Origin of the sequence: Pectobacterium atrosepticum (assembly GCA_019056595.1) — a bacterium.
GTDB lineage: Bacteria > Pseudomonadota > Gammaproteobacteria > Enterobacterales > Enterobacteriaceae > Pectobacterium > Pectobacterium atrosepticum.
Window position 1 is genome coordinate 4,267,691 of the sequence record CP036163.1, and the last position, 115,343, is coordinate 4,383,033.

Consider the following 115,343-nt stretch of genomic DNA (forward strand, 5'->3'; position numbering starts at 1 on the left):
GGCGCGGATATGTATCCAGTAATCGGTGGTATGCACAATCGCGATGGGCATGGTTTGCGCCAGAGAATCCAGCGTGTAGTTCAGGTTATCTAACGGGAAATTGCCACTGACGCGTAAATCAGCGATAGCGGGATCCAGCCGGATTATTCCGGGGGTGTAATCACGCAGTTCGCTGATGACCGACGCCAGCGAGCGATCGCGGACTTCCAGACGACCCTGCATCCAGGCGCTTTCCGCCTCCGGCGTGACGGCAACCTGATAGAGCGTTGAGCGATCGAACCAGACGCCTTGACCCGCGTGAAGGCGCAGGCTTTGCCCTGCGTGGTTAGTCACCTTGGCGATGTTATCCAGCACGCCGACGTGGATGCCGCCGCTTTCATGACGCACGTTCACATTGGCCTGAAGCGCGACGATATTGCCCATGTGGGTATCAATAATAAAAGGGCGTTGTGCATCCGATTTAATCTTCGCGAAGATACCACCGTTGAGAATGCCGACCTGACGGAGGGTATTTTCTGGTTCAACGTTGATATCGACGGCGGTACGCGCGTTCAACATGAGCGTGCTGCCATCGCTGAGCGGAACCTGCTGGCGCTGTGCCGTGGCAGTCTTCACATCAGATAGAAGGGGTGATAGGGGGTAATGTTGGTTAAGTAACAAGCTGCTTAGCGAGGCGATGGCCACCATGCCCAGCCCATATTGCAGGACTTTGCGCCGACCTGAGGGGGCTAATAGCGCCTGGCGAATCGGTTCGTGAGGCAGCGCGGCGAGAAGCGGCTGAAATTTCCCCAGAGTTTGCTCAATGCGTTGGCAGGCGCGCTCATGCAGAGGGTTTTCGTATCGCCAGCGTCGGTACTCATCATAGTCGGACTGTGTTGCTTCGCCCGAACGCAGCAGCACCATCCATTCAATCGCCTGTTCGGCAATCGGGTCATCCATGTGTCGTCTTGCCATGCGGTTCACCTATAAGTCACTGCTGTCCTGTGTGGCCAGATAGCAGTTGGTCAGCGCTTTGGCGATATATTTTCTCACCATACTGGCGGAGACATCGAGCTGTACGGCAATGTCGGCATAGGTCATGCCATCAAGCTGGCTAAACAGAAATGCCTGCCGTGCTTTGGTGGATAACCCATCCAGCGCCTGATCGATAGTGAGCAGCGCCTCCATCAACAGCTGTTGATCTTCTGGTGACGGATGGTGAAATTCAGGTTTACTCGCCAGCGCGGTGAGATAGGCTTTTTCCAGATCGCGGCGACGCCAGTTTTCATACAGTACGCGTTTGGCGAGCGTGGTTAGCATCGCGCGCGGTTCCTGTACATTGGCAAGATTTGGTAGCGAGGCCAAACGTAAAAATGCCTCTGAGGCGACATCTTCCGCTTCACAGCCGTAGGCAATACGGCGGCGTAATCTTTCCGTTAGCCAGCGATAGTCGCTACGAAATATCAGCGACAGTAAGTCGGGTTTTTTAACAGCCTCTATGTACATGGGCATCCTTAAATAGCGTAAATCACAACAATGCTTGAACCGGGATACCCCAGGGCCGCAGAACAAAAGGAACGATGCGTCCTGTGCTGTTTTTAAGTCAAAATATGCAGGAGTCAAACAACGTTTTTTTTCTATGGTTAGTTAGAAATGTTCTGTTACTGACTGGAATGGGTAAATCTCTATTTCTGGATGTTTCTTGGCGGGCGATAAAAAAGACAATTCAGAAGAGTGATTCATTTTTATATTTAAAAATACAGAGGAAAGATTTGTCCAAATCAATCTGTTTTCTACCGAGGAAAAAATAATTACGGGAAAAATGACTTTCCCACTGTCACTTTTCCATCGTCATTGCACAAATCATACGAAGACCAATAAAAACTGATTTTTTGAAGCAATTGACGAGGGAAAAATGAAAAAACGTAATACTGCCTCTCCCGCTCTGGGGCTGAGTTTTAAGAAACGCTTATTCTTCACTAATATGTTGGCGATTAATTCTGCGTTATTCATGGGGGCAACGACCGTTCCTATGACCGTCTATGCGGCGGGTGAAAATGACACCGTGGCATTTTCTATTCCTGCGGGCGACCTGCAAAAAGGGCTATTGGCAATCGCCAATCAAAGCAAACAGACACTCTCTTTTAATCCTGCGCTGGTGGCGAATTATCAGAGTGCCGCGCTGAATGGCAATTATTCAACGCGTCAGGCTATTTTACGCTTACTGCAAGGTACGCCGTTATTATTGACGACGACGGGTAATGGCACGCTGACCATTGTTTCTTCCCGCGCTAATGATGCAGATGTGGCGCAGGCGAGTGATAAAACGCTGCCAGCGATTACCGTCAGCGCAGGCAGTGAAGATGAAACCGTATTGAATCCCGGCACCTCCTCTTCGGCATTACGCACCAGCACGTCGTTGCAGCAAACGGCACAGTCAGTTCAGGTGATCAGTAATAAGCTGATTACCGCCCGTCAGGCCACATCGTTGGAAGAGGCGTTAAAAAACTCAGGCAGCGTGGTTACCATTCAGTCAAACCGTGGTACGCCTACGTACTGGATGCGTGGCTATGCCGTAACGTCTGGTGCGACGGATGGCCTGTCGGGCTCTAGCAATGCTGGTATTGGTCAGGGTACGGCGATTGAGGGGGTCGAACGTGTTGAAGTGCTGAAAGGGCCACAGTCGGTGCTCGCGGGAAGCAGTTCCGCCGCGGGAACCATTAACGTTGTGCGTAAAAAACCGGTAACCGAACCGTTGCATGTCCTCAAAGTCGAGGCGGCGCGCTACGGTGAATTTAAAACGGCTATCGATCTGGGTGGCGCGATCACGGACGATAAAGCGTTCAGCTACCGTTTAAATGCCTCAACCATGAAATCTCAGCACTCCTTTCCTGATTACAACGGTAACCACGGTGATTATTTAGCCCCAGCGCTGACCTGGAAAAACGACAATACGCGGATCACCGTTGGTGCGGAAGTGAATCAGGCACGTAAATCGGGACCTGCCGGAACGATTTACGCTAACGGGAGAATACAGAAGCTGCCGGAATATCGTCTGGGGGATAAAGACGATCATAACAAGATGAAAACGACGAATGCCTATTATGAGCTGGAGCAAAAACTCGTCGACGATTGGACATTCAACAGTAAAGCGGGTTTCCAGAGCACGGCTTCGCAGATGAAGATGAACGAAACGCTGGATATCGCCGCTAATGGCAACAAAATTAGCCACCCGCTGGCCTATAAATCCACTAATCAGACGTGGAGCCAGCAAAATGATATTCGCGGGAAAATCGAAACCGGGCCCGTCACTCAGACTTTGTTGGTCGGCCATGACTATAAGCATGAACGCTACGCCAGCTATGACGGCAGCTTTATCCTGATGACCAATGGGAATGTGTATAACCCAGACTCGTTGGTGTTCCCCAGCATCGGTGAACCGAATAGCCGGACGTACACGTCCAAGCTGATTCAAAGCGGCTTCCTGTTCCAGGATCAGATCGATGTCTTTGACCGCCTGCATTTCCAACTGGCGGTGAAGCGCTCGACATGGAACAACAGCTATTTGGTAGGAACGCGAGCATCGACGTATACCGCGACCAAGTGGATCCCCAATTACGGCATTAGCTTCGATATCACACCGGACGTCACGGTTTACGCCAACTTGCTGAATAGCTTTAGCGGCAGTGCGCAAGTTTCGCGTTCTGGTGTCCAGCTCCCCCCAACGACGGGGCAGTCTAAAGAAGCTGGGCTGAAATTCAACCTGCTCGAAGATAACCTTACGCTGACGACAGCCGTATTCAGCATTGAGCAAAAAAACCTAGCGGTAACGGATAGAAACGGTTTCCCCATTGCGACCACGGGACGCAAAAGTGAAGGTTTTGACGTGGATCTGAACGGTTCTTTGTTGCCGGGATGGGATGTCACGGCCAGCTATACCTACTCGGATAATAAGGATCCTACCACCGTTCGTAGCACGATTACGCCGCGCCACTCTGGAAACGTGTGGACGTCTTATGAAGTGCAGTCTGGACGCTATCAGGGGGCCGGTGCATCAGTCGGTATCAGCGGTTCATCGAAAACGCAGAACGGCCCGAGCAATAACGCCTTCAACATCGGCAGCTCGGCATCAACCGATGCATCGGTGTTTTACCGCCAGCCTGACTGGTCGCTGACGCTGGGTGTCAACAACGTCTTCGATCGCGATATCTACTACACCAGCACGACGCCGCTATATATCGGAGTGAAAGAAGGGCGAACGTGGCGTCTCACTGGGACGTATTCGTTCTGATAACCCGTTCGGCCAATCTGTTAGACAAATAACGAGAACGGTCATTCACACGAATCAGCAGGTATAAACGGCGCATGAACGCAAGCGAGACGAGTACGACAAGACCGGGCATCGGCCAGATTCTGATGCCCTATTGGCAGACGTCAGAGAAGTATCTGGCGCTGTTTATTCTGGCGGTGATTATTAGCATCAATCTGGGGACGGCCTACATCAGCGTGGAGGCGAACCGAGTCTCGGGGAAATTCACCGATGCGTTGATTGGGTTGGATTGGGAGCAAATAAAGCCGCTGTTTATCTTCAGCTTCATCCTCGGTTTGAGCGTCATGATGCTGAGATGGGTAAACGTGCTCAGTCAAGGCTATCTGGCGTTGCGCTGGCGTACCTGGATGACGCTCCACTATATCCGGCGTTGGACGGGGACATCGGCCTATTACGAAATAGAGAGAGACGGTGCGCTGTCGAATATCGATCAGCGTATCGCCGATGACGTTAACGAACTGGTATCGGCCTCGCTGAACTTTTTTCTCAGCCTTATCTCGGTCGTCATCAGCACTGTCACGTACACGGCGCTGCTGTGGTCGGTTTCTGGAGTGCTGCGTTTCTCGTTTATGGGCAGCGACTGGGCGATATCCGGCTATATGGTTTACGCCCTCTACATCGAATATATCCTTCAGGTTGCGCTGTCGCACTGGCTGGGTAAGGCGTTGATAAAACTGAATATGGATCAACAAAATGCGGAAGGTGACTTCCGCTTCCTTGGCGTTCAATTACGTGAAAACGCGGAACAGATTGCTTTCTATCAGGGAGGATCGCGGGAAGGTGAACGGCTGGCCCAGCGGTTTGCTCGCGTGCGTGACAATGCGCTGTCTGTGCTGCTGCGTGGTTTTAAGGTGTCGTTTGGTCAGAGTCTGTTTAGCCATTTTCTCTCACCGTTGCCAACGTTATTGGCGCTACCACAGCTGTTACGTGGAGAGATCACCTTTGGCGATTTGACGAGGATTCAAATGGCTTACGGTTCTCTGGGAGCGACGCTGAGCTATTTTATGCAGGCGTATCAGGCCTTCACGCGCTGGCTAGCGCTGACGAAGCGTTTACAGGATATGGACGCTGCGCTGAACAAAAGTGTGCGGACGTCATCGCCTATTCGGGTGACGGAACACGACGGTCTTGGGTTTTCCTGTGAGAATCTGCGGCTGTTAACGCCGGATGGCCGTGCGCTGACCGCGTTAGATGATTGGCAGGTCTTGCCCGGTGAGCGTTGGATGATTAACGGCGCATCCGGTGTGGGTAAAAGCACGCTGCTGCGCGCCTGTGCCGGACTATGGCAGCACGGTAGCGGGGCGATTACACTACCTCGCCACTGCCGCACGCTGTTTTTACCGCAGAAAAGCTACCTCCCGACGGGAACGCTGAAAGCGGCATTGTGCTACCCCAGCAATGTGCGGGATTTTACCGACGAGCGGTGCCGACATGCGCTCATCGGCAGCGAATTATCGGACATGGCCTCGCAGTTGAATGATGAAGATCGCTGGCAGCAGCGGTTATCCGGCGGTGAGCAGCAGCGAATGGCGATAGCCCGTGCGTTGTTGCATCGGCCCGATTTTATTTTTCTGGATGAAGCCACCAGTGCGCTCGATCCTGAGACAGAGCAGCAGGTGTATCAGGCATTGGTCACGGCCTTACCTGATAGCGCGATTATCAGCGTGGCGCATCGAGAATCGCTGGCGGCTTTGCATACTCATCATCTACATCTGGCACCTTTAGCCGAAAGTGACGGTCTGCACAAGAAGGATGCTCATGCAGGCGATGATGCACTGCCGCATCCAGATTCGGATAGGACATTTAGTGAACGTGGTTTTGCCTGGCGCGGTGAGTGATGTTTTCTGCTGTCTTCAATGGTGTAATTCCGCTCGAACATGGGCGGAGTTATTGCGTCTCTAAGAGTCGGAAAACCAGAGACGCTTTCCCCGGTTTCTCTGGGTAGTCGGCAATTAACGTCAGTTCGGTCTTTTTCTCTCCAGACCAGAGCTGGCATTCCACTCTCTTGCGCTGAGGGGAGGCGTCCATCACGTAGCTGCACAGGGGAATCCTGCCCGTCCTATCTGGTGTAAAAGCCATGTCATAAGGTGGAAGCGTCAGCTCTGCGATGGTTTCCCCCACGCTATCCAATTCCTCAAGAATCTCTTCGTAAATAGCCGGGTTCACGCCAAAATCCACTAAAGCATCCGTATCGCCATGTTGGATGCCGTGCAACAGCTCGCCCACGAGTCGATAGATTTCATCTCTGTCACCTGTCATCGCTCATTTCCTTGGTTTTAGAAAATATGACGACATGCTAAGTGTTTTCACCGGTGTCGTCTTCATCGACGAGTAATATCTTCATCATGCCCTGTGGGTTATTTAAAAACTGCCGCGTGATTTGATAATGCTCCGTATCCTGCCATGCAACCTGCTGAATACCGTTTTCATTGAACTGATAAATCACTGAATTAGGGTAGGCCAGAATAATAGGCGAGTGGGTAGCGATGATGAACTGACACCCCGCGTTCACCAACTGATGGATACGCGCCAGTGCGGTGAGCCGCCTCCCAAATAAAAAGGGATTTGGAAAGTAAGGTTGACGTTAATGCGATGCATTATTTCGGGGTATAAACCTTATTTGCATGAAGGGCGGTTTCTGGTAGAAAAGAACCTCAGTCTCCTTCACTAATCTTTGTGCAATAACCACAGGAAAGTGACAGCGAGAGCGCCATAATTTTTTGAATCAGGATAAGCCGATGCTGGAATTACGCCCTAACTGTGAACACTGCGACTGTGATTTGCCGCCGGACGCCGAAACGTATATCTGCTCCTATGAGTGCACGTTCTGTCCTGACTGTGCGGATGCCGTATTTCACCACGCCTGCCCGAACTGCGGTGGTGGATTGGTCAAACGACCGGTGCGTCCGGTACGCTGTCTAGTGAACGATCCGGCTTCAACGATCCGTATTATCAAACCGCACTGATAGGGCGAGGCTGTGAGGTTTTCCCCTCTGTCATTGCAAAAAATGGAACATCTCGTTCAGTAATTCCCGATTTCTCCTGTCAGTGCGCGGCGTATAGTGAGAATTAACCGTACTTTATGACGACTGTCGCCAGGTGTTGCGTTTGACGCATGCCTTCAGGAGAGAAACGTGAATCAAGATTATGTTGTTGTTCAGCAACCCTCAGAAGCAAATCGGTTAATCCTGCTGTTTCATGGAGTAGGCGATACCGCCGCAGGCATGGCGCAGATTGGGCGCTATTTTGCCGCCGCATTACCGCAGGCGCTCGTGATCAGTATTGCCGGACCGTTCAGTACTGGCTATGGCGACGGGCGGCAGTGGTTCTCTGTTCAGGGCGTCACGGAAGAGAATCGGTTATCTCGTATTGAAGCAAACTTGCCGCGTTTTGTTGATACCGTGCGTCACTGGCAGGAACAAAGTGGCATTAGCGCGGAACAAACCGTGCTGGTGGGGTTCTCGCAGGGGAGCATCATGTCGCTGGAGGCGTTGAAGTCTGAGTCCTCGCTGGCCGGGCACATTATTGCGTTCAGCGGCCGCTTTGCCGTTTTGCCAGAAAAAGCCTTTGCTGATGTTGCGGTGCATCTGATTCACGGTGAAGCAGATGGCGTCATTGTGGTTGGGCATGCTCATGCTGCCGCTCATCGCTTTCAGGAGCTGGGAACGTCGTTTACGTTGGATATCGCACCCGGTGTCGGGCACGGTATTGATGAACACATGCTGAAGCAGGCGCTGGTTTATCTGAAATAAACATACCTCATCAGATTATCTTATTGGTGATGTTTGATGTGGCAGTGTTCGTTATCATTACGTACGGTGTGCATAATGATTTTTCGGCGCTGCCTCTATTCAAATGAGAGCATATATTTTCTGGAATGAGATTTTATCCATATTAAAAATAATATAATCCATATTTGGCTGTTAAATAATATAGACAATATTTTTATTTGTGTTGAGTGTTCAATATTTCCCTTCTTTTTTCGGATATAAGTAACACATCCTTATGGAAAAAGAGGGTGTGCCATGTTTAAGCGTATTAAAGTCATTACCATCCTTGTTATTTTATTGTTTGTATTAGGAATATCTCAGTTTTTAACCGGGGCGCTATCCGTTCGGGCATTGATAAACGATAGAGATAGTTTCCTTGTTTCTCAACGCTCTAACCAGAATGTGGCCGCCTTTACCGATGCCTGGATTATGATGAATCAGACGCGCATCGCTATCGGATCTATTATACAAAACATGATGCTGGGGAATGCGGATAAAGAAGCCATGCAGGCGCTTTTACAGCAGGCCAAATCACAACTGGTTGCCTCAGAGAGTAGTTATAAACACTATTTGTCTCTGCCTAATACACCTGGATTGGATGACGCGTTATCCAAAAAACTTGAGACGAGTTATACCGCTTACGACAAGCTACTGAATGATATTGTGGATTCGCTTTCTGGTGGGTTGGCAGGGGCGGCGATGAAATTGAGTAGCGAGGCGACACCGTTTAACGTGGCGATGCAGGATGCCTATATTACGTGGCGTGCGGCACAAAATCAGCTGTCAGATGATGGCTTACAGGAAAACCACGTCGCATTTGAAACGATGCTGTGGCTTTTGGGCGCACTGTCCGTGGTCGTCGTGCTGGTGATTATCCTCAGTTGGATCGGGTTGCAGCGTATTCTTTTGCACCCGCTGCGTACGCTCATGCGGCATATCAGCGCTATCGCCGAGGGTAATCTGACGCATCATATTGATACCGCAGGTCGTAATGAGATGAGCCAACTGGCGGCGGGGCTGCACGATATGCAGCAGTCATTAATCCGTACCGTGAGCCTAGTGCGTGACAGTTCCAACTCCATTCATTCCGGGGCCAGTGAAATTTCGGTAGGCAGCAACGATCTGTCTTCACGTACCGAGCAACAGGCCGCATCGCTACAGGAAACAGCGGCCAGCATGGAGCAGCTAACCTCAACGGTGAAACAGAATTCAGACAACGCGCGTCAGGCTACGCTGCTGGCAAAAAATGCGTCAGAAACGGCCAACAAAGGTGGCACTGTCGTCGATAATGTCGTGAAAACGATGAATGAGATCTCTGACAGTTCACAAAAGATCGCCCATATTACCAGCGTGATTGATGGCATTGCTTTCCAAACCAATATTCTGGCGTTGAATGCGGCGGTAGAAGCGGCGCGAGCGGGTGAGCAGGGGCGGGGCTTTGCCGTGGTGGCGGGTGAAGTGCGCACGCTGGCACAGCGCAGTGCGCAGGCTGCCAAAGAGATCAAATCGCTGATTGATGATTCGGTTAGTCGCGCCAATACTGGTTCTTTGCAGGTGAAAGACGCGGGCGATACGATGAAAGAAATCGTCAGCGCCGTGAGCCGAGTAACGGATATTATGGGCGAAATTGCGTCGGCATCGGATGAACAAAGCCGGGGGATCGATCAGGTCGGACAGGCGGTCAATGAAATGGACCGTGTTACGCAGCAAAACGCCTCGCTGGTTGAAGAGTCGGCTTCTGCCGCGGCAGCATTGGAAGAGCAGGCCAGATTTTTGCAGAATGCGGTTGAGGTGTTCAAAATTAATCAGGCGGTAGCGCAGGAACACCGCGCGGCGAGCGCATCTTCTCTTGCTGCATTACCGAAATCGCTTTTGCCCAAACCCACGTCCGCCGGATCATCAAATGCGAATTGGGAAACGTTTTAACCGAGGAATCGTGTTGCTGTTGAGCAAAACGTGTAGCATGAAGAAAGCAATGCAGGCCGTAATGGCCTGCATTGTCTTTTAACTGGCAACAACCCGCTTTAAACGCGTTCGACGATCATCGCGATACCTTGCCCACCGCCGATGCACAGCGTCGCCAATCCCAGCGTTTTGTTATAGCTGTGCAGCGCATGTACCAGCGTGACGAGAATACGCGCACCGCTCGCGCCGATAGGGTGGCCCAACGCAATCGCACCGCCGTTGACGTTCACTTTCTCTGGATCGAGATGAAGATCGCGCTGTACCGCTAGAAACTGTGCGGCAAAAGCTTCATTTGCTTCAATCAGGTCAATATCACCGATCGTCAGCCCAGCCTTGAGCAGTGCTTTCTGCGTCGCCGGAATCGGCCCCAGCCCCATCACTTCACTCGGTACTCCAGCAGACGCCCAACTGCGGATCCGCGCCAGCGGGGTAATACCCTGTTTTTTCGCTTCGGATTCACGCATTAACACCAGCGTCGCGGCGGCATCGTTAATGCCGGACGCATTGCCTGCGGTGACGGTGCCGTTAGCGGAAAACGCCGGACGTAACGCGGCCAGCGATGCCAGCGTGGTGTCGGCGCGAGGGAATTCATCCCGATCGAAAATCCGCGTCTCTTTTTTGCTACGCAGTGACAGCGGGGTTATTTCGGCTTTGAAGCGGCCAGCCTCAATCGCGGCGACGGCTTTCTGCTGTGATGCCAGCGCCACCTGATCCTGTTCTTCTCGCGTGAGCTGGTAGCGCTCGGCGATATTTTCCGCCGTGGTACCCATGTGGTAATCGTTAAACGCACACCACAGACCATCCTTAATCATGATGTCAACGAGCTTGCCGTCTCCCATGCGGTAACCGTGGCGCGCTTTTTCCAGCAGGTAAGGCGCGGCGCTCATGTTTTCCATCCCGCCGGTCACGCAGACCTGATTATCGCCGGACAGAATAGACTGTGCGCCCATCACAACGGCCTTCAGGCCGGAACCACACACCTTACTGATGGTGAGCGAGGGTGTTTCAAAAGGCAGCCCAGCAGCCTTGCTGGCCTGATGCGCGGGGTTTTGCCCCAGACCGGCTTGCAGCACGTTGCCGAGAATCACTTCATCAATCGCCAGCGTGTCCGGCAGCGTCGACAGGCAGTCACGGATGGTGGCAGATGCCATGTCGATAGCCGATGTGTTGGCCAGACTGCCTGCGAATTTACCAATCGCGGTGCGCTTGGCATTAACAATAACAATGGAGTCGTTCATGGTCGCCTCGATTAATGAATGCTGAATGGTTTTACATCGGCGGACACGATGAAGTTCGCCTCGGTTTTTTGGCGTAGTTCGTCCACGGTGATATCAGGGCTGATTTCGGTCAGCACCATCTGCTGGTTGATAAAGTGAAAGACCGCCAGTTCGGTGACGACCATGCTGACTTTATTGGCGGCGGTCAGCGGGTAGGTACATTGATGCAACAGCTTCGCATCGCCATTTTTGGCGCAGTGTTCAAGGGCGATGATGACCTTCTTCGCGCCGACAACCAGATCCATCGCACCGCCCATGCCGGGCACCATTTTTCCCGGCACCATCCAGTTGGCGAGGTTGCCGTGTTCATCGACCTGCAAACCGCCCAGCACGCAGACATCGACATGGCCGCCGCGAATCAGCGCAAAGGAAAAGGCGCTGTCGAACATTGCCGCACCCGGCACCATGCCGCATGCCTGACCTCCGGCGTTAACCAGATTGCCATCCGGTTCGGTAATCGCGCCGAGCCCCAAAAAGCCGTTCTCTGATTGGAAGGTAACTTCGATGCCGTGCGGCACGTAATTCGCGACTTTGGTGGGTAAGCCAATCCCTAAATTCACCACGTCACCATTTTTCAGTTCCAGCGCGACGCGGCGGGCGATTAATTCTTTCGCATCCATTATTTCTCTCCCAAATAAAGGTGATCGACCAGCGCCGCTGGGGTGACAATACATTCCGGCGCAAGTTGGCCAACCGGAATAACCTGCTCGCATTGCGCCACGACTTTCTTCGCGGCAAGCGCAATAAGCGGGTTGAAATTACGGGCAGTGAGGTGATAAATAAGGTTTCCGCTGGTGTCGGCAATGCTGGCCTGTAATATGGCGAGATCTGCCTTAATTGGCAGTTCTAATAAATAGGTAATATCGTTAATTGTTATTTTTTGTTTGTTTTCTTCGACGATGGTGCCAACGCCGGTAGGTGTCAGAAAACCGCCTAAGCCCGCGCCGCCGCTGCGAATACGTTCCGCCAGCGTCCCTTGTGGCACCAGCTCTACGTCAAGTTCGCCGGAGATCATGCGGCGTCCGGTTTCCGGGTTAGTACCAATGTGTGAAGTAATCAGTTTTTTTACCTGACCACTGACAATTAACGGCCCAACGCCGGTATCGACAAACCCGGTATCATTTCCAATCAGCGTTAAATCAGATACGCCGGATTTAATGATTTCATCTACCAATAATTTCGGTGTTCCGACTCCCATAAAACCGCCGAACATAATTGTCATTCCGTCAAATAAATAAGAACGGAAATGGCTGGCATCAATGACTTTATTTTTCATTGCATATTTACTCTTAAATAATGACTCTGAAAGTTGTTGCTCTGAAAAATGGCCGCACGAATCCCCGCAGGTAAATATCTGCTAATCATGGCGGCACATGTACGTTATTTAGCGGGAACAGAAGAAATTAAATAACCTCTGTTCCCTGTTATCGGATTAGATATCGATATCCAGTATGGCTGAGCTCAATCCTTTGCCGTGCATGTCCAGCGCCAGCGAGCGCGTGACGCCGCCGCCGAGTGCGCCGTACATGACGAAGTTCAGTGCGCCGATGCTCGGTAACTCATAGCGAACGACATCACCCGTCACGATATCAGCAAACCAGGATTTCACTTTTTCGGCAGTGATCTTCTCTTTCAGCACTTCATAATCTTCCGCACGGTAAGCAATCAGCGAAATATTGGAGGTATTTCCTTTATCACCGGTACGAGAGTGAGCAATTTCACGCAGTTTCATTATTTAATCTCCAGATAATCAACGGCTGGTGTGACGCAGGCGCGAGACAGTAGGGTGGAATCCATCGCCAGTATTTCTTTCACCGATTTGTTAACACCGCCGCCGCCGGCCGGGCCGTTGGTATAGAGTGTTTCGACTTCATTGCCCACTTTCACTGCCTGCGCTCTGGAAGTGCAGCGAGCTGCGACGCGAGCGCGAACTTCATACGGCTCGCTGCTTTGCGACCGCTGTGCACCGTGCAGTGCATCAACGCCGATCAGGTCGTAGCGCACTTCCTGAAGATCAAGCTGGCACAGCGCAAAACGTCCTTTGACGATATCCAGTGCTAAACGACCACGCGCCACCGCACCGGGACCGGCGTAAGAAATTTCGCCTTCGCCGATGAACCCATCCTGATAGCCGACAGACACTTTCAAGGTGCCGGTTTTTTCCCGTCCGGTCGCACCCTGTACGCGCACGCGGTTTTCACCGTCTTGCGTAAATGTCACGTGGCTGAAATCGGCAATCACGTCTGGAGTGATGTAGCTATCCGGGCGGTGGATTTCATACAGCAACTGTTCTTTACAGGTATCTACACAGACGCAGCCGCCGGAACCCTCAACTTTGGTGATCACGGCGCTGCCATCTTCGGTAATTTCCGCAATCGGGAAGCCCAGACGGTCAAGATTAGGGATATCTTTGACGCCGGGATCGGCATAGTAACCACCGGTGATTTGTCCCGCGCATTCCAGCAAGTGGCCGAGACAGGTGCCTTTTCCCAGACGATCCCAGTCATCGGCAGCCCAGTCGAATTCATACATCATTGCGGACAGGAACAGAGACGGATCGGAAACGCGACCTGCGATAATCACGTCCGCACCCTGACGCAACGCTTCAACCAGCGCATCTGCACCCAGATAGGCATTGGCGGAAAGAATGTCTTTACCGCAGCGTGAAATCGGTAGGCCAATCTCATCCAATTTGGAATCTTGTGCGATCAGCACCGAGTGCACATCATCACCGGTGACGATCGCAATCTTCAGCTTGTCTGCGCCGAGTTCTTTGGCGATTTCCAATACGCGCTGACCGGCGGCGACAGGGTTAGCCGAGCCCATATCGGTGATGATTTTAATACCTTTTTCCAGACAGAGCGGCAGCACGGCGTGCATACGGTCAGCCAGCAGCTCGTTGTAGCCTTTTTCTGGGTTCTGCTGCTTCTGTTTTTGGCCGATGGCAATAGTGCGTTCCGCCAGGCATTCAAATACCAGATACTGAATGTCACCTTTTTGAGCCAGTTCTACGGCCGGTTCGATACGATCGCCTGCATAGCCAGCGCCGGAACCAATACGAATTGTCTTCATAAACTTACCTTTATCAATGAAATGTGTCTGTTGGCGTAATCAATGGGAAACCGAACGTTCCCTATAAGGGGAAGACCCCGAAGATGACGCAGGCGAACGTCATGATGACGCTGGCAGCCCAGAGCACAGGAATAGAGAATTTCTGGTGGTCGGCGAGATCGACCCCCGCCAAACTGACCAGCAGGAAGGTTGCCGGCGTGAGCGGGCTAACCGGGAAGCCGGTGGTCATCTGTCCTAATACGGAAGCCTGCGCAACTTGAATCGGTGGTACACCCAGCATGTCCACGGTGTGAGCAATAACTGGCATGATGCCGAAGTAGTACGAATCAGGGTCGAACACCAGACTCAGCGGCATGGAGATCAGGCCGACGATAAACGGAATGTGGGAGGCAAAAGATTCCGGCACAAAGCTGACTGCCGAGAGCGACATGGCTTTCAGCATGCCAGTACCGCTCATGATGCCGGTGAAGGCACCCGCCGCGAACAGAATGCTGGCCATCATCAGTGCGGCTTTGGCGTGGGCGTTAATACGCTCTTTCTGCATTTCAACGTTAGGGTAGTTGAACATCAGCGCCAGCGTCAGGGCGATCATAAAGGCGACCGTCGGTGAAATTTTGGTAAACACCATGGTACCGATAACGGCAAGAACCAGCGCAATGTTGACCCAGAACATCTTCGGACGACGCAGCGTTTTTTCTGCATCAGTCAGCTCTTTCACATGCGCTTCAGCTGTGATGGATTGCGAACCACCCGCCAGCGGATTACCCGCTGCCAGCCCCAGACGTTTCTCTTCTTTCTTGCCCCAGTAATAGCCCATGAGCACCATGAACGTTAGGCCACAGACCTGTGCCGGGATGAGCGGAATGAACAGGTCGTGTGTGGTGGTGTTCAACGCGGCTGCGGCACGAATCATCGGCCCGGTCCACGGCAGGAAGTTAACCCCGGCGCTGAGCGCGGTAATACCGACCAGAATGCGTTTATCCATACCAAGCTTATTAAACAGCGGTAGCATGGCAGGAATGGTGATCAGGAAAGTGACGGCGCCGTTACCGTCCAGGTGTGCAATCAGTGCTAACACGCCCGTACCGATAATGATTTTTACTGGGTTGGTACCAACTATGCGTAAGATCCCTCTAATAATAGGATCAAACATACCGGCATCGGTTACCACACCGAAGAAGGCGATGGCAAAAACAAACATCGCCGCCATCGGTGCCAGTTTGGTGATACCGTCCACCACATATTTTGCGGTATCGGTGCCGCTGCCTGCTGCGAGCGCACCGAGAACCGGAATAACGATGAGCGCCACCAGAGGCGACATTCGCTTTGTCATGATGAAAAATAGCAGGGTAGCTATGGTGAGCACCCCGATGAGAGCTAGCATAAAAATTCCTCATTAGTATAATTGTATGATTTTATTTACAATAAATTAAACAACTCAATAACAATCCATGTAGTAATTAACAAATAAAAAATGAATGCTTATCCCAGAGTCATTTGATTTTTTGTCTGCACTATTTTTATCACCCTTGACCCTCTTTATACTAACTCGTAATAGCAATGGTTTTATTCGTAAATCTGATGGGTTTATTTTATTTGTTAATGTAATCAATGGTTCTGTTTTTCTTATTAATGGCTAATTGGTTGATTTGGTTTGTATAGTTAGGCCTTTTTGTTCAATTGTTTTTTACGGTTTGTGATATTTATCTAGAATGTCCATTTTTATGAATGCCGGACGTTGTTTGAATGGAATTAAATAAATGCGGGAAGGATCATAAAAATAGCAGGTGTCGATCGTTTTCTATTGAACTTGTTCCTTTCTTACCGGAGACTTAATTTTATTTATATAAAAACACTATGAACTTATCGATAAAACAATTACGGGCCTTTATCGCACTGACTGAAACTGATAATTTCACGCGTGCCGCTCAGAAAATAAATCTCTCTCAGCCTGCATTTAGCTCATTAATTGCTGGGTTAGAGGAAGAGGTCGGCTATCGTCTATTTGACCGCGATACACGTAAAGTGCAGCTCAATGCTGATGGCATTCATTTCATTGATATTGCCCGTCGGCTGGTGCAAACCCACGACGATGCCGTCGGTGAAATCAAGTCTTATGCCACGGGGTATAAAGGGAATATTGTGTTGGCGGTGCTGCCGTCAATGGCAGTGGAATGGCTGCCTCAGGTGCTGGCGCAATATCACCGCGCTTACCCTAAGATTAAGGTTGAGTTGCTGGATACGCAGTGGGATCGCTGCCTGAAAGCGGTACTAGACGGTCGTGCCGATCTGGCGCTAACGGCGGGGCAACCGTCGCCGGGAACGTTCAGCTCCCGCATGCTGTTCGCCGACAGCTTTTATCTGATCTGCCATAACTCGCACCCGCTGGCGCAGCAAAACAGTGTTGATGTGATCGACGTGGCGCAATATCCGTTTGTTGGGTTTTGCAAAGGCACCAGTATCCGGCAGTACACCGATCAGCTTATCGAACCGGAAGGCTTTAACTACGTGCTAGAAGTGCGTCAGCTGACCACCATGATGGGGTTGGTGGCGGCGAATTACGGTGTGAGCATTGTGACGGGGCTGACGCTGTTTCAATTCCAGCACAAAGATATCGCGATTATCCCCTTTCGGGATTTATCGTTGCAGCGCGGCATCTATCTAGTGACGGATAAGGAGCGCCAGCTTTCGGTATGTGCAAAAGAGTTTTATGATTTTCTTCTGGAGCGGGCGGAAAGTTTTGTTCCTGCCGCGTGAGAATCCAAACCGCCCGCCGCGCGGAACTTAGCTCGTGTGCAGGCGGTTTGGCGATGACAGCTGTCAGGGTTTTTTCTTCGGCCAGTCGTCTTCTTCATTGTCCCATTTATCGTTGTTGTCACGATGCGGGGGCAATTTCGGTTTGTTGAGCAGAAAACGCGTATGGTCAACGTTGCGCAATTCTTTGATGCCGTTAATCAGCATGCCTATCAGGATAATCAGGATTATCCACCAGTAATCAGCCAGCCATGCCATGGTCACGCCTCATCAACGTTATGAATGTAACGGGTAAACAGCTGCGGCAAGTGCTGGCAAAGCCATTGGTAGCCTGCAATGTCTTCATCTTGCCAGGCGGCAAGGATGAGGTCCGGTGTAAGCTGTTCTTCCGCATACTGTGCTAATGGATAATAGCTGATATGCCAGGGTTCGACTGCGACGCCGCCGAGATCGTGCGCATAAGGCCGATAAAAACCATATTCATGCATGTGCGCGCTCAGCCACCCATTCAGTGCGGCAAAATAGCCACCTTCTTCATATTCCCACGGCTCCAACTGGAGCGAGCTGCCTGCCGGTAATAAATCAGGATCGTAAATATCAAGATCGCTGCCCCAATGGTGACGACTGGAACCGGGCATCGCAGACCAGCGAAGAATGGCTTCACAGCGCTCGCCGTCGTCCAGAGACGATATGTCCAGCGGTTGGCTGTTGGCATCCATGACGGCACGCTCGCCGCGAAACTTGCTATTCCAGATTTGACGCTGGCGTTCGAAATCGCGAAACGTGCTGGCGGGCTGTAGGTTAAATCCCACCGTTTTGGCTGCGTGCTGTAGCGCAAGAAACGCCGTTACCGCCTCCGGCTGAAGGCGATGATGACCGTGTAAAGCGACCAGATGCTGGTCACTTTTACCGGTTAACATAGCTGGCGTCATCATGCGATGAGCTGCTCCATAATGCGCTGGTACATCCGGCTCAGCAGTTGCAGGTCTGCCGCGCTGACGCATTCGTCCACTTTATGAATCGTGGCGTTGATGGGGCCTAGTTCAACCACCTGCGCACCCATGCGGGCAATGAAACGGCCATCGGAGGTGCCACCATTAGTCAGCAGCTCTGGAGTGACTTCGTTGTAATGTTTGACGGCATTCACCACGGCATCGACCAGTTCGCCGCGTGCGGTCAGAAATGGCTGGCCGGAAAGTTTCCAGTCAATAGTGTAATTAAGCTGGTGACGATCCAGCAATTCCGCTACGCGCTGCTGGATTAACACATCCGTTAATTCGGTGCTGAAGCGGAAATTGAACTGCACAAACAGTTCGCCGGGGATGACGTTATTGCTCCCCGTACCGGCCTGAATATTGGCAATTTGCATGGTAGTTGGTGGGAAGAAATCGTTGCCCCGATCCCACTCGGTGGCGATGAGCTCGTTGAGCGCCGGTGCTGCACGATGAACGGGGTTGTCCGCCAGATGAGGATAGGCAACGTGCCCTTGCATGCCGTGTATGCGCAGATTTGCGGTGATAGAACCACGACGACCGTTTTTCACCACATCGCCCACGACATGCGTGCTGGAGGGCTCGCCGACCAGACAATAGTCCAACCGCTCGTTGCGAGCCATCAGTGCGTCGACCACTTTTACGGTGCCGTTAACGGCGCTGGCTTCTTCGTCTGACGTAATCAGAAACGCCAGACGCCCCTGATGGTTAGGATGAGCTGCGACGAAACGCTCGGCGGCAATCACCATGGCTGCCAGTGAACCTTTCATATCTGCTGCGCCGCGACCATACAGCATACCGTCACGAATGATGGGCTCAAACGGCGGATGCTGCCAGTGGCTTTCATCGCCGCTGGGAACCACGTCGGTGTGCCCTGCGAAGGCCAATGTTTTTCCTGTGCCGCGCCATGCCCAAAAATTTTGGGTATCGCCAAAATCCATCGCTTCGACGGTAAAGCCAATCGCCGTCAGGCGTTCAATCATGAGTGCCTGACAGCCCTCGTCATTCGGACTGAGGGAAGGGCGTTTAATTAACTGTTGAGCAAGCTCTATGACTGGGCAAGACACGTTATTTGTTCTCCGCAATAAATTTCTGGTAGCTGTCGATACTGAATCCAAGCAGCGCATTGCCGTCATCGGCAATCAGTAAAGGCCGTTTAATCACCGCTGGCTGTTCCAGCATAATATTTTTAGCAGCCTCTGCGCTGTCGCTGGTATTGCTGTTGATCCGTTCACGCTGTTCTTCACTGAGCTTACGCCAGGTCGTTCCGCGCGTGTTGAGCAAGGCTTGAAACCCCAGTTGGTCGATAAAACGCTGTAGCTGCTGTTCATCCAGACCGTCGGCACGGTAATCATGAAACTGATAGGCCACCTGTTGATCTTCCAGCCAGCGGCGCGCTTTTTTTATGGTGTCACAGTTTTTAATGCCGTATAGGGTCAGCGCCATAGGGGTAAAATCCTTTCTGCTTATTGAGTTGCATGACGATTGCTGTGTAGGACAGCATGGCCTGACGGGGCCCAATCGTGCGATAGCCCAGCATGCCGAAAAAAGGCGGGGAGATCTACTGTGAACTGCGTTGCAGAAATAAGTGGTTGTACACTTTTTATACTTTCATAACACTTTTGCCTGCTTAAAAAGTGTGCGTATAATATGTCGCCGTTAATCACCAAGAGGTTCGCATGGTAGAAGTAGAAGTGAGTACTTGGAAAGATTTTATTGAAGCAATGTTACGCAAATAATAACGAGAAGTACCGATAGTCATTGCATACCAGGAATAAAATCATACGAATAAAGCAGTATTGAGTCTCTCAATACTGCTTTTTTTCTATGTAAAAAGGGGAAACTTGAGTAAATAAAAGAGGGTATTATTCGTTAGCACGTGAATTTTATTTTCTCTATTTAATTCATGATGATGGCTGGTTAAGCGCAAATTTCGCTGCGGCGATGGCGTGGAGGTAACTGGTATCAAAAAGAGGAACTGTCGCATCTCCAGCGCCGATTAACAGCGGGATTTCCGTACAACCCAGAATGATGCCTTCCGCCCCTTGCTGTTCAAGCTGCTGGATAATTTCCCGATAAACCTGCCGCGAGGTGTCGTTAATGTTCCCCAGACACAGTTCGTCGTAAATGATGCGATTAACTAATTCTTTCCCCGTTTGGTCGGGAACAATCACGTCCACGCCAAACCGTTCCTGAATGCGCTGGCGGTAGAAATCCTGCTCCATCGTGTAGCGGGTGCCGAGCAAACCGACTTTCTTCAATCCGTGCTGTTTCAGGCTGGCACCGGTGGCATCAGCAATATGCAAAAGGGGAAGCTGACTGGCGCGTTCAACCTCATCAGCGACTTTGTGCATGGTGTTGGTACAGATGACAATAGCGTCTGCGCCTGCCTGACGTAATCCTACGGCGATATTGCCCAGTACGGCCGCTGCCTGCGCCCAATCACCTTGTGACTGTAATTGTTCGATCTCGTGAAAATCGACACTGTGAAGGATGATTTTGGCAGAGTGCAGGCCACCAAGTTGGCTTTTCACATATTCATTGATAATGCGGTAATACGGGATCGTGGATTCCCAACTCATCCCCCCGATCAGACCCAGCGTTTTGCTTACCATGGTGCTTCCTTTGATATCATAAAAAGTGATGAATCGGTCCGAGCTGAGCTCTCTATGTTCTGCATCGAGTTAAAATAGGGCAGAGAAGTCGCTTGGTATATATTTTTAGCGACTTTTATCACTTTTTATCCAACTTCGACTGGACAAAAGGTCAATCTATTGCTGTACTGTACCCGACACAGAATTTGTGTCTTTCATTCATGTAAAGGTAAGTTTGATGTCTAAGATTAAAGGTAGTGTTAAGTGGTTTAATGAGTCGAAAGGCTTCGGTTTCATTACTCCAGAAGACGGTAGCAAAGATGTGTTCGTACACTTCTCTGCAATCCAGAGCAATGGTTTCAAAACTCTGGCTGAAGGTCAGCGTGTAGAGTTCGAAATCACTGACGGTGCCAAAGGTCCTTCTGCTGCTAACGTTAACGCTATTTAATTATACCGATTTCGTGAAAAACCCGCCGATGGCGGGTTTTTTTTGCTTTATTTTCCATGAGATATCAGTGTGTTGTCACCCAGGTGACCAAGGCAAACGCCAGTGCGGTCATGAGCAACGAACCCGCAAGATTCAACAGTACGTGCAACCCTGCCGCAGCCAGCTGTCCACTTTGCAGAAACATGACGACTTCTGCGGAAAAGGTCGAAAACGTCGTTAAGCCACCGCACAGCCCAGTGGTAATCAGTATTTTCCAGTCCTGATCGAGATGAGGATGGCGCAAGAAGAAGGCTAGCGCGCCGCCAATAACGAAAGCACCAATCAAGTTGGCAAGTAGAGTACCCAAAGGCAACGTGGGATACAGGCTGTTAAACTTAACGCCCAACTGCCAGCGTGCCACGCTGCCGACTCCACCACCAATAAATACCGCGAGTAATGTACTAAACATAGAAACCTTTCTTGGATTGCTTTTGCATGGATTGTTTTTGCATAGATTTTTTTTACATAGATTGTTTTTACATAGATTGTTTTTGCGATCTCGGAGAATCTTGGGCAAGACGCTACGCCCTCTCTGCGAGGTGGACGTAGACATCATCAGCCGGGTGGCGGTTGTACCCTCTACTTCAGGCTGCCAGCGTTTTTGGCGGCGTTAGGGTAGGGAGGAATGTCATCTCCGCTTTAGTGTGAAAAGTTTACGCCGTCAGACGGTTTTTTTGTAGTGATGCAGAGGGGAAAGTTGTAAAGCAATCTGAATGCTCGCGAAAGCGGTGTCTTACTTTGTTACAGATGCTGATTGTGTCGTGCTGCGTAAGGTTTTACATAGAGGACATAGAATACAAAGAATTTTTTCGACAACTATTGCTCTCGTTCGCTGGCGTCTCCAGCCTCTGTAAATCAGGTAGGTTTGTATGGAAGGTATCAGTATTGCCAAACTGTTGGTGATTGGCGCATTAATCGTTCTGCTGTTCGGTACGAATAAACTTCGTAGCTTAGGCGGCGATTTAGGGGCGGCGATTAAAGGCTTCAAGAAGGCGATGAATGACGATCAATCGGTCAAGACGGATGACACGGCTGCGCTGAATGATTCGTCGCGCAAAGAATCCTGATCGCGCATTACACAGCAAAACGGACGGTCATTGCCGTCCGTTTTTTATTCCACACAAAAAATGTGTAAAAATATATGAGTGCTTATTTTACTTCGATGCCCTTGGCCTGTAAGTCGGCATGGTAGGACGAGCGAACAAACGGGCCGCAGGCAGCATGGGTAAAGCCCATCGCCATCGCTTCGGCTTTCATCTCATCGAACTCATCTGGGCTGACGTAGCGCTGTACCGGTAGGTGATGACGGCTCGGCTGTAAATATTGTCCCAGCGTCAGCATTGTTACACCGTGGCGGCGAAGATCGCGCATGACTTCCACGATTTCAGCATTGGTTTCCCCCAGACCAACCATCAGGCCTGATTTGGTCGTGATATCGGGATGCGCGTTCTTGAAGTTTTCCAGCAACTTCAGGGACCATTCATAGTTCGCGCCAGGGCGTACCTGTCGGTAAACACGCGGCACGTTTTCCAGATTATGGTTGAACACGTCTGGTGGCGTGGCGGTCAATATTTCCAACGCGCGATCCATACGACCACGGAAGTCTGGCACCAGCGTTTCGATACGAATATGCGGGTTTTTGCGACGAATTGCGCTAATGCAGTCCGCAAAGTGTTGAGCTCCACCGTCGCGCAGGTCATCACGGTCAACGGAGGTGATCACGACATAGCGTAAGCCCATGTCATGGATAGTCTGTGCCAGTTTCTCTGGTTCATTGGCATCCGGCGTAAGCGGGCGGCCGTGGGCAACGTCACAGAACGGACAGCGACGCGTACAAATGGCGCCCAGAATCATAAAGGTGGCGGTGCCGTGGTTGAAACACTCGGCCAAATTCGGACAGGACGCTTCTTCGCAAACTGAGTGCAACCCGTTTTTGCGCATTGCCGCTTTGATTCCCTGAATACGGCTCGAATCCGCCGGAAGTTTAATCTTCATCCATTCAGGTTTGCGCAGAAGCTCTTGGCGTTCGGTAACGACAGTACGTACCGGAATTAGGGCCATCTTATCGGCATCGCGGTATTTGACACCGCGTTCGATCTGAATCGGTTTACTCATGTTTGCGTAAGTTCCAGTTCTGAATCGTTTCTTTAAATTTGTTATTCAAATTCAAAGGATTATGTTTTTTGTTAAACTTTTTTTTAAAAAACTATAAAAATTATATCATCTTGCCTAATCACAATCAGCCCTTGCACGATCAAAATGAAGAAATTATGTGAATAAAATGTAATTTATCAAAAAACGATCGCCTAACTGACTGATTTTTATTGACAGAATAAAGCATGTTAATCGGGAAGCGGTTCACCCTGAACGTCCAGAGCCCACGGAATAAATTCGGGTGCGGAATAGCCGACTAACTGCAAAAAGGTGTTCACCAGCACCGGTGCGGTGTCATCCAACGTGATGCCCGGCACCAGATCGCTTACCTGCGTCATCTCCATACCGGCGTACCCACAAGGGTTAATACGCAGGAAAGGAGAGAGATCCATAGCGATATTGAGCGCCAGCCCGTGGAAAGAGCAGCCTTTGCGAATACGCAGCCCTAGCGAACAGATTTTACGCTCACCCACGTAGACGCCGGGTGCATCTGGGCGCGCATGGGCTTTAATCTGGAAATGTGCCAGTGTGCCAATCACGGTATTTTCGATTGCGGTGACGAGCTGGCGAACGCCGAGCTTGCGACGCTTCAGGTCAATCAACACGTACATCACCTGCTGCCCGGGGCCATGGTAGGTCACCTGACCGCCTCTGTCGCTCTGAATCACGGGAATGTCACCGGGCATGAGTACATGTTCTGCTTTGCCCGCCTGACCTTGTGTGAATACACGAGGATGCTGAACCAGCCAGATTTCATCTGGGGTTTTATCATCACGTCGGTCGGTGAAATTATGCATCGCCAAAGAAACGGGTTCATACGGTTGTACGTTGAATTGACGTACGATGATCTTATCCTGTAGCAAGTGTGTCATCTTCAGGTTAAGGAAGGGTGGGGGGATTATAACGGCGGGAAGCCTCAGCGAACAGCACTATGCAAAATTACGCAATGCTATACGGCACAAAACTATGCCGCACTTTGTAAAACCATGCCGTATTTGCCAATTTTCCCGCTCGTTCTTCTTACAGCACCATACGCACGATGTCGATGTTGCCTAGTTCTTCGTACAGCGTTTCCACCTGCTCAATGTGAGTCGCCGTGATGGTGATGGAAATCGAGTGATAGTTCCCTTTGCTGCTGGGCTTGATCTGCGGGGTGTAGTCGCCAGGCGCATGACGCTGTACCACTTCAACGACCAGATCGACTAACTCTGGTTTTGCCTCACCCATGACCTTGTAAGTAAAAACGCAAGGGAATTCAATCAGTTCGTTTAATTTGGTTTTCATTTGCGCTCCAGAGAGGATAATACCGTCGGTATTAGCACTGACATATGTACATCATATTAGAAAATATAACTCCCGCGTTTTTGCGGGAGTTAAGGATACGACTTATATGGGGGCGTTTTGGCCCCAAACAAGGGGGGACTAGCCGAACCAGTGGTGGAACATCAGTTTGATGTAATCGATCATGCGGCCAAAGATTCCGCCTTCTTTCACTTCATTCATCACCACCAACGGGCGTTGATCGATGGTTTTGCCATCCAATTGGAAGTTGATGGAACCGACAACCTGATTTTTGGCTAATGGCGCATGCAGTTCCGTGTTGTCCAGAACATAGCTGGCTTTCAGATCTTTCATGCGGCCGCGTGGAATGGTCAGGTAGGCGTCTTTCTCAACGCCCAATGCAACGCGATCGTTGTCGCCAAACCAAACTGGCTCAGAAGCGAATTCTTTACCTGCTTTCAACGGCGCGACGGTTTCAAAGAAGCGGAAGCCCCAGGTCAGCAATTTTTTGCTTTCTGATTCACGTCCTTTGGCATTACGCCCGCCTAGTACCGCTGAAATCAGGCGCATCTGACCTTCTGTTGCCGAGGCGACCAGATTAAAGCCGGCTGATGACGTATGGCCCGTTTTGATGCCGTCAACATTCAGGCTGGAATCCCACAGCAAGCCGTTACGGTTAGGCTGGCGAATATTGTTGAATGTGAACTCTTTCTCTTTGTAGGTCGCGTACTCTTCTGGAACATCGCGAATTAACGCCTGACCAATCAAGGCCATATCACGCGCTGAACTGAACTGGCCGGGTGCGTCCAGACCGTGCACGGTTTCAAAATTGGTGTTTTGCAGCCCCAGCGCTTTCACGTAACCGTTCATCAGGTTAACGAAAGCATCCTGACTGCCAGCAACGTAGTCGGCCATCGCGACGCAGGCATCGTTACCGGATTGCAGGATAATACCGCGATTTAATTGGGAAACAGGGACACGGTCACCTGGCTTCAGGAACATCAGGGAAGAGCCCTGAAAGGTTGGGTTGCCGGTTGCCCAGGCATCTTTACCGACGGTAACGATGTCGTTCGGGCTGATTTTTCCTGATTTAATCGCCTGACCAATGACGTAACTGGTCATCATTTTCGTTAAGCTGGCCGGATCGCGGCGTGTGTCGGCATTCATTTCCGCCAACACTTTCCCAGAGTTGTAATCAATCAGGATGTAGGATTCAGCATCGATTTGCGGGACGCCGGGGATCATCGTTTTAAGATTGATATCTTCAGCATAGGCAAAGGAAGAGGCACTAATGACGAGCAGTGCGCCAAGCGCAGTACGCTTAGTAAAACGAGACGTGTTTACAGTATTCATGATTGGAACAACAACATCCGTGGGTATGAGTTAAAAACGAGCCACACTATAGCAGATGGGAAATAGGCAGGCATCAGGCATTACGTTACGTGATTTTGCGAAAGGGCGGTATGTTCAATGCCATAGCCGCCGTTTCGCTTCATGAGCCTGCTGATTATCCGCTATTAGAGCGTACTGGGTGCGGCGGTAATAAACGATTGCTGCTGAGCTTCGACTGACAAACGTTGTTGAAGTTCAGCGGCTTGCTGACGATTCTGGAATGGCCCCAGTTGGATACGGTACAGTCCACCACTCGCTGTGACTTTCCCTGCCACACGGAAGCGTTCACTCAGGCTGCGCTGCCAGGTTTGTGCACGTTGCTGATCGCTCAACGCACCGACCTGAACGACATAGCCACCCGTGGCGGAAGAGGTTGTTGCTACAGGAGCAGTAACCGCAGCGGCAACTGGAGCGACGTTCATTGGCGCAGTGGATGATGTTGCGGTTGGCGTCATGTTTGACTCAACCACGCCAGCGCGTAGTGCAGAAGGGGCCCCTAAAAAGCCACCGCCGTGCGACGGCGTGCTGCTCTGCGGCTGAACATTTTCTGCTGGCGTGTTCAGGCCGCTATTACTGATCGGGCGAACAGCGCTGTTGGACGTGGGTGAAGTCGTTTCCATCATGGGCGTACCCAGTCCACTGGCACCGAAGCTCGGGCGCTCCGGCAGGGAGAAGCTTTGCTTGGCAACGGTGGTGCCTGCGGTTCCTGGACCTGAGAGCGTGCCGTCTGGCGCGACGTTGATGAAATCCACTTTTACTTTGGTATTGTTAGAAATATTCAGTCGATCGCCTGCGGCCTTCGACAGGTCGATGATTCTGCCCGGCGTGTAAGGCCCACGGTCGTTGACACGCACAACCAGACGGCGACCGTTGCTTAGGTTGGTCACGCGTACATAGCTCGGTAGCGGCAGTGTCGGGTGGGCGGCGGTTATTGCGTTAGGGTCAAAAACTTCGCCGATTGATGTGCGATTGCCGCTGGCTTCTTCGCCGTACCATGTTGCTAAACCCGCTTCGCTAAAGTTTTGCGGATTTTTAACAATTTTATAGGTCTTGCCTTTGATGCTGTAGTCTTGCAGCGTACCCTGATTGTAAGGTTCATAACGAGGTTCTGCACCACCGATCTCTTCCGTCGGTCCGCTGTAAACCTGAGTGACAGGCGGCGCTGGTTGCCGCTGTTCCGTTGTGGTACAGGCCGCAAGCGCCAGAGTTGCTACGCCGACCCAAAGCCAATCCTTACGCATTGCTCACCTCGTGTTATAAATTCTTAGATAGCAGTTTGCGGTGAGTATGTATCGACATGACGATACCGAACCCCGCCATTAAGACGACCAGCGCCGACCCGCCATAGCTGATCAGCGGTAGCGGCACACCAACGACGGGAAGTATACCGCTGACCATCCCGATATTGACGAAAACATAGAAAAACAGAATCAACATCAGCCCGCCGACCATAACCCGTCCGAACGAGGTTTGCGCATTAGCGGCAATTACCAGACCGCGCATGATCATGAACAGGTACATGGCGAGCAGAATCAAGACGCCGATTAACCCAAGCTCTTCTGCCAGCACGGCAAAGATAAAGTCAGTGTGTCGCTCCGGCAGAAACTCTAACTGAGATTGTGTGCCATGCAGCCAGCCTTTTCCAGACAGGCCACCTGAGCCTATCGCAATTTTCGACTGAATAATATGGTATCCGGCACCGAGCGGATCGCTTTCTGGATCGAGCAACATCATGACCCTGGCACGCTGATAATCATGCATCAGGAAGAACCAGAGTATCGGAATAAACGCGGCGAGTAGCAGCACGGCGATGCCAATCAAGCTCCAGCTCATACCTCCCAGAAAAAGCACAAACAGCCCAGATAATGCAATCAGAATCGAGGTGCCTAAATCCGGCTGTGCGGCAACCAGCAGTGTAGGAACAAAAATCAGAATCAACGCGATTGCCGTATTTTTTAGCGACGGTGGGCACATATCACGGTTAATAAAACGTGCAACCATCAGTGGTACGGCGATCTTGGCTATTTCGGATGGCTGGAAACGAATGAAACCCAAATCTAGCCAGCGCTGTGCGCCTTTACTGATTTGCCCGAAAATATCCACGATGAGCAGCAAAATCACGCAGACTACATAGAGATAGGGGGCCCAGCCTTCATACACGCGAGGAGGGATTTGCGCCATCACGATCATCACCGTAAACCCCAGCACGATTTGAACGGCTTTTCGCTCCATCATGCCGACGTCTTGTCCGCTGGCGCTCCATAAGACAAATAGGCTATAGCCCAGCAGTGCCAGGATGCAGAGAAGAAACGGCAGATCGATGTGGATTTTCGCCCAGAACGATCCCTTTTGTTGGCTATCGGTCATGAATGTCTGTTACTCACTCTCGCTACCCGGCGGCGCAGGAGGCGCGCTGGGTAAATCGGTATTGTTATCACCCAGCAGAATATGATCGAGGATCTGGCGGGTGATGATACCCACGGTCGGGCCAGCCCCGCCGTTTTCCAGAATAATCGACATTGCGACTTTAGGGTTCTTATATGGGGCAAATGCGACCATTAATTTATGATCACGTAAATGTTCTGCGATCTTGTGCGCATTATAGGTTTCATTTTCTTTCAGGCCAAAGACCTGTGCCGTACCGGATTTTGCCGCAATTTTATAGGGCGCATCATCGAAACTTTTGTGTGCGGTACCGTTAGCGCGATTAGCCACGCCATACATACCGTCCTTCGCCACTTCCCAATAGCCAGAGTGGATATTGCCAATTTGCTGATTCTCGGTCTGTCGGAAAGGCACAATCGTGCCATTTTCCCGCGAGCTATAAAGCAGATGCGGCGTTTTGACCTGACCGTCGTTGATCAGCGTAACCAGAGCCTTATTCATCTGGATAGGCGTTGCCGTCCAGTAGCCTTGACCGATCCCGACCGGAATGGTATCCCCCTGATACCAGGGTTTTTTAAATCGCCTGAGTTTCCACTCGCGCGTTGGCATGTTGCCAGCACTTTCTTCCGAGATATCGATACCCGTTTTCTCGCCATAACCAAACTTATTCATCCATTCGGACAGGCGATCGATTCCCATGTCATAAGCGACCTGGTAGAAGAAGGTATCCGCAGATTCTTCCAGAGATTTGGTGAGATTAAGGCGACCATGTCCCCATTTTTTCCAATCGCGGAAGCGTTTTTCAGAACCGGGTAATTGCCACCAGCCGGGATCAAATAGGCTCGTGCTGGTGGTGATAACGCCAGCAGTCAGGGCGGAAACCGCGATGTAGGGTTTAACGGTAGAGGCGGGAGGATAAATCCCCTGTGTTGCACGATTGATCAACGGACGATTAGGATCGTTTTGTAGCTTTGCATAATTTTTGGTGGAAATCCCGTCGACAAACAGATTGGGGTCGTAACTGGGCGTGGAAACCATCGCCAGAATACCGCCGTCTCGTGGGTCGGTCACGATCACTGCGGCACGGCTGCCTTCCAGCAGTTTCTCAATGTAGATTTGCAGGTTCAGGTCCAGCGTCAGATAAATATCACGCCCGGCCTGCGGTGGCTGTTCGTGGAGCTGGCGGATCACGCGGCCACGGTTGTTAACTTCAACTTCTTCATAACCAGGTTTACCGTGCAGCAAATCCTCGTAATGACGTTCGATACCCAGCTTGCCGATGTCACGCGTCGCGGAGTAATCGGCGATTTTTTCTTCTTTGATCAGCCGTTCTACGTCTTTATCGTTGATTTTGGAGACATAGCCTGTGACGTGTGTCAGCGCAGAACCGTAAGGATAATAGCGTCGTTGATAGCCTTTAACCTCAACGCCGGGAAAGCGGTATTGGTTGACGGCAAAACGGGCGACCTGAATCTCATCGAGCCCAGCTTTTACTGGAATGGAGGTAAAACGGCGTGAACGCTTGCGCTCTTTTTCAAAATTTTCCAGATCGTCGTCGGTCAAATTAACTATGGGGCGCAGGGCTTCCAGCGTTTCTTGCAGGTTGTCGACTTTGTCGGGCACCAGTTCTAATTGATAGATGGTGCGGTTCAACGCCAGCGGCGTACCGTTACGGTCGTAGATGATGCCGCGACTGGGCGCGATAGGAACCAGTTTAATGCGGTTTTCGTTGGAACGCGTGCGATAGTCATCAACACGCAAAATTTGCAGATGATAAAGATTAGCGACTAATACACCGGAAAGCAGCAAAATGCCCAGAAAGGCTACCAAAGCACGGCGCACGAACAGAGCGGACTCAGCCGTATAATCACGAAAGGGTTTACGTTCTACTTTCATCCAGTGTTATTTCACATGTTTCATCGTATCGCCTTACTCCCGATGGTAAGGGTGATTAGTCGTAATACTCCATGCACGGTACAGACTCTCTGCCACCAATACACGAACCAACGGGTGCGGCAGCGTTAATGGCGAGAGTGACCAGCTTTGTTCCGCTGCGGCTTTGCATTCCGGCGAAAGCCCTTCAGGCCCGCCAATCAGCAGACTGACATCGCGCCCATCCTGTTTCCAGCGCTCCAACTGTTGCGCCAAGTGCGGCGTCTCCCAGCGAGTACCTGGAATATCCAGCGTAACAATACGGTTACCTTTGCCTACCGCAGCCAGCATCTGTTCGCCTTCGCGCTCCAGAATGCGTTTGATATCGGCATTTTTACCCCGCTTTCCCGCTGGGATTTCGAGCAATTCGAAAGGCATGTCTTTCGGGAAGCGTCGCAAATAATCGGTGAAACCAGTCTGCACCCAGTCGGGCATTTTGGTGCCAACGGCGACCAGTTGCAGTTTCATGCTAGCCCCACAGCTTTTCCAATTCGTATAACTGGCGGCTTTCTTCTTGCAAGACATGAACCATCACGTCACCTAAATCGACAACAACCCAGTCAGAGGCATTTTCACCCTCAACACCGAGTGGGATTAGACCCGCCGCGCGTGAAGATTGCACGACGTGATCGGCAATAGAAGCGACATGACGTGTAGACGTGCCCGTACAAATAACCATGTAATCGGTGATGCTGGATTTACCCTGGACGTTGAGTACAACGATATCCTGAGCTTTTAAGTCATCGACCTTATCAATAACGAAGTCTTGGAGTGCTTGACCTTGCAAAGGTTCCCCCTCAGTGGCGTTTTGTCAGTAACTGATGAACGCGTGTGGCGCTGAATTGTTTAGGAAAAATGTAAATCACCGAGTAATTGCCGAGAATTTCCGCTTTTCCCGGTGATTGAAACCAGCCGCGGAGTATATCACGCACTTTTGCCGAGTGGTATAAAGCCCGTAGCTGATGGGGGGAAAACCTGCGCTATTGGTACAGGCCGTGTTCGTTGATGTAACGGAGTACGACGGGAGGTAATAAATCATGGCAGTCCAAACCTTGCTGGCGTCGCTGGCGAATATCCGTTGCGGAAATAGTGACCAGTGGTGTGTCTGCTAAGAAGATTCGTCCATGCGGTTGCTGATGAAGATCCTCTGGCGCGTGAGTCAGATGATCGTCAAGCCATTGTTGTAATTCTGGCGTTTCCAGCGTCGAGCGATAGCCGGGGCGTGCGCACACCAGCAAATGACAAACGCCGAGCAGATCCTGCCAGCGGTGCCAGTGGTGTAGCGTCAACAGCGAGTCCTGCCCGATGATAAAGCCCAGTGGCGCGTCATGGCCTTTTTCAGCCCGCAGCGCCTCCAGCGTATCAATGGTGTAGGAGGGTGTTTGCCGTTGCAGTTCACGATCGTCCACGGTAAAGAGCGGGTTGCCTTCCACAGCCAGTTCAGCCATATGAAAACGCTGCCGGGAACTGGCTTCGGGCTGCTGTCGATGCGGCGGAACGTTATTGGGCATTAAGACGACCTGAGTCAATCCCACGAGTTTTGCCAGTGCGGTCACCGGCTGAAGGTGTCCGTAATGAATGGGATCGAACGTGCCGCCAAAAAATGCGGTTAGTGATGGCACAGCGGGTGACTTATTCAGATGAATGCCTCCGGCAAGGCTTTTCCGCATAGCAGCATGGCAAGCGATTCAAGTTCAGACCAAACGGACTGACCATAGTCTTGCTTTAACGTTATTTCTACCTGCGTCAGCAATCGCACGGCCTGCTGTAGCTGCTGAAGAGAGAGCCGCTGTAATGCTTGAGTGAGCAGGTCACGCCGGTTTTGCCACACTTTTTGCTGATCGAATAACGTACGTAGCGGTGTGTCTGACATGCGCCGTTTCAGCGCCAACAGCTGTAGCAATTCACGCTGCAGCGTACGCAGTAAAATGACGGGTTCGCAATCTTCTTGCTTTAGCTGCTGCAAAATGTGCCACGCGCGTTTGCCTTTGCCTGCCAGTAACGCATCAAGCCAATGGAACGGCGTGAAGTGAGCGGCATCGTTGACCGCATTTTCTACGCGTGGCAGGGTCAGTTTGCCGTCGGGATAAAGCAGCGCCAGCCGCTCTAACGCCTGAGACAGCGCGAGAAGGTTGCCTTCATAGCAATAGCAAATGAGCTGCGTGGCCTGTTCATCCAGCGTCAACTTCATGGCTTTGGCGCGTTGAGCAACCCAGCGGGGGAGCTGGCCCTGTTCCGGCGTCAGGCAACTAATGTAGACACTGTCTTGCGCCAGCGCTTTGAACCAGGCGCTGTTTTCCTGCGCTTTAGTCAGTTTATGACCGCGCAAAATCAGTAAAATATCGGGGTGTAACAATCCAGAGAGCTTGACCAGATTTTCGCTCATCGCCGCATTCGGACCGTTTTCCGGCAAGAGCAGCAGGAGTGATTGGCGCGAGGCAAACAGGCTGAGCGCCTGACAGGTGCTGAAAACCGCATCCCAGTCGGTATGAAGATCCAGAATGAAGCTGAAATGCTCGCTGAATTCGTGCTGTTGAGCGACCCGTTTAATGCTGTCGAGACTTTCCTGCAGCAAAAGCGGGTCTGTACCAAAGACCAAATAACAACCGCGCAGCCCCTCATGGAGCTGCGCGGTGAGTTGTTCGGGGTAAAGCCGAATCATGAACGCTTGGCGGCAGTGGGTGAATCGGTGGACTGCAGCCGATTTTTGACTTCCTGACTACCGTTGATGGTCAGCAATTTACGCACCAACTGCTGGGCAGCCTGCTCACGCATTTCCTGACGGACGATGTCCTGTTCGGCATCTTTCGCCAGTGCAGCCAGCGGGTTATCAAAGAACGTGCGGAACACCGTCACGCTGAGCGGATAAATATCTTTACCCGGCATCAGCACTTGTGCCTGCAACGTCAGCACCATCTGGTACTCCGCTGTTTTACCGTCCTGAAAAATAGAAACGGTATCGCGCGTTTCGCTTGAGCTCAGTACCCGCAGAGACGGGATATCCTGACGCGTCGCATCGTCAACGATTTTCACATCGCTGAGACGGAGCTGCTCGCGTACCGCACGCGTTAGCGGACCATAAGGGTCACTGCTGTCGAGCACCAGTGTTTGTAACTGCGCTGGCACTTGTGTCGTGCCGCGCAGATGAAAACCACAGCCCGCGGTGATTAACACCGCCAGCCCCAGCACCAACGTGAATAGACGATGTCGCACAGTTCCTCCTTGCCTTAACCCACAACCAGGTTAAGCAGTTTGCCAGGGACATAAATCACTTTACGAACTGTGACGCCGTCCAGATATTTCGCGACCAGCGGTTCCTGAGCAGCGCGTTCGCGAACCTGTTCTTCACTGGCGTCGGCGGCAACGGTAATTTTACCACGTACTTTACCGTTAACTTGAACGACGACCAGCTTGGAGTCTTCTACCATCGCGTTCTCATCTGCAACCGGCCACGGTGCAGTATCGACATCGCCTTCACCTTGCAGCGCTTGCCACAGTGTAAAGCAGACGTGTGGAGTGAACGGATACAGCATACGAACGACGGCCAGCAGCGTTTCCTGCGTCAGCGCGCGATCCTGATCGCTTTCCTGCGGTGCTTTCGCCAGCTTGTTCATCAGCTCCATGATGGCGGCGATCGCGGTGTTGAAGGTCTGGCGACGGCCGATATCATCGGTCACTTTAGCGATAGTTTTGTGCAGATCGCGGCGTAGTGATTTCTGATCTTCGGTCAGTGTAGTGATATCCAGTGCCATTACTGCACCTTTCCCGGTGTGCTCGAATGCTTGTCTCCAGACGCGTTTCAGGAAGCGGTTCGCGCCTTCTACGCCGGATTCCTGCCATTCCAGCGTCATTTCTGCCGGAGAAGCAAACATCATGAACAGACGAACGGTATCTGCACCGTATTTCTCTACCATGATCTGCGGGTCGATGCCGTTGTTTTTAGACTTCGACATTTTACTCATGCCCGCGTAGACGACGTCACGGCCTTCGTTATCTGCCGCTTTAACGATACGACCTTTCTCATCACGCTCAACGGTAACGTCGGTAGGAGAAACCCAGATGCGCTCGCCGTTATTACCCAGGTAGTAGAAGGCATCGGCTAGCACCATGCCCTGACACAGCAGGCGTTTGGCGGGTTCATCGGACGTAACCAGACCGGCATCGCGCATCAGTTTGTGGAAGAAGCGGAAGTACATCAGGTGCATGATGGCGTGTTCGATACCACCAACATATTGATCAACGGGCAGCCAGTAGTTGGCAGCAGCCGGATCCAGCATCCCTTGATCGTACTGCGGGCAAGTGTAGCGCGCGTAGTACCAGGACGATTCCATAAAGGTGTCGAACGTGTCGGTTTCACGCAGCGCTGGCTGGCCGTTAAACGTCGTCTTCGCCCATTCTGGGTTAGATTTCAGCGGGCTGGTGATGCCATCCATCACGACATCTTCCGGCAGGATCACCGGTAACTGATCTTCTGGCGTCGGGATGACGGTACCGTCTTCCAGTGTCATCATCGGGATGGGCGCGCCCCAGTAGCGCTGACGGGATACACCCCAGTCGCGCAGGCGATAGTTGACTTTACGCTCGCCAATGCCTTTTTCTACCAGCTTATCGGCAATGGCATTGAATCCAGCCTCGAAATCCAGGCCGTCAAATTCACCCGAGTTGAACAGGCTGCCTTTTTCGGTCATCGCCTGAGCGGAAAGATCGGGCTCGCTGCCGTCGGCATTTAGAATAACCGGCTTGATGGACAGCTCATATTTGGTGGCGAATTCCCAGTCGCGCTGGTCGTGGCCCGGAACGGCCATGACGGCGCCTGTGCCGTATTCCATCAGAACAAAGTTGGCAACCCAGATAGCGACTTTTTCACCGTTCAGTGGGTGAATGGCATACAGGCCGGTCGCCATGCCTTTTTTCTCCATCGTCGCCATATCAGCTTCAGCGACTTTGGTATTACGGCACTCTGCAATGAAATCAGCTAGCGCTGGATTTGTTACGGCAGCCTGCGCTGCAAGAGGGTGGCCTGCGGCAACAGCAACGTAGGTCACGCCCATGAACGTATCTGGGCGCGTGGTGTAAACACTCAGTTTCTCTTCACTGTCTGCCACGTCAAAGGTGATTTCCACACCTTCGGAACGGCCGATCCAGTTACGCTGCATGGTTTTGACCTGCTCAGGCCAGCTTTCCAGCGTATCCAAATCATTCAGCAATTGGTCTGCATAAGCGGTGATTTTGATAAACCACTGCGGAATCTCTTTGCGTTCAACCTTGGTATCGCAGCGCCAGCAGCAGCCGTCGATAACCTGTTCGTTCGCCAGCACGGTCTGGTCGTTTGGGCACCAGTTAACGGCGGAGGTTTTTTTATAAACCAGGCCTTTTTCGTACAGCTTGGTGAAGAACCACTGTTCCCAACGGTAGTAGTCGGGTTTACAGGTCGCGATTTCACGATCCCAGTCATAGCCAAAGCCCAGCAGTTTGAGCTGGTTTTTCATGTAGTCGATGTTGGCATATGTCCAGGGGGCTGGCGCGGTGTTGTTTTTAACCGCTGCGCCTTCGGCTGGCAGACCAAACGCATCCCAACCGATCGGTTGCAGAACGTTTTTTCCCAGCATGCGTTGATAGCGGGAAATCACGTCGCCGATGGTGTAGTTACGGACGTGGCCCATATGTAGTCGGCCAGAAGGGTAGGGCAGCATGGAAAGGCAATAGTATTTTTCCTTGCCGGGCTGTTCGGTAACTTTAAATGTCTGCTTCTCTTGCCAGTGAAGCTGGACGTCCGCTTCTATCTCTTCTGGGCGGTATTGCTCTTGCATGGCTGCCAGGGGTCCTGTTTAGTGAAGAATCGCTACGCGAGTAGCCTCTTCTGATTCATAACAAAAGATCCGCATAGCATAGCCGTAAGCGGCGCGGGCAACAACACCCAGCGCCCGACTGAGGAATATTTCTGATCTGTAAGCAACATACTGCGAGGGATTGCGCAAATTGGCGACAATTCCTCAGACAGGTGGGGAAAATAATCTAAAATAGAGAGAGATAGGCAACGTATCGGTTTTTGGCCTTCTGTGCCAGACGGCGAATAGTCGTTCTTTATCACCTTTCAACCCGCTTATTCAGGAGGAAGCATGAATAAACTAGCCCGCTACTACCGCGAGTTAATGGCTTCAGTGACGGCTCGGCTGAACAACGGTGAACGCGATCTCGACAGTTTGGTGCTGAGCGCCCGTAAAACCTTGCAGGAAAGCTCGGAGCTGACGCAGAAAGAAATAGAACAGGTAATTCAAGCTGTTCAGCGCGATCTGGAAGAGTTTGGCCGCAGCTATAGCGAAAGTCAGGATGAATTTACCGACAGCGTTTTTATGCGAGTAATTAAGGAAAGTCTGTGGCAGGAGCTGGCGGATATTACGGATAAAACGCAGTTGGAGTGGCGCGAGATCTTTAAAGATGTGAATCATCACGGGGTGTACCACAGTGGTGAAGTGGTGGGGCTAGGTAATCTGGTGTGTGAGAACTGCCATTACCATATCGCGTTCTACACGCCGGAAGTCTTGCCACTCTGCCCGAAATGCTCACATGATCTGTTTCATCGCCAGCCGTTTCAGCCGTAAGGCTGCTGGACGCGCTGAATAGAGAAAGCGTGCCTTACGGCACGCTTTGACGGGTATTAATGCAGGATTTTCGCGAGGAAGTCTTTAGCACGTTCGGACTGTGGGTTATTGAAGAAATCATCCTTGCGGGTGTCTTCAACGATTTTGCCCTCGTCCATAAAGATCACGCGGTGCGCCACTTTACGGGCAAAGCCCATTTCATGGGTGACGACCATCATGGTCATGCCTTCTTGCGCTAATTCAACCATGACGTCCAGTACTTCATTGATCATCTCTGGGTCAAGCGCAGATGTCGGCTCGTCAAATAGCATCGCTATAGGATCCATACACAACGCGCGGGCAATTGCGACACGCTGCTGCTGGCCGCCGGAGAGCTGCCCTGGATACTTGTTGGCGTGTGCCGATAGCCCAACGCGTTCCAACAGCTTCTGCGCTTTGGCTTTAGCTTCCTCGCGTTTGCGTTTTAGTACCTTTACCTGCGCCAGCGTCAGGTTCTCGATAATCGACAGATGCGGGAACAGTTCAAAGTGTTGGAACACCATACCCACTTTAGAGCGCAACTGGGCTAGATTGGTTTTTTTATCGTTAACGGCAATGCCATTGACGGTAATGTCACCTTTTTGAATCGGTTCCAAGCCATTCACGGTTTTGATCAGGGTTGATTTACCGGAACCAGAAGGCCCGCAGACGACTACGACTTCACCTTTTTTTACTTCTGTGGAGCAGTCGGCTAGCACCTGAAATTGGCCGTACCATTTAGAGATATTTTTCAGGGAAATCATCAAACCGTCCTTTTTTTCAGGTAACTGACCAGCATTGAGGCAGTAATGCTGAAGAGAAAATAAATGAATCCTGCAAACAGGATCATTTCAACTTGTGTTCCGTCACGCTCGCCGATAGTTGAGGCGGTACGGAAGAAATCAGCGAGGCTAAGTACGTAAACCAGTGAGGTATCCTGAAACAGAACAATCCCTTGCGTCAGCAACAGCGGCACCATGGCACGGAATGCCTGCGGTAGAATAACCAGCTTCATGGATTGCCAGTGTGTCATCCCTAATGCTAACGCTGCGGAGGATTGACCGCGCGATACGCTGATAATGCCCGCACGAATGATTTCCGAATAATAGGCTGCCTCGAACAACGAGAAGGCTACCATAGCTGAAATCAGTCGAATATCGGTTTTCGGCGATAGCCCAAGCACATTTTGTAATAAGCTAGGAACCACCAGATAGAACCACAGCAGAACCATAACGAGCGGAACAGAACGGAATAGGTTCACATAAAGTTTGGCGAACCAGCTAATCGCCTTTATCGGTGACAGACGCATCACCGCCAGAATCGTGCCCCATATAATCCCAAATACTACCGCTGTCAGCGTAATTTTGAGTGTGACTACCATCCCCTGAATCAGGTACGGCATGCTTGGCCCAATTGAGCTCCAGTCAAATTCATACATGATTTATTTGCTCCCCATATTGCCCGGCAAACGAGTTTTTCGCTCAACGACCTGCATGATCAGCATAATGACGGCGTTGATGCCAACGTACGCCAGCGTGATAGCGGTAAAGGATTCATACGCATGGGCGGAATAGTCCAGCAGTTTCCCCGCTTGTGCCGCCATATCAACCAGACCAATCGTGGAAGCGATAGCCGAGTTTTTTACCAGATTCAGCATTTCTGACGTCAGCGGCGGAACGATCACGCGATACGCATTGGGCAGTAACACATAACGATAAGTTTGTGGCAGCGTCAGACCCATCGCCAGCCCGGCAGCTTTTTGCCCACGTGGTAGCGACTGGATGCCTGCTCTCACCTGCTCACAAACGCGTGCCGCGGTGAAGAGCCCCAGACAAATCATCGATGACAGGAAGAACTGAATATTGGGGTCTAACTCGGCTTTAAACCACATACCGATGTTGACGGGAAGAAGCTCAGGAACGACCAGATACCAGGTAAAGAACTGGACAATCAGTGGGACGTTGCGAAATAGCTCGACGTAGCAAGTACCAATGCTCGAAAGAAAACGGTTCGGGACGGTACGTAAGATTCCAAATAAAGAACCAATGAGGAAGGCGATAATCCAGGCACAGATAGATAATGTGACGGTGACTTGCAGACCGGACAGAATCCACCCGAGGTAGGTTGTGTTGCCGAAGGGGGCATCTTGTAGAAATATGCCCCAGTTCCAATCTATTGACATAACGAACTCCGGTAAAAAAAGGGTAGCGAAGCTACCCTGAAGATTGATGAGCGGCCATATTCCCGTTCTTTTTCAAACTACAGGCGTAGTGCTTATTTTCCTGTTTATCGAAATTTCTCGGGGCAACATGTGATGGGGAACGACCATCACATGCCTGTCTGTCCTGCCACGAATCAGCAATCAGAGGGCAGAGTGATTCTGCCCTTATTCTCATTATTAATTAGTTTAGTGCTTTGTCATTTGGCGCTTTGAACAGCGCTTTCATTTCGTCTGAAAGGGCAAAGTTCAGGTTAAGATCTTTTGGTGGAATAGGCTGTTTGAACCAGCGATCAAACCATTTATCGGCTTCACCGGAGGTTTGCACTTCGGCGATAGTATCATCAACCAGTTTCTTGAATTGCGGATCGTCTTTACGCAACATACAGCCGTAAGCTTCTTCAGACTGGGCTTTACCGACGATATCCCACTGATCGGCGTTTTTCGCTTTCGCACGTTCGCCAGCCAGCAGAGCATCATCCATCATAAAGGCGACAGCACGGCCGCTTTCCAGCGTACGGAAGGAGTCGCCATGATCTTTCGCACTGATGATGCGCATCTTCATTTGTTTTTCTTCATTCAGCTTATTCAGCAGAACTTCAGAGGTTGTACCGGAGGTCACTACGACAGTTTTACCCGCCAAATCCGGGAAGTCTTTTACGCCGGAATCTTTTTTGGCTAACAGGCGCGTACCGACAACGAAAATGGTGTTAGAGAACGCGGCTTGTTTCTGACGCTCCAGATTGTTGGTCGTTGAGCCACATTCCAAATCGAATGTACCGTTCTGTAATAGAGGGATACGGTTCTGAGAGGTAATAGGAAGTAGTTTGACCTGCAGGTTAGGCGCATCCAGTTTTTTCTTAATCGCTTCGACAATTTTGTCAGAATAGGCCTGAGAATAGCCGACGACTTTCTGCGTATTATCGTAGTAAGAAAAAGGGACGGATGATTCACGGTGGCCAATGACGATCACGCCATTATCTTTGACCTTTTTCAATGTACCGGCCAGATCTTCAGCCTGGGCTGCACTGGCGGCAGTGCCAAGAAGAATCAGTGATAATGCCAGTTTACGCATTTGCATGTTCTAACTCCTTTGCTGTCGTTGCTGCAATAGTTATAGCGCTGTCACCAATAACCATAGGGTTAATGTGTCCGTTATCTTCAAGTTAACATTGTCTTCAAGTTAACAACGTGTCGCTGAATCACTCATGACACTTTGCTACTTTTCAGTGAGAACGTTGCACCGTTAAAGCGCGAAGTTACTGCGTACACAGTTAAAAAGTAGCTGATTGTAAATAGATTGAAATGGAAATGTTTTCTTTTTGCGATATTCGCCGCACCAAATGGCAGCAATGTCAGAGATTGGCACCAATTTGGTGCGTCAGTTGCCCTGTGAGAGAGCTTTACGCTGACGTAATATCCAAAAAAATATAGAAACAACCCTTTACAGGGTAATAAGAGGCAAATACCGTGCCATAAATAAAAAAGGCATGCAAAAGCATGCCCTTAGGGAAGAGAGGTGAGGGCTGGTTATCGGCGACGTAAACCGAAGAAGACCGCAGCGATGCCGCCCAGCAGAGTAACAAGCCAGAGCGGCCAGGAACCGAAGCGTGCATAAGGCGTTATCCCTGTGGCAGGAACCACCTGAGTGTCCAACACGGCACGCGTAAACTGCGGCAGACTGGCGTTGACCTTGCCATCTGGCGTAATCACCGCTGTGACGCCGTTGTTGGTACTACGAACCAGAGGGCGACCTAATTCCAGCGCGCGCATGCGTGCCATCTGAAAGTGTTGCCATGGGCCGATTGAGCGGCCGAACCAAGCATCGTTCGAGATGGTCAGCAGCATATCGGTGTCTGGCCGAAAATTATCACGCACCTGTTGGCCTAAGATGATTTCATAACAAATGGCGGCGTTAAGTTTGAAGCCATGAACAGAAAGCTGTGGCTGAACATAGTCACCTCGGCTAAACGACGACATCGGCAGATCGAAAAACGGGGCCAGCGGGCGTAACAGCGTTTCTAACGGGACAAACTCGCCGAAAGGCACCAGATGGTTTTTGTTGTAACGGTTCGTCGTAGGGTAGTTGTACGGATCTTTGTCGCCGAGTACGATAATTGAGTTATAGAAATCGGTCTTATTACCATCACGCCGGATATCGACGATACCCGTAATCAGGCTGCTATCATGGCTACGCAGGGTATCGTCAATCTGCTTCAGATACGCGCCCTGACGGCTTTCAATATCAGGAATAGCGGTTTCCGGCCAGATAACAATAGGCGCCTTGTCCATATAGGGCAGACTGTTATCCAGATAGATTCTCAGTGTATTCAACAACTCATCTTGTTCCCACTTCATGGCCTGCGGGATATTGCCCTGTACCAGCGCGACATTGACGGCACGTTCAGGTTGCAGGGTATACCACTGCACGCTGCGCAGCGGCCATGATAAAACGAAAACACCGATAGCAATGGCCGCTGGTGCGATTTTTCGTTGATTGATGGCATAAACAAACAGTCCGCTGAGGCACATCAATAGGAAGGTAATGGTGTCGATACCCAGAATGGGCGCGATACCTTTTAACGGGCCATCAATTTGGCTGTAACCGAATTGCAGCCACGGAAATCCGGTGAGCACCCAGCCGCGCAGAAATTCGGTTAGCTGCCAGAGTACGGGAGCGGCAAGCGCCAGACGCCACAGCGTTGTTTTCGGCCACAGGCGTGAGATTAGGGCAGAAAACAGCAGAGGATAGAGTGACAGATAGGCGGCGAGCAGAATGACTATCGCAACATTGACAGGGCCCGGCATTCCGCCAAATTGCGCGATGCTGACGTAAACCCAGTTTACGCCGCTGCCGAATAGGCCTAAGCCCCAGCAAAATCCTATCCAGGCTGACTGGCGAGCGGTACGGTTTAGCGTCAGCGCTTGTAGGCCCATGAGCGAAATAATCGCCGCAGGCCAGAAATCAAAGGGAGAAAACGCCAGCGTGCCACAGGCACCAAATAAGAGCGCCAGCAGGGCTTTAACCTGCTGGCGTTGTAAAAAAGAAGCGACAGCCATTGCCAAATTATTCTTCCAATTTTGGTTGAGGGGCATTGTCAGGGATTCTGACATGAACCTGAATAATACGGCGGCTATCTGCCATCGCAACCTTAAACAGGTAACCTTCTATGTCGATGGTTTCGCCACGGGCAGGAAGATGCCCGAAAGACTGCATGACCAAGCCGCCGATGGTGTCGACCTCGTCATCGCTGAACCGTGTGCCGAAAGCTTCGTTAAAATCTTCGATATCGGTTAAAGCTCGAATGGTGTAAGTCTGGCGGTTAAGCTGACGAATATCTCTGTCTTCTTCATCGTCGTATTCATCTTCAATTTCGCCAACAATCAGCTCAAGGATATCTTCAATCGTGACCAGGCCGGATACGCCACCAAACTCATCGATGACAATCGCCATGTGATAGCGCAGCGAGCGGAACTCATTCAGCATCCGATCAACGCGTTTACTTTCCGGCACAACAACGGCGGAACGCAGAACTTTATCCATACTGAACGGCTCGGAATCGCTGCGCATAAACGGCAGCAAATCCTTGGCCATCAGGATGCCTTCAATGTGGTCTTTATCTTCGCTAATGACGGGGAAACGGGAGTGGGCGGATTCGATAATCACGTCCAGACACTCTTCCAGCGTTTGATCGCGCTTGAGCGTAATCATCTGCGAGCGAGGGATCATGATGTCGCGCACACGCTGGTCGGCGATATCCATAACGCCTTCGAGCATATCTCGTGTTTCAGGATCGATCAGTTCATTCTGTTCGGAATCACGAATTAGAGTAAGTAAACCGTTACGATCTTTTGGCTCGCCGTGAAAAAGCTGATTAAGAATAAGAGAAAAGAAGCCCTTTTTGGGACTGGGTGCATCGCTGTTTTGAGAATGGTCGTCGCTCATGCGTTTTAGTTAACATCACTCTTGTTAAAGGATTATTGCCAGCAACTGGAAGCGGCACAGTGGCTGATGTGGAACAGATAAGTACCCGACATCTTCCCGATCTCGGGGAGACCCGTCATACTTCAAGCTGCACGTGCGTTGGCTGCGTTCACTCACCCGAATCACTTACCTGAGTAAGCTCATCGGGATTCTTTCCCTTGCCGCCTTCTTGCAACTCGAATTATTTAGGGTCACATAAAATGTATTTCTATTTATTCGGTGAGGCCATCTTTTTCTGCAAGGTAAGGGTCGGCATAACCCATACTTTGCATAATTTCGGTTTCCAGCGCTTCCATTTCTTCGGCTTCGCTGTCTTCGATGTGGTCATACCCTAGCAGATGCAGGCTACCATGGACAACCATGTGCGCCCAGTGCTCTTCTACGGTTTTTTCCTGCTCTACGGCTTCGCGTTCCACAACCTGACGGCAGATGATTAAATCGCCAAGCAGAGGAAGCTCGACTTCAGGCGGTGCCTCAAAAGGAAACGACAGCACGTTAGTCGGTTTGTCCTTACCGCGATAGGTGTTATTCAGGTCGCGACTTTCGGCCTCATCCACGATACGGATGGTGACTTCAGAGACTTCCTGAAACTGCGGTAGAACGCCTTCCAGCCAGCGCTGAAAGTCTTTTTCTTCCGGCAATCCCTGTGCTTGCTCGCTGGCGATTTGTAAATCGAGAATCACCTGACTCATTTTTGCTCCTGATCTGATGCCGCCGCCTGTGCTTCCCGCTTACGCTGTTCTGCTAAGGCGTCTTTACGTTTCTGGTCGGCATTTTCCCATGCTTCATAGGCATTCACAATCCGCGCAACCACCGGATGGCGTACTACGTCTTCGCTGTGGAAAAAGTTAAAGCTGATCTCTTCCACATCGGCCAGTACTTCAATCGCGTGACGTAAGCCAGATTTCAGACTCTTCGGCAGGTCGATCTGTGTGACGTCACCGGTGATGACAGCTTTTGAGTTGAACCCGATGCGTGTCAGGAACATTTTCATCTGTTCGGTGGTGGTGTTCTGGCTTTCATCCAGAATGATAAAGGCATCGTTCAGCGTTCGGCCACGCATGTAAGCCAGTGGCGCAACTTCAATCACGTTACGTTCGATGAGCTTCTCGACACGCTCAAAGCCCAGCATTTCAAACAGGGCATCATAGAGTGGGCGCAGGTAGGGATCGACTTTCTGGCTAAGATCGCCAGGCAGGAAGCCCAGCTTCTCACCGGCTTCGACCGCTGGGCGTGTTAACAGAATACGGCGAATATCTTGACGCTCCAATGCATCCACGGCGGCTGCAACTGCTAAGTAGGTTTTCCCCGTTCCCGCAGGGCCAACGCCGAACGTGATGTCGTGATCGAGGATGTTGGCGACATACTTCGCCTGATTCGGCGTGCGCGGTTTGATCACGCCGCGTTTGGTGCGGATATTGACCACTTTTCCATAGTCAGGAACGTGTTCCGCAGACTGTTCCAGCACGCGAGATTCTTTAATCGCAAGATGAATTTGTTCAGGCTCGATATCACCGATGACGCCGCGCACTGGAGCCGTATCGACATACAGGCGTTGCAGGATATCGGCGGCAGCTTGCGTCAGCAGGTTTTTGCCGATCAGTTTAAATTGATTATCCCGGCGGTTGATCTCGATGCCTAAACGACGCTCTAACTGTTTAATATTGTCATCAAACGGGCCGCAAAGGCTGAGCAGGCGTTGGTTATCTGCGGGTTCAAGGGCAATTTCTTTTGTCGTTACGTTCAAATTATTCCTCTTGAGCGTTACTGTACTGGCACTATTTCTGCCCGTACAAAATGAACTGTTATCCGATGGCCTGATGTTTCCGCCATGTGAGTGAATTATTCATCGTGAATGCCCGATGCTGCAAGTCACAATAATGATATTGGGATGCTGCCTCGCAAAAGCAAATGTAAGCGCTTTGAAATTGAAACAGGTTGAAGGCTAAGAATAGCCTGCTATAACAAATGCACGATCAGCGACCCGAAGGGGGGCTGCAGTGGTAGTCAACCATAAAAAATGGGTGACAAAGCCACCCATCATTGCGCTTAGGCTAGAATGAACATCGATTACGGCTGGTAGAATCCAACGCCGATTTCATTCTCTTTGCGAGTACGAGCAATCACGGAAGACGGCGATTCGTGTACGCGCAGATCCATTTGATCTTCGGTCCGCACCACGATGCCACGCAGTGAGTTGGTATAAACGTCAACGATTTCAACATCGACGAATTTACCGATCATATCCGGCGTGCCTTCGAAGTTGACGACACGGTTATTTTCCGTGCGGCCTGATAGCTCCATCACGCTCTTACGTGAGGTGCCTTCCACCAGAATGCGCTGGACGGTGCCCAGCATGAGGCGGCTAAACCGCATTGCCTGCTTGGTGATGCGGTCTTGCAGAAGGTACAGACGTTGTTTTTTTTCTTCTTCGAGCACGTCATCGACCATATCCGCAGCCGGTGTTCCCGGACGGGCGGAATAGACAAAGCTGTAGCTCATATCGAAATTCACATCGGCAATCAACTTCATGGTCTGTTCAAAGTCAGCCTGCGTTTCGCCAGGGAAGCCGATGATAAAGTCAGAGCTAATCAGGATGCCTGGACGCGCGTTATGCAGCTTACGGATAATGGCTTTGTATTCTAGCGCGGTATGGCGGCGTTTCATCATCGTCAGTACGCGGTCAGAGCCGCTTTGCACTGGCAAATGCAGGAAGCTGACCAGCTCCGGCGTGTCTTCATAAACGCTGATAATATCGTCTGTGAATTCAATTGGATGGCTGGTGGTGAAGCGAACACGGTCGATCCCGTCAATAGCGGCGACCAGACGCAGCAGTTCAGCAAAAGAGCAGATTTCACCGTCATAGGTTTCGCCGCGATAGGCGTTAACGTTCTGCCCCAAAAGGTTAACTTCACGCACGCCTTGCGCGGCAAGTTGAGCGATTTCAAATAGCACATCATCGCATGGGCGGCTGACTTCTTCGCCGCGGGTATAAGGCACAACGCAGAATGTGCAATATTTATTGCAGCCTTCCATGATGGAAACGAATGCCGTCGGCCCATCGGCACGCGGTTCTGGCAGACGGTCAAATTTTTCGATTTCAGGGAAACTGATGTCAACGATGGGGCTACGCGTGCCCTGAACGTGATTAATCATTTCCGGTAGGCGGTGTAACGTTTGTGGGCCAAAAATAACGTCAACGTAGTGCGCACGTTCACGAATATGCGCGCCTTCCTGCGATGCAACGCAGCCACCAACGCCAATAATAAGATTCGGATTAAGATCTTTCAGCGCTTTCCAGCGACCAAGTTGATGGAAGACCTTTTCCTGCGCCTTTTCACGGATCGAGCAGGTATTGAGCAGCAAAACATCGGCTTCTTCAGCGATTTCCGTTAGCTCATAGCCGTGCGTACTTCCCAGTAAATCAGCCATCTTTGATGAATCGTACTCATTCATCTGACAGCCCCAGGTTTTAATATGCAGTTTTTTTGTCATCGACTTGCCATTACTCAGTGCGGAAGGAATAAGAAAGATTCCCCTCATTTGGGATGGGTATTGTAATCGTTCGCTGACGTTGTGACCAGTGCCGGAAGCCACGCTGGTTTTATAACCCCTTACTTTCTATAAAAATGCGGCTTTTCTGAAAAATCACCCGCAAATCCAGTACACTATTTTCATGTATTTTTACTGGTGTGAATAAACCAGAACCAGAGGGGATAAAGCCAATATGCATTACGATGCGATTGTGGTTGGCGGTGGAATGGTCGGTGCTGCCGCGGCGCTCGGGCTGGCGCAGCGAGGATTTCAGGTTGCGGTGATTGAGCAGGAAATGCCGACGCCGTTTGATGCCACCAGTCCGCCAGATTTACGGATCTCGGCGATTGGCTATGCGTCGGTTGCGCTACTGAAAGAACTGGATGCATGGCCGCGAGTACAGCAAATGCGCAGCGCGCCTTATCGCCGGCTGGAAACCTGGGAATGGGCGAACGCCAGAGTTGTTTTCGATGCTGCCGACATTCACCTGCCTGAACTGGGTTTTATGGTGGAAAACCGTGTGCTGCAACTGGCACTCTGGGAAAGTTTGCAGGAGGAGGAGCGTTGCCGATGTTATTGCCCTGCTACACCGCAGGGTCTGCAACGTACGGATGATGGCTGGTGTTTACAGCTTGCTGATGGGCAGAAGCTGACGGCTTCTCTGGTGATTGGTGCTGATGGCGCAAACTCTCAGGTTCGTCAGTGGGCAGGGATTGGTATTAGCGGCTGGCAGTATCGTCAGTCTTGTATGTTGATCGGCGTTGAAACGTCGCAACCCCAGCAGGATGTTACCTGGCAGCAGTTCACTCCGAGTGGCCCGCGTGCGTTTTTACCGCTATTTGACCAATGGGGATCGCTGGTGTGGTATGACAGCCCACAGCGTATTCGCCAGCTTCAGGCGATGCCGCTTGCACAGCTGGATAAAGAAATTGCGGCTGCGTTTCCTGAGCGGTTGGGCACGGTCAAAGTGATCTCTGCTGGGTCATTTCCGCTGGTCAGACGCCATGCGCAAACTTATATCAAGCCTGGCTTGGTACTGCTGGGTGATGCCGCGCATACCATCAATCCGCTGGCGGGGCAGGGGGTTAATCTGGGATATCGTGATGTTGAGGCGCTGCTGGATGTGTTGATTAACGCGCGCAATGCGGGAGAACAATGGGCTTCTGAACGTGTATTACGGCGCTATCAGTGCCGCCGTATGCCGGATAACCTGATGATGCAAAGCGGGATGGATTTATTCTATAGCGCATTCAGTAACGCGTTACCGCCGCTGAGTTTTGCGCGCAATATGGCATTAATGGTTGCACAGCGCGCTGGCGTGTTAAAACAGCGCGCATTGAAATACGCGATTGGCGTCTGACTGATTATGGGGATACCGCCCACTACAGTGCTGGCTCGGCGGTGAAGATAATATCGGTGTCCGCATTAGTTGTTGCCATAAAGCGAACATTTCCTATCTGCCGAACGCCTTTACCTGAGGTCTGGCTATCCTGAAGCAGGCCGAACATCATCTCGGTCACCTCAGGGCTTTCGAGGCTATTTTCACCTGATAACGTGCTCTCACCCAATAGCGCAGAAAACGCGGCAGTGACGATTTGCAGGTTCTGTCTTGTTGCTTCGGCGGATTCTGACGCGGCGTTGAGTATCACGATTCCATTAAGCTGTTGGCTTTTACTCTCTATCGACCCAATTAATCCAACGTGCTCGTTAAAAATGTGCTGGAAATCATCGACGGACGTTCCCTTTTCCACACTAATGGTTAGTTTGAGAGGGATATTGAGTTTCGTCAGATTGGCATTCATCCGGTCAGCGAACGTTTGCGCTGACATCTTGAAAGAAGCTGTGCCGACAGCATAAGTTGGTGTGAGAAAGCAAAACAGCAACGCAACGCTGAGTAGCAGTTTGCTTAATTGCACACGCATGGCAGATCGCCATGACTTGCTGATGCTATTCTGTCGTGGAGCCACAACGCAGCTGAAATCATGAGTAACAGAGTATGTTGATAAAACCTTCATGACTGCCCTTTTGGGAAAATCGAATAATTGATTTGGATATGTTAGCACCAGACTATGTTAATACCAGACATAAGAAAACGGGTGCAACAGTCCCGTAGCTATAACTGGGCTTCTGGTGTTACAGCTTTCCTTCTGCAATATCGAAGTTAACCGTTTCTTTAGTTTTCAGATCTAAAGTGCATGCGTAGGTCATCGTCATTTTTGCGTTAAAGCCATTTTTGAATTTAATTTTGTCGCCGATGAACGTTAGCTGATTGTTTTTACTGTCTAGCAGAAAGCGGGAAAAGATATTATCGAGTATATCATCAGCCCATTCGTAATCGTACTTTGAGGCCTTTTCTACAAGAGGTTTACAGGAAACTGTAGCGTCAACTACGTTGGCTTTGAAAAGGCATTGCCCATCGGTAGGGCTACAAGTTTTTGGTTCTGTGTTTTCGTCATCACTACTAACCCAATGGAATATTCCCCACCCGATAGCAACTAGAATAACTACGGCAACTAACGACATGCTCAATGTGACGCCTGGGTCTTTAATCCCACAGTGCGGACATATTTTTTCCGATGTGGATACTTCTTTTCTACACTCTTTGCATTTCGTTAATGCCATGCGGAAATTCCTTCTTCAAATAACAACTGAGAAAATTGAACATCACAAGAGACGCATTTTCTCTTTCTGTCGCCACTTTGTCGCCACGCATAAGAAAACGGGGCGACGTCTTTCGACTGTCGCCCCGTTTCTTTGCTGTTTTACCAGCATATTTGGCTGGGGTACGAGGATTCGAACCTCGGATGCCGGAATCAGAATCCGGTGCCTTACCGCTTGGCGATACCCCAAAAATTTGGTGGCTACGACGGGAATCGAACCTGTGACCCCAGCATTATGAGTGCTGTGCTCTAACCAGCTGAGCTACGTAGCCAAATGTACTGCTATTATTACTTCACTTCAACAAAATCTTCTACTATCAAGTAGATGGCTGGGGTACCTGGATTCGAACCAGGGAATGCTGGTATCAAAAACCAGTGCCTTACCGCTTGGCGATACCCCATCAGGACAACGAATTTTTCAGCATACATTTTGAAATGGCTGGGGTACCTGGATTCGAACCAGGGAATGCCGGTATCAAAAACCGGTGCCTTACCGCTTGGCGATACCCCAATCACTACAAAATACCAACAGGCTTCGAAAAACGATGCCAAACCGAGAAGATGATATGGTGCGGGAGGCGAGACTTGAACTCGCACACCTTGCGGCGCCAGAACCTAAATCTGGTGCGTCTACCAATTTCGCCACTCCCGCAAAAAGATGGTGGCTACGACGGGAATCGAACCTGTGACCCCAGCATTATGAGTGCTGTGCTCTAACCAGCTGAGCTACGTAGCCATCTTTTTTGCGTCACCTTCATCGGCGTTGCGGGGCGCATTATGCGTAGTTGGTCTAATTGCGTCAACTAGTTTTTTCCCGAAAAGGGCCCACAATGTATCGTTTGTTTGGGTTGTGAACAGTATGGTGAGAAAAACGCCAAAAAGCACGCATTCGCAGTCAATTAAGCATACAAAACGGGCCATAAAGGCCCGTTGATTGATGAAATTAAATCGAATTATTTGTAGGCTGATTGGTGTACACCAACCGCGCGTCCTGATGGGTCATCCAGTGTTTTGAAGGATTCATCCCACTCAATCGCTTTAGCAGACGAACAGGCGACTGACGGGCCTCCAGGGACACATTCTGCTGCACTCGAAACCGGGAACAGCTCTTCGAAGATTTCACGGTACAGGTAGGCTTCTTTGGAGCCTGGCGTATTGTATGGGAAGCGAAAGCGTGCAGTTTCCAATTGTTGATCGGTAACCTGGTTGGCAGCCACTTCTTTCAGCGTGTCGATCCAGCTGTAGCCCACGCCATCAGAGAACTGTTCTTTCTGACGCCATGCAACGCTGTGCGGCAGATAGGATTCAAAGCACTCGCGCAGGATGTGTTTTTCCATCTTGCCGTTGCCGCACATTTTGTCGCGCGGGTTGATGCGCATGGCAACATCGAGGAAGTTTTTGTCCAGGAAAGGTACACGAGCTTCCACGCCCCAGGCCGACATCGCTTTGTTAGCACGGGCGCAGTCATACTGGTGCAGTGCTAGCAGTTTACGCACGGTTTCTTCATGCAGCTCTTTGGCGTTTGGCGCTTTGTGGAAATAGAGGTAGCCGCCGAACACTTCGTCAGAACCTTCACCTGACAGCACCATCTTGATGCCCATCGCTTTGATTTTACGTGACATCAAGTACATCGGCGTTGAGGCACGAATCGTGGTGACGTCATAGGTTTCGATGTGATAAATCACGTCGCGAATCGCATCCAGCCCTTCCTGCACGGTGAAATGGATTTCGTGGTGCACGGTACCTAAGTGTTTAGCGACTTCCTGCGCGGCTTTCAAATCTGGCGCACCTTCCAAACCAACAGCGAAAGAGTGCAACTGAGGCCACCATGCTTCACTGCGCGCGTCATCTTCTACGCGACGTGCGGCATATTTTTTGGTGATTGCGGAGATAACGGAAGAATCCAGACCGCCAGAAAGCAACACGCCGTAAGGCACGTCAGACATCAGGTGGCTTTTCACCGCTTCTTCGAGCGCATCGTGCAGCGCTACTTTATCCGTTTCGTTGTCTTTTACCGCATCGTAATCAAACCAGTCACGCTGGTAATATTCACGGATTTCACCGTCTTTGCTCCACAGGTAGCTGCCTGCTGGGAATTCTTTGATGGTACGACAAACTGGCACCAGCGCTTTCATTTCAGAAGCGACGTAGAGGTTACCGTGCTCATCGTAGCCCATATACAGCGGGATAATCCCGAGGTGGTCACGGCCAATCAGGTAGGCGTCTTTTTCGCTGTCATACAGCGCAAAGGCGAACATGCCTCGCAGTTCGTCCAGGAATTCAGGGCCTTTTTCCTGATACAGGGCAAGGATGACTTCGCAGTCGGAGCCTGTCTGAAACGCGTAACGGTCACCGTATTGCTGACGCAATGCCTGATGGTTATAAATTTCACCGTTAACGGCCAGAATGTGGGTGCGCTCGGCGTTGTAAAGCGGCTGTGCCCCCGTGTTGACGTCAACGATAGACAGACGCTCGTGAGCCAGAATCGCTTTGTCGCTGGCATAAACGCCGGACCAGTCTGGTCCGCGGTGACGCATTAAACGGGATAATTCCAGTGCTTTCTTACGCAGTTCAACAGGATCGCTTTTCAGATCAAGCACACCAAAAATAGAACACATACATGACTCCCAATAATTACGGATTCGAACTTAGTACCATTGATTTAGCATCAAAGTGCCATAGGAATTCAATATTATTTAATGAAAAAAGCGATTGGTGTGGTGTTTCGTTAATTTATTGGGTTTTTTGGTGTTGATTCGTCAAATTCATGCAAGGGAAAGGCCGGGTTTTTAGTGATTACATAATCCGGCCAGAAAAGGAATCAGGCGTTTTCGAGCAATTGTTGTAGTAGAACACCGTTTAGCATCGCACGTTTGACCAATGCGAAAGCGCTGATGGCGGAAAGATGGTTAAGGCTGGATATCTCAATCGGCAGGTTATGACGAAATTCTTTTAGTACCTGCGTGTTGATGCAGCGTTGAATCGCAGGAAGCAGCGTTTTTTCTGCTTCGGTAATTTCACCAGCAATCACGACTTTCTGTGGATTGAACAGATTGATCGCGATGGAAAGCGCTTTACCGAGATTGAGCCCAACCTGTTCAATGACCTCACGGGCGAGGTCATCGCCCCGGTTAGCCGCTTTGCAAATTGCTGAAATAGAACTGTTATTCGCAGAAAGTTTGCTGGGATAGCCCTGACGTAGCAGATGTTGTACGCGTTGTTCAATTGCTCCGTTGGCGACGATGGTTTCCAGACAACCGAAGTTACCGCAGTGGCAGCGATCGCCGAGTGGATCGATCTGAATATGACCGATCTCGCCGACGTTGCCGTTACTGCCGAGAAATATTTGTCCGTTGACGAGAATTCCTGCGCCTGTACCTCGATGCACACGTACCAGAATAGAATCCAGAGAGTCGTGGGTGGCCCCAAAATAGTGCTCCGCCAGTGCCAGACTGCGGATGTCGTGACCGACAAAGCTGGTGACGTTGAAGTGGCGTTGCAGATTTTCGACCAGTTTCCAGTTATTCACGCTGATATGTGGCATATAACGGACGATGCCTGCAACGGGATCGACGAGTCCTGGTAGCACCACAGAGATTGCAATAAGCTCGCGGATACGGCGCTGGTGGCTGGCAATAAAATCGCTGATAGACTGAAAGAGTGTGGCCTCCAGCGACGCCTGTGTTTTTTCTTGCAGCTCGTAGTGCATTTCTTCCAGCGCTTTTCCCTGTAAATCGTACAGCGCAATGGTGGCGTCATAACGACCGAGACGTACGGCGATGGTATGGAAAGGGCGGTTTTCGGTGATAATTGAAATGGCGCGTCTACCGCCAGTTGAAGCCTGCTGATCGACTTCTTTGATGAGCCCGCGCTCCAAAAGCTGGCGGGTTATTTTGGTGACGCTGGCGGGAGCAAGCTGGCTTTGCTCTGCTATCTGAATCCGTGAGATCGGGCCTTGCTGATCAATCAGGCGGTAAACCACCGCACTGTTTAATTGCTTAACCAGATCGACATTCCCTATCTGCGCCTGTCCGCCTGTGGTCATTAAAAGGTTACTCGCTTCTTTAGGTATAACGCGTTGTTTCGTCAACATGGGGTAAACCTTATCTCGGTTTCCCCCAACGTATTTCCGCTTTACCCCAAGACGCTTTTCGCTTTATCCCCAAACAGGATTACCGTTAACAAACGTCTTGAGAATGTGATAATCACGGTCAAATGCGGTCAGATTAGCCACTTTACCGCTTTCAATGCTGCCTAACTGCTTATCGACGCCGATGGCACGAGCCGGATAGAGCGTTGCCATCCGAATAGCTTCATCCAGTGCGATTCCAGCGTGTTCGACGCTATTACGCACGGCGTCGATCATTGTCAGTGCAGAGCCGCTTAGGGTGCCGTGTTCATCGACACAAATGCCATCACGGTAGTATATGGTTTTACCAGCAAAAATGAACTGGTCAATATCTGCGCCCGCTGGTGCTGTGGCGTCGGTCACCAGCACCAGTTTATCGCCCTTAATGCGCTTGCTGTTGCGAATATTGGCCCAGTCTACGTGACGTCCATCCGCGATAATGCCGCAATAGACTTCCGGGGCATCGTAAATTGCGCCGACTAGCCCGGGTTCACGGCCAGTCAGATATGGCATTGCGTTGAACAGGTGAGTGGCGAAGCGAATGCCAGCGGAAAAACCCTGCTTAGCCTGTTCCCAGGTCGCGTTAGAGTGTCCGGCGGAGACGATAATGCCCGCCGCCGTTAACTGGCGGATAACTGCCGGTTCGACTTCTTCCGGTGCCAGCGTGATTTTCGTAATGGCATCTGCGTTGACACACAGAAAATCGACGAGCGCTTGCGTTGGCTTGCGGATAAAGGCAGGGTCATGTGTGCCTTTTTTTATCACGTTTAGCCACGGGCCTTCGAGATGTAGTCCAAGCGCCTGATGCTTATTCTGCGCCAGCCAGTCTCTCATTACGTTGATGCTGTGTTTCATAAACTCATCGCTGGAGGTAATCAGCGTGGGTAAAAAACTGGTACAGCCTGAACGCTGGTTCGCCTGCTGCATGATCTCCAGCGTTTTGACGGAGATCGTGTCCAGCGAGTCGTTAAATTGCACACCGCCGCAGCCGTTCAGTTGGAGATCGATAAATCCTGGAGCGAGAAACGCACCGCTCAGGTCGTGTTGTTCAATGCCGGCAGGGAGCTCAGCAACCGAGCAGATTCGCTCGATCAGCCCATTGGCAATCACGACGGCGTGATTATCCAGAATCTGATGGCCGGTGAAAATCCGGCTATGGGTTAACGCGTACATCATCGACTCCCGCGATCGGTTAGAGGTTCTTCATACTTTCCGTTTCTAACTCACGGAAGTATTTAACGGTTTTTACCTTCAACTCCATCGTTGACGGTTCGTCGCAAACCATGATGGCTTTGGCATGAAGTTGCAGACAGCTGATGGTCCACATGTGGTTGACGTTGCCTTCTACCGCAGCCTGTAGCGCCTGTGCCTTGTTACGACCGGTCACCAGAATCATCACTTCTTCGGCATCCAGCAACGTACCGACGCCCACTGTCAGGGCAAATTTAGGCACCAGACTGACGTCCCCGCCGAAGAAACGGGAATTCGCGATACGGGTTTCTTCCGTCAACGTTTTGATGCGGGTGCGGGAAGCCAAAGAGGAGGCGGGCTCATTGAAGGCGATGTGTCCGTCATTGCCCACGCCGCCCATGAAAAGATGAATTTTCCCGTAGGACTTTATTTTCTCTTCATAACGGCGACATTCTGCTGTGGTGTCTGCTGCGTTGCCGTTCAGCAGGTTAATGTTTTCACGCAGGATATCAATGTGATTGAAGAAATTCTGATGCATGAAGGTATGATAGCTTTCCGGATGATCGGTTGGCAGACCGACATATTCATCCATATTGAAGGTCACTACGTGTTTGAAGCTCACCAGACCCGCTTTATGCATGGTGACCAGCGATTTATACGCTTCCAGCGGTGAAGTTCCTGTCGGTAACCCAAGAATGAAGGGGCGCTCAGCGCTGGGCTTGAAAGCGTTAATTTTCTCAACAATGTGGCGGGCGGCCCATTTTCCGACGTCGGCGGCGGTAGTTAAGGGAATGAGTCTCATCAGCGCTCTCCTGATTTTTTAGTGGAATTAAATACGTTATTGCGTAAATCGCGCCAGTCGCGCGTTTTGTCTGTGCATTAAAATTAGTCTACTCCGTTTTTTTTAATCTTGAAATAAGTTGGGGTTTTATTCAGGTATAAAGTTTTTGTATGCAGTTTTTTGGTGATTTTTATCACATAATTACGGGGTTTAATTTGTGTAGCGAATTATTTTTCTTACACTCCCCTAAGAACCACCACTGGGCCTGTTTTTTCGACAATGAAGCTTTTTGGTAGTGAAGTTTTTCGGCAGTAAAATTTATTGGCAGGTTTGTTTGCCCTACAACATTTCATTTACCTCGCAAAGGTAAGAGAGGGAAAAGTGAGTATTCTGAGCTATTTACAAAAAATCGGCCGGGCATTGATGGTGCCTGTCGCGACGCTGCCTGCTGCCGCTATCCTGATGGGGATAGGTTATTGGATTGATCCGGTTGGTTGGGGAAGTGAGAACGCGTTGGCGGCACTATTCCTCAAATCGGGTGGGGCGATCATTGAGAATATGGCGGTGCTGTTTGCGGTGGGCGTCGCTTACGGTATGTCGAAAGATAAGGATGGTGCGGCCGCATTGACCGGCTTTGTCGGTTATCTGGTGCTCACTACGCTGTGTTCACCGGCTGTTGTCGCCATGATCCAACGGATCCCTGTTGAACTGGTGCCGACTGCGTTTGGCAAGATTGAAAACCAGTTCATCGGTATTCTGGTCGGTGTGATGTCCGCTGAACTGTATAACCGTTTCAGTCAGGTTGAATTGCCTAGAGCGCTATCTTTCTTCAGCGGACGCCGGTTGGTGCCGATTCTGGTTTCTTTCTTGATGATTCTGGTGGCGTTTATTTTAATGTCCATCTGGCCAGCAATTTACAATGTACTGGTGTCGTTCGGTGAATACATTCAACAGTTAGGATCGGTTGGCGCTGGGCTCTATGCGTTCTTTAACCGCTTGCTGATCCCCGTAGGGTTACACCATACGCTTAATTCCGTGTTCTGGTTTGATGTCGCGGGTATTAACGATATTCCTAACTTCCTGGCCGGCCAACAGTCTATCGATTCTGGCAAAGCTGTGGTGGGGATTACCGGACGTTATCAGGCGGGCTTCTTCCCTATAATGATGTTCGGCCTGCCGGGAGCTGCACTGGCGATTTACCACTGCGCGCGCCCTGAGAACAAAAGTAAAGTTGCCGGGATTATGCTGGCGGCGGCGTTTGCTTCATTCTTCACTGGGATCACTGAACCGCTGGAATTCTCATTCATGTTCGTGGCGCCAGTGCTGTACTTCCTGCATGCGTTACTGACGGGTTTTTCCGTCTTTATCGCTGCCAGTATGCATTGGATTGCTGGGTTTGGCTTCAGTGCCGGTCTGGTGGATATGGTGCTGTCCTCGCGTAACCCGCTAGCCACTCAATGGTACATGCTGATAGCGCAGGGGTTGGTGTTCTTCGTCATTTATTATGTGGTGTTCCGCTTCACGATTACTCGCTTCAATCTGTTAACACCGGGACGTGAACTGGCAGTGAGCGGTAGCGAAGCCGATGGATATGACGTGAGTACCGCATCTGCGGGTGATAAATCAAGCGATACGGCGACGTTGGCGCGTGGCTATTTGCAGGCGCTTGGCGGCAAAGCCAACCTGATCGGCATCGATGCCTGTATCACGCGTTTGCGTTTGAATGTAGCTGACTCTTCTCTGGTTGATGATGCTCAGGCGAAACGTCTTGGTGCGGCAGGTGTTATTCGTCTGAATAAGCAGAGCGTACAGATTGTCGTGGGCACGCAAGCTGAATCGATAGCAATTGCGCTGAAAGCGGAACATGACAAAGCGTAATGTGACGGCGTTATTTGTTTAACGCGGTGTTATGTCGATGAAAGTGATGGGCGAGATAGCAATCTCGCCCTTTTTTTTCGTTATGAATAATTAAATGAAACTAACGGTTGTTTCCCAGCGTAGCTTGTTGGATCATTGTTGGTTATACGTCGTTTTAGCATTGAGGAATGAAGAATGAGTGAGGCTGAAGCCCGCCCAACCAACTTTATCCGTCAGATTATCGATGAAGATCTGGCGTCCGGTAAGCATGACCATATTCAGACGCGTTTCCCGCCAGAGCCGAACGGCTACCTGCATATTGGGCATGCAAAGTCTATTTGCCTGAATTTTGGGATCGCGCGTGACTACCAGGGGCAATGCAACCTGCGTTTTGACGACACCAATCCGGTAAAAGAAGATATTGAATACGTTGAGTCGATCAAACGTGACGTCGAGTGGCTGGGTTTTTCATGGAGCGGCGACGTTCGCTATTCTTCTGATTATTTCGATCAACTGCACGCTTATGCGGTTGAACTGATTGGTAAAGGATTGGCTTACGTTGATGAACTGACGCCTGAACAAATTCGTGAATACCGTGGCACGCTGACGGCGCCGGGTAAAAATAGTCCTTATCGCGATCGTACCGTACAGGAAAATCTGGCGCTGTTTGAAAAAATGCGCAACGGCGGGTTTGCTGAAGGTACTGCTTGTTTGCGTGCAAAAATCGATATGGCATCATCCTTTATCGTGATGCGCGATCCGGTGTTGTATCGCATTAAATTTGCCGATCACCACCAGACGGGTAATAAGTGGTGCATCTACCCGATGTATGACTTTACTCACTGTATTTCCGATGCGCTGGAAGGGATCACGCATTCTCTGTGTACGCTGGAATTCCAGGATAACCGCCGCCTGTACGACTGGGTGCTGGATAATATCTCCATTCCTTGCCACCCACGTCAGTACGAGTTTTCTCGGCTTAATCTCGAATACGCAATTATGTCCAAGCGTAAGCTGAATCAGCTGGTTGTGGAAAATGTCGTTGAAGGATGGGACGATCCGCGTATGCCGACCATCTCTGGCCTGCGCCGCCGTGGTTATAGTGCGTCTTCTATCCGTGAATTTTGTGTGCGTATCGGCGTAACGAAGCAGGATAACAACGTGGAAATGGCAGCGCTTGAATCCTGTATCCGCGACGATCTGAATGAAAACGCTCCGCGTGCGATGGCGGTACTGGATCCGGTCAAAGTGGTGATCGAGAATCTGCCAGCCGGGCACGAAGAGTTTGTTGCGATGCCAAATCACCCGAACAAGCCAGAAATGGGCTCGCGTCAGGTGGCATTCAGCCGTGAAGTTTACATCGATCGTGCTGACTTCCGTGAAGAAGCTAACAAGCAGTACAAGCGTTTGGTTTTGGGTAAAGAAGTTCGCCTGCGTAATGCCTATGTGATCAAAGCCGATCGCATTGAAAAAGACGAGCAGGGCACCATCACCACGATTTACTGTAGCTATGATGCGGAAACGCTGAGCAAAGATCCGGCTGATGGTCGTAAAGTGAAAGGCGTCATCCACTGGGTTTCTGCGGCGCACGCGGTGCCAGCGGAATTCCGTTTGTACGATCGTTTGTTCAGTGTGGCAAACCCTGCGGCGGCGGATGACTTCCTGTCAACGATTAACCCAGACTCACTGAAAATTACGCAAGGTTTTGTAGAAGCGAGTTTGGTGCAGGCTGAAGTAGAGAAAGCGTATCAGTTTGAGCGTGAAGGTTACTTCTGTGCCGATCGCGTTTACTCCAGTGCGGAACACCTGGTGTTTAACCGTACGGTTGGACTACGCGATACTTGGGTAGGCTAAGGTCACTGGTAAGAAGACAAAAATAAAACCGCCTCGGCGGTTTTATTTTTTTGTGCGGTCGATTTATCGTGTGGAGTCGTGCAGAGTTTCGTCCTCTCTGCAATCCCCTTCACTGCAATGCCCATAGAGATACAGACTGTGGTTGGACAGTTTAATGCCGTGTCTTTCTGCGATCTCGCGCTGACGTGCTTCGATAGATTCATCGCGGAATTCAATGACTTTGCCACAGTCGAGGCAAATTAAGTGATCGTGATGATGCTGCTGCGTCAATTCAAAGACGGATTTGCCACCTTCGAAGTTATGACGGGTTACGATACCCGCATCATCAAACTGGTTGAGTACGCGATAGACAGTAGCAAGACCAATCTCTTCGCCCATATCAATCAGTCTCTTATATAAATCTTCCGCACTGACGTGATGGCTGACAGGATCCTGTAACACTTCCAGTATTTTCAGTCTTGGAAGAGTGACTTTCAGGCCGGCCTTCTTTAATGCGGTATTGTTGTCAGTCATGCGGGTTTAGTCCTGTTGCTTACTTATCAATGGAGGCTGCCTAGCCTATGACATCGGTCGGCTTAAAAAATCTAATCACATCTCAATTATAGAACTGCGCATACAAAATGAAAACAAGGGAATGTTAACAATATTGTCCCCACTCACACTACTGATATACAACGCAATCTATTGTTGATGAATGAGGAAATGGTGATGCACGTATAAAACCGATGGGATTATTGTACAGGTTTACTGATAGAAGTTAAAAAAATGTATCAATTATTATGAAAGGTTTTACCTATCAATGCTGTTTTGGCTCTGATAGGGGATATCAGAGCCAAAATGGCTTAGCCAACCAGCTCTTTCAGATTCAGTTCATCGCTGATCTGCTTCACCCACGTCGTTACACGTTCGTTGGTGAGTTCAGGCTGACGGTCTTCATCGATAGCTAAACCAATGAAGTGATTGTCGTCGGCGAGCCCTTTAGAGGCTTCAAAGTAATAGCCTTCAGTTGGCCAGTGGCCGACAATCGTCGCGCCGCGAGGCTCAATAATGTCACGAATGGTGCCCATGGCATCACAGAAGTATTCCGCATAGTCTTCCTGATCGCCGCAACCAAACAGAGCAACCAATTTTCCTGTGAAATCAACTTCTTCCAGTGACGGGAAAAAGTCATCCCAATCACATTGAGCTTCACCGTAATACCAGGTTGGAATACCCAACAGCAGAATATCGAAACCTTCGAGGTCTTCTTTGCTGCTTTTAGCGATGTCATGAACATCCGCAACGCCGGTGCCTAACTGCTGTTGGATCGTTTTGGCAATGTTTTCAGTGTTGCCTGTATCGCTGCCAAAGAATATTCCGATGAGTGCCATGAATTGAATAACCTCTTGATTCCTAATGGTATGGTGTAATATTTCACCCACTTATCTGTTAATAATAACAGACACTCACATCTGGAGAAACTCGTATCGGTAAGGATGCGTAAATCAAGGGCGGGTGAAAGGAGGAGGTAAAGAAGGGAAACGAAAGCATCTCTGCTGACGCTAAAATCCCCATAATTAATAGGGTTTATGTTATTGTCTGAGGTTAAACGCCTATTTCCTTAGTGTTATCGCGGTTATTTATTTATAACAATGTTTCATTTTTTATGAATCTGCTTTTTATTTTCATGACTTGTCCCGGTTGTAATTAAAAGCAGACTTCTCTTTGTGAAAATAAAAGTCACGCAACGGTACCTTACTATTCAGGAGAATTAAAATGTATATAAAGATAATGTTTTTATCGAATTGAAGACCTGTAACATTTTTCGGGAATATTCCTAATGAAGATGAGTGAGAATTATAACCATTTGCAGCTGAAACGATGCAATGATGTGGGGGATGGTTTTATTTTTTGATGTTAAAGAATAACGTTAAAATCATCTCTCATCACCTTACTGTATCATGGCATATCCATACTAGCCCGCACAGGGTGGAGTGGATGAGGCTTTTACTTGCAACCCTCTGATTAAAATCCTTATATCTATAAAAATAGGTGAGTTTATTCTCAGTGTGAAAAATTATATTAATAAATATAGCGAGAACGCTAAATATTCTCTGCATTTAGCCGATGAGTTAGCGTGGTTTTTGAGTTTTCAACTCGGTGAAATTTGAACGCTAAGGAGAAGTGACCTGTTTCATGGTGTGAATTTTCTGATTCATATCGGTTGATTAGCGATAAAAATCTTTTTAACCATTTTCCTGATTTGGAGTGAGCTATGAGACTTATAAAAAATATTGCCATCAGAACCGCTATGTTATGGGTGCTGGGCGTTTTTTGTGTTCTTTGGGGCGGCGTATCGATATATACCATGTTCTCTTTTAAAGAGATGACGGCGACTTCGAAGACCAGCACCTTGCTGGTTCAGAACATGAATTTTATCAACCAGGGCAACGATCAATACTTCCGTATGGTGACTCGTCTGGCGCGCGCTGTTGATGCTCGTCGTAGTGGTGATAACGCAACCGCAGATAAAGAGCAGGCATCGGCATTAGTTGCACTGGATAAACTGAAGTCTGATCTGGTGGCGTTTAATGCTATCGATCATGCGAGTCTGGACGATGCATTGGTACAGGCTGTCAGCCGTGACTGGAGTAATCTGATTGTTCAAGGTGTTGAGCCGCTTTACCAAAAGGCCGCCGCCAACACGTTGGATGACTACCAAAATCAGGCCAAGGACGTTGTGCCGCCATTGAGTCGCCAGTTTGGCGCATCTCTATCCGCGTTCAGTAACGCCAGCGCAGAGAAATTCGATGCGGCGGGTGTGCGTTTTGAACAAATCACCACAGTTGGGCAGAACATTTTGCTGAGTGGGTTGTTTATCGGCCTTATCATGCTGTTCCTGACCGACCGTTATCTGGTTGTGTGCCTGGTTCGCCCGTTGAATGACCTGCGCTATCACTTTAGCGTGATTGCTTCTGGTCACCTGGGCAAGCCAATTCTGGACTTTGGTAATAACTGTGTCGGTCGTCTGTTCCCACTGCTTCGTGAAATGCAGGGGAGTTTGGCTACTACCGTTAGCACAATCAGAAATAGCACGGATTCTATCTATCAGGGTGCTTCTGAGATTGCTGCGGGTAACAACGATCTGTCATCTCGTACCGAAGAGCAGGCTTCCGCGCTGGAAGAAACCGCAGCCAGCATGGAGCAACTGACGGCGACGGTGAAACAGAACGCCGAAAACGCCAACCACGCCAGCCAACTGGCATTACAAGCCTCGACAACGGCGAAGAAGGGCGGTGAAATTGTTGAAAACGTGGTGAAAACCATGGCGGAAATATCCGGTAGTTCAAGAAAAATCGCAGAAATCACAACCGTTATTAACGGCATTGCTTTCCAGACCAACATTCTGGCACTTAACGCAGCGGTAGAAGCGGCGCGTGCGGGTGAACAGGGGCGTGGGTTTGCCGTAGTTGCAGGAGAAGTTCGCAGTCTGGCGCAGCGCAGTGCGCAGGCAGCGAAAGAGATTGAAGGGCTGATTTCTGAATCGGTTCGCTGTGTGGATACCGGCTCCAATCTGGTTAGCGATGCTGGTGATACCATGCAGGATATCGTCCGTGCGGTTACCAACGTGACAGATATCATGGGGGAAATCGCGTCTGCCTCGGAAGAGCAGAGCAAAGGTATTGCGCAGGTTGGTCAGGCCGTGGCGGAAATGGACAGCGTAACGCAGCAAAACGCCGCGTTGGTTGAACAGGCTTCTTCTGCGGCCTTGTCGCTGGAAGAACAGGCGGCGTTGTTGAACCAGACTGTGTCGCTGTTCCAACTGTCCGATACGCAATCAGCGCTGCAAGTGGCAGCAAAACCGGTGCGAAAAGCACAGGCGATTGCCCCGCGTGCAGGTAAAGCGCTACCGACCAGTAGCGATAACTGGGAAAAATTCTAACTGTTGTTTTAATCCGTGATGGTATTTTTAGTCTTGGATGAACATCCAGGCGGCGTCAGAAATGGCGCCGCACAAGATGTGAATACTGCATTGTGTGAATAGCGCGTTACGTCAATCAGGACTGCTGTTCTGCCAACTGCGCCAACAGCATCTCTTCAATCAATTCACTGCGGCTAATGTTCCGCTCTTCAGCAAGGCTGTTCAGGATATCAACGGCATCGCTGTTAATCTTTAATTCAACACGGCGCAAGCCACGAACTTTATCGCGACGTAGTTGATTACGCTTGTTAATTCTTAGTTGTTCGTCACGAGTGAGCGGATTGGTCTTGGGGCGGCCCGGACGACGCTCATCTGCGAACAGATCCAGTGTGGTGCGATCCGTTTGTTCTTTTGCCATAAGTAATGATACTGCAAGGTATTCGGACCAAAATACACGGTGCTATCCGTCTTGCTCTACAAATAAAACCGATGTCTATTCTCATCCTGTAACAGGATTGTCAGGTTGCGGTTTACCTAATATGTGGAACATGCCGGGAAGTTATACGTGCATTTTGATGAAGTGGTTACAATGCTTGTGGCTGAATCAGCCGTCCCTCTACTGCGAGCGCCATCATACCCTAGCCGCACAGGCGGCGACAACGGTTAACTGCCGCCACTACCATGAATCCGCCAGTGTGAGTATCGTCTGGTTAATTCGCGTCCAGAAAACGGTGGATCGCACGCAAAACCGCATCGGGTTTTTCTGAGTGAACCCAGTGGCCGGCGCCGCTGACCACATGCGCACGCGCCGCTGGAAACTGGCGCAGCAGTGAATCGCGGTAGCGATCGTCCAGATAGGGGGAATCGCCGCCACGAATGAACAGTATTGGTCCTTGCCAGGCTGGAACATCTTGCCAACCAACGATATTCTCGTATTCATCCCACAAAACGGGCACGTTAAAACGCCACTCTCCCTGCTGGAAGGATTTCAGTAAAAACTGAATCACCCCTTCTTCCTTTATATGTTGGCGCATGAGTGCTGTCGCTTCGGTACGTGATGTCAGACCGGCTTCCGTTACGGCGCGTAGCGCAGCGAAAATGGTGTCGTGGCGGCGCACCTGATAATCCACTGGTGCGATATCAATCGCGACTAGTTTGTCCAGCCGTTCGGGAATAAGTGCACTGAGCGCCATGGCGACTTTTCCGCCCATCGAATGGCCAATAACACTAGCGCGTTCGATGTTCAGTTCATCCAGTAGCTCCAGCACGTCCTGCGCCATCGCAGGGTAGTTCATCTGTGGTGAACGCGGCGACAAACCGTGATTGCGTAAATCGATTTGCAGAATGTCATGCGTGTTTTGCAAATCCCGACCCAATACGCCAAGGTTATCTAATGTGCCAAACAGGCCATGAATCAGGACAACAGGGAGTTTATCTGTGGGCTGGTGCGCATTTTGCCAGCGATGATTCAATTTCATGGTGAAGTTCATTCAGAGAGACATGGGCTTAGGGTATCATGACTTTAGAATCGACGTTGTCACTGAAGGAACAGCATAGCTACTCGAAGGAATGTGAAAGGCATTGGGGCATAGTCTGACTTTTGGTATTGTCCCACTATGCCGCTGTTCGATAATGTTTGAACGCCTGTATAATCCTTTTGATTTGAGTCATCTACCCATCGGTGTCGGGTTGCAGAAGGGAAGCGTCTCTGCAATTTGCACGATAATGGGTAAAAACAGCACTGGATAAAGATGAAAACTATTGAAGTCGACGAAGAGCTTTATCGTTATATTGCCAGCCACACACAGCATATTGGTGAGAGCGCATCGGATATTTTACGGCGTATGCTGAAATTTACTGCTGGGCAGACTGTCACAACGCCAGCGGTAGAGGCGACGGCAACGGCGACGTCTCAGCCTGCTGCTGCACCGAGTCCGCGCGATCGGGTTCGAACCCTTCGTGAACTGCTGCTGTCAGATGAATATGCTGAACAGAATAAGGCCATTAATCGCTTTATGCTGGTTCTGTGCACGCTGTATACCCTATCGCCGCAGGAATTTGCTGTCGCGACGGAGTCTCTTCATGGCCGCACCCGGGTCTATTTCGCGGGCGACCAACAAACCTTGCTTCAGCATGGCACTCACACAAAGCCTAAACATATTCCGGGCACGCCATACTGGGTGATTACCAACACGAATACGGGTCGTAAACGCAGCATGGTTGAGCACATCATGCTGGCTATGCAGTTCCCCGCGGAACTGACAGAAAAAGTGTGCGGCACTATCTAATTATTTATCTATAGCCTAAATAATTCGAGTTGCGTGAAGGCGGCAACCGCGCGAGTCCCCAGGAGCTTACATAAGTAAGTGACTGGGGTGAGTTAGGGAAGTCAACGCACAAGCAGCTTGAAGTATGACCTATATATCAACCACTTATCTAACTACAGCGTTAGGGAGAAGCGCCAATGGCTAATCACCCAAGGGCCGGACAGCCTGCCCGGCAGAGCGATTTGATTAATGTGGCACAGTTAACGTCACAATATTATGTGCTGCGCCCGGAAATCGGCAACACAGCGCACGCGGTGAAATTCGGTACGTCTGGCCATCGCGGTAGCGCGGGGCGTCATAGCTTTAATGAACCGCACATTCTGGCGATTGCGCAGGCGATTGCAGAAGAGCGCAAAAAGCAGGGCATCAGTGGCCCGTGCTATGTAGGTAAAGATACTCACGCGCTCTCCGAGCCTGCTTTTATTTCCGTGCTAGAAGTGTTGGCTGCCAATGGCGTGGATGTCATCGTTCAGTTGGATAATGGTTTTACTCCAACGCCTGCGGTGTCTAACGCGATTCTGGTTCACAATCGTCAGGGCGGTGCGCTGGCGGACGGCATTGTGATTACGCCGTCCCATAACCCGCCGGAAGATGGCGGCATCAAATATAATCCGCCGAACGGCGGCCCTGCGGACACCAACCTCACCAGCGTGATTGAGACGCGGGCGAATGCGCTGTTGGCAGATGAACTGCGTGACGTAAAACGCATTACGCTGGATCAGGCGTTGCAAAGCGGACATGTCCACGAGCAGGATCTGGTTCAGGCCTATGTAGAAGGTTTGACTAGCGTGGTAGACATGGCGGCGATTCAACGCGCCGGTCTGAAACTGGGCGTCGACCCGCTGGGCGGTTCTGGTATTGCCTACTGGCAGCGCATCGCAGAGCATTACAAGCTGGATCTGACGCTGGTTAACGATGCCGTCGATCAGACATTCCGCTTTATGTCGCTGGATCATGACGGCGTGATCCGTATGGATTGTTCGTCAGAGTTCGCTATGGCTGGGCTGCTGGCGCTGCGTGATAAATTCGATCTGGCGTTTGCCAACGATCCTGACTATGACCGCCACGGTATCGTCACTCCGGCAGGGCTGATGAATCCGAACCACTATTTGGCGGTGGCGATCAACTATCTGTTCCAGCACCGTCCACAGTGGGGACAATCTGTTGCTGTCGGCAAAACGCTGGTATCCAGTGCGATGATCGACCGTGTGGTGGCAGATTTGGGCCGCAAGCTGGTGGAAGTACCCGTTGGCTTCAAATGGTTCGTTGACGGTCTGTATGACGGCAGCTTTGGCTTCGGTGGTGAAGAGAGCGCGGGGGCTTCTTTCCTGCGCTTTGACGGCACGCCGTGGTCGACGGACAAAGACGGGATCATCATGTGTCTGCTAGCGGCAGAAATTACGGCTGTGACGGGTAAAAACCCGCAGCAGCATTATGATGAGCTGGCACAACGCTTTGGGGCACCGAGCTACAACCGTATTCAGGCCTCTGCGACACATGCACAAAAAGCCGCGCTGTCTAAACTGTCGCCTGAGCAAGTGTCGGCCAGTACGCTGGCGGGCGATCCGATTACTGCTCGCCTGACTGCTGCGCCGGGCAATGGGGCATCGATCGGTGGCCTGAAAGTGATGACGGAGAACGGCTGGTTTGCTGCGCGTCCTTCCGGTACGGAAGAAGCCTACAAGATCTACTGTGAGAGTTTCCTCGGGGTCGAACACCGCGAGCGCATCGAGAAAGAAGCGGTAGAGATTGTTAGTGCGGTGCTGGCAAGCGCCAAATAAGTAAAAAGGCGCTGCTTGCAGCGCCTTTTTAATCTTGTATAGCCAGAAAACGTAGAACATCGTTATCCTAACGCGACAAGTAGCGCTCCCACCGAAATTAGCGCAACGCCGGCTCCCGCCACCAGTGAAATTTTTTCTCCCAGCAGTATGACCGCCAGCACAACGGCAAATACCACGCTGAGTTTATCGATCGGCGCGACCTGTGCGACGTTACCGGTCTTCAACGCGACAAAGTAAAACAGCCACGACAATGCACCCGCGATGCCGCTGAGCACAATGAACAACAGCGCCTTCTTATTGGCAATAATCTCACCGACCAGCACCAGTTTACCTTGCGCGACCACCACTCCCACCAGAAAAAGTGCCATGATGACGGCACGAATCGCGGTCGCCGTATTGGCGTCCAAATTTTGCAAACCAATCTTGCCAAATATCGCGACCATCGCGGCGCATACAGCAGACAGCAAGGCGTAAATCAACCAACTACTCATGACGATGTATTCCTGATGTATTCCTGAAGAAAAGACGGGCGCGTACTGCGGGAGAAATTCTCCACGGACGTCGCCTAATACAGAAAGGTGATTTTACGGCATAAATCGATAACCGATAGCGGTTTCAGTCAATAGATGGCGCGGTCTGGCGGGGTCGCTTTCCAGCTTCTGGCGCAGATGCCCCATGTAAATACGCAGATAGTGGCTGTGCTCGACGGCGTTAGGCCCCCAGACTTGCGTCAGGAGTTGGCGCTGCGTCAGCACCTTGCCGGGGTTAGCGAGTAAGGTTGCCAGCAGACGAAATTCGATGGGCGTCAGGTGCAATTCCTGACCATCGCGATTTACTTGCCGGTTAAGTAAATCAACGGTGATCGTACCGAAACTCACCAGCGGCGTTTCCTGCTGGGTATTGCTGTGGCGCCGCAGTGCCACGCGCAATCGTGCTAGCAGTTCACCGATGCCGAACGGTTTGGTCAGGTAATCATCGGCCCCCGCGTCCAGAGCACCTATTTTATCCTGCTCGTCGGTACGGGCAGAAAGCACAATCACGGGCAGGCTGCTCCACTGGCGTAAATCGCGAATGTAGTCGATGCCACTGCCGTCCGGCAGGCCTAAATCGAGAATAATCAGATCGGGTTTGCGCGTGGCCGCTTCTAACAGGCCGCGCTGCATCGTTTCTGCGTCAAACACGCGACAGCCTTCGCCTTCCAGCGCCTGACGTACAAAACGACGGATCTCTTTTTCATCTTCGACGATCAGAATAGTGGCCTGCAATGGATTTAGTGCTCCTCAATATCTTCCGGTTCGAGATCCGGTGGTGCCGACAGCGGTAGGGTGAAATGAAAGGCTGCACCGCCGCTTTCGACGTGAGTTGCCCAGATACGGCCACCGTGAATTTCCACAATTGCCCGGCAGATCGCCAGCCCCAATCCCACGCCGGGAATCGATGACTCTTTGTGACCGCGGGAGAATTTATCAAAAATAATACTTTCTTGGCCGTGCTCAATTCCCGGACCATTATCCATCACGATGATTTCCAGTGCGTTTTCCTGCGTATCAGTCTGCGGGACAACGTGAGCCGTAATGACGATCGTGGCCTGCTCTCCGGCGTACTTCAGCGCATTCTCCAACAGGTTAATGAACACGCGTTCTACCAGCCCAGCATCACAATAAACCAGAACCATCTCATCAGGTAGATTAACCTGAATGGTGTTTTTCGCCAGCGCGCTTTCCAACTGTTGTAGGGCACTGCCGATTAGCTCCTCGGATGTTTGCCACTCTTTGCGCAGGTTAAAACCATCAGACTGAATACGTGCCATATCGAGCAGATTATTCACCAGCCGCGTAGTGTTCAAAATGTGCTGGCGGATCTGATTGGCCTGCTGGGCATAAGGCGATCCTTCGCTCGCCAGATTCAACGTAAGAATCTCGGCCTGACCAAAGAGTACTGTCAGCGGCGTACGCAGATCGTGCGAGAGTGCGGCAAGCAGCGAGTTACGCAACTGCTCACGCTCGGCATCCAGCCGGGCATTTTCTGTACTTTGCACCAGATGCAGACGCTCCAGCGCATTAGCGATCAGCACGGTAAAGGTTTCCAGCAGGCGCTGCTGCTCGGGAATCATCAACTGCCGCGCGTTACTGGGCTCGATCGCCAGTACGCCGAAGATTTGCTGCGTGGTGGCGAGCGGCAGAATCTGATACGACACACCGGGCAGGGTGGATGTCCCCGCACCGGCAGGCGCACGATGATCGAAGCTCCAGCGAGCGATAGCGTTATCGACAATCAGCTGCTGATTATCCCGTGCGGGCTGCGGCAAGTCGGGCGAGGTGTGATGCAGGCTATCGGCCAACAGAACCGCGATCTTGGCCTGAAACGTTGTACTGAGAAAATGCTGGCTGGCTTCGACGATATCGGCGCTGGACAGGCTGCGATTCAGTGCCTTGGACATCTCATACAGATGACGGACGCGCTGCTCGCGATAACGGGCGACTCTGGCCTGATAGCGTACGCCCGCCGTCAGGTTACCGACCAGCAGGCCGACGCCGAGCATCACGGCAAAGGTCACCAGATATTGCGCATCCGACACGGCAAACGTACCGCTCGGTAGAATGAAAAAGAGATCGAAACTGGCGACGTTGATGACGGCAGCGAACACCGATGGCCAACGACCAAAGAAGAGCGCGACGATCACCACGGCCAGCAGATAAATCATCACCAGATTGACCGGTTCCAGCATGGCAAATGGCGACCATGAGGCTAGCAGGGTGATAAAGGCGCACAGCAGCGTTGCCAACCCACAGCCAAACAGTTGCATACGCCATTTTTCTACCAGCCCACGCGCATCGGGCGTTTTTATCGGTGCGGCAGGCGCGTCATCCTGTACGGCGACGACAACCAGATCGAGATCGGGCCCTAATCTGCCGAGCCGTTCGGCAAAGCGAGTGCGCCACCACCAGCCGAAGCGCTGCTCCACATGGCGTCCAATGACGATTTTGCCGAGATTATGTTCACGGGCATAGCGCAGGACGGCAAGCTCTTCGTCGGGCTCGGATAGCGTAACGGTTTCGGCCCCGAGGTCCTGCGCCAGCTTTAATGCACGCAAAATGGCACGTCGCTGCGGTTCGGGTAAGCGGTGCAGGCGTGGTGTTTCGACGTAAACTGCGTGCCAGGCACTGCCTAAGCGTGCTGCGAGTCGTGCTGCGGTACGCACCAGTTTTTCATTACCCGTGCCGTGGCCGATACATAACAGAATGGCGTCGCGCGTATGCCAGACTTGCTCGCGGCCTTGTCCGGCACGCATAGCGCGCATTTGATCGTCAACCCGATCTGCCATGCGCCGTAGCGCCAGCTCGCGCAGGGCGATCAAATTGCCTTTACGGAAAAAGTTCTCGACGGCGCGTTCGGCCTGAAGCGGCAAATACACTTTGCCTTCATTCAAACGCTGCCGCAGGTCGTCTGGCGGCAGATCCACTAAAATGACTTCGCTAGCCTGATCGAAGATCGGATCCGGCACCGTTTCTCGTACTCTGATCCCTGTGACGCCACCGACTACGTCATTCAGGCTTTCCAGATGCTGGACGTTCACCGTGGTAAAGACGTCGATACCGGCATCGAGCAGTTCCTGCACATCCTGCCAGCGCTTGGGGTGACGTGAGCCGTTGACGTTGCTGTGCGCCAGTTCGTCGATCAGAATCAGTGCCGGACAGCGTGCCAGCGCGGCATCCAGATCGAATTCGACAGTGTGGCGACCGTGATGGCGAAGATGCTTGAGCGGCAGTTGCGGTAACCCATCCAACAGCGCAGCAGTTTCGCTCCGTCCGTGGGTTTCGACCACGCCGACAATAATATCTAATCCCTGCGCCCGCAGCCGTTGAGCTTCCTGCAACATGGCATAGGTTTTCCCTACGCCTGCACAGGCGCCAAAAAAGATTTTCAGCTTCCCACGCGGTGGCGTACCCACCTGTGCCAGCAGGCTATCGGGATCTGGGCGGCGGTCTTCACCGTCAATCATGAGCTATCCCTTATTGGAGCGGCCTGAACAGATGTCAGGCCGTAGCAAAGACGGCGGGAGTCAGGCTCCCCGTATAATGATTAATAGTAACGCACTGTCGATTAAGGCAGCGGTTTTTCCTTATCCAGCGCCAGATTCAACAGCAGGATATTGACCGTCGGCTGCCCAATGAAGGTGGGCTTGCTGGTCTCGGTAAAGCGGTCGATCAATTGTTGTATCTGCTGGAGCGACATTCCTCTGGCCTGCGCGACGTAAAGTGCCTGATAGCGTGCCGCCTCTGGGGAAATCTGCGGATCCAGCCCGCTGCCGGATGCCGTCAATAGCTCAGCAGGAATCGGCTGCTGATTGCTGACGGCCTGATGCCAATAAGCGGCGCGTTCACCGATCTGTTTATCCAGCGCCGGATTGCTGGCAGCCAGATTGCTACCGCCGGACGCCAGCGCGTTATAGGGAGCATCTGACGTCGCGGAGGGGCGCCCCTGGAAATAGCCTGTCCGACTGAACGACTGCCCGATCAGGGATGAACCGACGACGGCGTTGTCACGATAAATCAGCGAGCCGTTTGCCTGTGTCGGGAATAGCCACTGTGCTAACACCGTGGTCAGCAGCGGGTACGCCAGACCGGTAACCAGCAGTAATAACAAGAATAAAAACAAAGAAGAACGTAAATAGCGCATAGCGTATACCCGTCAGTCCTTAAGCCAGATTCAGCCCGGTCAGTAACATATCAATGAGCTTGATACCGAGGAACGGCACCAGCAGCCCGCCAAGACCATAAATCCACAGATTGCGGCTTAGCTGTGCCGCCGCACTCATGGGTCGATAGCTAATCCCTTTAAGCGCCAGCGGGATCAGAAACACGATAATCAACGCATTGAAGATCACCGCCGACAGCATGGCCGACGTGGGGGAGTGCAACTGCATCACGTTTAGCGCATTGAGCTGCGGATAGGTGGCAGCAAAGGCGGCTGGGATAATGGCGAAGTATTTCGCCACGTCGTTGGCGATACTGAACGTCGTCAGCGAGCCGCGCGTCATCAGCATCTGTTTGCCGATATGCACCACTTCAATCAGCTTGGTCGGGTTGGAATCCAGATCGACCATGTTGCCCGCTTCTTTCGCTGCTTGCGTACCGGAGTTCATGGCAACCGCCACGTCGGCCTGCGCCAGTGCGGGAGCATCATTGGTGCCGTCGCCAGTCATTGCCACCAGCCGACCTTCGGCCTGATACTGGCGAATCAACGCCAGCTTGGTTTCCGGTGTGGCTTCTGCCAGAAAATCATCGACGCCCGCTTCTGCGGCAATGGCTGCTGCCGTGAGCGGGTTGTCGCCGGTGATCATCACGGTTTTGATCCCCATGCTGCGCAGTTCGGCGAAGCGTGCTTTGATACCGCTTTTCACGATATCTTTCAGTTCCACTACGCCAAGCACGCGTTTGCCTTCTGCAACGACCAGCGGCGTTCCTCCGCTGCGTGCAACGTTGGATACCGCTTCCTCGACCTGATGCGGAAAATCGCCATTGTTCGCTTCAATGTAGCGACGCAGGGCATCAACAGCGCCTTTACGAATGGTACGTTGGCCGAAATTGACACCGCTCATACGCGTCTGGGCGGTAAAGGGAACAAAGGTCGCGTCCAGCGAACGTAAGTCCTGTTCCGCTAGGTTAAAGCGCTGCTTTGCCAGCACCACGATACTGCGGCCTTCGGGCGTTTCATCGGCTAAAGACGCGAGACGCGCGGCGTCAGCCAGCGCCTGCTCGGTGACGCCCGGCGCAGGCAGGAAAGCCGAAGCCTGACGGTTACCCAACGTAATGGTGCCAGTTTTATCCAGCAGCAGAACATCGATATCGCCTGCCGCTTCGACCGCGCGACCGCTGGTGGCAATGACATTAGCTCCCAACATCCGACTCATCCCCGCCACGCCGATTGCCGATAGCAGGCCACCGATAGTGGTCGGAATCAGACAGACAAGCAGGGCGACAAGTACCGTCACGCCGACGACATCGCCGCTGTTATTCGCCTGTACACCAAACCATGAAAACGGGTAGAGCGTGGCCGTCACTAATAGGAAGATGAGCGTTAACTCGATCAACAGGATGGTTAGTGCGATTTCGTTTGGCGTTTTACGACGCTGCGCCCCTTCAACCATGGCGATCATTCGATCGAGGAAGGTTTCGCCGGGGTTGACGCTGCACTGAATCACCAGCCAGTCGGACAGCACGCGTGTGCCGCCAGTGACGGAAGCGAAATCACCACCGGACTCACGGATTACAGGTGCGGATTCCCCGGTAATGGCGCTTTCATCGACAGATGCGCCGCCTTCCAGCACTTCGCCGTCGCACGGGATGGTTTCACCCGCGCTCACCAGTACGATATCGCCTTTACGCAGGCTGTCGGCCGGAACCGATTCCGAACTGGCATCGTGATTCGGTGCCGAGAGTTTGTTCGCCCAACTGGTTTTCTTTACGCCTTTCAACGCATTTGCCTGCGCTTTGCTGCGACCTTCTGCCAGCGCTTCGGCCATGTTGGCAAACAGCACGGTAAACCATAACCAGAGTGATACCAGCCCAGTAAACATGGCGTTGCCTTCTGTTTTACCAACCAGAATAGCCAGCCAAACGAGAGTGGTCAGCATACTGCCGAGGTACACCACAAACATGACTGGGTTGCGCCACTGCACGCGCGGGTCGAGTTTCTTCAGCGCATCTTTCAGCGCTGAGCGGATTAACGTTCTGTCAAACAGCGTTTGCTGTTTATGTTTGCCAACGTGGCGGGAGGCCTCACCCTGTTGAGATGAGGTCGGTTCCTGTGTGGCCTGATGATCCATCGTGTGACGAGTCATAAAGAGTCTCCAGCCTTAGTGAGTCAGGCCGAACTGTAAATGTTCAGCAACTGGCCCTAACGCCAGTGCAGGGATAAATGTCAGCGCACCAATCAGCAGAACGATGGCGATGAGCATGCCGATAAACAGCGGACTGCGGGTAGACAGCGAGCCTTTGCTTTCCGGCTGGCGCTTTTTCACGACCAGCGAACCGGCGATCGCCAGCACGGGCACCATAACGGCAAAGCGACCCAGCAGCATGGCGACAGCGAGCAAGACGTTATAGAACGGCGTATTGACGCTCAGGCCAGCAAACGCACTGCCGTTGTTGTTCGCGGCGGAAGATACGGCATAGAGCACTTCGCTAAAGCCGTGTGCGCCGGGGTTCAGAATGCCGCCGCGTCCGGCTTCTGTACTCAGCGCCAGCGCGGTGCCGAGCAACACCAGTGCGGGGGGAATCAGAATCGCCAGTGCCGTCATCTTCATCTCATAGACTTCGATCTTTTTGCCCAGATATTCCGGTGAACGACCAATCATCAGGCCAGCGATAAAGACGGTCAGAAGTACGAACAACAGCATGCCGTACAACCCAGAGCCGACGCCGCCGAACACCACTTCACCAATCTGCATCAGCCACAGGGGAACCATACCGCCGAGTGCCGTGAAGGAGTCGTGCATGGCGTTCACTGCACCTGTCGACGTCGCCGTGGTGACAACGGCATACAGGCTGGAAGTCAGAACGCCAAAACGTGTCTCTTTGCCTTCCAGATTTGCCGCGCTGTCCGCCCCTAATGCCAGCAGATGTGGGTTACCGGTGACCTCCATTTTCATCACTACGGCAGCTGCGACGATAAAGATCAGTGCCATCGCCCACAGCAGCGCATGACCCTGACGCTTGTCGCTGACGGCTTTACCAAAAGCGAAGCACAGCGCCGTAGGAATCAGCAGGATCGCCAGCATTTGTACGATGTTGCTGAGTGCCGTCGGGTTTTCAAACGGATGCGCCGAATTTGCGCCAAAGAAGCCGCCACCGTTGGTGCCCAGCAATTTAATCGCTTCCTGTGAGGCAACAGGGCCCATTGGCAGCGTTTGGGCTGCGCCGTCCAGCGTGGTCAGGTGCTGGTAAGGCAGCAGGTTTTGCAACACACCCTGACTGACGAAGAACAGCGCCAACAGCAGGGACAGCGGCAGTAACACGTACAGCGTGATACGCAACAGATCGAGCCATGCGTTGCCCAGCGTATCGACACAGCGACGGGAAAATGCGCGGATTAACGCGAAGGCCACTGCAATACCGCTGGCGGCGGAAAGGAAGTTTTGTACCGTTAGTCCGACCATCTGGCTCAGGTAGCTCAGCGTGTTTTCACCGCTGTAAGCCTGCCAGTTGGTGTTGGTGACAAAGCTGACTGCCGTGTTTAACGCTAAATGCCACGATAGCCCCGGCATATTTTCTGGGTTAAGCGGCAGATTGCCCTGAGCCATTAGCAGTACAAACAGGACGACAATGCCGATCAGGTTAAGCGCCAGAATAGCCGCAGCATACTGCTGCCAGCGCATCTCCGTTGTATCCAGAGCGAAGAAGCGCGCCGTCTTCGTTTCGAATTTTTGCAGGAGCGTCCCTGTTTCGCCCTCAATCAGACGAGCCAGTCCGCTACCTAACGGCTGGGCGACGATCAGCACCGTAAGCAGCAGACCAAAGATCAGTAAAAAAGCGTCAGCGGCCATCAGAATTCCTCCGCCTTCAATAAGGCATAAACCAGATAGGCCAGTAACAGCAGCACGAGTAGGCCGCCTAAGACGATGCTAAGCGTCACAACACACCTCCAGAACAAAATAGACAGCATCAGGGTAGGAAAACGTAGGAAAAGAAGGTGCAAATTTCCCGTCTGTGGGCGTAAAAAAAGTATAAAAATGGGGTGAAAAGTAGACGCTGGAGGTGGTGATGAGGTTACGGTGTTCACAAAATCGGATGTGGCGAGAAGGCTGGCGTAAATTGATCCAATCTAAAAACCATAAATTAACTAATGGTAATTTTATTTTTAACCTTATTGTAACTTAATGACGTGATGGCGAAAAAAGTTGGCGATTATTTCATCTTTTTCTGGTCCGATGAGTAGTAAACTTTCAGGAAAAGCGGTAAAATTTTAACCAATATCACAGTTCTTATTTTATCGTTATTAAGAGCGCTTCTGAAAAAGAGTGCTTATCCCAGAGGAGGATCGTTATGTCGCTTTATACTACTTATCCCTTGCACCGTATTCTCCTGCGTCGCGCCGCCGTGATTGCTATCGGCGTGCTGGCGTTACCGGTGATGCTGTTCCGCCGCGATCGGGCGCGTTTCTACAGCTATTTACACCGCGTCTGGCTGAAAACCAGCGATAAACCGGTATGGATGGCGCAGTCCGAAGCCGCCGCCTGCGATTTCTATTAAGAATACCGCGCTATTGACGTTGTCGTTGACTGCTCTGGGCGCGTAATAGTGACGTCAGCACATTGCATACTGACGCCACCTGTTTGAACAAGATCATATTCAACGGCAATCATTAAGCGCCATTTCCGTTACGGATCTGGCGCTTATTTTGTTTTTAGCGAATGAAATCGTAACGCCAACAACATCACCGATAGACTGATAAACACCGCAACGCTTGCCATCGCCATACCATCTCCGACTGAACCTTGCTCGAACTGACGCCAGACAAAAATGGATACCGTCTGCACGCCAGCAGGTGATAGCAAGAGTGATGTCACCAGCTCGCGTGACGCGACGGCAAAGACCAACATCATTGCTGCCAGCAGGCTGGGAAATACCAGCGGGAAAACAATCAACCGTAATGCCGCGATTGCGCTAGCACCGTGAACGCGTGCCGCAGATTCCAAATTACTGCCGATTTGCGCCAATGCCGCACTGCTATAGCGGACGGGGTAGGGTAAAAGTAGGCAACTGTATGACAGTAGCAAAATCACCCAGGTGTTATAGGGCGTTATCGGCCAGAAACGTTGGTTCCAGGCAAGAATCAATCCCACTCCGACAACAATCCCCGGCAGTGCGGCGGGTAACATCGATAGCCCATCCAGCACTGCCGCCCCTCGAATACGTTTGGCGACGACAAACCAGGCTGCGAGAAAGCCGACCGTTCCCGTCAGTAACGCACTGCCGACAGCCAGCCCCAGACTGGTCGTCAATGCGGGTAGCGCTTCGTTTTCGTAATCAATCAACATGGTGAAGTGCTGCCAGGTTAAATTTTGCCAGGAAATAGCGCTGGATATGGTGGCAGAAAACGCCGTAATCAGCATGGAAGCAAGCGGAATCCCTACGGCCAGCAGGCCCACAACGCTAAACAGCAGTAATACCGGCCAGCGCCATATACCTAATGGACTAGTGACAATGGCGGCGGGTTTGCCTGTGGTCGTTTCCACATTGCTACCAGCGACGATCGCCCTCTGTAGGGTAAATGCACAGAGCGCGATAGCAACTAACAGCAAGGACAGCACCGCTGAACCAGAGAGATCGATCGGCCAGTCAGCCAGACGCTGCTCGATATTTGTCGTCAGTACCTGAATGCCAGCCCGCGATCCCAATGCTGCGGGTATGCCGTACTCTTCGATTGCCAGCGTGAAGGCGAGTAGCAGGCTGGCCGCTGTCGCGGGGAGTGACAATGGCAGCGTGACCCGCAAGAATGCCTGCCAGCTACTGGCACCGTGAACGCGTGCGACATCGGCAAGACGGTTTCCACTTGCGGCCATACTGCGTGAAACGGCGAAATAGACCACTGGGAAAATATTGAGCGTCATTACCCCAATCATGCCAGGCAATGAAAACAGAACCTCACCGAGTTGAATAGGTAATATCTGTTCCGCATAACCTCTTGGCTGTAGTGCCAGCATCCACGATAGTCCGGCGATATAAGGCGGGATCAGGAATGGAATGAGAAACAGTAAATCCCAAAATCTTGCCAGCGGTAGCGCAAAGAGCCCACGCAACGCACCGAGTGGAATAGCAATTACCGCACAGCACAAGGCAACACCAAGCCCAAGCAGCAGCGTATTTTTCAACAACGCAAACAGGCGTGCCTGTGCGAAAACGTCTGCAAAGGCCGAGAACGGATTTGAAAAAGAACCCGCACTCAAATTGGGGAAGATCGCCTGTAGTGCAACGAACAATACGGGAATGCCAACCAGAATAAAAAGCACCGCTACCGTCAGCAGTGGCAGTAGAGCCAACTTGTTCATCTGATACTCCAGCCTTGCTGACTGTCGTCAGCAAGGCGTTATCGATACTCATCATACTTCAAGCTGTGTGAGCACTTACTTGGTTACTCGATCCCTCCGTGGATTCATGCATGTATTGCTCAAAAATATCGCGTTGTGTAAAACGCGAACATTTTGTCCTGCAGCTCGAACTATCCAGGGTATGTCATGACTGAACAGGCTTAGCGTTGACCAAATAAGGCTGCAAAGCGATCGAGAACGGCTGCACGGGAAGCGGAGGCGCTATCGCCTTCCGGCAGCAATGTCAGGTTCTTAAACAGAGGGCGCTTGGCTTCAATGTCCTGACGCGCTGGCATCAACCAGGCTTCCGCGACGGCTTTTTGGCCTTCAGGCGACAACATGTAGTTGATGAAGTCTTTTGCCTGCTGCTGGTTTTTGCTACTTTTCAGGATCATCATCGGGCGAGGGGCAATGACGGTGCCGCTGGAAGGGAAAATGACTTTAATTGATTCACCTGATTCCATGCTGCCGTAAGAAACGTAGTCCACTGCGCCGAAAACGGCGGTTTTCGCGCCTTGCAACACGGGCGTTAATGCCTGTGCGTTCGGGCCTGCGATGATCATGCCGTTGGCTTTTAAGCGATCGAACATCTCCCACGCTTTATCCTTTTCCGCATTTTGCAAACCAATTAGCAGATCGAGCGAGGCGCCTGACAGCGCAGGGTCTGGTGTAGTGACTTTATCTTTAAATTCAGGTTTGGTGAGGTCGTTCCAGTCTTTAGGTTCTGGGGTGCCGCTCTTGCTGTTCCACACAATGCCCAGCGCGGAAATCCCCTGTGCCACGTAGAAAGGGGTTTTGAACTGAGCAGGCACGGTGGCAGCATTCGGGCTATCAAACTCCAACAGCCAGCCTCGTTGCTGCAAATCTGTTGCGGTATCCCAAGAGGCAGAAATCAGGACATCTGCACGTGGATTGGCCTGCTCGGCTTCCAGTCGGGCCATGACTTTACCGGTTGTTGCCTGAAAAACATCGACTTTCACGCCTGTCTGTTTTTCATAACCGGCTGCCAGTTTCTTTGCCAATGCTCCCGGTCCGGCGGTGTACAGCGTCAGGGCATGTGCGCTGCCTGTCACCGCGGCTAATGAGAGAGCTATACCCATAATGATGCCTCGTTGATTCATGGTAAACCGTGTGTTTTTCATTGCATTTTTCCCCAAAGTTAACGTGTGGTGATATCAGTAATGTAGCCTTGCGACATGTGAACAATACGGTGCGCCAGTATGTTGGCTTCGCCTCTGTCGTGGGTGACATACACGGCGGTGGTACCAAGATGGCGTAAGAGCGATGCCATCTCCTGACAAAGCGATTCACGTAGATCCCGGTCGAGATTGGATAACGGTTCATCAAATAGCAGGATGTTCGGCTCTGCGATAATGGCGCGTGCCAACGCGACTCGCTGTTGCTGACCGCCGGATAAATCGGCAGGTTTACGATCGGCAAAATCGGCCAGACCTACGCGCGCTAGCGTGACGTCAACTCGTTGGCGGCAGATATCGCGCGGAACCTTCCTCATCAGCAGCGGAAACCCGACGTTTTGTGCCACGGTCATATGTGGCCACAGTGCGTAGTCCTGAAATACCATGCCAAGATTGCGTTGTTCAGGCGGTAGGGATAGCTGATGACCGGCAACCTGACGATCGCCAAAATGAATGGTGCCTGCATCTGGTTGTAACAACCCAGCCAGCAATTTTAGCAACGTACTTTTGCCGCAGCCGGAAGGCCCCAGCAAGGCCAGAATGGTGCCTCTCGACACATTGAGGCAGATCGAGTCGAGAACCGTTTTTCCTGCGAAAGCGTGGGATAATTTATCGATCGCAATCGCAGCGGGCGTGGCGAGTTCAGCCGTGGTCATTATCACCTCCGCGCAATAACGGGAGGCGATATCCATTGTGATATCGGTGGAGCAGACGAGCGCTTTTTGGCTGCCAATTTAAAAGGCGTAGCAAAGCGTCCCGCCGGTAAAGCAGGGGAAAAAACATGGGGTATCCTCTTTGGGACTCTATATCGGAATGGGGATTGTAGTGGGGGAATAAGGCTATTTGATGACAGATGAAAAGAGGATTGCGGTGTGTCTTCCCGATATGAATTCTGGCCGCAGAGAAAACGACCCTATTTGATCGACATAATCCATCAATCTTATGATTTATTACTTTATTCTTCGCTGTGACTACATAGAGTCGTGGTGAAATCCGCTATGCTGGTCAGAGGGTTTGCAAAATGTCATCAACGCACATGCAGCTTCAAATATGACGGGTATAAGGATAAATCATGACGCTCGAACTCATCCCTGTTGGTATCAGTGCCTGTCTGCTCGGTAATCCCGTGCGGTTTGATGGCGGACATAAACGTTTGACGTTTGCTGTTGAAGAACTGGCACCCTATTTTCGTTTTGAATCTGTTTGCCCAGAAATGGCGATTGGTTTACCGGTACCACGCCCGGCACTCAGGCTGGTGAGAGAAGGGGAAAGCCATGTCACGATGCGTGCCAGCAACGGTTCATCGCTGGATGTTACTCAGCAGATAACGGTTTTTTCCGCTGACAAAGTCAGCCAACTTCAGCACTTATGCGGCTATATCGTCTGTGCCAAATCGCCAAGCTGCGGTATGGAACGCGTGAAGGTTTACGATGAAGCGCAAAAGAATGCGCGTAAAAGTGGAGTCGGCCTGTTTACGCAAGAGCTGATGCGACAAATGCCTTGGCTACCGGTTGAAGAAGACGGGCGCCTGCACGATTCCGGCTTACGGGAAAACTTCATTGAACGCGTGTATGCGCTGCACGAACTGAATCAACTCTGGAAAAATGGGCTGAGCCGTGGTGCGCTCATTGCCTTTCATAGCCGCTATAAATTGCTGCTGCTGGCGCATTCCCAGCCGGAATATCGTGAGCTGGGGCCGTTTGTTGCGGGGATCGATAAGTGGGAATCGCTGGAAGAGTATGTTGTTGAATATCGGACGCGGTTGATGAAGCTGCTGTCGACGCCTGCGACGCGTCGCAACCACACCAATGTGCTGATGCATGTGCAGGGCTACTTCCGACGTCAACTGAGTTCTCAACAGCGACAGGAACTGGCGCAGCTCATCGATCGCTATCGGCAGGGTTTGCAGCCGCTATTGGCACCGATCACGTTGTTAAAACATTACATGGCGGAATATCCCGATGCGTATCTGGCTCAGCAGCGTTACTTTGAGCCGTACCCAGAAGCATTACGCCTGCGTTACGGACACTAGTTTGATCGCCCGAGGAATTTCATGACCACGCATGTCGTTACACATCATGCCGTTACACATGTAGTCTGGCTGCGCAACGACTTGCGCATTACCGATAATCTGGCGCTGTACGCCGCCTGTCAGGATCCGAGTGCGACTGTGCTGGCGGTATTCATTGCGACGCCCGCACAGTGGGAAAAGCACGATATGGCGCCGCGGCAGGCTGCCTTTTTGCTAGAGAACCTGACGTTGGTACAGCATGTGCTGGCCGAGAAAGGTATCCCGCTGCATTACCACGAATGCGCGGACTTTGCGGCGTCGGTTGACTGGCTGATGCAATTTTGTGCGGAGCAGCAGGCCACCGATCTTTTCTACAACCATCAGTATGAAATCAACGAGCGCCTGCGTGATAAGCAGGTGAAAGATCGGCTGGCCGATAGTGTGGTTTGTCACGGTTATCATGACAGCCTGTTGCTGCCGCCGGGTAGCGTGCTGACGGGCAACGGCGAGATGTATAAAGTATTCACACCATTTCGCCAGGCTTTTATCAAGCGGCTGTTGGAAGCGGATACGACGTGCGTACCGGCACCGGATGCACGCGGTGAGCCGATCAATAACACGGCGGAATTAGTGCCGTTTAGCTATCCGCAGTGCGAAGTGGATAGCGAGGATTTCCCCTGCGGTGAACGTGCGGCATTGCAGCAGTTACGCCGTTTTTGCCGCGAGCAGGTGCAGGATTACGATCAACAGCGGGATTTCCCTGCGTTGCCCGGTACCAGCAAGTTGTCTCCGTATCTGGCACTTGGAATTGTATCGCCGCGCCAATGTTTTAACCGCCTGCGTGCTGAATGCCCAGATATGCTGGAACGGCGTGAGGGCGGCGCATTTACCTGGTTTAACGAGCTAGTCTGGCGCGAATTTTACCGTCACCTGATCGTCTCTTGGCCACAACTGTGTAAGCACCGACCGTTTACTGCGTGGACGCAGTGGGTGAAATGGCGGGAATCACCGGAGGATTTAACCGCCTGGCAACAGGGGAAAACCGGCTACCCGATCGTGGATGCAGCAATGCATCAACTGAATGAAACAGGGTGGATGCATAATCGACTGCGTATGATCTGTGCCAGTTTTCTCGTCAAAGATTTACTGATCGATTGGCGTGAAGGTGAGCGCTACTTTATGTCGCAGTTACTGGATGGCGATTTGGCGGCGAATAATGGCGGCTGGCAGTGGGCGGCGTCGACTGGCACCGATGCGGCACCTTATTTTCGTATTTTTAATCCGACAACGCAGGGCGAGCGCTTCGATCCCGATGGTCGGTTTATTCGTCACTGGCTACCCGAGCTGGCCGCGGTGCCGGATAAAGACATTCATCAGCCCCATCGTTGGGCTGACAAACAACACGTTAAGCTGAACTATCCGCTGCCAATCGTTGACCACAAAACCGCTCGTCTGGATACGCTGGCGGCGTTTGAAGCAGCAAAAAATATCGGCATGGCGAATAACGATCGAGAAGAGAAAAGTAAGTATGCGTAATACGGAACTGGAAAGAGTCATTAACGAGAAGCTGAGTACGGAGACGTTTCAGGACTACGCGCCTAACGGTTTACAGGTCGAGGGGCGTGCAGAAGTCAAACGTATTGTGACGGGCGTCACCGCCTCACAGGCACTGCTGGATGCTGCGGTAGAGAAGCAGGCTGATGCGATTCTGGTCCATCACGGCTATTTTTGGAAAAATGAACCGCAGATTGTCTGTGGTATGAAGCGTAACAGACTGAAAACGCTGCTGCTTAATGATATCAACCTCTACGGCTATCATCTGCCGCTGGATGCACACCCAGAATTAGGGAACAACGCACAGCTGGCGGCGCTGCTGGAAATTCAGGTGCAGGGCATGATCGAACCACTGATGCCGTATGGGGAGCTGGCACAGCCCATGACAGCAGAAGCGTTTTGCCGTCGTGTAGAAAAGCGCCTGGGGCGTACTGTGCTGCATTGTGGGGATAATGCACCGCAACAGATACAGCGTGTGGCCTGGTGTACCGGTGGCGGCCAAGGGTTTATTGAACAAGCGGCCCGATTCGGGGTCGATGCCTTTATTACTGGTGAAGTGTCTGAGCAAACTATCCATATCGCTCGCGAGATGGGGCTGCATTTCTTCGCTGCCGGACACCATGCCACCGAGCGCGGCGGTATTCGCGCGTTGGGCGAATGGTTAGCGGCACAACACGGTTTTGATGTGACATTTATTGATATTCCTAACCCGGCCTGATGGGCTGAAAGTAGCGGTATCGCAGCTGAATGATGGCGTATTTTGTATGTTGGCATCTTTGTTGCTTAGCTTTTAAGAAGAAAATTTATCAGTAAGCAATGCTAATCATTTAACCATGTTCACCATGATGGATAAAACGCGATTCAGGAGGAAAGATTGCAACGAGCACGGTGTTATCTTCTGGGCGAGAGGGCTGTCGTACTGGAACTGGAACCGCCAATGTCGCTGGAGAGCCAGCAGCGGATATGGGGGCTTGCCGAGCGCCTGAATCACCATGAAGAGGTGCTGGAAGTGATTCCGGGTATGAACAACCTGACGGTGCTGTTGGCGCATCCGCAACAGGTGGCGCTGGATGCGATTGAACGTTTGCAGCGTTGGTGGGAAGAAAGCGAATCGCTGGTGTTTGACCCACGAGATATCGACATCCCTGTCATTTATGGTGGAGAGGCGGGGCCAGATCTGGCAGAAGTTGCCGCTCACAGTGGCCTGACGGTGAGCCAGGTTGTGGAAGCGCATGCGGCTGCACAGTACGTGGTCTATTTTTTGGGCTTCCAACCGGGTTTTGCCTACCTTGGCGGATTAAATGAAAAACTGCATATGCCGCGTCGTGCCGAACCTCGTCTGCGCGTGCCAGAGGGATCGGTCGGGATTGGTGGTGCGCAAACGGGGATCTATCCGCTGGCAACGCCGGGCGGCTGGCAACTGATTGGACGTACATCATTGACGCTGTTCAACCCGCAAACGATGCCGCCAACGCTGTTACGCCCTGGAGATAACGTTCGGTTCCTGCCACAGAAGGAGGGCATATGCTGAAAGTTATCCATGCCGGATTGCATACTTCGGTGCAGGACGGCGGTCGCGTCGGCTTTCGCCGTTTGGGAATCAGCCAGTCAGGTGCGCTCGACCTGCCTGCTCTGAAAATGGCTAACCTGCTGGTGGGCAACGCAGAGAGCGCCGCGGCGCTGGAAATTACACTGGGCAAGTTTACTGCAACGTTCACTACGGCCTGCTGGGTGGCGCTTACCGGTGCGGACTGCCATGCCGAACTGGATGGAAAACCACTCTGGACTGGCTGGCGTTTCGCCGTGAAGCCGGGGCAAACGTTGAAAATGCGCCTGCCGCGTAACGGAATGCGCAGCTATTTGGCTCTGTCCGGCGGAGTGGATGTGCCGGAGGCGCTCGGTTCGCGCAGTACCGACTTGAAAGCCGGATTTGGTGGCTTTGACGGACGTTTACTACTGGATGGCGATGAGCTTCCGCTGGGAACGCCGACTCGCGAACTGACGCGAGAAGTCGGGATCAAGCAGCTGTTATTCAGCAATCGCGTGCGGGCATTGCCAGGACCGGAATATCAGGAATTCAGCGAAGAGATGCAGGAGCTGTTCTGGCGAACCTCTTGGCAGTTGAGTCCGCAAAGTAACCGCATGGGATACCGTTTGTTGGGGGCGGAGCTACAGCGCACCACATCGTCAGGCAATAAACCGCGCGAGCTGCCATCACATGGGCTGCTGCCGGGCGTCGTGCAGGTTCCACATAATGGTCACCCTATTGTGCTGCTGGCGGATGCGCAGACTACGGGCGGTTATCCGCGTATTGCGAGCGTGATCGAAGCCGACTTGTTCCATCTGGCACAAATTCGACTTGGTGAACCGATACATTTTATTCACTGTACGCCAGCTCAGGCGCAAAAAGCCGCTGACGAACAGCGGCGTTACCTCGAACAACTGGCGTGGAGGCTGCATGATTATTGATCTGAATGCCGATCTGGGCGAGGGCGGCGAGCATGATGAAGCGCTGCTGAAGTTGGTGACGTCTGTCAATATTGCCTGTGGATTTCACGCCGGTGACGCCCAAACCATGCGTCAATCAGTACGTTGGGGAATCGGCTATGGGGTCACGCTTGGTGCACACCCCAGCTTTCTCGATCGTGAAAATTTTGGCCGTAAGGCGATGAATGTGCCTGCGGAAATTGTCTTTGCGCAGATGGTGTATCAGTTGGGGGCGCTCAGCGCGATCGTCGCTGTTGAAGGTGGAACGCTGTCGCACGTTAAGCCCCACGGTATGCTTTACAATCAGGCTGCGAGCGAACCGGCATTGGCTGATGCGGTAGCCAAGGCGGTTAAGGTCGTTAACCCGGCGTTGCGTTTGGTCGGGTTGGCGGGAAGTGAGTTGATTCGCGCCGGAAAACGACTCGGGCTAGAAACACGTCAGGAAGTTTTCGCCGATCGTTGCTATCTGCCAGACGGGTCGCTGGTGCCGCGCACTCAGGCTGGTGCGCTGATTAATAGCGATGAACTGGCGCTGGCGCAGACGCTGGAAATGATTCAACGCCAGCGGGTTAGGGCGATCGACGGTTCCTGGGTTAACGTACAAGCGGATACCGTGTGTATTCACGGTGATGGGCAACACGCGCTGCTGTTTGCCCGCAAGTTGCGTAACTGCTTTAGCCAGCACCAGATAGCAGTTGCTGCGACATAATCATTATTTTTGTATTACGGGGATAATAGATGAAAACCGTTTTGATCACGGCGTTTGAACCTTTTGAGGGCGAAGCGATTAATCCTTCATGGGAAGCGGTAAAAGACCTTCATCAGCGGGAAGTTGGCGGCGTGCGAGTAGTGGCTTGCCGTTTATCTTGCGTCTTTTATCTATCACTGGATCAGCTCTATCGTGCGATAGCCGAATGGCAGCCGGAAGTGGTGATCGCGGTGGGGCAGGCGGGCGGCCGTGCCGATATTTCTGTCGAACGCGTGGCGATTAATATTAATGATGCCCGAATTGCGGATAACCGAGGCAACCAGCCGATTGATACGCCCGTGGTGGAAAAGGGGCCAGCGGCGTATTTCTCGACGCTACCGGTGAAAGCGCTGGTTCAGGCATTACATGTGGCGGGAATTCCAGCCTCGGTGTCGCAAACCGCAGGGACGTTTGTCTGCAATCACGTGATGTACGGGCTTTTACACCAGTTGCACCAACAAGGTGATGTGGTCCGCGGTGGTTTTGTTCATATTCCTTATTCACCGGAACAGGCGGCACGACATCCCGGCGAGCCGAGTATGCCAACGCCGTTAGTCACGGCGGCGCTGGAAGTGATGATTAAGCAGTTGCTGGTGCAGCAGGTTGACGTGGCGATTACTGGCGGGGCATTACATTAATTTAGCGAATCGCTCAGTCGCAGAGCGTCTGATTTTCAGGGAGTAGTCGAGTATGCCGGAAGGGCCGGAAATTCGTCGGGCGGCCGATAAGCTGGTTGAGGCTGTCGTGGGAAAAACGCTGACGCGCGTCTGGTTTGCGTTTCCAGAACTGAAGCCGTACGAAACCGAATTGGTTGGGCAGCAGGTCAGGCAGATCGAAACACGCGGGAAGGCGCTACTGACCTATTTTAGCCACGATCGCGTGTTGTATAGCCACAATCAGCTGTATGGCGTGTGGCGAGTCGTGAATGCTGGTGAGTCGCCGGAAACGAAGCGGGATTTACGCATCCGGCTGGAGACGCAGGATCGCGCTATTCTGCTCTACAGTGCATCGGATATTGAAATGCTGACATTGGAGACGCTCACGGCGCATCCTTTCCTGCAACGTATTGGGCCGGATGTATTGGATCTTTCTCTGACGCCAGAACAGGTGTGTGAGCGTTTGTTATTACCGCGTTTTCGTCGTCGCCAGTTCAGTGGGCTGCTGCTGGATCAGGCTTTTCTTGCTGGGCTGGGGAATTATCTGCGCGTCGAGATTCTGTGGCAGGCACAGCTGGCACCGCAGCATACGGCCTCGCAGTTGAATGAGGAACAGTTGCAAACGCTAAGTCGAGCGTTGCTGAAGATTCCTCGGTTGTCCTACAACACGCGTGGCACCGCGGATGAAAATCGACATCATGGGGCAATTTTTTCGTTCAAGGTTTTCCATCGAGAAGGGGAAAGCTGTGAGCGCTGCGGCGGAACCATTGAAAGAACGATGCTGTCATCACGCCCGTTTTATTGGTGCCCGCACTGCCAGAGCTAGAGCTAGTAGAGGTAAGAGAAATACGGTTCTGAAACAAAAAGCCGGATAGTGATATCCGGCCTTTTTGTACGTACTGAATGAATTAATCGTGTTTCAGATTGGACGCAAAGTCACGTTTGTCGTAGCCGGTGTACAGCTGACGTGGACGGGCAATTTTGATGCCGTCGGCGTGCATTTCGCTCCAGTGCGCAATCCAGCCCACGGTACGCGCCATCGCGAAGATGACGGTAAACATGGAAGACGGAATCCCCATCGCTTTCAGGATGATACCTGAGTAGAAGTCCACGTTCGGGTACAGTTTCTTCTCAATGAAGTACGGATCGTTTAGCGCGATATGTTCTAGCTCCATCGCCACTTCCAGCAGATCATCTTTTCTGCCTAGCTCTTTCAGCACTTCATGGCAGGTTTCACGCATGACTGTGGCGCGCGGATCGTGGTTTTTGTACACACGGTGACCGAAGCCCATCAGGCGGAAGGAGTCGTTCTTGTCTTTTGCACGCTCGATAAACGCCGGGATGTGTTCCACGCTGCTGATTTCTTCCAGCATACGCAGACAGGCTTCGTTCGCGCCGCCGTGCGCCGGTCCCCACAGCGAGGCGATCCCCGCGGCGATACAGGCAAACGGGTTTGCACCAGACGACCCCGCAGTACGCACGGTAGAAGTCGAGGCGTTTTGTTCGTGATCGGCATGCAGGATCAGAATACGGTCCATAGCCCGTTCTAGCACCGGATTCACAACATATTCTTCACAAGGAGTGGAGAACATCATATGCAGGAAATTACCCGCGTAGGACAGGTTGTTTTTCGGATAAACAAACGGCTGGCCCAGTGAATATTTGTAGCACATCGCCGCAACGGTTGGCATTTTGGACAGCAGGCGGTAGGCCGCGATTTCGCGGTGGCGCTCAATGCTAATGTCCAATGAATCGTGGTAGAACGCTGCCAGTGCACCGGTGACGCCACATAAGACGGCCATTGGATGTGAATCACGACGGAAACCGTGGAACAGACGGGTAATCTGCTCATGGATCATCGTGTGGCGAGTAACGGTTGTCTTAAAGGTTTCATACTGTTCTGCCGTCGGGGGTTCGCCGAACAGCAGGATGTAACAAACTTCAAGATAATTAGATTTTTCAGCCAGTTGGGCAATTGGGAAGCCACGGTGCAGCAGGATGCCTTCGTCGCCGTCGATATAGGTAATCTTGGATTCGCAAGATGCGGTAGAGGTAAAGCCGGGGTCAAATGTGAAGTAACCTTTAGAACCGAGGGGACGAATATCAATCTCATCATACCCCAATGTGCCAGATAGGACATTTAGCTCAATTGGATCTTTACCCTCTAGAGTAAGTGTTGCTTTTTTATCAGCCATTTACAGTCTCCTTAGCGCTTTTAATTTTAAAAATTTTCACTGAAGAAATACCGTCATGCCTGCGCACCGGACGAAAAACGTCCAGTGAAACTCTGTTGTGACACAGTCGTCAAATAGGATACAGAGTAAGGCGGATAGCCGCATTCAGGATGAAAAATTCGTTCTCCAGGTAATTAGCGATCTTCAGGCAATTAACAATGCTCTGAATAGATTGTAGTCATTACCTATGATTTTTACGTGGACTCTCTTCACTGTTACATAAGTTACGCCAGTGTGGAAGTCTCGCCGTCGTGCTTTAACACATCATAAGAAATTCAATCCCCTAGTTGTAATTGAAATGTTGAACTTTTGTCAAATCAGATAATTAATTTTATATAAATTGTGAAATTCGTGATCTAAATCACTGTTCGGGGCAAATGTCACCAAACAGTTTGTATGGGAATTGTAATGAGAATGTGAAGGACCTATACTCCCGCCAGGTCTCCGGAATCACCCTGCAGTAGGAGCACCCAGTATGAAAGGATCATGCGCTGTTTAGACACCGGAACGTCGATGTTTGAGCGCGTATCGTAAACCCACTCTCAGGGCTGCAACTTTCATGCTGTCTGACCTCACATCAGGCCCGGAGGAAGAAACAATAATAAAAGCTGTGTGGGCAAATCCGTGAAAAAACAAAGACCTGTCAATCTGGAATTGCAGACGATCCAGTTTCCCGTTACTGCGATAGCATCTATTCTTCACCGCGTCTCTGGCGTTATCACCTTTGTCGCTGTCGGTATTTTACTGTGGCTGTTAGGCACCTCTCTTTCTTCCGAGGAAGGGTTCCTGCGCGCTGCGGAAATTATGGATAGCTTCATCGTCAAGTTTATCGTCTGGGGCATCCTCGTTGCGTTGGCTTATCACATTGTTGGTGGTATACGTCACCTATTGATGGATTTTGGCTATATAGAAGAAGACCTTGCCGCAGGTAAGCGTTCTGCAAATCTCTCATTTATTATTACTGTCGTGCTTTCAATTCTGGCTGGAGTCCTCGTATGGTAAGCAATGCTTCTGCGTTAGGACGCAATGGCGTACACGATTGGTTACTGATTCGCGCTTCCGCCATCGTCATTGTTCTATATGTAATTTATCTCATTGGCTTTATTGCTACGGCTGGCGACATCACTTATGAAATCTGGCGTGGTTTCTTCGCGATGGCTCTCACCAAAGTATTCACACTGCTAACCTTATTTTCCATTCTGGTTCATGCCTGGATAGGGATGTGGCAAGTGCTGACCGACTACATTAAACCGCTGGCCTTACGCCTGACTTTACAGTTGGCGATTGTTATAGCGCTGTTGGTGTACGTCATTTATGGAACTATTGTGGTGTGGGGTGCGTGATGAATTTGCCAGTCAGAGAATTTGATGCAGTGGTTGTTGGTGCGGGTGGTGCAGGAATGCGCGCCGCGCTGCAAATCTCCCAAATGGGCCTGTCCTGTGCCCTGTTATCCAAAGTGTTCCCAACCCGTTCCCATACTGTGTCCGCGCAGGGCGGTATTACCGTTGCGCTGGGTAACACCCATGAAGATAACTGGGAATGGCACATGTATGACACCGTAAAAGGGTCGGATTACATTGGCGATCAGGACGCGATTGAATATATGTGTAAAACCGGCCCGGAAGCGATTCTGGAACTGGAACACATGGGATTACCGTTCTCCCGTCTGGATGATGGCAGTATTTATCAGCGTCCGTTCGGCGGCCAATCCAAGAACTTTGGCGGTGAGCAGGCCGCACGTACCGCAGCTGCCGCTGACCGTACCGGCCATGCGCTGCTGCACACGCTGTATCAGCAGAACCTGAAAAATAACACCACTATCTTCTCCGAATGGTATGCCCTCGATCTGGTGAAAAATCAGGATGGTGCTGTTGTCGGCTGTACGGCGATCTGTATCGAAACCGGTGAAGTGGTCTATTTCAAAGCGAAGGCGACCGTGCTGGCAACCGGTGGCGCGGGCCGTATCTACCAGTCCACCACCAATGCGCACATTAATACTGGCGACGGCGTAGGTATGGCGTTGCGTGCCGGTGTTCCGTTGCAGGACATGGAAATGTGGCAGTTCCACCCAACCGGCATTGCTGGTGCGGGTGTGCTGGTAACCGAAGGCTGCCGTGGTGAAGGTGGCTATTTGCTGAATAAGCACGGTGAGCGTTTCATGGAACGCTACGCGCCAAATGCGAAAGATCTGGCGGGTCGTGACGTTGTTGCCCGTTCTATTATGATCGAAATTCGTGAAGGCCGCGGCTGTGAAGGTCCGTGGGGACCGCACGCCAAGCTGAAGCTTGACCATCTGGGTAAAGACGTTCTGGAATCTCGCCTGCCGGGTATTTTGGAACTGTCCCGTACATTTGCTCACGTCGATCCAGTGAAAGAGCCGATTCCTGTTATTCCAACCTGCCACTATATGATGGGCGGTATTCCGACCAAAGTAAGCGGTCAGGCGTTGACGGTGAATGAGAAAGGCGAGGATGTGGTGATTCCAGGGTTGTTTGCCGTGGGTGAAATTGCCTGCGTATCGGTCCATGGTGCTAACCGTCTGGGCGGTAACTCGCTGCTCGACCTAGTGGTATTCGGCCGCTCGGCGGGTATCCATCTGCGAGAGTCGTTGGAAGAGCAGGGCGAAAGTCGTGATGCCAGCGAATCTGATATTGAAGCGTCACTCGACCGCATGAATCGTTGGAACAATACGCGTTCCGGTGAAGATCCGGTTGAAATCCGCAAGGCGCTGCAATCCTGTATGCAGAATAACTTCTCGGTATTCCGTGAAGGCGATGCGATGGCCAAAGGGCTGGAAGAGCTGAAAGTGATCCGTGAGCGCCTGAAAGACGCGCGTTTGGATGATACATCAAGCGAGTTCAACACCCAGCGCATTGAGTGTCTGGAACTGGATAACCTGATGGAAACCGCTTACGCAACGGCGGTTTCGGCTAACTTCCGTACTGAAAGCCGTGGTGCCCATAGCCGCTTTGATTACCCAGAACGTGACGATGAGAATTGGCTGTGCCATTCGTTGTATCTGCCGCAAACCGACAGCATGACTCGCCGTGAGGTGAACATGCAGCCTAAATTGCGTGCGGCGTTCCCGCCGAAAATACGTACTTATTAATTGCGGAGATCAAACGATGAAAGTCGAATTTTCTATTTATCGTTATAACCCGGATGTTGATGATGCTCCGCGGATGCAGGATTACCAACTGGAGGCGGAAGAAGGCCGCGACATGATGCTGCTGGATGCGCTGATGTTGCTGAAAGAGCAGGATCCGACGCTCTCATTCCGTCGTTCCTGTCGCGAAGGCGTCTGTGGTTCCGACGGCGTTAACATGAACGGCAAAAACGGGCTGGCCTGTATTACGCCAGTTTCCGCGTTACGGCGCGGAAACAGCAAAATTGTTATCCGTCCTTTACCGGGATTACCGGTTGTACGTGATTTGGTAGTGGACATGGGACAGTTCTATGCTCAATATGAGAAAATAAAGCCTTACCTGTTGAATAATGGGAAAAATCCGCCAGCGCGTGAACATCTGCAATCGCCTGAACAACGTGCCAAGCTGGATGGATTGTATGAGTGCATTATGTGTGCCTGCTGCTCAACGTCTTGCCCATCGTTCTGGTGGAACCCAGACAAATTTGTTGGGCCTGCTGGGTTATTGGCCGCGTACCGTTTCCTGATTGACAGTCGTGATACGGAAACTACGCCACGACTTGACGATCTGGACGATGCGTTCAGCGTCTTCCGCTGCCACGGCATCATGAACTGCGTTAGCGTTTGTCCGAAAGGGTTGAACCCGACCAAGGCTATTGGTCATATTAAATCGATGTTGCTGCACCGCAGCGCGTAACCGATAGTTGATACGTAACGCGTTATTGCATAAAGATTAAGTAGTAAAACATGTATCTCCCTCTGAAGTTGCTATTCTTCAGAGGGAGCGCAGGAAACCTTTAAAAACCGGCTTGCGCGCCAGAACCGGTTTTTAAAGGTTCCTTAGGGGGAATGGATACCCTAAGCGCGTACCGATTGTACGACAAGTGAACCGTTTGTATGGCAAACGATATACGGACACTAATTACATGTTAACCACGGCGAAAACTGAAGCTTATTAGCTTAAGGGATCATAATGCAGAACGGCGCGATGAAGGCCTGGCTGGATTCCTCCTATTTGGCGGGTGCGAATCAGTCCTACATAGAGCAACTCTATGAAGATTTTTTAACCGATCCTGACTCGATCGAACATAGCTGGCGCTCGATCTTCCAGCAATTGCCTACGAGCGGGGTCAAACCGGATCAACTCCATTCCAAAACGCGCGACTATTTCCGCCGTCTGGCGAAAGACTCTTCGCGCTTTACCTCATCAGTCACCGATCCCGATATTGATGTCAAGCAGGTCAAGGTATTGCAGCTGATCAATGCGTTCCGCTTCCGTGGGCATCAGCAGGCCAATCTGGACCCGATTTTCCTGCGTCCTCAGGAGCCTGTTGCAGAACTGGATCTGGATTATCATAACCTGACTCAGGATGACCTACAGGAATCCTTCAATGTGGGGTCTTTTGCCATCGGCAAAGACACCATGAAGCTGGAAGATCTGTATGACGCGCTGAAACGCACCTACTGCGGTTCTATCGGTGCTGAATATATGCATATGACCAGCACGGAAGAGAAACGTTGGATCCAGCAACGTATTGAATCAGTAACCGGTCAACCGTCGTTTACGGTAGAAGAGAAGCGCCGTTTCCTGAAAGAGCTAACCGCAGCCGAAGGGCTTGAGCGGTATCTGGGTGCCAAGTATCCAGGCGCTAAGCGTTTCTCGCTGGAAGGCGCTGACGCACTGGTTCCTATGCTGAAAGAATTGATTCGCCATGCGGGTGCAAACGATACTCGCGAAGTCGTATTGGGGATGGCGCACCGTGGTCGCCTCAACGTGCTAATCAACGTATTGGGCAAAAAATCTCAGGATCTGTTTGACGAGTTCGCCGGTAAGCATAAAGAACACTTGGGTACCGGTGACGTGAAATATCACCAAGGCTTCTCTTCTGAATTTGATACTGCTGGCGGTCTGGTGCATTTGGCGTTGGCGTTCAACCCCTCGCATCTGGAGATCGTCAGCCCAGTAGTGACGGGATCGGTACGTGCGCGTCTCGATCGCCTGAATAGCCAAAGTGGCCCGCGTGTTTTACCTATCACCATTCACGGCGACGCGGCAATTAGCGGCCAGGGCGTGGTGCAGGAACTGTTGAATATGTCGACGGTGCGTGGCTACGAAGTCGGTGGCACGCTGCGTATTGTGATCAACAACCGTATCGGCTTCACCACCTCCAACCCGCTGGATATTCGCTCAACAGAATACTGTACGGATGTGGGTAAAATGGTGCAGGCACCTATTTTCCACGTTAACGCAGACGATCCGGAAGCGGTGGCGTTTGTTACACGTTTGGCGCTGGATTTCCGCAACGCCTTCAAACGCGATGTGTTCATCGATCTGATTTGTTACCGCCGTCACGGCCATAACGAAGCCGACGAGCCAAGTGCAACGCAGCCAATGATGTATCAGAAGATCAAAAAGCATCCGACACCACGTAAGGTGTATGCCGATCGTCTGGAACAGGAAAAAACGATCACACAGGAAGATGCCACCGAAATGGTCAATCTGTTCCGTGACGCGTTGGATGCCGGTGAGTGCGTAGTCGATGAATGGCGTGAGATGGATATGCAGTCCTTTACCTGGACGCCGTATCTCAATCATGAATGGGATGAGCCTTATCCGCACAGTACGGAAATGAAACGTTTACAAGAGCTTGCAAAACGTATCAGCGAAGTACCGGAAGGCATTGAGATCCATCCTCGTGTTGCCAAAGTTTATTCCGACCGTGCCGAAATGGCCGCTGGCAATAAACCGTTCGACTGGGGTGGCGCGGAAACGCTGGCCTACGCCACGTTGGTTGATGAAGGGATTCCGATTCGCCTGTCTGGTGAGGACAGCGGTCGCGGTACGTTCTTCCATCGCCATGCTGTCGTACATAACCAGAAAAATGGTTCCAGCTACACGCCGTTGAACCATGTACATAACGGGCAGGGCGAGTTCAATGTTTGGGACTCCGTACTATCCGAAGAAGCGATCCTCGCGTTTGAATACGGCTATGCGACCGCAGAACCGCGCACGCTGACTATCTGGGAAGCGCAGTTTGGTGACTTTGCCAACGGTGCGCAGGTGGTGATCGATCAGTTCATCAGCTCCGGTGAGCAGAAGTGGGGCCGGATGTGTGGTCTGGTCATGCTGTTGCCACATGGTTATGAAGGGCAGGGCCCAGAGCACTCGTCTGCCAGACTGGAGCGTTATCTGCAACTGTGCGCTGAGCAAAATATGCAGGTCTGTATTCCATCAACACCGGCACAGGTTTATCACATGCTTCGCCGTCAGGCCCTGCGTGGTATGCGCCGTCCGCTGGTGGTCATGTCGCCGAAATCCCTGCTGCGCCATCCGTTGGCGATCTCTTCACTGGACGAACTGGCGAATGGTTCCTTCCAACCAGCGATTGGTGAAGTAGAAGAATTAGATCCGGCAGCCGTGAAGCGTGTCGTGCTTTGTTCCGGTAAGGTCTACTATGATTTGCTGGAACAGCGCCGCAAGAACGAGCAAAAAGATGTCGCTATCGTCCGTATCGAACAGCTTTATCCGTTCCCGCATCAAGCTGTTCAAGCGGCACTGGAACCTTTTTCCCAAGTTCATGATTTCGTATGGTGTCAGGAAGAACCGCTGAATCAGGGAGCCTGGTATTGCAGTCAGCACCATCTCCGTGAAGTGATTCCGTTTGGATCTTCTTTACGTTACGCAGGACGCCCGGCGTCTGCATCACCCGCCGTTGGCTATATGTCCGTACACCAGAAACAACAGAAAGATCTGGTCGATGACGCGCTGAACGTTGATTAAATAAAAGGATAGATAATGAGTAGCGTAGATATTCTTGTACCCGACCTGCCTGAATCCGTCGCTGACGCCACTGTGGCTACCTGGCATAAAAAGCCCGGCGATAGCGTCCAGCGTGATGAAGTATTGGTTGAAATTGAAACTGACAAAGTAGTGCTGGAAGTTCCAGCCTCTGAAGCCGGCATTCTGGATGCCGTGCTGGAAGAAGAAGGCGCAACCGTCATGTCTCGCCAGCTTCTGGGCCGTATTCGCCGTGGCGATAGCTCCGGTAAAGAAACTGGCGAGAAATCTCAGAGTAAAGAATCGACACCGGCACAGCGTCATACGGCTGGTCTGGAAGAAGAGCACAGCGACGCGCTGAGCCCGGCTATCCGTCGCCTAATTGCCGAGCACAATCTCGACGCGTCTGCTATCAAAGGCAGCGGCGTAGGTGGCCGAATTACCCGTGAAGATGTGGATAAGCATTTGGCTGCCCAGAAGAAAGATTCTGCTAAAGCGGCTAAGCCCGAGGCTCCGGCGGCTTCTCCTGCACCTGCTCTGGGCGCGCGCAGCGAAAAACGCGTACCGATGACGCGTCTGCGTAAGCGCGTTGCAGAACGTCTGCTGGAAGCGAAAAACAGCACAGCAATGTTGACGACGTTTAACGAAATCAACATGCAGCCGATCATGGACCTGCGCAAGCAATACGGCGAAGCTTTTGAGAAGCGTCACGGTGTACGTTTGGGCTTCATGTCCTTCTACATCAAAGCCGTCGTTGAAGCGCTGAAGCGTTACCCTGAAGTGAATGCTTCCATTGATGGCGAAGACGTGGTTTACCACAACTATTTCGATGTCAGCATTGCGGTTTCTACCCCGCGTGGTCTGGTTACGCCAGTACTGCGTGATGTGGATGCGCTGGGCATGGCCGACATCGAGAAGCGTATCAAAGAGCTGGCTGTGAAAGGCCGTGACGGCAAACTGACGGTTGAAGAATTGTTGGGTGGTAACTTCACGATTACCAACGGCGGTGTCTTTGGTTCTCTGATGTCTACCCCGATCATCAACCCGCCGCAGAGTGCGATTCTGGGTATGCACGCCATTAAAGATCGCCCAATGGCGGTTGATGGCCAGGTGGTTATTCTGCCGATGATGTATCTGGCGCTTTCTTACGATCACCGCTTGGTTGATGGTCGAGAATCCGTTGGCTTCCTCGTGACGGTGAAAGAGATGTTGGAAGATCCAGCGCGTCTGCTGTTAGACGTTTAATTATCGTTGGATTCATCATGCTCGAAGGCGGACAACCCTGACGGTTCTCCGCCTGAAAAGATATACCCGTTATACTTCAAGCTGCATGTGCGTTGGCCTTCCTCGCTCACCCCAGTCACTTACTGGTGTAAGCTCCTGGGGATTCACTGTGTCGCCGCCTTCCTGCAACTCGAATTATTTAGGGTATAGATAAAATTATGTGCTATGCAGGCCGTTTTTTCTCAACGGCGTTATCCAAATATATCAGAGAGTTTATGGCGTTTTTCTCTACCGAAAGATTCGGTGATGAAAAATCGTCTGCCGACTTATCTCCAAACCTAAATGGATAGAACATCATGAATTTACACGAGTATCAGGCAAAACAACTCTTTGCTCGATATGGTTTACCGGCACCGACCGGCTATGCCTGTACTACACCGCGTGAAGCAGAAGAAGCCGCATCTAAGATTGGCTCGGGTCCGTGGGTCGTAAAATGTCAGGTTCACGCAGGCGGTCGCGGTAAAGCGGGCGGCGTTAAAGTGGTCAGCAACAAAGAAGACATTCGCGCTTTTGCTGAAAACTGGCTGGGTAAAAAGCTCGTTACTTATCAAACTGACGCACAGGGCCAACCGGTTCATCAGATTCTGGTTGAAGCGGCAACGGATATCGACAAAGAGCTTTATCTGGGCGCGGTTGTTGACCGTGGCACGCGTCGTGTCGTGTTCATGGCGTCCACTGAAGGTGGCGTAGAAATTGAAAAAGTTGCGGAAGAGACGCCGGAACTGATCCACAAAGCTGCTATCGATCCACTGGTAGGCCCACAGCCTTATCAGGGTCGCGAGCTGGCCTTCAAGCTGGGTCTGAGCGGCAAGCAAGTTGCCCAGTTCACCAAAATTTTCATGGGTCTGGCGACGCTGTTCCTTGAGCGCGATCTGGCGCTGGTAGAAATCAACCCGCTGGTTATCACTAAGCAGGGCGATCTGATCTGTCTGGATGGCAAACTGGGCGCGGACGGCAATGCACTATTTCGTCAGCCTGAGCTGCGTGAAATGCGTGACCCAAGCCAGGAAGATTCCCGTGAAGCGCATGCGGCACAGTGGGAACTAAACTATGTTGCGCTGGATGGTAACATCGGCTGTATGGTGAACGGCGCGGGTCTTGCGATGGGTACCATGGACATCGTGAAACTGCACGGCGGTTCTCCTGCTAACTTCCTCGATGTTGGTGGTGGCGCGACGAAAGAACGTGTAACTGAAGCATTCAAAATTATCCTGTCTGACGACAAGGTAAAAGCCGTCTTTGTTAACATCTTTGGTGGCATCGTACGTTGCGATTTGATCGCTGACGGTATCATCGGCGCGGTAGCCGAAGTGGGCGTTAGCGTACCGGTTGTGGTACGTCTTGAAGGAAACAATGCAGAACTTGGAGCCAAGAAACTGGCGGATAGCGGCCTGAATATTATTGCCGCCACCAGCCTGACGGGTGCGGCTCAGCAGGTTGTTGCAGCAGCGGGAGATAAATAATGTCCATTCTGATTAATAAAAATACCAAAGTTATCTGTCAGGGTTTTACCGGTAGTCAGGGGACATTCCACTCTGAGCAAGCACTTGCTTACGGTACGCAAATGGTCGGTGGTGTGACGCCAGGTAAAGGCGGCACGGAACATCTGGGTCTGCCTGTATTTAATACGGTGCGTGAGGCGGTAGAAGCGACGGGCGCAACGGCATCCGTTATCTACGTTCCTGCACCGTTCTGTAAAGACTCCATTCTGGAAGCGATTGACGCAGGTATCGAACTGATTATCTGTATCACCGAAGGTATTCCGACGCTGGATATGCTGACGGTGAAAGTGAAACTCGATCAGAGCGGCGTGCGCATGATCGGCCCGAACTGCCCAGGGGTGATCACGCCGGGCGAATGTAAGATAGGCATCATGCCGGGCCATATTCACCTGCCGGGTAAAGTCGGTATCGTTTCTCGTTCAGGTACACTGACGTATGAAGCCGTGAAGCAAACGACCGATGCTGGGCTGGGTCAGTCCAGCTGTGTCGGTATCGGTGGCGACCCGATCCCAGGCTCCAACTTCATCGATATTCTGAAGCTGTTTGAACAGGATCCACAGACAGAAGCCATCGTCATGATTGGTGAAATCGGTGGTACGGCAGAAGAAGAAGCGGCGGAGTACATTAAAGAGCACGTAACTAAACCTGTCGTTGGCTACATCGCGGGTGTTACGGCACCGAAAGGCAAGCGTATGGGCCATGCTGGCGCCATCATTGCCGGTGGTAAAGGTACTGCCGATGATAAATTCGCAGCGTTAGAAGCGGCGGGTGTTAAAACCGTTCGCAGCCTTGCGGATATCGGCGATGCAGTAAAAGCGATATTAGCACGTTAATCGATTATTCGATTAAACTCGCTAGCCACCTTCGGGTGGCTTTTTTTATGCAAAAAATGATTACATTCAAGAGGATAAAATATGAGAAAATATCGTTAATATCCAGAACAACCCAGAAAAAATAAATAAACGGAAGAATAAGTAATAAAATTAGAAAAATCATACAGAAAACAGAATAAAGAAAATGCGTTTTATTGTATGTAAATAATCGATAGCGGAAAGTAAAATATATATTGCTGAATTAATGTGAATTAAACCTAAAATTCACATCACATTAACAATGGGTGTAATAAAGAAATTAATGCAACGCGCCAATCACGAGAAAAGCGTTAAATTGTTTTAGATCAAAAAATGCATCTGGATATAATTTACGAAATAGGCTTAAATTGCGCGAGGTCAATTATCGTCTTTCGCGCCGTTTGATGGGAAAGTTGATTTGAAGCCAAAAACCTAGTCTAGGTCACGTAAAAACCTATTTATTGTAGGGGATTACAGGCGTAATATACGGCTACCTCCTTACGGGGTACGTTATTTGTAATACTTGTGATTTATCTTGAGCTTGCTGTCGGGGCGTCGCGATGTGACTGCCTCGGTGAACGGTATTTTTAGCGTTTGTTACAGCCTGCGTTAAAGCAATTTTTGTTGTGTTCTTTTTGGGTGTCATGGCCGGATGTTTGGCGGCTTGCCAGCGTTTGCAAGCTAATCCCTTCCTGCGAGGAGCAAGGAGTCAAAATGTTTGATGTAGTCGAACTGTCTCGTTTACAGTTTGCCTTAACCGCAATGTACCATTTTCTATTCGTACCATTAACGCTGGGGATGGCGTTTTTGCTGGCGATTATGGAAACGGTATATGTGCTGTCCGGCAAACAAATCTATAAAGATATGACCAAATTCTGGGGCAAGTTATTTGCAATTAACTTCGCTCTGGGGGTCGCTACCGGATTGACCATGGAGTTTCAATTCGGGACCAACTGGTCATATTTCTCTCACTACGTCGGGGATATCTTCGGTGCGCCGCTGGCTATTGAAGGCTTGATGGCATTCTTCCTGGAATCGACCTTTGTTGGCTTGTTCTTCTTCGGTTGGGACCGTTTAGGAAAAGTGCAACATATGGCCGTGACCTGGCTGGTCGCACTGGGCTCTAACTTCTCTGCACTGTGGATTCTCGTCGCCAATGGCTGGATGCAAAACCCCATCGCATCGGATTTCAATTTCGAAACCATGCGTATGGAAATGGTGAGCTTCGCCGATCTGGTGCTGAACCCGGTCGCTCAGGTGAAATTCGTTCACACGGTGGCAGCAGGTTACTGTACTGGCGCAATGTTCATTCTGGGCATCAGTTCCTACTATCTGCTGAAAGGCCGCGATATTGCGTTTGCCAAGCGTTCATTTGCTATCGCAGCAAGCTTCGGTCTGGCTTCTGTTCTGTCTGTTATCGTACTGGGTGATGAATCTGGCTATGAAATGGGTGACGTGCAGAAAACCAAACTAGCAGCGATTGAAGCCGAATGGGAAACACAACCTGCTCCAGCATCCTTTACGCTGATCGGCATCCCGAACCAGGATACGATGGAAAATAACTATGCCATCAAGATTCCTTATGCTCTGGGGTTAATTGCCACCCGTTCTACTGACAAAGAAGTCACAGGCCTGAAAGAGCTGATGGTGATGCATGAAGTGCGCATTCGCAATGGCATGAAGGCTTACCAGTTGTTGGAAGAATTACGCGCGGGTAATACCGACCCTGCAATAAAAGAAGCGTTCGAGCAGTCTAAGCAAGATTTAGGCTATGGTATGTTGCTGAAACGCTATGCGCCGAAAGTCTCTGATGCGACAGAAACGCAGATTAAGCAGGCGGTTAAAGATTCTATCCCACGCGTTGCGCCGCTGTACTTCTCCTTCCGTATCATGGTTGGCTGCGGCATTCTGATGCTGTTGATCATCGGCCTGTCTTTCTGGACCGTACTGCGTGGCAAAATTGGTCAGAAACGCTGGCTGCACCGTATCGCACTATATGGTATCCCGCTACCGTGGATTGCTATCGAAGCTGGCTGGTTTGTGGCTGAATATGGCCGTCAACCTTGGGCCATCGGTGAAATTCTGCCAACGGCTGTCGCGACGTCATCACTGACAGTAGGGGATATTCTGTTCTCAATGGCGCTGATCTGTGGTCTGTATACGCTCTTCTTGGTCGCAGAAATGTATCTGATGTTCAAATATGCACGTTTGGGGCCAAGCAGCCTGAGAACGGGGCGTTACCATTTTGAACAACCTATAGCGGCTGCGCAGGAAGCACGGTAAACAGGGGTCCACTATGTTTGAATATGAAGTCTTACGTTTTATCTGGTGGCTGTTGATCGGTATTTTACTGATTGGCTTCGCTATCACTGATGGTTTTGACATGGGTGTGGGCATTCTGGTCCGTCTGATGGGGCGTGGAGATACCGAGCGTCGTGTCATGATTAACAGCATTGCTCCACACTGGGACGGTAACCAGGTAGGGTTGATCACTGCGGGCGGTGCGCTGTTTGCTGCCTGGCCAATGGTTTACGCTGCCGCGTTCTCCGGTTTCTACATTGCCATGATTCTGGTGCTGGCCTCACTGTTCTTCCGTCCTGTCGGCTTCGATTACCGTTCAAAAATCGAAGATCCACGCTGGCGGGGAATGTGGGACTGGGGCATCTTCATTGGTAGCTTTGTCCCGCCGGTTGTCATTGGTGTGGCGTTTGGCAACTTGTTGCAGGGCGTACCGTTCCATGTCGATGAATATCTGCGCCTTTACTACACCGGAAACTTCTTCCAACTGCTGAATCCGTTTGGCTTGCTGGCTGGTGTGGTGAGTCTGACAATGATTCTTACTCAGGGTGCAACCTACCTGATGATGCGTACCACGGGCGACCTGCATGTACGTTCCAAATCTGCTGCGCAGATTTCCGCATTAGCAATGATGGTGGCGTTTGCTCTGGCTGGCGTATGGGTGATTTACGGTATTGATGGTTATGTGGTGACGTCTGCGATAAACACTGCCGCTGAGTCTAATCCACTGCGTAAAGAAGTTGTTCAGCAGGCGGGTGCCTGGCTGGTTAACTTCAATAACCATCCGATATTGTGGGCTATCCCTGTGCTGGGTGTGGTGTTGCCGGTGTTGACGACTCTTATGGCGCGCGTAGAGAAAGGGGCATGGGCATTCTTGTTCTCTTCTCTGACTATCGCTTGTGTGATTCTGACGGCTGGGATCGCCATGTTCCCGTTCATCATGCCGTCAGTCACGGTGCCTAACGTCAGCTTGACGGTATGGGATGCGACATCGAGCCTGCTGACGCTGAAAGTGATGACAGTGGTTGCGATTATTTTCGTTCCTATCGTGCTTTCTTATACTGCATGGTGCTACTACAAGATGTTCGGTCGCATTACCAAAGAGCAGGTTGAGCAAAACACTCACTCTATGTACTAAGTAAGGAGCTTAATTTATGTGGTATTTTGCCTGGATACTCGGAACGCTTCTTGCTTGCTCACTAGGGATCATCACTGCCCTGGCTATTGAGCAGAGTGAGGCAAGCAAAGCGGCTGAAGAAGATAAGCAATGAGTGATCTGGTCGATAAACTCTATCGCCTGATGGACAAGAGCCCGATAAGGGCTCTTTCCCTCATCATGGCGTTGCTGTTGGCTGGCTGTGTGTTCTGGGATCCGACGCGTTTTGCTGCGCGTACCAGCGAACTTGCTGTTTGGCAGGGGCTGATGTTGATTTGGGCTGTTTGCGCTGGCGTTGTTCATGGCGTTGGCTTTCGTCCACACCGTCTGCTTTGGCGCGCGTTTTTCGCACCACTTCCCGCCTTTGTGATCCTGTGCGCAGGATTGTACTATTTCTTCGGCTAAAATAGCCCCCTATTCCATTTAGTTATGGGTTGCTTGCAGCCCATAATTATTTTCTCTCCGCTGTCACAATCCATTCCAAACCTCATTTCTCTTGCGTATAGTAGCGAGGTTTAATGCATTACTGGGATGTAGAGTGAGTAATTCGTTGTTTCGCTGGCCAGTTCGAGTCTACTTTGAAGACACTGATGCTGGTGGTGTTGTCTACCATGCACGCTATGTTGCCTTTTATGAAAGGGCAAGGACTGAGGCGTTGCGTGAGCGCGACTTTCACCAGCAGGTCTTGCTAAGTGAGCATGTCGCGTTTGCTGTTCGTCGGATGAAGGTGGAGTATCTTGCCCCTGCGCGCCTCGACGACATGCTGGAAGTGCAGAGCGAGGTTATCTCGCTTCGTGGTGCTTCTCTGACTTTCGCACAGCGTATTCTCAATACTCATGGCACCCTGATAAGCCATGCTGAAGTTTTGATCGCATGCATCGATCCACATCAAATGAAGCCTATTGCGCTTCCTAAGTCTATTGTCGCGGAGTTCAAGCAGTGACTGACATGAACGTTTTTGATTTGTTCCTGAAGGCAAGCCTTCTGGTTAAACTAATCATGCTGATTTTAATCTGTTTTTCTATCGCTTCTTGGGCGATCATTATTCAGCGTACCCGAATTTTAAATGCGGCAACGCGTGACGCCGAGGCCTTCGAGGACAAATTTTGGTCGGGCATCGAACTGTCGCGTCTCTATCAGGAAAGCCAGACTCGTCGCGATAGCCTGACGGGCACTGAACAAATCTTCCATTCAGGTTTCAAAGAATTTGCGCGGTTGCATCGTGTTAACAGCCATGTGCCGGAAGCGGTTGTAGAAGGTGCATCCCGTGCGATGCGCATTTCAATGAATCGTGAATTGGAAACGTTGGAAACACACATTCCTTTTTTGGGCACCGTGGGTTCTATCAGTCCGTATATCGGCCTGTTCGGTACCGTTTGGGGGATTATGCACGCCTTCATCGCGCTGGGCGCGGTGAAACAGGCAACCTTACAAATGGTTGCTCCTGGTATTGCCGAAGCTTTGATTGCTACGGCAATCGGCCTGTTTGCAGCGATTCCAGCGGTCATGGCGTATAACCGCCTTAGCCAGCGTGTTGGCAAACTGGAGCAGAACTACGACAACTTTACGGAAGAGTTCATCGCTATCCTGCACCGTCAGGCATTCTCCATCGACAACAGCAAGTAATCAGGGGGGATCATGGCACGAGTACGCAGAGGTCGTCGTGAGCTGAAATCCGAGATCAACATTGTTCCGCTACTGGACGTGCTGTTGGTGCTGTTGCTGATTTTTATGGCAACAGCGCCGATTATCACACAGAGCGTCGAGGTGGATCTGCCTGATGCAACGGACTCAAAGACGGTCTCCAGCAACGACAATCCACCTGTGATCGTAGAGGTTTCAGGCGTAGGACAATACAGCCTGGTTGTTGAGCAAAACCGTATGGAACAGCTTCCGGCAGAGCAGGTGGTTGCCGAAGCGCAATCACGGCTGGCAACCAACCCCAAGACGGTCTTTTTGATTGGTGGCGCTAAGGATGTTCCTTATGATGAGATCATTAAAGCGTTGAATTTGTTACATCAAGCTGGCGTAAAGTCCGTTGGTTTGATGACGCAACCGATTTAAATGAGCGCATCACGGTAATGATCGTTAAGCCTATTTCTGGCAACACTGTTTTTGGGAATCGCTTGTGTTAAAGGCAAACGAACAAAACGATAAGCTGAAACGCGCCGTTATTATCTCGGCTGTTTTGCACATCATACTGATTGCTTTGCTGCTCTGGAGTTCGTCGACGCAAACGATGGATGCCAGCGGGGGCGGCGGGGGCTCGTCAATTGATGCTGTGATGGTCGATCCGAGCGCTGTGGTGGAGCAGTATAACCGCCAACAACAGCAACAGACGGATGCCAAACGTTCTGAACAGCTGCGCCAAAAGCAGTCTGAACGGCAGGCTGAAGAGCTCCAGCAGAAGCAAGCAGCTGAGCAACAACGTCTGAAAGAGCTGGAAAAAGAACGCCTGCAAGCGCAAGAAGAGTCAAAAAAACAGGCTCAGGAACAGGCTGAACAGCGTAAACAGTCTGAAGCAGCGGCTCAGCAGGCAAAAGAACAGCAGAAGCAAGCCGAAGCTGCCGCAGCAAAAGCGAAGGCTGAAGCTGAACAGCAGACGAAAGCGGCAGCGGACGCCAGAAAGAAAGCGGAAGACGAAGCGAAGAAACAAGCTGTTGCCGCTGCTGCTGCTAAGAAGCAGGCGGAAGAAGAGGCCAAAGAAAAAGCCGCTGAAGCCGCCAAGCAGAAGGCTGCAGAAACCGCTAAAGCGGAAGCAGCAAAGGCCGCCGCAGAGGCAGCAAAAGAGGCTGAACAAGCTAAGCAAAAAGCAGCGGCTGAGGCAGCTAAACAAAAATCTGACGCTGAAGCCACGAAGAAAGCAGAAGCAGCCGCAGCGGCTAAGAAAACCGCTGATGATAAAAAGAAAGCGGCAGCAGAGGCCGCTAAGCAGGAAAACGCTGTCGATGACTTGCTGGGTGGATTGGCTTCATCGAAAAATGCGCCGAAGTCCGGCGGTGGGGCACCTGCGGGCACAGGTAACAATAAGAAAAGCGGTGCATCAGGTGCGGCGCTTGATAGTTATGGTGGTCAGGTTCGCTCAGCTATTCAGAGCAAATTTTATGACTGGCAGCTCTACAAAGGGCGCACTTGTACATTACGGATTAAGCTGGCACCAGATGGTCTGCTGATTGATGTCACGGCTGAAGGCGGCGATCCAGCGTTATGCCAGGCAGCTATTGCCGCTGCTAAACAGGCCAAAATACCGAAGCCACCGAGTACGGATGTTTATGAGGCTTTCAAAAATGCACCAATAGACTTTAAACCGCAGTAACCGGGCTGTTTACCCAATAGATTTAAGATTATTACGATGGTAAATAAACCAGATTATGTTGTTTTGTTGACATTGGTTTGTTTTTGTTAAAATTCTGCTAATTTATCGTAGACTTTGCGTCTAGATAAGGGAGATGAGATGAAGCAAGTACTGAAAGTTGCAGTAAGCTTTTTAATGCTGTGGGCGGCTGTGCTGCACGCAGAAGTACGTATAGAGATTACCCAAGGGGTAGACTCTGCACGCCCTATTGGTGTGGTTCCGTTTAAATGGGCTGGGCCGGGCGCTGCGCCTGAAGACGTAGGCGCCATCGTGGGTGCTGATTTGCGTAACAGCGGTAAATTCAACCCGATCGACGCAAACCGTATGCCACAGCAGCCTGCGACGGCATCTGAAGTGACCCCTGCTGCATGGACGGCGTTGGGCATTGATGCGGTTGTTGTTGGTCAGGTTCAACCGAGTGCCGATGGCAGCTATCTGGTCTCTTATCAGCTCGTTGATACGTCGGGTAACCCAGGGAACGTACTGGCTCAGAACCAATTCAAAGTGACCAAGCAGTGGTTGCGCTATGCTGCGCACACGGCCAGTGATGAAGTGTTTGAAAAACTGAGTGGTATTAAAGGTGCGTTCCGTACTCGTATCGCATACGTCGTGCAGACCAACGGTGGCCAGTTCCCTTACGAACTGCGTGTTGCGGACTATGACGGCTACAACCAGTTTGTCGTTCACCGTTCACCACAGCCGCTGATGTCTCCGGCCTGGTCCGCAGACGGCAGCAAACTCGCCTATGTGACATTTGAAAGTGGCCGCTCTGCGCTGGTTATCCAAACGCTGGCAAATGGCGCGATCCGTCAAGTTGCGTCTTTCCCACGTCACAACGGTGCACCTTCTTTCTCTCCTGATGGCAGCAAACTGGCGTTTGCTCTGTCTAAAAGCGGTAGCCTGAATCTGTATGTGATGAATTTGGGATCGGGGCAAATCAGCCCGGTGACTGATGGCCGCAGCAATAACACGGAACCAACCTGGTTCCCAGACAGCCAGACCTTGGCCTATACTTCAGACCAAGCTGGTCGTCCTCAAGTTTACAAAGTTAATGCTAACGGCGGTGCTCCACAGCGTGTGACCTGGGAAGGTTCTCAGAACCAGGACTCAGATGTGAGTGCCGACGGGAAATTTTTGGTAACGGTGAGTTCTAATGGTGGGGCTCAGCATATTTCCAAACTGGATCTGGTAACGGGTGCCGTACAAGTATTAACGGACACGTTCCTGGACGAAACGCCAAGTATCGCACCGAATGGCACGATGGTGATCTACAGCTCCAAACAAGGGCTGGGTTCAGTGCTACAGTTGGTTTCGACAGATGGGCGTTTCAAAGCGCGTCTTCCGGCTACTGATGGACAGGTTAAATTCCCTGCCTGGTCGCCGTATCTATAAGTACAGATATGTACAATAAACTCGTCAAAGGACATAAGAAATGCAATTCAATAAAGTGCTGAAAGGCCTGATGTTGGCTCTGCCGGTACTGGCAGTGGCCGCTTGTAGCTCCAACAAGAACGCGGACAATGACCAATCATCCATGGGTGCTGGCAACAACGGCATGATGGACGGCGGCAACGCGTCTTCTTCTGAGCAAGCTCGTTTGCAGATGCAAGAATTACAGCGCAACAACATCGTTTACTTCGGTCTGGACAAGTATGATGTTAGCTCTGAATTCGCTCAGATGCTGGACGCGCACGCTGCATTCCTGCGTAGCAACCCGTCTTACAAAGTGACTATCGAAGGTCACGCGGACGAACGCGGTACGCCAGAATACAACATCGCTCTGGGTGAACGTCGTGCCAACGCGGTACAAATGTACCTGCAGGGTAAAGGCGTTTCTTCCGATCAGATCTCTATCGTTTCTTACGGTAAAGAGAAACCAGCCGTTCTCGGTCATGACGAAGCGGCTTATGCCAAAAACCGTCGTGCCGTTCTGGTATATTAAGAGAATCGCATGAGCAGTAACTTCAGACGTCACCTGTTGGGTCTGTCGTTACTGGTTGGCGTAGCGGTCCCTTGGGCCGCTACTGCCCAAGCGCCAATCAGTAATGTCGGCTCAGGCTCGGTCGAAGACCGTGTCACTCAATTGGAGCGTATTTCTAACGCTCACAGTCAGCTTTTAACCCAACTCCAACAGCAGCTCTCTGATAATCAGCGTGACATTGACAGTCTCCGTGGACAGATTCAGGAAAGTCAGTATCAGTTGAATCAGGTTGTTGAACGGCAGAAACAGATCTATCAGCAGATTGATGGAATAAGTTCGCAATCATCTTCTACACCGACGACAGATGGCACACCTGCCGCTGCTGCGGGTACTGATACCGGTGCTGCCAATACGGCGGCACCGGCCAGTACGGGTGATGCGAATAGTGATTACAATGCCGCAGCCGCGCTTGTGCTGGAGAAAAAACAGTACGATCAGGCTATCAGCGCATTTCAGGCATTTGTCAAGAAATATCCGGATTCAACCTATCAACCGAATGCCAACTATTGGCTTGGTCAGTTGAATTACAACAAGGGGAAAAAGGACGATGCTGCGTACTATTTCGCCAATGTTGTTAAAAACTATCCCAAGTCACCAAAAAGTTCCGAAGCCTTGCTGAAGGTTGGGGTGATCATGCAGGAAAAAGGTCAAGCTGATAAAGCCAAAGCCGTTTACCAGCAAGTTGTAAAAATGTACCCCAATACGGAAAGTGCAAAGCAGGCGCAAAAGCGTTTAGCGGGATCGTAATACCGTATTAATTGGCACAAAAATTGCGCATCATGAGCGGTTTTTGTGCCTAAACGTCTTAAGAGTAAGCAATCAAACAGTTTTTTAAGAAAATAGGTTGCGCTGAAAATTTAAATCAGTAATATGTGCCGCCGTTGCCAAGGCAAACAGCAAAACGCTAAAGCAGCATGAAATTGGGTCGTTAGCTCAGTCGGTAGAGCAGTTGACTTTTAATCAATTGGTCGCAGGTTCGAATCCTGCACGACCCACCAATTTCAAGTTTGATAATTGATTTTGAATCGTGAAGGATGAGAACCGAAAGGTTCGACAAAATCTGCAGTATCGATTTTGAACAACGCGAAAGCGTTGGCCCGAAGGGCGAGTCCGTAGGAAGAGTAATCCTGCACGACCCACCAATTTCAAATGTAGTTGTAGTATCAGTAAGTATTAAAGTAGTTCCGCATTGCGGGTCGTTAGCTCAGTCGGTAGAGCAGTTGACTTTTAATCAATTGGTCGCAGGTTCGAATCCTGCACGACCCACCATCTTCTAGGAATACAATTCCACACTACGTAATCTTCGCTTATCTTGTTATCCACATAGTGAACACCGTGACTTTTAATCAATTGGTCGCAGGTTCGAGCCTCGCGAAGCGAGACAGCAACGCGTCAGCGTTGACCCCGAAGGGGCGAAGCCGTAGGCTGAGTCATCCTGCACGACCCACCACTTCAGCAGTAAAATTCCTTCCCCAAATCAATCCACTTTAATCCATACAGAACGTATCGTGTCGATGAGATAAAACCCATTATCATTCCCTGCTCGTTAAGTCTTTGGAGTATATTAGGTCTTTACCCTCTCTATGGACTATATAACCCGTCAGGAACTGTTTTCTAATCCTATCGAGCAGGGATGGAGTCATTGCCACAGGGAAGCGCGTATAGCCCTGTTTAGGAAGATATATGATTGGTCCGTTGATTAATGGTGCCGCTATCTTGATTGGTAGTGGTCTGGGTATTGCTTTACGTCGCTTTATTCCTCAGCGGTTGCAGGATGGTCTGCCTCCCGCGTTTGCGATGGTATCGATTGCAATGGGGGTCACGCTGGTTGTTAAAGTCCAGCAACTGCCGGCGGTGGCTCTGGCTATCGTGATTGGTGTTGCGTTAGGCGAACTGCTACGCATGGAGTCCGGCGTCCAGTGGGCGGGTACGATGATTCAGAAAGGATTAAACCGCGTTCTGCCTGCACCAGAGCACCGCTTACCGCAGGATGTTTATTCGCAGAATTTTACCGCGTTAATCGTTCTGTTTTGCGCCAGTGGTACCGGCGTTGTCGGAGCATTGACTGAAGGGTTAACCGGTGATTATCAACTGCTGATTATCAAATCTGCTTTGGATATCTTTACCGCGCTGATTTTTTCCATCACGCTTGGCCTTGCTGTGATGTCGATTGCGATACCACAGATGATTGTCCAAGCGCTGTTGTTCTTCTCTGCCCAATTGATTATGCCCTTTATGACAGAGGTCACTATGGGCGACTTTTCTGCCTGTGGCGGGATTATCATGATTGCGGTAGGGCTGAGGATTGCGCAGATCAAATCATTTGCGGTAGTTAACTTTCTGCCTGCTTTGGTTCTGGTTATTCCTATCTCTCTGTACTGGCATCGGTTCTTCGCCTAAAGCGCAGCGCCTGATTAGCGGCTGATGATCGAAGGCATGTCGCCGCTAAAAATTTGTATCACCTCCTGATCGGTAAGCGGCACATTTTTGCTACATACATAAATATGCTTTCCTTGCGGGCTGATACTTTTGGCTAGCTCAATATAGCTGGCAAATTCTACCTGACTATGGCCACCTTCATTCATCTCCATGGCATGGATGATGACGTTGTGTGAGCAGAACAGATCGATCAGTCGTTTAGCCGCTACCTTGCGTGCAAGTCGATCCAATAGTTTCATCGCAGGAATCATCTGCCCGAGCAGTAAGCGCGTGGTTGTAAAAGGCACTTCTGATTGCTCGGTCAGCTCTTTTTTAGTGTCCACGTTTCTGACGGTCAGGGTATCGCGATATATTCTGATATAGAGGCTGGCCATGCCATTTCTCTCCTTGTCTCTCTCCAACTGATAATACGACCCACGCGTTTCACCTTATTATTTTAAGCATAGTAAACAAAGTGGTGGGTTTTTTGGAAAAAACACCGCGACTTTAGGGCGTGTTTTCGGTATTTTGTTTAGGATAAAAAACTCCGATGCTGATAGTAGACCAGTATCAGGTGTTACAATCCGAGTTGTCATCGTGGAAATCCATAATGAATATCCTTTTTGATAGCAATGAGACTATTTATCCCTTTCCGCCGAAGCCTAGACCCTTATCGGTTGATGCAAAACAGCACTATCGTAGCAGGATAAAGACGCTACTGCGGGAAAGAAACGCTGTCATGGTCGCGCACTATTATACCGATCCTGAAATTCAGGCGCTGGCTGAAGAAACGGGCGGCTGCGTAGCGGATTCGCTAGAAATGGCGCGATTTGGTAGCACTCATTCGGCATCGACGCTGCTGGTGGCGGGAGTCCGCTTTATGGGGGAAACCGCCAAGATACTCAATCCGGAAAAGACGATTCTGATGCCCACGCTGGAAGCTGAATGCTCGCTCGATCTCGGTTGCCCCATCGATGCGTTCAGCCGTTTTTGCGACGCGCATCCGGACAGGACCGTGGTGGTGTATGCCAATACTTCCGCGGCAGTAAAGGCGCGTGCAGATTGGGTTGTCACATCCAGCATCGCGGTAGAGTTGATCGAGCATCTGGATAGCCTGGGAGAAAAGATTATCTGGGCACCGGATCGCCATCTGGGGAGCTATGTACAAAAGCAGACGGGTGCAGATGTCTTGTGCTGGCAAGGTGCGTGCATTGTACATGACGAGTTTAAAACGCAGGCGCTGCAACGCATGAAGATTCTGTACCCCGATGCGGCAATTTTGGTTCATCCGGAGTCGCCGCAGAGCGTGGTAGAGATGGCTGACGCGGTTGGGTCAACCAGCCAGCTGATTCAAGCGGCGAAAACGCTGCCACAGCGTGAACTGATTGTCGCAACCGATCGCGGTATTTTCTACAAGATGCAGCAGGCCTGCCCGGAGAAAACATTGCTGGAAGCGCCGACCGCGGGCGAAGGGGCAACCTGTCGCAGCTGTGCGCACTGCCCATGGATGGCAATGAATGGACTGGAGGCGATTGCTAACGGTCTGGAGCAAGGTGGTCATGCCCATGAGATTCATGTTGATGCCGCTTTGCGAGAAGGCGCGCTAATCCCGTTGAATCGCATGCTGGATTTTGCTGCTTCGCTAAAATTACGTGTGAAAGGGAATGCCTGACGGAGATCCAAGGCAGCTTGATAGCAGTTTCTTACAATAATTGAGACAGGGTGGTGAGATGGATTTTTTTAGTACCAGTAATATTTTAATTCATATCCCTTTGGGCAAAGGGGGATACGACCTTTCCTGGATTGAGGCGATAGGTACGCTATTTGGCTTGCTGTGTATCTGGTTCGCGAGTCAGGAAAAAAATATCAACTATCTGTTTGGGTTGATTAACGTCACGCTGTTTGCCGTGATTTTTTTCCAGATTCAGCTGTACGCCAGCTTATTGCTACAAATTTTCTTCTTTGCCGCCAATATTTATGGCTGGTACGCCTGGACGCGTAAGACAGATGCACAGGAAGTCGAGTTACGCATTCGCTGGCTACCGGTGCAGAAACTCATTGGCTGGTCGGTAGCCTGCGTTGTCGCGATTGGCTTGATGACGTTCTACATCGATGCGGTGTTTGCCGTGCTAACGCGTATCGCTGTTTCCTGCATGCAGGGGCTTGGGTTGACGGTACAAATGCCGAACCTTCAGCCGGATGCATTCCCATTCTGGGATTCCACCATGATGGTGTTGTCGATTGTGGCGATGATCCTGATGACGCGTAAATACGTCGAGAACTGGCTGCTGTGGGTGGTGATTGATGTGATAAGCGTGGTGATTTTTGCTTATCAGGGCGTGTATGCGATGGCGGTAGAATACGCGATCCTGACGCTGATTGCCCTGAACGGCTCTTGGCTGTGGATTAAGAGCGCGAAGGAAAATCGCGTCAGCGCGGTTTCAAACGGCGTGTAATCCAAACTTAATGCTTGTGGTGATGGCCCTCTGCATCATGCTTTTCACCATCATGAATAGCCAGATGATGGTTTTCCTGATGAAAAGAGCAGTGGTCATCATCACAACGTTGATATTCCATCTGAATTGTCGCGTGTTCAATCTGGTAATGCTTCAGTAAGTATTCCTGAATACGTCTTAGCAGCGCATCGTGATCGTGAGGCGGCACCACCTGTGCATGCAGCGTCATCATAGGTTTTTCGCCAACCTGCCATAAATGAACATGGTGGATGTTCCTGACCTCGGGAATATTCAGCGTCACATCTTTCTGTAGTGCCTCAACGCTGAGCTGGCTCGGTGTGCCTTCCAACAGTTCGTGAATACTCTCTTTTAATAGCGCCCAGGCGCTACGCAACACCAGACATGACACCAAAATAGAGAGTATCGGGTCGATAGGCGTCCAGTTGGTATAAAGGATGATGATAGCGGCAGCAATCGCACCAACGGACCCTAATAGATCGCCCAGCACATGTAGGGCCGCCGCGCGGACGTTAATATTTTTTTCTTCGCTACCGTGGTGTAACAGCCAAAACGCCACGATGTTTGCCAGTAACCCGGCAATGGCGACAAGCAGCATCGGGACGCCAGCAACGGGTTGAGGGTCATAGAAGCGTTGAATCGCTTCCCAGAAGATAAAGGCAGTAATCAGTATCAACGTTAGCGCGTTCACAAAGGCGGCAAGGGTAGTGAGCCGCAGATAACCAAAGGTATGGCGCGCATTCGGTTTACGCTGTGCGAAACGCACGGCGACAAGCGCGACGAACAGCGCAGCGGCGTCGGTCAGCATATGGCCTGCATCCGCGAGCAGCGCCAGGGAGCCGGACAGCAGGCCACCAATGACCTCTGCCACCATAAACGTGGCGGTAATGATAAACGCGGCCAGCAGACGTTTACTGTTGCCTGATTCCGTGTGGCTGTGGTTGTGTGCCATAAATCATCCTGAGTTGCGGTTTTATCCCACTTTACTGAAACCCACAGAGAAAACCTATCCTGTGATTCTCCGACCCGTCAACTGGGCTATTTTCTGGTGAAAATAGGACGGATGCGGCATCTGAGAGCATTTGATCGCGTAAATTCCACTGATTTCAGCGCCCTGATAACACCAGCTTGACATATAATAATCAATCTTCAATATGAAAAATCCCGTTTCTCAGGCTGCCCGCTCTGGTGGGATGGCGCGTATTGGATGGGGCTAACATACCGTTTCGGAACCGATGGATTTATTTATGAATTACCAAAATGATGATTTAAGAATTAAAGAGATTAATGAACTTTTGCCGCCGGTTGCTTTGCTAGAAAAGTTTCCAGCCACGGAGAAGGCCGCGGAAACGGTATCGTTCGCGCGTACAGCCATCCATAAAATTCTTAACGGCAATGATGACCGCCTGCTGGTGGTGATTGGTCCTTGCTCGATCCACGACACGAAAGCCGCGAAAGAGTATGCCGCACGTCTGCTGACGCTGCGTAGCGAGCTGAGCGACGATCTGGAAGTGGTCATGCGGGTTTATTTTGAAAAACCACGCACCACGATTGGCTGGAAAGGGCTAATCAACGATCCGCACATGGATAATAGTTTCCAGATCAACGATGGTCTACGCATTGCGCGCCAGCTGCTGCTGGAAATTAACGATACCGGTTTACCTGCTGCGGGTGAATTCCTGGATATGATTACTCCGCAATACCTGGCGGATCTGATGAGCTGGGGCGCTATTGGCGCACGTACTACAGAATCTCAGGTACACCGTGAATTAGCGTCTGGCCTGTCATGTCCTGTGGGCTTTAAAAACGGCACTGACGGCACGATCAAAGTAGCGATTGATGCGATCAACGCAGCCAGTGCGCCGCACTGCTTCCTGTCTGTCACCAAATGGGGACATTCGGCTATCGTGAATACCAGTGG

At 51.3% G+C, this 115,343-nt stretch carries 108 protein-coding genes, 8 tRNA genes, 2 other RNA genes and 1 pseudogene (2 of these 119 running past the window's edge); 52 read left to right on the top strand and 67 right to left on the bottom strand.

The annotated features are described in order from the left end of the window. Both DCX48_20000 and DCX48_20005 read right to left on the bottom strand, forming a co-directional pair. On the bottom strand, nucleotides 1-939 hold the 5' portion of the coding sequence (locus tag DCX48_20000; protein ID QXE17327.1) for a FecR family protein. 21 nt of this gene lie to the left of the window's left edge; 939 of the gene's 960 nt are visible here — the first part of the coding sequence; its start codon is at nucleotides 937-939; its stop codon lies off the left edge, out of view. A 24-nt stretch (nucleotides 940-963) separates the two neighbouring features. Continuing rightward, a complete protein-coding gene (locus DCX48_20005) occupies nucleotides 964-1,485 on the bottom strand; it encodes a sigma-70 family RNA polymerase sigma factor (GenBank protein QXE16595.1) in 522 nt (173 codons plus the stop codon). 409 nt (nucleotides 1,486-1,894) lie between these two features. Here DCX48_20005 and DCX48_20010 point away from each other — a divergent pair, with 409 nt between their 5' ends. Both DCX48_20010 and DCX48_20015 read left to right on the top strand, forming a co-directional pair. Then, nucleotides 1,895-4,270, top strand: coding sequence for a TonB-dependent siderophore receptor (locus DCX48_20010; protein ID QXE16596.1), 2,376 nt, complete (start codon nucleotides 1,895-1,897; stop codon nucleotides 4,268-4,270). A gap of 74 nt (nucleotides 4,271-4,344) precedes the next feature. Next, nucleotides 4,345-6,147: an ABC transporter ATP-binding protein/permease gene (locus DCX48_20015; GenBank protein ID QXE16597.1), complete on the top strand. Its 1,803-nt coding sequence runs from the start codon at nucleotides 4,345-4,347 to the stop codon at nucleotides 6,145-6,147. Between the two features lie 49 nt (nucleotides 6,148-6,196). On the opposite strand, the gene DCX48_20020 is transcribed toward DCX48_20015, so the two are convergent. Continuing rightward, nucleotides 6,197-6,568, bottom strand: coding sequence for a hypothetical protein (locus tag DCX48_20020; GenBank protein QXE16598.1), 372 nt, complete (start codon nucleotides 6,566-6,568; stop codon nucleotides 6,197-6,199). Nucleotides 6,569-6,605: 37 nt separating this feature from the next. Beyond that, nucleotides 6,606-6,857 (bottom strand): annotated as a pseudogene (locus DCX48_20025) (AAA family ATPase). A gap of 190 nt (nucleotides 6,858-7,047) precedes the next feature. Between DCX48_20025 and DCX48_20030 the strand changes: the two are divergent. The 3 genes from DCX48_20030 to DCX48_20040 all read left to right on the top strand — a co-directional run bounded on the left by DCX48_20030 (nucleotide 7,048) and on the right by DCX48_20040 (nucleotide 10,005). Further along, the gene (locus tag DCX48_20030) at nucleotides 7,048-7,275 is read left to right on the top strand and encodes a DUF1272 domain-containing protein (GenBank protein QXE16599.1); all 228 of its coding nucleotides are present in this window, start codon (nucleotides 7,048-7,050) and stop codon (nucleotides 7,273-7,275) included. Between the two features lie 168 nt (nucleotides 7,276-7,443). Further along, complete coding sequence (locus DCX48_20035; GenBank protein ID QXE16600.1) at nucleotides 7,444-8,061, top strand: esterase; 618 nt, start codon at nucleotides 7,444-7,446, stop codon at nucleotides 8,059-8,061. Between the two features lie 273 nt (nucleotides 8,062-8,334). Beyond that, on the top strand, nucleotides 8,335-10,005 hold the full coding sequence (locus DCX48_20040) for a HAMP domain-containing protein (protein QXE16601.1): 1,671 nt from the start codon (nucleotides 8,335-8,337) through the stop codon (nucleotides 10,003-10,005). 98 nt (nucleotides 10,006-10,103) lie between these two features. On the opposite strand, the gene DCX48_20045 is transcribed toward DCX48_20040, so the two are convergent. The 6 genes from DCX48_20045 to DCX48_20070 all read right to left on the bottom strand — a co-directional run bounded on the left by DCX48_20045 (nucleotide 10,104) and on the right by DCX48_20070 (nucleotide 15,777). Further along, nucleotides 10,104-11,282, bottom strand: a complete 1,179-nt coding sequence (locus DCX48_20045) for an acetyl-CoA C-acetyltransferase (GenBank protein ID QXE16602.1) — start codon at nucleotides 11,280-11,282, stop codon at nucleotides 10,104-10,106. Between the two features lie 11 nt (nucleotides 11,283-11,293). After that, on the bottom strand, nucleotides 11,294-11,941 hold the full coding sequence (locus DCX48_20050) for a CoA transferase subunit B (protein ID QXE16603.1): 648 nt from the start codon (nucleotides 11,939-11,941) through the stop codon (nucleotides 11,294-11,296). Further along, nucleotides 11,941-12,597 carry an acetate CoA-transferase subunit alpha gene (gene atoD / locus DCX48_20055; GenBank protein QXE16604.1) on the bottom strand — a complete coding sequence of 219 codons (657 nt, stop codon included), beginning with the start codon at nucleotides 12,595-12,597 and terminating at the stop codon, nucleotides 11,941-11,943. The genes DCX48_20050 and atoD overlap by 1 nt, the downstream gene beginning before the upstream one ends. 156 nt (nucleotides 12,598-12,753) lie before the next feature. Further along, a complete protein-coding gene (locus DCX48_20060) occupies nucleotides 12,754-13,053 on the bottom strand; it encodes a hypothetical protein (GenBank protein ID QXE16605.1) in 300 nt (99 codons plus the stop codon). Next, entirely contained in the window at nucleotides 13,053-14,393 is a 1,341-nt protein-coding gene (locus tag DCX48_20065; GenBank protein QXE16606.1) for a DUF1446 domain-containing protein, read from the bottom strand. Before DCX48_20065 ends, DCX48_20060 begins: the two co-directional genes overlap by 1 nt. Nucleotides 14,394-14,454: 61 nt before the next feature. After that, a complete protein-coding gene (locus tag DCX48_20070) occupies nucleotides 14,455-15,777 on the bottom strand; it encodes a citrate transporter (protein QXE16607.1) in 1,323 nt (440 codons plus the stop codon). A 473-nt stretch (nucleotides 15,778-16,250) separates the two neighbouring features. Here DCX48_20070 and DCX48_20075 point away from each other — a divergent pair, with 473 nt between their 5' ends. Next, nucleotides 16,251-17,150, top strand: a complete 900-nt coding sequence (locus DCX48_20075) for a LysR family transcriptional regulator (GenBank protein QXE16608.1) — start codon at nucleotides 16,251-16,253, stop codon at nucleotides 17,148-17,150. Between the two features lie 63 nt (nucleotides 17,151-17,213). Here DCX48_20075 and DCX48_20080 read toward each other — a convergent pair whose 3' ends face one another. The 5 genes from DCX48_20080 to DCX48_20100 all read right to left on the bottom strand — a co-directional run bounded on the left by DCX48_20080 (nucleotide 17,214) and on the right by DCX48_20100 (nucleotide 20,754). After that, a complete protein-coding gene (locus DCX48_20080) occupies nucleotides 17,214-17,405 on the bottom strand; it encodes a YpfN family protein (GenBank protein ID QXE16609.1) in 192 nt (63 codons plus the stop codon). A 2-nt stretch (nucleotides 17,406-17,407) separates the two neighbouring features. Then, on the bottom strand, nucleotides 17,408-18,082 hold the full coding sequence (locus DCX48_20085; protein QXE16610.1) for a D-alanyl-D-alanine carboxypeptidase family protein: 675 nt from the start codon (nucleotides 18,080-18,082) through the stop codon (nucleotides 17,408-17,410). After that, the gene (locus DCX48_20090; GenBank protein QXE16611.1) at nucleotides 18,079-19,206 is read right to left on the bottom strand and encodes a succinyl-diaminopimelate desuccinylase; all 1,128 of its coding nucleotides are present in this window, start codon (nucleotides 19,204-19,206) and stop codon (nucleotides 18,079-18,081) included. The genes DCX48_20085 and DCX48_20090 overlap by 4 nt, the downstream gene beginning before the upstream one ends. A 1-nt stretch (nucleotide 19,207) precedes the next feature. After that, nucleotides 19,208-19,585 (bottom strand): ArsC family reductase, encoded by a 378-nt coding sequence (locus DCX48_20095; GenBank protein QXE16612.1) that lies wholly within the window; start codon nucleotides 19,583-19,585, stop codon nucleotides 19,208-19,210. Between the two features lie 458 nt (nucleotides 19,586-20,043). Beyond that, a complete protein-coding gene (locus tag DCX48_20100) occupies nucleotides 20,044-20,754 on the bottom strand; it encodes an aspartate/glutamate racemase family protein (GenBank protein QXE16613.1) in 711 nt (236 codons plus the stop codon). 217 nt (nucleotides 20,755-20,971) lie between these two features. Here DCX48_20100 and cspE point away from each other — a divergent pair, with 217 nt between their 5' ends. Further along, entirely contained in the window at nucleotides 20,972-21,181 is a 210-nt protein-coding gene (cspE, locus tag DCX48_20105; GenBank protein ID QXE16614.1) for a cold shock-like protein CspE, read from the top strand. Between the two features lie 64 nt (nucleotides 21,182-21,245). Here the strand turns inward: cspE and crcB are convergent, their stop codons facing one another. After that, nucleotides 21,246-21,629, bottom strand: a complete 384-nt coding sequence (gene crcB, locus DCX48_20110) for a fluoride efflux transporter CrcB (protein ID QXE16615.1) — start codon at nucleotides 21,627-21,629, stop codon at nucleotides 21,246-21,248. Between the two features lie 460 nt (nucleotides 21,630-22,089). Between crcB and tatE the strand changes: the two genes are divergently transcribed. Further along, nucleotides 22,090-22,287, top strand: coding sequence for a twin-arginine translocase subunit TatE (gene tatE / locus DCX48_20115; protein QXE16616.1), 198 nt, complete (start codon nucleotides 22,090-22,092; stop codon nucleotides 22,285-22,287). 82 nt (nucleotides 22,288-22,369) lie between these two features. On the opposite strand, the gene lipA is transcribed toward tatE, so the two are convergent. The 13 genes from lipA to leuS all read right to left on the bottom strand — a co-directional run bounded on the left by lipA (nucleotide 22,370) and on the right by leuS (nucleotide 36,174). Beyond that, nucleotides 22,370-23,335 (bottom strand): lipoyl synthase, encoded by a 966-nt coding sequence (gene lipA / locus DCX48_20120; GenBank protein ID QXE16617.1) that lies wholly within the window; start codon nucleotides 23,333-23,335, stop codon nucleotides 22,370-22,372. Between the two features lie 227 nt (nucleotides 23,336-23,562). After that, nucleotides 23,563-24,237 carry a lipoyl(octanoyl) transferase LipB gene (gene lipB / locus DCX48_20125; protein ID QXE16618.1) on the bottom strand — a complete coding sequence of 225 codons (675 nt, stop codon included), beginning with the start codon at nucleotides 24,235-24,237 and terminating at the stop codon, nucleotides 23,563-23,565. Between the two features lie 157 nt (nucleotides 24,238-24,394). Further along, nucleotides 24,395-24,658 carry a DUF493 family protein gene (locus DCX48_20130; GenBank protein QXE16619.1) on the bottom strand — a complete coding sequence of 88 codons (264 nt, stop codon included), beginning with the start codon at nucleotides 24,656-24,658 and terminating at the stop codon, nucleotides 24,395-24,397. 138 nt (nucleotides 24,659-24,796) lie between these two features. Beyond that, nucleotides 24,797-26,008: a serine-type D-Ala-D-Ala carboxypeptidase gene (dacA, locus tag DCX48_20135; protein QXE16620.1), complete on the bottom strand. Its 1,212-nt coding sequence runs from the start codon at nucleotides 26,006-26,008 to the stop codon at nucleotides 24,797-24,799. 164 nt (nucleotides 26,009-26,172) lie between these two features. Next, a complete protein-coding gene (gene rlpA, locus DCX48_20140; protein ID QXE16621.1) occupies nucleotides 26,173-27,288 on the bottom strand; it encodes an endolytic peptidoglycan transglycosylase RlpA in 1,116 nt (371 codons plus the stop codon). 13 nt (nucleotides 27,289-27,301) lie between these two features. Then, a complete protein-coding gene (gene rodA, locus DCX48_20145) occupies nucleotides 27,302-28,414 on the bottom strand; it encodes a rod shape-determining protein RodA (protein ID QXE16622.1) in 1,113 nt (370 codons plus the stop codon). A gap of 9 nt (nucleotides 28,415-28,423) precedes the next feature. Then, nucleotides 28,424-30,328 (bottom strand): penicillin-binding protein 2, encoded by a 1,905-nt coding sequence (locus DCX48_20150; protein QXE16623.1) that lies wholly within the window; start codon nucleotides 30,326-30,328, stop codon nucleotides 28,424-28,426. A 33-nt stretch (nucleotides 30,329-30,361) separates the two neighbouring features. Beyond that, complete coding sequence (gene rlmH / locus DCX48_20155) at nucleotides 30,362-30,832, bottom strand: 23S rRNA (pseudouridine(1915)-N(3))-methyltransferase RlmH (GenBank protein ID QXE16624.1); 471 nt, start codon at nucleotides 30,830-30,832, stop codon at nucleotides 30,362-30,364. Nucleotide 30,833: 1 nt separating this feature from the next. Beyond that, nucleotides 30,834-31,151: a ribosome silencing factor gene (locus DCX48_20160; GenBank protein ID QXE16625.1), complete on the bottom strand. Its 318-nt coding sequence runs from the start codon at nucleotides 31,149-31,151 to the stop codon at nucleotides 30,834-30,836. A 193-nt stretch (nucleotides 31,152-31,344) separates the two neighbouring features. Further along, nucleotides 31,345-32,034: a nicotinate-nucleotide adenylyltransferase gene (gene nadD, locus DCX48_20165; GenBank protein ID QXE16626.1), complete on the bottom strand. Its 690-nt coding sequence runs from the start codon at nucleotides 32,032-32,034 to the stop codon at nucleotides 31,345-31,347. Next, a complete protein-coding gene (locus DCX48_20170) occupies nucleotides 32,001-33,026 on the bottom strand; it encodes a DNA polymerase III subunit delta (protein ID QXE16627.1) in 1,026 nt (341 codons plus the stop codon). The genes nadD and DCX48_20170 overlap by 34 nt, the downstream gene beginning before the upstream one ends. Next, nucleotides 33,023-33,577: an LPS assembly lipoprotein LptE gene (lptE, locus tag DCX48_20175; GenBank protein QXE16628.1), complete on the bottom strand. Its 555-nt coding sequence runs from the start codon at nucleotides 33,575-33,577 to the stop codon at nucleotides 33,023-33,025. The genes DCX48_20170 and lptE overlap by 4 nt, the downstream gene beginning before the upstream one ends. A gap of 14 nt (nucleotides 33,578-33,591) precedes the next feature. Continuing rightward, nucleotides 33,592-36,174 carry a leucine--tRNA ligase gene (gene leuS, locus DCX48_20180; GenBank protein ID QXE16629.1) on the bottom strand — a complete coding sequence of 861 codons (2,583 nt, stop codon included), beginning with the start codon at nucleotides 36,172-36,174 and terminating at the stop codon, nucleotides 33,592-33,594. Nucleotides 36,175-36,483: 309 nt separating this feature from the next. Here leuS and DCX48_20185 point away from each other — a divergent pair, with 309 nt between their 5' ends. Next, nucleotides 36,484-36,966 (top strand): zinc ribbon-containing protein, encoded by a 483-nt coding sequence (locus DCX48_20185; GenBank protein ID QXE16630.1) that lies wholly within the window; start codon nucleotides 36,484-36,486, stop codon nucleotides 36,964-36,966. 56 nt (nucleotides 36,967-37,022) lie between these two features. Here DCX48_20185 and DCX48_20190 read toward each other — a convergent pair whose 3' ends face one another. From DCX48_20190 to miaB, 9 genes are all read right to left on the bottom strand, one after another. After that, nucleotides 37,023-37,748, bottom strand: a complete 726-nt coding sequence (locus tag DCX48_20190; protein ID QXE16631.1) for an amino acid ABC transporter ATP-binding protein — start codon at nucleotides 37,746-37,748, stop codon at nucleotides 37,023-37,025. After that, complete coding sequence (gene gltK, locus DCX48_20195; GenBank protein QXE16632.1) at nucleotides 37,748-38,422, bottom strand: glutamate/aspartate ABC transporter permease GltK; 675 nt, start codon at nucleotides 38,420-38,422, stop codon at nucleotides 37,748-37,750. The genes DCX48_20190 and gltK overlap by 1 nt, the downstream gene beginning before the upstream one ends. 3 nt (nucleotides 38,423-38,425) lie before the next feature. After that, nucleotides 38,426-39,166, bottom strand: a complete 741-nt coding sequence (locus tag DCX48_20200; GenBank protein QXE16633.1) for an amino acid ABC transporter permease — start codon at nucleotides 39,164-39,166, stop codon at nucleotides 38,426-38,428. 220 nt (nucleotides 39,167-39,386) lie between these two features. Beyond that, nucleotides 39,387-40,283 carry an amino acid ABC transporter substrate-binding protein gene (locus DCX48_20205; protein ID QXE16634.1) on the bottom strand — a complete coding sequence of 299 codons (897 nt, stop codon included), beginning with the start codon at nucleotides 40,281-40,283 and terminating at the stop codon, nucleotides 39,387-39,389. A 449-nt stretch (nucleotides 40,284-40,732) separates the two neighbouring features. Beyond that, nucleotides 40,733-42,262 carry an apolipoprotein N-acyltransferase gene (gene lnt, locus DCX48_20210; protein QXE16635.1) on the bottom strand — a complete coding sequence of 510 codons (1,530 nt, stop codon included), beginning with the start codon at nucleotides 42,260-42,262 and terminating at the stop codon, nucleotides 40,733-40,735. Nucleotides 42,263-42,269: 7 nt separating this feature from the next. Beyond that, the gene (gene corC / locus DCX48_20215) at nucleotides 42,270-43,148 is read right to left on the bottom strand and encodes a magnesium/cobalt transporter CorC (protein ID QXE16636.1); all 879 of its coding nucleotides are present in this window, start codon (nucleotides 43,146-43,148) and stop codon (nucleotides 42,270-42,272) included. A gap of 251 nt (nucleotides 43,149-43,399) precedes the next feature. After that, nucleotides 43,400-43,879: an rRNA maturation RNase YbeY gene (gene ybeY, locus DCX48_20220; protein ID QXE16637.1), complete on the bottom strand. Its 480-nt coding sequence runs from the start codon at nucleotides 43,877-43,879 to the stop codon at nucleotides 43,400-43,402. Beyond that, on the bottom strand, nucleotides 43,876-44,934 hold the full coding sequence (locus DCX48_20225) for a PhoH family protein (GenBank protein QXE16638.1): 1,059 nt from the start codon (nucleotides 44,932-44,934) through the stop codon (nucleotides 43,876-43,878). Before DCX48_20225 ends, ybeY begins: the two co-directional genes overlap by 4 nt. A gap of 323 nt (nucleotides 44,935-45,257) precedes the next feature. Continuing rightward, nucleotides 45,258-46,682 carry a tRNA (N6-isopentenyl adenosine(37)-C2)-methylthiotransferase MiaB gene (miaB, locus tag DCX48_20230; protein QXE16639.1) on the bottom strand — a complete coding sequence of 475 codons (1,425 nt, stop codon included), beginning with the start codon at nucleotides 46,680-46,682 and terminating at the stop codon, nucleotides 45,258-45,260. Between the two features lie 232 nt (nucleotides 46,683-46,914). On the opposite strand from miaB, the gene DCX48_20235 reads away from it, so the two are divergent. Next, a complete protein-coding gene (locus DCX48_20235) occupies nucleotides 46,915-48,081 on the top strand; it encodes a 2-octaprenyl-3-methyl-6-methoxy-1,4-benzoquinol hydroxylase (protein QXE16640.1) in 1,167 nt (388 codons plus the stop codon). 22 nt (nucleotides 48,082-48,103) lie between these two features. Here the strand turns inward: DCX48_20235 and DCX48_20240 are convergent, their stop codons facing one another. The 8 genes from DCX48_20240 to DCX48_20275 all read right to left on the bottom strand — a co-directional run bounded on the left by DCX48_20240 (nucleotide 48,104) and on the right by DCX48_20275 (nucleotide 50,117). After that, complete coding sequence (locus tag DCX48_20240) at nucleotides 48,104-48,736, bottom strand: hypothetical protein (protein ID QXE16641.1); 633 nt, start codon at nucleotides 48,734-48,736, stop codon at nucleotides 48,104-48,106. Between the two features lie 118 nt (nucleotides 48,737-48,854). Continuing rightward, nucleotides 48,855-49,343, bottom strand: a complete 489-nt coding sequence (locus tag DCX48_20245; GenBank protein QXE16642.1) for a zinc ribbon domain-containing protein — start codon at nucleotides 49,341-49,343, stop codon at nucleotides 48,855-48,857. Nucleotides 49,344-49,496: 153 nt separating this feature from the next. Beyond that, nucleotides 49,497-49,570: transfer RNA gene (locus tag DCX48_20250), tRNA-Gln, on the bottom strand. Nucleotides 49,571-49,576: 6 nt separating this feature from the next. Beyond that, nucleotides 49,577-49,653 (bottom strand) — tRNA-Met (locus DCX48_20255). 54 nt (nucleotides 49,654-49,707) lie between these two features. Beyond that, a tRNA-Gln gene (locus tag DCX48_20260) sits at nucleotides 49,708-49,782 on the bottom strand. Between the two features lie 35 nt (nucleotides 49,783-49,817). Further along, nucleotides 49,818-49,892 (bottom strand) — tRNA-Gln (locus tag DCX48_20265). Nucleotides 49,893-49,948: 56 nt separating this feature from the next. After that, nucleotides 49,949-50,033: transfer RNA gene (locus DCX48_20270), tRNA-Leu, on the bottom strand. 7 nt (nucleotides 50,034-50,040) lie between these two features. Further along, a tRNA-Met gene (locus tag DCX48_20275) sits at nucleotides 50,041-50,117 on the bottom strand. On the opposite strand from DCX48_20275, the gene DCX48_20280 reads away from it, so the two are divergent. After that, nucleotides 50,085-50,315, top strand: coding sequence for a hypothetical protein (locus DCX48_20280; protein QXE16643.1), 231 nt, complete (start codon nucleotides 50,085-50,087; stop codon nucleotides 50,313-50,315). The two genes, DCX48_20275 and DCX48_20280, sit on opposite strands and share 33 nt — an antisense overlap. Nucleotides 50,316-50,334: 19 nt before the next feature. Here the strand turns inward: DCX48_20280 and DCX48_20285 are convergent, their stop codons facing one another. The 4 genes from DCX48_20285 to DCX48_20300 all read right to left on the bottom strand — a co-directional run bounded on the left by DCX48_20285 (nucleotide 50,335) and on the right by DCX48_20300 (nucleotide 55,503). Beyond that, nucleotides 50,335-51,999: an asparagine synthase B gene (locus DCX48_20285; protein QXE16644.1), complete on the bottom strand. Its 1,665-nt coding sequence runs from the start codon at nucleotides 51,997-51,999 to the stop codon at nucleotides 50,335-50,337. Nucleotides 52,000-52,202: 203 nt separating this feature from the next. Further along, nucleotides 52,203-53,426 carry an ROK family protein gene (locus DCX48_20290; GenBank protein QXE17328.1) on the bottom strand — a complete coding sequence of 408 codons (1,224 nt, stop codon included), beginning with the start codon at nucleotides 53,424-53,426 and terminating at the stop codon, nucleotides 52,203-52,205. 111 nt (nucleotides 53,427-53,537) lie between these two features. After that, on the bottom strand, nucleotides 53,538-54,683 hold the full coding sequence (locus tag DCX48_20295) for an N-acetylglucosamine-6-phosphate deacetylase (GenBank protein QXE17329.1): 1,146 nt from the start codon (nucleotides 54,681-54,683) through the stop codon (nucleotides 53,538-53,540). Between the two features lie 19 nt (nucleotides 54,684-54,702). Further along, nucleotides 54,703-55,503: a glucosamine-6-phosphate deaminase gene (locus tag DCX48_20300; GenBank protein QXE16645.1), complete on the bottom strand. Its 801-nt coding sequence runs from the start codon at nucleotides 55,501-55,503 to the stop codon at nucleotides 54,703-54,705. Nucleotides 55,504-55,863: 360 nt separating this feature from the next. On the opposite strand from DCX48_20300, the gene DCX48_20305 reads away from it, so the two are divergent. Both DCX48_20305 and glnS read left to right on the top strand, forming a co-directional pair. Then, nucleotides 55,864-57,360, top strand: coding sequence for a PTS glucose transporter subunit IIBC (locus DCX48_20305; protein ID QXE16646.1), 1,497 nt, complete (start codon nucleotides 55,864-55,866; stop codon nucleotides 57,358-57,360). A gap of 174 nt (nucleotides 57,361-57,534) precedes the next feature. Then, nucleotides 57,535-59,193, top strand: coding sequence for a glutamine--tRNA ligase (glnS, locus tag DCX48_20310; protein ID QXE16647.1), 1,659 nt, complete (start codon nucleotides 57,535-57,537; stop codon nucleotides 59,191-59,193). 63 nt (nucleotides 59,194-59,256) lie between these two features. On the opposite strand, the gene fur is transcribed toward glnS, so the two are convergent. Both fur and fldA read right to left on the bottom strand, forming a co-directional pair. Beyond that, nucleotides 59,257-59,706: a ferric iron uptake transcriptional regulator gene (gene fur, locus DCX48_20315; protein ID QXE16648.1), complete on the bottom strand. Its 450-nt coding sequence runs from the start codon at nucleotides 59,704-59,706 to the stop codon at nucleotides 59,257-59,259. 329 nt (nucleotides 59,707-60,035) lie between these two features. Continuing rightward, nucleotides 60,036-60,563, bottom strand: a complete 528-nt coding sequence (gene fldA, locus DCX48_20320; protein QXE16649.1) for a flavodoxin FldA — start codon at nucleotides 60,561-60,563, stop codon at nucleotides 60,036-60,038. A gap of 884 nt (nucleotides 60,564-61,447) precedes the next feature. On the opposite strand from fldA, the gene DCX48_20325 reads away from it, so the two are divergent. Further along, complete coding sequence (locus DCX48_20325) at nucleotides 61,448-63,115, top strand: methyl-accepting chemotaxis protein (protein ID QXE16650.1); 1,668 nt, start codon at nucleotides 61,448-61,450, stop codon at nucleotides 63,113-63,115. 115 nt (nucleotides 63,116-63,230) lie between these two features. Here the strand turns inward: DCX48_20325 and DCX48_20330 are convergent, their stop codons facing one another. Together DCX48_20330 and DCX48_20335 are read right to left on the bottom strand one after the other, a co-directional pair. Continuing rightward, nucleotides 63,231-63,512 carry a LexA regulated protein gene (locus DCX48_20330; GenBank protein QXE16651.1) on the bottom strand — a complete coding sequence of 94 codons (282 nt, stop codon included), beginning with the start codon at nucleotides 63,510-63,512 and terminating at the stop codon, nucleotides 63,231-63,233. A gap of 292 nt (nucleotides 63,513-63,804) precedes the next feature. After that, the gene (locus DCX48_20335; protein QXE16652.1) at nucleotides 63,805-64,572 is read right to left on the bottom strand and encodes an esterase; all 768 of its coding nucleotides are present in this window, start codon (nucleotides 64,570-64,572) and stop codon (nucleotides 63,805-63,807) included. 273 nt (nucleotides 64,573-64,845) lie between these two features. On the opposite strand from DCX48_20335, the gene seqA reads away from it, so the two are divergent. Beyond that, nucleotides 64,846-65,382 (top strand): replication initiation negative regulator SeqA, encoded by a 537-nt coding sequence (gene seqA, locus DCX48_20340; protein QXE16653.1) that lies wholly within the window; start codon nucleotides 64,846-64,848, stop codon nucleotides 65,380-65,382. A 176-nt stretch (nucleotides 65,383-65,558) separates the two neighbouring features. Then, nucleotides 65,559-67,202 carry an alpha-D-glucose phosphate-specific phosphoglucomutase gene (locus tag DCX48_20345; protein QXE16654.1) on the top strand — a complete coding sequence of 548 codons (1,644 nt, stop codon included), beginning with the start codon at nucleotides 65,559-65,561 and terminating at the stop codon, nucleotides 67,200-67,202. A gap of 62 nt (nucleotides 67,203-67,264) precedes the next feature. Here the strand turns inward: DCX48_20345 and DCX48_20350 are convergent, their stop codons facing one another. From DCX48_20350 to kdpF, 7 genes are all read right to left on the bottom strand, one after another. Beyond that, the gene (locus DCX48_20350; protein QXE16655.1) at nucleotides 67,265-67,693 is read right to left on the bottom strand and encodes an EamA family transporter; all 429 of its coding nucleotides are present in this window, start codon (nucleotides 67,691-67,693) and stop codon (nucleotides 67,265-67,267) included. Between the two features lie 93 nt (nucleotides 67,694-67,786). Next, entirely contained in the window at nucleotides 67,787-68,467 is a 681-nt protein-coding gene (gene kdpE, locus DCX48_20355) for a two-component system response regulator KdpE (GenBank protein QXE16656.1), read from the bottom strand. Between the two features lie 5 nt (nucleotides 68,468-68,472). Further along, complete coding sequence (gene kdbD / locus DCX48_20360; protein QXE16657.1) at nucleotides 68,473-71,205, bottom strand: two-component system sensor histidine kinase KdbD; 2,733 nt, start codon at nucleotides 71,203-71,205, stop codon at nucleotides 68,473-68,475. A 101-nt stretch (nucleotides 71,206-71,306) separates the two neighbouring features. Further along, on the bottom strand, nucleotides 71,307-71,882 hold the full coding sequence (gene kdpC / locus DCX48_20365) for a potassium-transporting ATPase subunit KdpC (protein QXE16658.1): 576 nt from the start codon (nucleotides 71,880-71,882) through the stop codon (nucleotides 71,307-71,309). Between the two features lie 19 nt (nucleotides 71,883-71,901). Then, on the bottom strand, nucleotides 71,902-74,046 hold the full coding sequence (gene kdpB / locus DCX48_20370) for a K(+)-transporting ATPase subunit B (GenBank protein ID QXE16659.1): 2,145 nt from the start codon (nucleotides 74,044-74,046) through the stop codon (nucleotides 71,902-71,904). Between the two features lie 15 nt (nucleotides 74,047-74,061). After that, entirely contained in the window at nucleotides 74,062-75,750 is a 1,689-nt protein-coding gene (gene kdpA / locus DCX48_20375) for a potassium-transporting ATPase subunit KdpA (GenBank protein QXE16660.1), read from the bottom strand. Continuing rightward, nucleotides 75,750-75,839 carry a K(+)-transporting ATPase subunit F gene (gene kdpF, locus DCX48_20380; protein QXE16661.1) on the bottom strand — a complete coding sequence of 30 codons (90 nt, stop codon included), beginning with the start codon at nucleotides 75,837-75,839 and terminating at the stop codon, nucleotides 75,750-75,752. The genes kdpA and kdpF overlap by 1 nt, the downstream gene beginning before the upstream one ends. Before the next feature lie 410 nt (nucleotides 75,840-76,249). On the opposite strand from kdpF, the gene DCX48_20385 reads away from it, so the two are divergent. Next, nucleotides 76,250-76,456 (top strand): DUF2517 family protein, encoded by a 207-nt coding sequence (locus DCX48_20385; protein ID QXE16662.1) that lies wholly within the window; start codon nucleotides 76,250-76,252, stop codon nucleotides 76,454-76,456. A gap of 143 nt (nucleotides 76,457-76,599) precedes the next feature. Here DCX48_20385 and DCX48_20390 read toward each other — a convergent pair whose 3' ends face one another. From DCX48_20390 to DCX48_20400, 3 genes are all read right to left on the bottom strand, one after another. Continuing rightward, nucleotides 76,600-78,255 (bottom strand): iron ABC transporter permease, encoded by a 1,656-nt coding sequence (locus DCX48_20390; GenBank protein QXE16663.1) that lies wholly within the window; start codon nucleotides 78,253-78,255, stop codon nucleotides 76,600-76,602. A 200-nt stretch (nucleotides 78,256-78,455) separates the two neighbouring features. Then, nucleotides 78,456-79,436: an extracellular solute-binding protein gene (locus DCX48_20395; protein QXE16664.1), complete on the bottom strand. Its 981-nt coding sequence runs from the start codon at nucleotides 79,434-79,436 to the stop codon at nucleotides 78,456-78,458. Nucleotides 79,437-79,453: 17 nt separating this feature from the next. Continuing rightward, nucleotides 79,454-80,146 carry an ABC transporter ATP-binding protein gene (locus DCX48_20400; protein QXE16665.1) on the bottom strand — a complete coding sequence of 231 codons (693 nt, stop codon included), beginning with the start codon at nucleotides 80,144-80,146 and terminating at the stop codon, nucleotides 79,454-79,456. Between the two features lie 416 nt (nucleotides 80,147-80,562). Between DCX48_20400 and DCX48_20405 the strand changes: the two genes are divergently transcribed. The 8 genes from DCX48_20405 to DCX48_20440 all read left to right on the top strand — a co-directional run bounded on the left by DCX48_20405 (nucleotide 80,563) and on the right by DCX48_20440 (nucleotide 87,772). Further along, entirely contained in the window at nucleotides 80,563-81,522 is a 960-nt protein-coding gene (locus DCX48_20405; GenBank protein ID QXE16666.1) for a DUF1722 domain-containing protein, read from the top strand. Between the two features lie 21 nt (nucleotides 81,523-81,543). Further along, nucleotides 81,544-83,037, top strand: coding sequence for a deoxyribodipyrimidine photo-lyase (phrB, locus tag DCX48_20410; protein QXE16667.1), 1,494 nt, complete (start codon nucleotides 81,544-81,546; stop codon nucleotides 83,035-83,037). Next, nucleotides 83,030-83,773 (top strand): Nif3-like dinuclear metal center hexameric protein, encoded by a 744-nt coding sequence (locus DCX48_20415; GenBank protein ID QXE16668.1) that lies wholly within the window; start codon nucleotides 83,030-83,032, stop codon nucleotides 83,771-83,773. The genes phrB and DCX48_20415 overlap by 8 nt, the downstream gene beginning before the upstream one ends. Nucleotides 83,774-83,929: 156 nt before the next feature. Next, nucleotides 83,930-84,586, top strand: a complete 657-nt coding sequence (gene pxpB / locus DCX48_20420; protein ID QXE16669.1) for a 5-oxoprolinase subunit PxpB — start codon at nucleotides 83,930-83,932, stop codon at nucleotides 84,584-84,586. After that, a complete protein-coding gene (locus DCX48_20425; protein QXE16670.1) occupies nucleotides 84,580-85,524 on the top strand; it encodes a biotin-dependent carboxyltransferase family protein in 945 nt (314 codons plus the stop codon). Before pxpB ends, DCX48_20425 begins: the two co-directional genes overlap by 7 nt. Then, complete coding sequence (pxpA, locus tag DCX48_20430) at nucleotides 85,514-86,251, top strand: 5-oxoprolinase subunit PxpA (GenBank protein QXE16671.1); 738 nt, start codon at nucleotides 85,514-85,516, stop codon at nucleotides 86,249-86,251. Before DCX48_20425 ends, pxpA begins: the two co-directional genes overlap by 11 nt. A gap of 29 nt (nucleotides 86,252-86,280) precedes the next feature. Beyond that, entirely contained in the window at nucleotides 86,281-86,928 is a 648-nt protein-coding gene (gene pcp / locus DCX48_20435; GenBank protein ID QXE16672.1) for a pyroglutamyl-peptidase I, read from the top strand. Between the two features lie 52 nt (nucleotides 86,929-86,980). Then, nucleotides 86,981-87,772 (top strand): endonuclease VIII, encoded by a 792-nt coding sequence (locus DCX48_20440; GenBank protein ID QXE16673.1) that lies wholly within the window; start codon nucleotides 86,981-86,983, stop codon nucleotides 87,770-87,772. A gap of 82 nt (nucleotides 87,773-87,854) precedes the next feature. Here the strand turns inward: DCX48_20440 and DCX48_20445 are convergent, their stop codons facing one another. After that, nucleotides 87,855-89,141 carry a citrate synthase gene (locus DCX48_20445; protein ID QXE16674.1) on the bottom strand — a complete coding sequence of 429 codons (1,287 nt, stop codon included), beginning with the start codon at nucleotides 89,139-89,141 and terminating at the stop codon, nucleotides 87,855-87,857. Between the two features lie 651 nt (nucleotides 89,142-89,792). Between DCX48_20445 and DCX48_20450 the strand changes: the two genes are divergently transcribed. The 24 genes from DCX48_20450 to DCX48_20565 all read left to right on the top strand — a co-directional run bounded on the left by DCX48_20450 (nucleotide 89,793) and on the right by DCX48_20565 (nucleotide 110,930). After that, nucleotides 89,793-90,182, top strand: a complete 390-nt coding sequence (locus DCX48_20450) for a succinate dehydrogenase cytochrome b556 subunit (GenBank protein ID QXE16675.1) — start codon at nucleotides 89,793-89,795, stop codon at nucleotides 90,180-90,182. Beyond that, nucleotides 90,176-90,523, top strand: a complete 348-nt coding sequence (locus DCX48_20455) for a succinate dehydrogenase membrane anchor subunit (GenBank protein QXE16676.1) — start codon at nucleotides 90,176-90,178, stop codon at nucleotides 90,521-90,523. The genes DCX48_20450 and DCX48_20455 overlap by 7 nt, the downstream gene beginning before the upstream one ends. Then, nucleotides 90,523-92,289, top strand: a complete 1,767-nt coding sequence (locus tag DCX48_20460; GenBank protein QXE16677.1) for a succinate dehydrogenase flavoprotein subunit — start codon at nucleotides 90,523-90,525, stop codon at nucleotides 92,287-92,289. The genes DCX48_20455 and DCX48_20460 overlap by 1 nt, the downstream gene beginning before the upstream one ends. A 16-nt stretch (nucleotides 92,290-92,305) precedes the next feature. Next, nucleotides 92,306-93,022, top strand: coding sequence for a succinate dehydrogenase iron-sulfur subunit (locus tag DCX48_20465; protein QXE16678.1), 717 nt, complete (start codon nucleotides 92,306-92,308; stop codon nucleotides 93,020-93,022). A 276-nt stretch (nucleotides 93,023-93,298) separates the two neighbouring features. Then, nucleotides 93,299-96,106 (top strand): 2-oxoglutarate dehydrogenase E1 component, encoded by a 2,808-nt coding sequence (gene sucA / locus DCX48_20470; protein ID QXE16679.1) that lies wholly within the window; start codon nucleotides 93,299-93,301, stop codon nucleotides 96,104-96,106. Nucleotides 96,107-96,121: 15 nt separating this feature from the next. Further along, the gene (gene odhB / locus DCX48_20475; protein QXE16680.1) at nucleotides 96,122-97,348 is read left to right on the top strand and encodes a 2-oxoglutarate dehydrogenase complex dihydrolipoyllysine-residue succinyltransferase; all 1,227 of its coding nucleotides are present in this window, start codon (nucleotides 96,122-96,124) and stop codon (nucleotides 97,346-97,348) included. 335 nt (nucleotides 97,349-97,683) lie between these two features. Continuing rightward, complete coding sequence (locus DCX48_20480; protein ID QXE16681.1) at nucleotides 97,684-98,850, top strand: ADP-forming succinate--CoA ligase subunit beta; 1,167 nt, start codon at nucleotides 97,684-97,686, stop codon at nucleotides 98,848-98,850. After that, on the top strand, nucleotides 98,850-99,722 hold the full coding sequence (sucD, locus tag DCX48_20485) for a succinate--CoA ligase subunit alpha (GenBank protein QXE16682.1): 873 nt from the start codon (nucleotides 98,850-98,852) through the stop codon (nucleotides 99,720-99,722). Before DCX48_20480 ends, sucD begins: the two co-directional genes overlap by 1 nt. Before the next feature lie 732 nt (nucleotides 99,723-100,454). Further along, on the top strand, nucleotides 100,455-102,023 hold the full coding sequence (gene cydA / locus DCX48_20490; protein ID QXE16683.1) for a cytochrome bd-I ubiquinol oxidase subunit CydA: 1,569 nt from the start codon (nucleotides 100,455-100,457) through the stop codon (nucleotides 102,021-102,023). Between the two features lie 13 nt (nucleotides 102,024-102,036). Then, nucleotides 102,037-103,176, top strand: coding sequence for a cytochrome d ubiquinol oxidase subunit II (locus DCX48_20495; protein QXE16684.1), 1,140 nt, complete (start codon nucleotides 102,037-102,039; stop codon nucleotides 103,174-103,176). A 16-nt stretch (nucleotides 103,177-103,192) separates the two neighbouring features. Continuing rightward, nucleotides 103,193-103,309 carry a cytochrome bd-I oxidase subunit CydX gene (cydX, locus tag DCX48_20500; GenBank protein ID QXE16685.1) on the top strand — a complete coding sequence of 39 codons (117 nt, stop codon included), beginning with the start codon at nucleotides 103,193-103,195 and terminating at the stop codon, nucleotides 103,307-103,309. Then, entirely contained in the window at nucleotides 103,306-103,599 is a 294-nt protein-coding gene (gene ybgE, locus DCX48_20505) for a cyd operon protein YbgE (GenBank protein ID QXE16686.1), read from the top strand. The genes cydX and ybgE overlap by 4 nt, the downstream gene beginning before the upstream one ends. A gap of 133 nt (nucleotides 103,600-103,732) precedes the next feature. Continuing rightward, nucleotides 103,733-104,137 (top strand): acyl-CoA thioesterase YbgC, encoded by a 405-nt coding sequence (gene ybgC / locus DCX48_20510; protein ID QXE16687.1) that lies wholly within the window; start codon nucleotides 103,733-103,735, stop codon nucleotides 104,135-104,137. Next, nucleotides 104,134-104,820, top strand: a complete 687-nt coding sequence (gene tolQ, locus DCX48_20515) for a Tol-Pal system protein TolQ (GenBank protein QXE16688.1) — start codon at nucleotides 104,134-104,136, stop codon at nucleotides 104,818-104,820. The genes ybgC and tolQ overlap by 4 nt, the downstream gene beginning before the upstream one ends. 12 nt (nucleotides 104,821-104,832) lie before the next feature. Further along, nucleotides 104,833-105,258: a colicin uptake protein TolR gene (tolR, locus tag DCX48_20520; protein ID QXE16689.1), complete on the top strand. Its 426-nt coding sequence runs from the start codon at nucleotides 104,833-104,835 to the stop codon at nucleotides 105,256-105,258. A 64-nt stretch (nucleotides 105,259-105,322) separates the two neighbouring features. Continuing rightward, nucleotides 105,323-106,510, top strand: coding sequence for a cell envelope integrity protein TolA (tolA, locus tag DCX48_20525; GenBank protein ID QXE16690.1), 1,188 nt, complete (start codon nucleotides 105,323-105,325; stop codon nucleotides 106,508-106,510). A gap of 138 nt (nucleotides 106,511-106,648) precedes the next feature. Next, the gene (gene tolB, locus DCX48_20530) at nucleotides 106,649-107,941 is read left to right on the top strand and encodes a Tol-Pal system protein TolB (protein ID QXE16691.1); all 1,293 of its coding nucleotides are present in this window, start codon (nucleotides 106,649-106,651) and stop codon (nucleotides 107,939-107,941) included. A gap of 40 nt (nucleotides 107,942-107,981) precedes the next feature. Beyond that, the gene (locus DCX48_20535) at nucleotides 107,982-108,491 is read left to right on the top strand and encodes a peptidoglycan-associated lipoprotein Pal (GenBank protein ID QXE16692.1); all 510 of its coding nucleotides are present in this window, start codon (nucleotides 107,982-107,984) and stop codon (nucleotides 108,489-108,491) included. 9 nt (nucleotides 108,492-108,500) lie between these two features. Continuing rightward, complete coding sequence (gene cpoB / locus DCX48_20540) at nucleotides 108,501-109,277, top strand: cell division protein CpoB (protein QXE16693.1); 777 nt, start codon at nucleotides 108,501-108,503, stop codon at nucleotides 109,275-109,277. A 175-nt stretch (nucleotides 109,278-109,452) separates the two neighbouring features. Then, nucleotides 109,453-109,528, top strand: a tRNA-Lys gene (locus tag DCX48_20545). Nucleotides 109,529-109,543: 15 nt separating this feature from the next. Beyond that, nucleotides 109,544-109,672: non-coding RNA, RtT sRNA (locus DCX48_20550), on the top strand. 51 nt (nucleotides 109,673-109,723) lie between these two features. Further along, nucleotides 109,724-109,799: transfer RNA gene (locus DCX48_20555), tRNA-Lys, on the top strand. Nucleotides 109,800-109,851: 52 nt separating this feature from the next. Next, nucleotides 109,852-109,980: non-coding RNA, RtT sRNA (locus tag DCX48_20560), on the top strand. A 233-nt stretch (nucleotides 109,981-110,213) separates the two neighbouring features. After that, nucleotides 110,214-110,930, top strand: coding sequence for a DUF554 domain-containing protein (locus tag DCX48_20565; GenBank protein ID QXE16694.1), 717 nt, complete (start codon nucleotides 110,214-110,216; stop codon nucleotides 110,928-110,930). Nucleotides 110,931-110,944: 14 nt separating this feature from the next. On the opposite strand, the gene DCX48_20570 is transcribed toward DCX48_20565, so the two are convergent. Next, nucleotides 110,945-111,343, bottom strand: a complete 399-nt coding sequence (locus DCX48_20570; GenBank protein QXE16695.1) for a hypothetical protein — start codon at nucleotides 111,341-111,343, stop codon at nucleotides 110,945-110,947. Between the two features lie 215 nt (nucleotides 111,344-111,558). Between DCX48_20570 and nadA the strand changes: the two genes are divergently transcribed. Both nadA and DCX48_20580 read left to right on the top strand, forming a co-directional pair. Continuing rightward, on the top strand, nucleotides 111,559-112,620 hold the full coding sequence (nadA, locus tag DCX48_20575; protein QXE16696.1) for a quinolinate synthase NadA: 1,062 nt from the start codon (nucleotides 111,559-111,561) through the stop codon (nucleotides 112,618-112,620). A 58-nt stretch (nucleotides 112,621-112,678) separates the two neighbouring features. Beyond that, nucleotides 112,679-113,404, top strand: a complete 726-nt coding sequence (locus tag DCX48_20580) for a nicotinamide riboside transporter PnuC (protein QXE16697.1) — start codon at nucleotides 112,679-112,681, stop codon at nucleotides 113,402-113,404. Nucleotides 113,405-113,411: 7 nt separating this feature from the next. Here the strand turns inward: DCX48_20580 and DCX48_20585 are convergent, their stop codons facing one another. Continuing rightward, entirely contained in the window at nucleotides 113,412-114,374 is a 963-nt protein-coding gene (locus DCX48_20585; protein ID QXE16698.1) for a zinc transporter ZitB, read from the bottom strand. 295 nt (nucleotides 114,375-114,669) lie between these two features. Here DCX48_20585 and aroG point away from each other — a divergent pair, with 295 nt between their 5' ends. Then, nucleotides 114,670-115,343: the 5' portion of a 3-deoxy-7-phosphoheptulonate synthase AroG gene (gene aroG, locus DCX48_20590; protein ID QXE16699.1), read on the top strand. 382 nt of this gene lie beyond the right edge of the window; the window shows 674 of its 1,056 coding nt (coding positions 1-674); its start codon is at nucleotides 114,670-114,672; the stop codon falls past the right edge of the window.

Coding starts and splice junctions, on each gene's coding strand:
- DCX48_20205 (QXE16634.1), bottom strand. CDS start 40,283: ATGCAAATGCGTAAACTGGCATTATCACTGATTCTTCTTGGCACTGCC.
- fur (QXE16648.1), bottom strand. CDS start 59,706: ATGACTGACAACAATACCGCATTAAAGAAGGCCGGCCTGAAAGTCACT.
- rodA (QXE16622.1), bottom strand. CDS start 28,414: ATGACCGATAGCCAACAAAAGGGATCGTTCTGGGCGAAAATCCACATC.
- lnt (QXE16635.1), bottom strand. CDS start 42,262: ATGGCTGTCGCTTCTTTTTTACAACGCCAGCAGGTTAAAGCCCTGCTG.
- DCX48_20390 (QXE16663.1), bottom strand. CDS start 78,255: ATGAACAAGTTGGCTCTACTGCCACTGCTGACGGTAGCGGTGCTTTTT.
- DCX48_20405 (QXE16666.1), top strand. CDS start 80,563: ATGACGCTCGAACTCATCCCTGTTGGTATCAGTGCCTGTCTGCTCGGT.
- DCX48_20345 (QXE16654.1), top strand. CDS start 65,559: ATGGCTAATCACCCAAGGGCCGGACAGCCTGCCCGGCAGAGCGATTTG.
- dacA (QXE16620.1), bottom strand. CDS start 26,008: ATGAATACTGTAAACACGTCTCGTTTTACTAAGCGTACTGCGCTTGGC.
- atoD (QXE16604.1), bottom strand. CDS start 12,597: ATGAAAAATAAAGTCATTGATGCCAGCCATTTCCGTTCTTATTTATTT.
- gltK (QXE16632.1), bottom strand. CDS start 38,422: ATGTATGAATTTGACTGGAGCTCAATTGGGCCAAGCATGCCGTACCTG.
- DCX48_20095 (QXE16612.1), bottom strand. CDS start 19,585: ATGGCGCTGACCCTATACGGCATTAAAAACTGTGACACCATAAAAAAA.
- DCX48_20415 (QXE16668.1), top strand. CDS start 83,030: ATGCGTAATACGGAACTGGAAAGAGTCATTAACGAGAAGCTGAGTACG.
- DCX48_20030 (QXE16599.1), top strand. CDS start 7,048: ATGCTGGAATTACGCCCTAACTGTGAACACTGCGACTGTGATTTGCCG.
- DCX48_20240 (QXE16641.1), bottom strand. CDS start 48,736: ATGAAGGTTTTATCAACATACTCTGTTACTCATGATTTCAGCTGCGTT.
- DCX48_20295 (QXE17329.1), bottom strand. CDS start 54,683: ATGTACGCGTTAACCCATAGCCGGATTTTCACCGGCCATCAGATTCTG.
- rlpA (QXE16621.1), bottom strand. CDS start 27,288: ATGCGTAAGGATTGGCTTTGGGTCGGCGTAGCAACTCTGGCGCTTGCG.
- DCX48_20385 (QXE16662.1), top strand. CDS start 76,250: ATGTCGCTTTATACTACTTATCCCTTGCACCGTATTCTCCTGCGTCGC.
- tolB (QXE16691.1), top strand. CDS start 106,649: ATGAAGCAAGTACTGAAAGTTGCAGTAAGCTTTTTAATGCTGTGGGCG.
- crcB (QXE16615.1), bottom strand. CDS start 21,629: ATGTTTAGTACATTACTCGCGGTATTTATTGGTGGTGGAGTCGGCAGC.
- fldA (QXE16649.1), bottom strand. CDS start 60,563: ATGGCACTCATCGGAATATTCTTTGGCAGCGATACAGGCAACACTGAA.
- sucD (QXE16682.1), top strand. CDS start 98,850: ATGTCCATTCTGATTAATAAAAATACCAAAGTTATCTGTCAGGGTTTT.
- DCX48_20455 (QXE16676.1), top strand. CDS start 90,176: ATGGTAAGCAATGCTTCTGCGTTAGGACGCAATGGCGTACACGATTGG.
- DCX48_20100 (QXE16613.1), bottom strand. CDS start 20,754: ATGGTAAGCAAAACGCTGGGTCTGATCGGGGGGATGAGTTGGGAATCC.
- DCX48_20150 (QXE16623.1), bottom strand. CDS start 30,328: ATGAAAGTAGAACGTAAACCCTTTCGTGATTATACGGCTGAGTCCGCT.
- DCX48_20325 (QXE16650.1), top strand. CDS start 61,448: ATGAGACTTATAAAAAATATTGCCATCAGAACCGCTATGTTATGGGTG.
- cydA (QXE16683.1), top strand. CDS start 100,455: ATGTTTGATGTAGTCGAACTGTCTCGTTTACAGTTTGCCTTAACCGCA.
- seqA (QXE16653.1), top strand. CDS start 64,846: ATGAAAACTATTGAAGTCGACGAAGAGCTTTATCGTTATATTGCCAGC.
- DCX48_20440 (QXE16673.1), top strand. CDS start 86,981: ATGCCGGAAGGGCCGGAAATTCGTCGGGCGGCCGATAAGCTGGTTGAG.
- nadA (QXE16696.1), top strand. CDS start 111,559: ATGAATATCCTTTTTGATAGCAATGAGACTATTTATCCCTTTCCGCCG.
- kdpA (QXE16660.1), bottom strand. CDS start 75,750: ATGGCCGCTGACGCTTTTTTACTGATCTTTGGTCTGCTGCTTACGGTG.
- cspE (QXE16614.1), top strand. CDS start 20,972: ATGTCTAAGATTAAAGGTAGTGTTAAGTGGTTTAATGAGTCGAAAGGC.
- DCX48_20465 (QXE16678.1), top strand. CDS start 92,306: ATGAAAGTCGAATTTTCTATTTATCGTTATAACCCGGATGTTGATGAT.
- pxpA (QXE16671.1), top strand. CDS start 85,514: ATGATTATTGATCTGAATGCCGATCTGGGCGAGGGCGGCGAGCATGAT.
- DCX48_20050 (QXE16603.1), bottom strand. CDS start 11,941: ATGGATGCGAAAGAATTAATCGCCCGCCGCGTCGCGCTGGAACTGAAA.
- kdpC (QXE16658.1), bottom strand. CDS start 71,882: ATGCGCTATTTACGTTCTTCTTTGTTTTTATTCTTGTTATTACTGCTG.
- DCX48_20080 (QXE16609.1), bottom strand. CDS start 17,405: ATGGCATGGCTGGCTGATTACTGGTGGATAATCCTGATTATCCTGATA.
- DCX48_20245 (QXE16642.1), bottom strand. CDS start 49,343: ATGGCATTAACGAAATGCAAAGAGTGTAGAAAAGAAGTATCCACATCG.
- DCX48_20065 (QXE16606.1), bottom strand. CDS start 14,393: ATGAAGACAATTCGTATTGGTTCCGGCGCTGGCTATGCAGGCGATCGT.
- DCX48_20460 (QXE16677.1), top strand. CDS start 90,523: ATGAATTTGCCAGTCAGAGAATTTGATGCAGTGGTTGTTGGTGCGGGT.
- odhB (QXE16680.1), top strand. CDS start 96,122: ATGAGTAGCGTAGATATTCTTGTACCCGACCTGCCTGAATCCGTCGCT.
- phrB (QXE16667.1), top strand. CDS start 81,544: ATGACCACGCATGTCGTTACACATCATGCCGTTACACATGTAGTCTGG.
- DCX48_20335 (QXE16652.1), bottom strand. CDS start 64,572: ATGAAATTGAATCATCGCTGGCAAAATGCGCACCAGCCCACAGATAAA.
- leuS (QXE16629.1), bottom strand. CDS start 36,174: ATGCAAGAGCAATACCGCCCAGAAGAGATAGAAGCGGACGTCCAGCTT.
- tolR (QXE16689.1), top strand. CDS start 104,833: ATGGCACGAGTACGCAGAGGTCGTCGTGAGCTGAAATCCGAGATCAAC.
- DCX48_20585 (QXE16698.1), bottom strand. CDS start 114,374: ATGGCACACAACCACAGCCACACGGAATCAGGCAACAGTAAACGTCTG.
- DCX48_20395 (QXE16664.1), bottom strand. CDS start 79,436: ATGAAAAACACACGGTTTACCATGAATCAACGAGGCATCATTATGGGT.
- pcp (QXE16672.1), top strand. CDS start 86,281: ATGAAAACCGTTTTGATCACGGCGTTTGAACCTTTTGAGGGCGAAGCG.
- DCX48_20045 (QXE16602.1), bottom strand. CDS start 11,282: ATGAACGACTCCATTGTTATTGTTAATGCCAAGCGCACCGCGATTGGT.
- glnS (QXE16647.1), top strand. CDS start 57,535: ATGAGTGAGGCTGAAGCCCGCCCAACCAACTTTATCCGTCAGATTATC.
- DCX48_20040 (QXE16601.1), top strand. CDS start 8,335: ATGTTTAAGCGTATTAAAGTCATTACCATCCTTGTTATTTTATTGTTT.
- lipA (QXE16617.1), bottom strand. CDS start 23,335: ATGAGTAAACCGATTCAGATCGAACGCGGTGTCAAATACCGCGATGCC.
- DCX48_20130 (QXE16619.1), bottom strand. CDS start 24,658: ATGAAAACCAAATTAAACGAACTGATTGAATTCCCTTGCGTTTTTACT.
- DCX48_20480 (QXE16681.1), top strand. CDS start 97,684: ATGAATTTACACGAGTATCAGGCAAAACAACTCTTTGCTCGATATGGT.
- DCX48_20235 (QXE16640.1), top strand. CDS start 46,915: ATGCATTACGATGCGATTGTGGTTGGCGGTGGAATGGTCGGTGCTGCC.
- DCX48_20300 (QXE16645.1), bottom strand. CDS start 55,503: ATGAGACTCATTCCCTTAACTACCGCCGCCGACGTCGGAAAATGGGCC.
- DCX48_20330 (QXE16651.1), bottom strand. CDS start 63,512: ATGGCAAAAGAACAAACGGATCGCACCACACTGGATCTGTTCGCAGAT.
- DCX48_20445 (QXE16674.1), bottom strand. CDS start 89,141: ATGGCTGATAAAAAAGCAACACTTACTCTAGAGGGTAAAGATCCAATT.
- DCX48_20285 (QXE16644.1), bottom strand. CDS start 51,999: ATGTGTTCTATTTTTGGTGTGCTTGATCTGAAAAGCGATCCTGTTGAA.
- kdpB (QXE16659.1), bottom strand. CDS start 74,046: ATGACTCGTCACACGATGGATCATCAGGCCACACAGGAACCGACCTCA.
- ybgE (QXE16686.1), top strand. CDS start 103,306: ATGAGTGATCTGGTCGATAAACTCTATCGCCTGATGGACAAGAGCCCG.
- DCX48_20005 (QXE16595.1), bottom strand. CDS start 1,485: ATGTACATAGAGGCTGTTAAAAAACCCGACTTACTGTCGCTGATATTT.
- sucA (QXE16679.1), top strand. CDS start 93,299: ATGCAGAACGGCGCGATGAAGGCCTGGCTGGATTCCTCCTATTTGGCG.
- kdbD (QXE16657.1), bottom strand. CDS start 71,205: ATGATTGACGGTGAAGACCGCCGCCCAGATCCCGATAGCCTGCTGGCA.
- cpoB (QXE16693.1), top strand. CDS start 108,501: ATGAGCAGTAACTTCAGACGTCACCTGTTGGGTCTGTCGTTACTGGTT.
- DCX48_20010 (QXE16596.1), top strand. CDS start 1,895: ATGAAAAAACGTAATACTGCCTCTCCCGCTCTGGGGCTGAGTTTTAAG.
- miaB (QXE16639.1), bottom strand. CDS start 46,682: ATGACAAAAAAACTGCATATTAAAACCTGGGGCTGTCAGATGAATGAG.
- DCX48_20020 (QXE16598.1), bottom strand. CDS start 6,568: ATGACAGGTGACAGAGATGAAATCTATCGACTCGTGGGCGAGCTGTTG.
- DCX48_20565 (QXE16694.1), top strand. CDS start 110,214: ATGATTGGTCCGTTGATTAATGGTGCCGCTATCTTGATTGGTAGTGGT.
- DCX48_20580 (QXE16697.1), top strand. CDS start 112,679: ATGGATTTTTTTAGTACCAGTAATATTTTAATTCATATCCCTTTGGGC.
- DCX48_20190 (QXE16631.1), bottom strand. CDS start 37,748: ATGATTTCCCTGAAAAATATCTCTAAATGGTACGGCCAATTTCAGGTG.
- DCX48_20015 (QXE16597.1), top strand. CDS start 4,345: ATGAACGCAAGCGAGACGAGTACGACAAGACCGGGCATCGGCCAGATT.
- DCX48_20350 (QXE16655.1), bottom strand. CDS start 67,693: ATGAGTAGTTGGTTGATTTACGCCTTGCTGTCTGCTGTATGCGCCGCG.
- DCX48_20290 (QXE17328.1), bottom strand. CDS start 53,426: ATGACCACAGGCGGACAGGCGCAGATAGGGAATGTCGATCTGGTTAAG.
- DCX48_20075 (QXE16608.1), top strand. CDS start 16,251: ATGAACTTATCGATAAAACAATTACGGGCCTTTATCGCACTGACTGAA.
- ybeY (QXE16637.1), bottom strand. CDS start 43,879: ATGAGTCAGGTGATTCTCGATTTACAAATCGCCAGCGAGCAAGCACAG.
- rlmH (QXE16624.1), bottom strand. CDS start 30,832: ATGAAACTGCAACTGGTCGCCGTTGGCACCAAAATGCCCGACTGGGTG.
- tatE (QXE16616.1), top strand. CDS start 22,090: ATGGAAGGTATCAGTATTGCCAAACTGTTGGTGATTGGCGCATTAATC.
- DCX48_20570 (QXE16695.1), bottom strand. CDS start 111,343: ATGGCCAGCCTCTATATCAGAATATATCGCGATACCCTGACCGTCAGA.
- DCX48_20070 (QXE16607.1), bottom strand. CDS start 15,777: ATGCTAGCTCTCATCGGGGTGCTCACCATAGCTACCCTGCTATTTTTC.
- corC (QXE16636.1), bottom strand. CDS start 43,148: ATGAGCGACGACCATTCTCAAAACAGCGATGCACCCAGTCCCAAAAAG.
- DCX48_20085 (QXE16610.1), bottom strand. CDS start 18,082: ATGATGACGCCAGCTATGTTAACCGGTAAAAGTGACCAGCATCTGGTC.
- DCX48_20185 (QXE16630.1), top strand. CDS start 36,484: ATGAATAAACTAGCCCGCTACTACCGCGAGTTAATGGCTTCAGTGACG.
- DCX48_20535 (QXE16692.1), top strand. CDS start 107,982: ATGCAATTCAATAAAGTGCTGAAAGGCCTGATGTTGGCTCTGCCGGTA.
- cydX (QXE16685.1), top strand. CDS start 103,193: ATGTGGTATTTTGCCTGGATACTCGGAACGCTTCTTGCTTGCTCACTA.
- DCX48_20200 (QXE16633.1), bottom strand. CDS start 39,166: ATGTCAATAGATTGGAACTGGGGCATATTTCTACAAGATGCCCCCTTC.
- DCX48_20495 (QXE16684.1), top strand. CDS start 102,037: ATGTTTGAATATGAAGTCTTACGTTTTATCTGGTGGCTGTTGATCGGT.
- DCX48_20400 (QXE16665.1), bottom strand. CDS start 80,146: ATGACCACGGCTGAACTCGCCACGCCCGCTGCGATTGCGATCGATAAA.
- DCX48_20060 (QXE16605.1), bottom strand. CDS start 13,053: ATGAAACTGCGTGAAATTGCTCACTCTCGTACCGGTGATAAAGGAAAT.
- DCX48_20425 (QXE16670.1), top strand. CDS start 84,580: ATGCTGAAAGTTATCCATGCCGGATTGCATACTTCGGTGCAGGACGGC.
- DCX48_20170 (QXE16627.1), bottom strand. CDS start 33,026: ATGATTCGGCTTTACCCCGAACAACTCACCGCGCAGCTCCATGAGGGG.
- nadD (QXE16626.1), bottom strand. CDS start 32,034: ATGCGGAAAAGCCTTGCCGGAGGCATTCATCTGAATAAGTCACCCGCT.